This window comes from Chryseobacterium subflavum, from assembly GCF_055762745.1.
On sequence record NZ_JBVTMR010000004.1, the window covers coordinates 286,673 to 378,438 of the forward strand.

Consider the following 91,766-nt stretch of genomic DNA (forward strand, 5'->3'; position numbering starts at 1 on the left):
CGTAAACATTCCGTTAGTGAGTTCTACATCGATCCATTGCTCCTCTTCATCCATAAAACGGATATAACTATGGTTTGGAGCATAGGACAAATAGGCTTCGGCTCCCAATTCTTCGGCAAGGATCAAATAATACAAAGGCATCGAATGACATTGCCCGCTTCCTTTTTCTATGAGTTTATCTACAAAAGTTTTAGACCAGTCTTTTTTCCCCATGTAATCATCGAAATCATATTTTAGTGCTTTATGAGTTTTTCCTTTAATATTCATATCTTCGGAAAGAAATTTAAAAAGCATCAGGTTTTTAGAGCTATTACTCAGAGTATCGAATTTCAGCTCTTTCATTTTCCGTTTCAACAGTTTTACAGTTTCTTTGGTCTGGGAAAGGAACTTCGCAAAGCTTTTTTTATTATCAAAATAGGCATTCTCTACAATAAAGTTTGCCTCTCCGACAGAATAATTATCACTATCTAAAGAAGAAAGCTTATCGAATGCTTCATAATAAGATTTTGCACCAGCTTTCCCTGAAAGCGAAGGAAAGTTATAGATAGCGTTTTCTTTTTCTTCCGCTTTTTCGTAGTTCTCCTTTTGTATTCTTATCTCTTCATCTTTCGTCATTTGTCTTATATCCTCCGCAATCATTTTTTCCGTTTGGGAATGAATATTTTCACGACGGGAAGATTTTACATCAAAAGAGAGTTTTTCCGTAGGTAGAACAGCGGAATTAACAATTACAGAACTTGAAGATTTGGGAGCAGGATTTTTATTTACAGAAGGAGTAGGATTTGGGATACCAAGAAAGTCTGGTATTTGTGCAACTCCTCTTATCCCAAAGAGAATAAAAATCAAAACAGTAAACTTAATTTTCATTATTTAAAATCATCATTTGTTTTTGTACTAACAACAAATTACACTTAAATTTAAGATACGCAATTTCGGAAAAATCAGTGATTCGCTCATTGGTATTTTCCCTATATTTTGAATTAATTTATTTCTTTTACAAATCTATTTCGTCGAAGCGACAAAAGATGTCGTAACATAAATTTGTTTTTCGAAAATAGAATGATATATTCTATACAAAATTATTTAAAATTGGATTTTCAGCAACATTTCACTTGTATTGCTTAATTTCTAACAGGCTTAAAAGTTGCGATTTTCCCTTATATCAGGGCTTTTCTTCTTTCAGACTTCATAGAGCCTTTTCATATACCCCTTACTTGCTTCTTCTTGTATTCTGACTCATGTTTTTACTTGATTATTATAGTGCCAAAGTGTTATGCTTTTTCTTGCTTTCGACTTGTTTTATTTTTCCTTCCAGAATTTCACCTATAGTATTTGATTTTCTCAGCTTTCATAAAACCCTCCAAATTTCTGAAGGTGATTTTATCAGTTCTTTCTGCATTTTCTAATGCCTCCTTTTTACTTTTTTTACAATTGGGAGAATCTAAATCGATCTCTTTATCGTTTTCGTTATAAAATTTATCAATTCTATGTAATTTAGGATTTCCATAATTTTTATAAATACCACGGTATCTGATCTGCCATGCGCATTTGTTTTCTAAAAACCAGTCCTCCTTTTTTACAGCCCCGAGCAGAACTCCTTTTTCATCAAAATAAAAATCCTGCGAACTATTCCAGTCTCCCATACCCCAAAAGCTATCAGATTTGCTGATGTAAATTATCTTATCATTTTTTTTAATGATTCTGTATGACATCATGATCTCACTATCATCGTCCTCATTCTCATTATTAGGGTTTGTTTTTTTGAGAGTACCGTTATTCAGTTTATAATAACTTAAAATTTTATCGGGATTATTTTCTATTATTTTATTGGCAAACTTTTCAGCTTCCGCAAGTTTCTCATTGATATTTTTCTGACTAAAAATCAGAATATAATTAATGAATAAAATGAATGTTATTAATTTTTTCATGATTAATTTATTTGTATTGAATCTCCCTGCTGATTGGGAGCGTTAGTTTCAGCTTCGGAATGCTGGGATACTTTATTTTTTTTTCTAATTTTAGCTTGTTCTTCATAATAATTATATCCCGTGCTGGGTTTATAACTTTCGACCCTTGTTACATCAGTTCTTTGAGAATCGTGATCTTTGATATTTTCATTTTGTTTGTTGCTGAAGTTATCTTCTGCCAGATTTTCATCACTAAAAAAGATTTTTGTAAAACCTAAAAAACCGTAAGCTGTGATTAGGTTTTCTTTGGAATCCTCGTTGCGGTAATCCAGTTTTCTTACCAAAACAAAATCTTCCTCATATATCCCAAGATTGGAATACCCTTTTTTAGAAAGTGTATTGGAAATAAAGTTTTGGGAATATTTCTCCGTCATTTCTTCTCCTAAAAAGAAGTTTTTCATCGTTTTAAAAATCTGAGGTTTTTGTAGTAAGATTTTATCAACAATAGCATTCTGCATTTTAGCTCGATCAGGCTTTAAGAAAAAAGCAGAAACGCTAAACAATATGATTATACCAACGATTATATAAAATGAATAACTTTCTCCTGATTGCATTTTTTGAGTGATGTAAAGGTCATTTACAGCCTTTTTATTAACATCTTTATCACCTGAATCCCGAACCTCATCAGGGAACATGATCGAAATATCCCGTAGTATTTCTAAAGCAAGATCATTATTATATTGTTCAACCATATTAGGAATTCTGAAGATATCAATGATTGCCCAAATAAAAAATCCTCCCACGGTAAGAATATACAGTATAAGCCAACCCCATTTTTTAATATAGGCGTAATGCCACCCTATGAAAAACCAAAGCAGGTAAGATATTCCTACAGATTTCTTTCGTCTTTCAAATTCAGTAATAAAGATTCGTTGTTGTTCTGAGTTCAGCTCTCGAAATTTTTTCTGAATCAGATAAGAGAAGTTTCCCATGATTATTTTATGACTGCAAAGTTCCATACAGTCGCTTTAATTCATAGAAAAAGCGTGGAACTATACCTTCATTTATTAGGGGGAGGCTCTGGTAAGCCTATACACTATAAACAAGGATAGCCCACGCCGTAGCGTGAGCATCAACTCATTTATTCTGCAGTGTATTGAATTTACCAGATTCCCCCTAACAGAATAAAAGCGACGCTTTTATCTTAAAAATATTTATTTAATGTTTTTACACTCTATTTTGTTTTTAACGTTCTACAAATTTATAAAATTATCCGTAACGACTTACATCCATTACGCTTCTTAAATTTTTAACGTTTGAGTTTGTATAAATCATCGTATTAGCGATTCTTCTATGCCCCAGAAGCTTACTTACCAAAGGTAGAGATATATTTTTATTGTTTACCAGATAGGAAGCAAAGGTATGCCTTCCTACATGGAAGCTAATCTCTTTATCTATCTTACATTCTTCTGCTATTTTTTTTAAAATCCTATTTCCAACCTGATTAGATATTTCAGGAAATACTTTATCACTCGGTTTTTTATTAGTCAGAAACCTTGCAAGTAATGCTCTTATCTGCCTGTTTAGAGGAATATCTACAATATGTTTTGTTTTTAACATTTTTTTAGAGATAATTTTATTGTTCCAATCAATATCGGAGACTTTTAGCGAATATAAATCACCATACCTTAATCCTGTACAGCAGGATAGCAGGAACATATATTTAGTCGTTTTCATAGTAGCAGAAGTCGGTTTAAACTTTAAGATTTTGAGAACTTCTTCTTCATCTAAAAATATAGTCTTGTGATCTGGGGATTTTACTTTTAACGATTTCTTACTCTTATAAGGATTGTCACCCTTAAACTTTTTATATTCAATGGCTTCGTTAATAATACATTTCAAACATTTATGATGATTATATAGTCCTCCTTCTCCTATTTCTAATTTCTTTAGATAATTGTTAAATTTCGTTATAAAAACAGAGTCTATATCTGAAGTGAATAACTTAGCTTTGAAGCTCTTTAACCGTTTCCTTAGAGTTTCATACTTATATACGGTATCTTCGGCTAGTCCGTTTCCTTTCTTCATTTCCAAAACCTCATCAAATACAGCATAAAAATCATTGTTATTAGTGCCTTTTAGAAAATTATCTACTAAAGTGAAGGATAAAGGTACACCTGCTAATTCGTTCTGACGGAGGAATAACTCCAAATCGGTTTTTTCTTTGGTTATTTTGTCGTTCAAAGGCTTATAGCCCTTTCCTTTCACTTCTCCGCTTTTCTTATCCCAATCTTTAGGAGCAACGTTTTCGTTCAAAGTAAAAGTTTTCTTTACGGAATTAATGATTACCTGAAGATAAATCGGAGAATTCCCGTTTTTCAAAATTTTATCGGTTCGCAAAATAGGCTTAACCGAAACTTTATTTCCCATGTCGTTATTTTTTAATGAGTACAATTTTTATATCCTGTAACATTAAATAATTAGCTAAGATAGATAAAAAATTACAAATTTCAAATATAAAAAATTGATAACCAATATTTTACATAAAATATTTTGCTTTAATTTAAAGATAAGCAAATTCTACGACTGGATTTTACATTTTCTTCCCTTTTCTATGCAAAAATAATTTGGGGAGAAAAATAGGGAACTTTTTTACGACGAAACTTGGGTAACCATGACGAATACATTTTCCATACAAACATGAAAAAAGCCCCTAAAATAGAGGCTTTTTGATTTTTATGGAAAAGTTCGATTTTCCAAAAAGTGGTCCCACCTGGGCTCGAACCAGGGACCACCTGATTATGAGTCAGGTGCTCTAACCAACTGAGCTATAGGACCTCAAAACTTGGTTAAATTTTGTGCTTGCAAAAATAGTAAAATTTCTTTCACTACAAAACTTTTTATGACTTTTCTTGACAAAGTTCTACGAGCACTCCGTTGGTGGATTTAGGATGAAGGAATACAACTAATTTGTTATCAGCACCTTCTTTTGGCTCTTCGGAGATAAATTGAAAACCTTCTTTTTTTAATCTTTTTACTTCTTCGACGATATTTTCAACGCCAAAAGCCAGGTGATGGATGCCTTCTCCCTTTTTATCGATGAATTTTGAGATCGGACTTTCCGGGTTGCTGGCTTCAAGAAGCTCGATTTTGCTTTCACCGGTTCCATAAAACGAGGTCACTACTCCTTCCCTTTCTACAGTTTCTTTTTTGTAGGAAGGTTTTCCTAAAAGCTTTTCAAAAAGTTCATCGGAAACCCCTAAAGATTTTACGGCAATGCCGATATGTTCTAACTTCATAAGTAAAATACTATAATTAAATCGTAAATTTGAAATACCCATTACATTTCAAATGAGCAATTCAAACAAAAGTACTAAATTTGCATAAATTATGGAAAGTAACAGACAAAGAAAAGTAGCACAGATTATACAGGAAGATTTTGCAGAATTATTCCGCAAACAGGCAGCTGACAGCAAACAGAACATTTTGGTTTCTGTTTCGGATGTTAAAGTAACTGCAGACCTGGGAATAGCAAAGATCTACTTAAGTATTTTCCCTCAGGAATTCCGTTCACATATTATGAAGGAGATTGAGGAGAACAAACCTCAGTACAGAAATTTCATTGGCCAGAAAATGGCTAAACAAGTTCGTATCATTCCACAGCTTAGTTTCTATCTTGACACTTCTCTTGATGATGTTGAAAAACTGGAAAAAGAATTAAGAGGCGAGGGAGACAATCCTGTATTATAAATTTTGAAAAACATTGCATTCTATATTGCTTCCCGATACCTTTTAGCAAAAAAAGGAAGCACTGCCGTTACCTTCATCACATGGTTATCCGTGGGAGCAATGATGGTTGCCGTTACTGCAATGTTTGTCATTATTTCAGTTTTCTCGGGCCTTGAGGATCTTAACAAGGATCTGATCTCTAATCTTCATGCGGATCTTACGATCAAGAGCTCTGCAGGCAAGACCTTAAAGAACCTGCCAAAAATTGAAGATCTTCTTAAAAAAAACAAAGATATTACCAGCTTTTCCCGTGTCATTGAGGAAAAAGTATACATTAATTATAACGGAAAAGGAGACATTGCCTATCTGAGAGGAGTGGATTCAGCTTATACCGTAGTCAATCCCATCAATAAAGACGTATTTTACGGCAGCTATCCAAGTTTCGATTATTCGAATGAGGTATTGATGGAAAATTCACTGGATAACAGGCTTTCGATTCCGGTAGCTTCTTCAAAGGATTATGCCACCATTTTTATGCCGAAACCAGGACTTGGGATTATCAATAAAGAGGATGATATTTATAATAAAAAAGACATTCTGGTGACCGGTATTTTTCCGGGAAAAGATCAGCTGGACAGTTACATCATTTCCCCGATTGAATTGACGGAGCAACTATTGAACCTGCCCAAAAATTCAGCCTACCAGATCGTCATCAAGTTAAAAAATCCTGAAAATGCAGATATCGTTAAAGGTAAATTACTTTCTACTTTGGGCAAAGGGATTGATATCAAGACCAAAGAAGAAGAAAATGCTGCTTTCTGGAAAATGATCAATACGGAAAAGCTTTTCATCTATTTAATCTTCGCGCTGGTTATTTTTATTACGACCTTTAACCTGGCTGGAGCCATTATCATTCTGCAACTGGATAAAAAAGAACAGGCCAGATCACTGATCTCGCTTGGATTCCCGTTAAGCCACCTGAGAAGAATTTACTTCTACACCGGGGTCCTTATTGTAATATCAGGGATTATTTCCGGGTTGATTCTGGGGACAGCATTGTGCTATTTCCAATTGTTTACAGAATTTTTTAAAGCCAACGAAACTTTGCCGTTCCCGGTAAAGATCGTAGGTAAAAATTATATCATTGTAGCCGTTACGGCATCTCTATTCGGCTTCATTATTTCATGGGTATTTTCAAAAATAAGCAAGGAATATATTACTAAAAATTAATATACGTAAGATCGTATTTTCTTTACCTTTGCGACCCAATTTTTAAATAATGAAACGAATTTTATCTTCTTTTTTATTGGTATTAGCTTGTTTTTATACATTAGCACAGATACCTGCAGGCTATTATGATTCGGCTGTTGGATTAACCGGCCCTTCATTAAAAACCCAACTTAAGGAAATTATTTCTACCGGATATGTTCAACATACCTATAACGACCTTTGGGATGCCTATCAATCCACCGACAAAGACAATTTTTACGAGATGGATGGCACCGTTCTGGACATCTATTCCGAAAACCCAGCGGGACCGGATAATTATAACTATACTTTTATAGTCAATCAATGCGGCAGCAACAATGGACCTGAAGGAACCTGCTACAACAGAGAGCATATTGTCCCTCAGAGTCTTTTCAGTGAAAACCTTCCCATGAAATCTGACATTCATTTTATACGCCCTACGGATTATAAGGTGAATGGTATGAGATCTAATTACCCTTTTGGAGTTGTAGACGTACCAACATTCGTTTCCCAAAACGGATCCAAGCTTGGAAGTTCTGCTTCTGCAGGATATACAGGTATTGTATTTGAACCTAATAATGCTTTTAAGGGCGATATAGCAAGAATGGTCCTTTATTTCGTAACAAGATATGAAGCCCAGCTTTCTACTTTCAGCACAGGGAATATTTTGGGAGGTTCTGCTTTCCCGGGGCTTCAATCGTGGGAACTGAATCAGTTGCTGGCATGGCATGCGGCAGATCCGGTGTCACCGGAGGAAATTGCAAGAAACAATGCATCTTATGCTTATCAAAACAACAGAAACCCTTATATCGATCACCCTGAATATGTGGCACTGATCTGGGGAACTCCGGTTATCGATACCCAGGCGCCAACAGCAGCGACCAACCTGATAGCCAACAACCCTACTTCTAACTCCATGTCATTGAGCTGGACGGCAGCAACCGATAATATAGGCGTAATTGGTTATGATATTTATGCAAACAATACATTCAAAACTTACGTAACAGGAACTATGGCAGTGGTTTCCGGATTATCTCCTTCTACTACGTATGATTTCTATGTAATTGCTAAGGATGCAGGCGGAAATTCATCTCCTCAGAGCAATATCGCACAAGGGACTACCTTGGCATCACCGGCAGGAGGAAGTTGTGGAACCGAAACTTTTGATGCCATACCAACCACTCCTAATCCTAGTTCTTACATCGATAGAACATGGACAAGCAATGGAATTACATGGAATGCTACCTCTGCAAGAACGGATGAAACGATCAATGGAAAATCCATCACGATAAAAAATGGAGTCTTAACAAGCTCTACCATTTCAGGAGGTATACAAAGCTTAACACTAACGACCCAATTGAAGTATAGTGGAGCTGCCGGAACATTGAATGTTGAAATCAATGGAAATCTTGTAGGTACCATACCGTACAGCGCTTCCGTACAAACAACAACGATCAGTAATATTAATGTTACCGGAAATGCCGTGATCAAAATCATCACAACATCATCTGCAACAAACAGAATCGCAATGGATGATCTTAGCTGGACATGTAATTCAACATTAGCTACTGTTGATGCCACTAAAAATCCATCATCATTTGTGGTTTATCCTAATCCGGTTACAAATAATGAGCTTTATGTAAAAGGTGAACTGCTGAATAAAATTTCCAAAGCAGAGATTTATGATCTGTCGGGAAAACTGATCCGGGTGATTAACAATCCATTCAAAAATTCTAACAAAATTCATTTAAATGGATTGATCAAAGGAAATTACATCCTAAAAACAGACAACATTTCTGCAAAATTCATTGTGGAATAATCTTAAAAATATTTTAATCTATAAAGACCGATTTGTTCGGTCTTTTTTTTATTTTTGATAGATGGATTCCAATAAAAAATTAGGCTTAATAGGAAGAAATATTTCTTATTCTTTTTCCAAAAAATTCTTTGAAGATAAATTCCAAAAACTAATGCTGAAAGGCATCTCCTATAGTATTTTTGATCTTCAGGAAATCGAAGAGGTTGAAAACCTGTTTTCAACACCTGGGCTACTGGGCTTTAATGTGACCATCCCGTATAAAGAAAAGATCATCAATTATCTGGACAATTTGAGTGAAGAAGCTGAAAAAATAGGCGCTGTAAATTGTGTTTTAATTGAAAATGGAAAGAAAACGGGTTATAACACGGATGCTTTCGGATTTGAAAAAACCCTTCTTCTCCATAAAAAACCACACCATACTTCGGCATTGATTTTAGGTGATGGCGGAGCCGCCAAAGCGGTACAATATGTATTGGATAAAAATGGCATTTCTTCACAGACCGTTTCCAGAAAATCTATATTAAATTTTGATAATCTGGATACAGAAACAGTAAACGACCACAAGCTGATCATCCAGACTACTCCCGTGGGTACATTTCCGAATGTTGAGGATTGCTTAAAATTCCCATTTGAGGGACTTTCCCGCGAACATTTGATCATCGATCTTATATACAATCCCAATTACACGAAGTTCATTATTAATGCTTCGGAAAAAGGAGCAAAGACTGTAAATGGCTATTATATGCTTGAACAGCAAGCAGAAAAAGCTTGGGAAATTTGGAATTTTCAAAAAAAATAACATAAATTAGTGCATTAATTGGCTTTTTAGCTACGTGCGACAGATAATAAACGCCATTCACATAAAAGATTTGCTATGACAACAGAAAATAACCTTTCTGAAAACGAAGAAAGTAAAAATTCTATCGAAGGATCAAATGAAGAAACTTCAGAAAACACTGTACCTCAGGAAGAAAACCAGCATGATGATGCTGAACATCTGGAAGAGGAAGCAGATACTGATATTTCTTTGGCTGATGCATTGAAGGAAATGGAAAAAATCATCAACGCTCCTAATGCGGGCGAGGATGTAAAAAAATTCAACCAGTTAAAAGAAAAAGCAAGTCATTACATCCATGATGAAGTGGAGGACAAAAAGCACGAATATGTAGAAGCCGGGAATGCTCCTGAAAATTTCAGCTATGAGCACCCTTCTCAATCTAAGCTTTCAGCTTTGGTTAATATCTTCAGAGAAAAGCATGACAATTTCCAGAAAGGACTGGAGGAAGAACAAAAAAAGAATCTGGAACATCGTCAGGGAATTATTGAAAGGCTTAAAAACCTTTACACCAATTCCGAACCCAATACCAATTTATTCAAATCGATCCGTGAGATTAAAGAAGACTGGTCTAACGCGGGACAGGTAGCAAAATCTGAATTTAAAATCCTTAACAATAATTATTTCCACCATCTGAATCAATTCTATCAAATGCTGGATTTAAATAAAGAGTTTCTGGAGCAGGAATATGGTCATAATCTTGAAAAAAGACAGCATATTATTGCCCGTGCTAAAGAACTGGAAAATGAGCCCGTTATTCAAAAAGCGCTGAATGAGCTGCAATATCTTCATAAGCTTTGGAAAGAAGAGGCAGAACCTGTAGCAGAAGAATTCCGTGAAAAAACATGGGAAGAGTTCAAAGAAATTTCGAATAAGATACACGAAAGAAAATCTGAGCTTTCCGCAGCCATAGAAACTGAACAGAATGACAATCTTGAAAAGAAGAACAAGATTATCGAAGAGATAAAGAAATTATCCGAACCTGCGGAAACTCCTAACCACAATTACTGGCAAAATGCCATCAGAAGAGTTGAGGATCTCCGTTCAGAGTTTTTGAAAACGGGAAGTGTTCCAAGAAAGTTATCCAACCAAAACTGGAATGATTTTAAAACCACTCTAAGGAATTTCAATACGACAAAGAACAATTATTATAAATCTTTGAAGGGTTCTCAGCAAACCAATCTGGAGGAAAAATTAAAACTGATCCAGACTGCCAAGGACAATATGAATAATGAAGAATGGGATATTGCCGTTCCATTATTTAAAAAGCTTCAGGAAGACTGGAAAAAAATCGGCCATGTTCCAAAAAGCATGACCAACAAGATCTGGGATGAGTTCCGTGATGCCTGCAATACTTTCTTTAATAACTACAGAGAAAAAAGCAATGCATCTACAGATAACTGGAAGGAGAACTACAAACAGAAAAAAGAGCTTCTTGAAGAGCTGAAAACGATCTCTAACGATGAAGGAAGTATTGAAAAAATAGAGACGATAAAAACAGCATGGAATAATGTAGGAAAAGTTCCTAGAGATAAGATCTCTATCAACTCCGAATTCAACAAGACTTTAAGAGAAAAATTAAAGCTGAATAAGATCAATGAACTGGAGTTGAAAGAAGACGGTCTTTCTGAAAATCAATTAACCGATAAGGCAAGAAAAATGAAGAGCCAGATCTCTGACCTGGAATCAGAAATCGTTAAATTAGAGAACAACCTTTCATTCTTCAATAAACCTTCAAGGGACAATCCTCTTTTAGCAGATACGTTCAACACGATTGATGAGAAGAAAGCTCATCTGGAAACTTTAAAACAGAATCTTCACAACATTATTGTCGGAGAATAACAGATAAAAAAATAACACCCAAGGCGAAGCAAAGAAATTTGTCTTCGCCTTTTTTATATTATGCAGGACGAATTATACATAAGAAGATGTATCGAGCTCGCTCAAAAAGCTTTGGGCAGAACATATCCTAATCCTCTTGTAGGAAGTGTGATTGTACATAGCGGCGAAATTATTGGAGAAGGCTATCATCACAAAGCCGGAGAACCTCATGCAGAGATCAATGCAATCAATTCCGTAATCAATAAGGATCTTATTCCTGAATCTACCATTTACGTATCTCTTGAGCCCTGTGCTCATTACGGGAAAACTCCACCATGCGCATTAAAGATCAAAGAACTGGGATTCAAAAAAGTGGTAATCGGAGCGATGGACTCTCATGACAAAGTGAACGGGAAAGGCAAAAAGATCATTCAGGATGCCGGAATAGAAGTCGTTTCAGGGATACTTGAAAAAGAGTCTGTTGAGTTGAACAAAAGATTCTTTACGTACCATGAAAAGAAAAGACCTTATATCATTTTAAAATGGGCTGAATCAAAGGATGGATTTTTAGATAAAGATTTTAAACCGACTTCAATTTCAAATTCACTGGTCAATCAGTTTGTCCATCAACTACGAGCTGATGAACATGCCATTTTAGTAGGTACACAAACCGCTCTTAACGATAATCCCGGCCTTACCGTAAGAAATGTTGAAGGAGTAAATCCTGTCAGAATTTTAATAGATCTCAACCTGAAAGTCCCTGATAATTTTAAGATTTTCAACAAAGAAGCCAAAACGTTGGTTCTTAATTCTATCAAAGAAGGAAACGAAGAAAATATCCACTGGATCAAAATCAGAAAGGATGATTTCATTTCCGACCTGATGGACATCCTGTATCAGGAGCAGATCCAATCCGTTATTATAGAAGGAGGGCGTTTTACCCTTCAGCAATTCATTGATGCCAACCTTTGGGACGAAGCTATCGTTATCAAAAATGAAAATCTCATCCTTGAAAAGGGAACACAAGCCCCTGAATTCCATTCAGAACCTTTTAAAACCGAAACCGTAAGAGATAATACGATAGCTTTTCATACGTCCCGTATGGTGTAACCGTTTTAAACTGAACCCGTAGTTAAATTATAAAAGTCTATTGGGGTTTCAAACTAAAGCATTTTATACTTTTGTACTTTTAAAGCCGGCCATAATGATGCACGAATACAAAACCATTGATAAACCCATCGAAAACACCTTAATCAAGGAAAAGGGAAGCAAATTTATCGGATTTGCTTATCCCGTTGCGAACGAAAATGAACTTAAGGACGCGCTTGAAAAAGTAAGAACCGAGCATCCTAAAGCGACACACCATTGCTACGCTTTCAGGATGGGTCTTCATGGTGAAAATTACCGCGCAAATGATGACGGGGAACCTTCGGGAAGTGCTGGGTTACCAATCTACAATCAACTATTAGCCCATGAGATCACCAATGTTCTCGTTATTGTAGTCCGCTATTATGGAGGAACTAAACTGGGCGTATCAGGTCTTGTAAAAGCATATAAAGAGTCTGCAAAGTTAACCCTTGAAGAAGCTAATATCATTACACGGGAACTGGAAACAGAAGTTGAAATCCGATTTAATTTTAATCAGCAAAACACCATTTTCACCCTGTTGTCAAAATTCGATGCAAAAGTCCTGAACTTTGATGCGAATGAAAACTGCATCCTTACCGCTTCTTTAAAAACGGCACAAAAAGAAAACATCTCAGATAAATTATCCGAGATGCAATATGTATCCTTTACATTTAAAGATTAATTTCTTCGGCCACCCATCAGGATCGACAACCAGTAAAGAAGTTGTACCAGTGATCCGATAGCTGCAACTACATAGGTTCTGGCAGCCCATTTTAAGCTGTCCTGTACTCCTACATATTCTTCAGGAGTTACAGTCCCTGTATCTTTAAGCCATTTCATCGCCCTGTTACTGGCATCATACTCTACAGGAAGGGTGATAAAAGCAAATAAAGTAGTCACGGCAAACAAGGCTACGCCAATTGCCAGGACGGTTGTATTCCCATTGGGATTCTCAATTGTTCTGCTGGCAGCCATAATGGCAATACCTGCAAAAATGACAAACTGCATTAAATTAGAACTGATATTCACAATAGGAACTAATTTTGAACGCATCTGAAGCATGGAATACCCTACTGCATGCTGTACTGCATGGCCGCATTCATGAGCAGCCACTGCGGCTGCCGCTGCATTCCTCTGCATGTACACCCCTTCCGAAAGGTTGACCGTTTTATCTGCTGGATTATAGTGATCTGTTAATTGTCCGGGAACCGAAATTACCTGAACATCATTAATTCCGTTATCTCTTAACATTTTTTCAGCCACTTCTTTTCCTGAAAGGCCATTTCGAAGGTGTACATTGGAATAATACTCAAATTTGGATTTCAACTTTGATGAAACATACCAACTCACCAGCATTGTAATCCCAATAATTACATAATAACCAATCATTTTAATAAAATTTTATAGATATTTTTTAACCTGTAAGATGTAAAAACTGTGCCAAAGTATTACATTTTATTTATTTATATTTGCCTTTTAATTACCCCAGAAAAACCATGTCTAAAGTTTCAATTCTAGAAGTAAAAAACCAGAACGAATTAAAACAGTTTGTGATGTTCCCCATGGATTTGTATAAAAACAATCCTTACTATGTACCCTCATTTATCAAAGATGAAATGAAGATCTGGGACGCCAAAGAAAATCCAGCACTGAATTACTCGGAATCAAAACAATACCTTGCCTATAAAGACAAAAAAGTAGTGGGACGTATTGCTGTGATGATCAATCACAAGGAGGAAAAGGAACTGGGCATAAAAAAAGTTCGTTTTGGGTGGATCGATTTCATCGATGACAAAGAGGTTTCTGAAGCATTGATCCAAAAAGCAATTGACTACGCAAAAGAGCATCATATAGACATGATCGAAGGTCCTATGGGATTCACTAACCTGGATAAAGCAGGAATGCTGACCATGGGGTTTGACAAACTGGCGACCATGATCGGAATTTACAATCATGATTACTATCCTAAACATCTTGAAAGTCTTGGCCTTACCAAGGAAAAGGAATGGGTGGAATTTGAAATGGAATTCCCTAAAGTCCTTCCTGAAAAAGTAGAAAAATTCAGTGGATTGATCGCTCAAAAATATAAACTGAAAGTCCTGAACTTCAAATCTAAAGAGGAAATTCTTCCGTATGTGGAGCCTATGTTTAAGCTTTTGGATGAAACTTATAAGCACCTCTCCACATATACTCCTATTTCCGACGAACAGATCAAAACATACAGAGAAAAATATTTCCCGTTTATCGATAAAAACTACGTGATCTGCGTTGTTGATGAAAATGATCAGCTGATTTCTTTTGCAATCACGATGCCTTCTTATTCGAAAGCGTTACAGAAATCAAAGGGTAAACTATTCCCCTTCGGGTGGTGGCATTTTTTACAGGCCGGTAAAAAGAATGACCGCGCTAATTTCTATCTTATCGGTATTCATCCGGAATACCAGAGAAGAGGGGTTACGGCTATTATTTTTAAGGAAATTTTCGTTCGTTTTACCAGTATGGGAATCAAATTTGCAGAAACCAATCCGGAACTGGAAGAAAACAAAAGTGTGCAACTGCTTTGGCAGGATTACAATCCGGTTAATCATAAAAGAAGGAGAACCTATTCACTGAAGATCAATAGCTGATAAGGTACGAGGTTCGTGTTACCGGATTTTCAATTTGATAATTTAAACCAATGATTTTAAATCCTGAACATCGACACATACATCCATAAATCGAATTTCACATCCCGAATCTCGTCACTCACAATTAATTACTCAAACGCATAACTCCTCTCCTATGAAACCACATCTCATCGTCTTCGCTATTTTAATTGCCGGGTTTATTATTTACAACTTTTTTTTCCAAAACGGAGACGATAAAACAAACACGGTAATCAATATTATTTACGCCAGTATCCTTTTCGGTTATATTTCATTTATGGCTTACTCTTTACTCAAAAAAATGCAGAAATAACCGTTATTTTTATTAATTCTAAATTACCGGTTTTTCCCATTTTAACTCCACATTTAAGGTTATTAATTTCATGCTTTCTTGTTTATTCGCTAAATTTGCAAATTGAGATAATAATGCAAAAATGAATTTACCTGAAAGTTATATTCCGATCCTTATCCAAGCTGCCGTTGCCATTGGTTTTGTAGCTGTTTCATTGCTTGGAGCGCATTTCTTAGGACCTCGTCAGAAGAAAGGAAATTCTGTGAAAAATCAAAGTTGGGAGTGCGGTGTTCCTGTTGAAGGAAATGCCAGAACCCCTTTTTCGATCAAATATTTCCTTACGGCTGTCTTGTTCGTTCTATTCGATATCGAAATCGTATTTTTTTATCCATATGCCGTTAACTTCAGAGAATTCGGATTCGAAGGATTCCTTGCAGTCCTTACCTTCGTGGCTATTTTCTTCGTAGGTTTTATCTATGTATGGAAACGTGGCGCGCTAGATTGGGATAAATAAATTTTAACATTAAAAAGATTTAATTATTTGATGGATTTAAAGCTTTATCATGCTTTTAAACTTCTAAATTTTTAATCTTTAAATATTTAATAAAATGTCAGATAAAAAACCAGTAATAAGAACAGATGCACCTGCTCCCGAAGGATTTGAAGGAGAAGGATTTTTCGCAACGAAACTGAGCAGTGTAATCGGAATGGCAAGAAAGTTTTCTCTTTGGCCGTTACCATTTGCTACCTCTTGTTGTGGTATCGAGTTTATGGCGACTCTTAACCCAACATATGATGCTTCAAGATTTGGAATGGAAAGAAACTCTTTCTCTCCAAGACAGGCAGATATGTTGATGGTTTGTGGAACTATATCCAAGAAATTAGGCCCGGTCCTAAAAGAAGTGTACACTCAGATGGCTGAGCCAAAATGGGTGGTTGCTGTAGGAGCATGTGCTTCCAGCGGTGGTATTTTTGACACCTACTCTGTTTTACAGGGAATCGATAAGATTATTCCGGTTGACGTATACGTTCCGGGATGCCCGCCAAGACCGGAGCAGATCATTGAAGGAGTAATGCAGGTTCAGGCTCTTGCAGAAAGCGAAAGCATCAGAAGAAGAGATATGCCTGAATATCAGAATTTATTAGACTCTTACAACATAAGCAACTAAACGGAAATGACGAACGAATTTGTATTAGAAGCAATCACCAGGGAGTTTCCTGAAACTGTAATTTCCAGTTCAGAGCCTTATGGAATGCTTACCGTTGAAGTGAAGAAAGATGACATCAAAAAAGTGATTCATTACCTTAAGGATTCGTCTTTAGAAATTAATTTCCTTACAGATATTTGTGGAATTCATTATCCTGAATTTCCGGAGAAAGAAATCGGCGTAGTCTACCATTTACATAATATGATGACGAATTTCAGAATCCGTCTTAAAGTATTTATGTCCAGAGAGAACATTGAGGTAGACTCTCTTACAGATCTATATGCCGGAGCGAACTGGATGGAAAGGGAAACCTATGATTTCTTTGGAATCAAATTCAAGGGACATCCGGATCTGAGACCTATTTTAAATATGGAAGATCTTGGTTACCACCCGATGCTGAAGGAATATCGTCTTGAGGATGGTACAAGAACCGACAAGAACGATAGCATGTTCGGAAGATAAAATAAAAATAATGATTGCTGATGATTGGTTAATGATCAATTATCGCTTATCAATTATCAATTATATATTATGAAAGATAACTCATTATCTAATATACTTAACCAATACGAAAGTAAGGAGCAGATTGACGGTCAGTTGTACACCCTCAATTTAGGTCCGACTCACCCTGCTACTCACGGGATCTTCCAGAACGTTTTAACGATGGATGGGGAAAGAATTCTTCATGCTGAGCAAACCGTAGGTTACATCCACCGGGCATTTGAAAAAATTTCTGAAAGAAGAAATTATACCCAGATTACGACCCTTACCGACCGTATGAATTATTGTTCTGCTCCGATTAACAATCTGGGCTGGCATATGACGGTTGAGAAACTGATAGGAATTGAAGTTCCAAAGCGTGTGGATTATATCCGGGTAATTCTTATGGAATTAGCAAGGATCGGGGATCACCTGATCTGTAACGGAGTAACTGGTATGGACTCTGGAGCAATTACCGGACTTACTTATATGTTCATCGAAAGAGAACGTATTTATGATATTTACGAACAGATCTGCGGTGCGAGAATGACAACCAATATGGGAAGAATCGGAGGTTTCGAAAGAGATCTTACACCGAAATGTCATGAACTGATCAAAGATTTCTTAAAAACTTTCCCTAAGAAGTTTGCTGAATTCTGCCAGCTTTTGGAAAGAAACAGAATATTCATGGACAGAACCATTGGTGCGGGAGCAATTTCAGCTGAAAGAGCTTTAAGCTATGGTTTTACAGGTCCTAATTTACGTGCTGCAGGTGTAGATTATGATGTTCGGGTAGCACAACCTTATTCTTCTTACCAGGACTTTGATTTTATCATTCCTATAGGAACAGCTGGTGATACCTACGACCGTTTCATGGTTCGTCAACAGGAGATCTGGGAATCTATTAAAATTATCGAGCAGGCATATAACAATCTTCCGGAAGGGGATTTCCATGCTGATGTTCCTGATTTCTATCTTCCTGAAAAAGCTGACGTTTATAACAAAATGGAAGCCTTGATCTATCACTTCAAAATTGTAATGGGAGAAACCGAAATTCCGAAAGGAGAAGTATACCATGCTGTAGAAGGAGGAAACGGAGAATTAGGATTCTACTTAGTGAGTGACGGAGGAAGAAGTCCTTACAGACTACACTTCAGAAGACCATGTTTCATCTACTACCAGGCGTATCCGGAAATGATTACAGGCTCTGTAATTTCTGATGCCATTGTAACCATGTGTAGTATGAATATTATTGCGGGAGAATTAGACGCATAAAATGTAAAAAGTATCATTGTAAAATGTATTTATGACTTTTTACAATGACCAAAATAAAATAAGTCATTAGTACATTGTACATTGTACAATAATACATTAAAGAAAATGAGCGAAACAATAGCTTTTAAACCGGAAAGTTTAGAACAAGTACATAAAATTATCGCAAGATATCCTGAAGGAAGACAAAAGTCTGCCCTTCTTCCTGTTCTGCATTTAGCACAAAAAGAATTTGGAGGATGGTTGGATGTCCCGGTAATGGATTACGTTGCTGAATTATTGAGTATTACGCCAATTGAAGTATATGAAGTAGCTACTTTTTATACCATGTTCAATATGAAACCGGTTGGTAAATATGTTTTGGAAGTTTGCAGAACCGGACCTTGTATGGTTCGCGGAAGTGAAAAGATCCTGAATCATATCAGGACTAAACTGAACATTAAGGACGGTGAAACGACTGAAGATGGTATGTTCACTTTAAAACCTGCTGAATGTCTTGGTGCATGCGGATATGCACCGATGATGCAGTTGGGGAAATTCTTTCATGAAAATTTAACGATAGAAAAAGTAGATGAAATCCTTGATCTTTGCAGAGAGGGACAAATCGCTTTGGATTAATTAAAATATACGATGAGTAAAAAACTTTTACTTAAAGATGCACATATAGAAGGTATTCGCTATTTCGAAACATACCGCAAACAGGGAGGTTACGAAGCTGCTGAAAAAGCCTTGAAGATGACACCCGATGAAATTTTGGAAGAAGTAAAAACTTCAGGACTTCGTGGTCGTGGTGGTGCAGGATTCCCTACGGGGATGAAATGGAGCTTTCTGGCAAAGCCTGAAGGAGTTCCAAGACACCTTGTAGTGAATGCAGATGAGTCTGAACCGGGAACTTTTAAAGACAGATATCTGATGGAATTTATTCCTCATTTATTGATTGAGGGAATGCTTATCTCCTCGTTCTGTTTAGGCTCAAATGTTTCTTATATCTACATCCGTGGAGAGTATTCATGGATCCCGGATATTTTGGAAGAAGCTATTGAAGAGGCTAAAGCAGCAGGATTTTTAGGTAAAAACATTTTGGGAACAGGTTTCGATCTTGAAATCTATGTTCAGAGAGGTGGTGGAGCTTATATCTGTGGTGAAGAAACAGCATTGCTTGAATCGCTGGAAGGAAAAAGAGGTAACCCGAGATTGAAACCACCATTCCCGGCTGTAAAAGGACTTTGGGAAAGACCTACGGTTGTTAACAACGTGGAATCAATTGCAGCTGTGGTACCGATCATTAATATTACCGGTGCTGAATTTGCAAAAATCGGAGTGGGAAGATCTACAGGTACGAAATTAATTTCTGCATGTGGAAATATCAATAAACCGGGAGTTTATGAAATTGATATGACGATCACTGTGGAAGAATTCATTTATTCTGATGAATATTGTGGAGGTATTCCAAACGGAAAAAGGTTAAAAGCATGTATTCCTGGTGGTAGTTCGGTTCCTATTGTTCCAGCCAACCTATTGTTGAGAACAGTAAACGGAGAACCAAGATATATGAACTATGAATCCTTAGCAGATGGAGGATTTGCTACCGGAACCATGATGGGTTCAGGAGGTTTCATTGTTTTAGATGAAGATCAGTGCATCGTGGAACATACCATGACTTTAGCGAGATTCTACAATCACGAAAGTTGTGGACAGTGTACACCTTGTCGTGAAGGGACAGGATGGATGTATAAGATATTGAAAAAGATTGAAAACGGACAAGGAAAGATGGAAGACATCGATTTGCTTTGGGATATCCAGAGAAAAATCGAAGGAAATACCATTTGTCCTTTAGGTGATGCCGCAGCCTGGCCGGTTGCAGCAGCGATACGCCATTTCAGAGATGAATTTGAATGGCATATCAAAAATCCAGAGTTATGTTTAACTCAAAATTATGGTCTGGCTAATTATGCTGATCCTATTCCGGCTGTTGAAAAAAATGTATAAATGAAGAAGTTGTTTGTGATCGGCGTAATGATGTCGAGTTTTGTTTTCGGACAAAAAGAAAAAGATACTTTAAGTGTGGAAAGAAATCTGGAAACATTTACAGGTGCAACTCCAAAAAAACAAAAACCAGACCCTCTATCCAAAAAAGGTCAGATGTTTGTTTTCTTTGGCTGGAACAGAGCTGCTTTCAGTAATTCTGATATCAATTTTTCAGGAAATGGTTATAATTTTCAGCTGAATAATGTATCCGCTCATGACAGACCTACAAAATTTGGAATTGTATATTTTGATCCTACGTGGTTTACAGTGGTTCAGTACAACTTCAGAGCTGGTTATTTCATAAAAGATAATTTAGCGCTTGTTCTTGGGATTGATCATATGAAGTATGTTATGGATCAGAACCAAACCGTTAATTTTAAGGGACATATTTCAGATCCTACATATGCAGGTATGGTTCAAAACGGGCAGGTAAACCTGGCAGATGAAAAGTTCCTTACTTTCGAACATACGGACGGACTTAACTATGAAAACTTAGGTCTTGAAAGATACCAGAGCCTTATCAATAAGAAAAATATTGACCTGGTATGGTCTTATGGAGCAGGAATTGGGGTAATGTTTCCCAAAAGTAACGTAAGACTTTTTGGGAATGAAAGGAGTGACCGTTTTCACGTTGCCGGTATGGGAACTGATGTAAGAACCAGCTTAAACCTTGTGTTCTGGAATCACTGGATGGCAAGACTGGAAGGAAAATTTGGATATATCAATATGTGGGATATTAAAACCACGTTGAATAATAAACCAGATAAAGCACGACAAGATTTCGTTTTTGGACAAGTCCTTGCCGGAATTGGATATACATTTAATACGAAAAAATATAATTAATAAAGCCTATTGCTTATTGCAGAAAGCTTAAAGCGTATAATATGAGCGAAGAAGTTAAAAAATTCAAAATAACGATAGACGGACAGACTACTGAAGTGTTGCCTGGGACTTCCATCCTGGAAGCAGCAAGACAAATCGGTGGAAAATCTGTACCTCCGGCAATGTGCTACTACAGCAAGTTGGAAACCAGTGGAGGAAGATGCAGAACTTGTTTAGTAGAAGTTTCTAAGGGATCTGAAGCGGACCCTCGTCCCATGCCAAAACTGGTGGCAAGCTGCAGAACCAATGTAATGGACGGAATGGAAGTGAAAAATCTTACTTCTGATAAAGCTCAAGAAGGTAGAAAAGCCGTTACTGAATTTTTATTGGTTAACCACCCGCTGGACTGCCCTATTTGTGATCAGGCTGGAGAATGTCATCTTCAGGATCTTGGATATGAACATGGTGTGGAAAATACCAGAACGGAGTTTGAAAGAAACACCTACGAAGCGGATGACCTGGGACCACATATCAAGCTGAATATGAACCGTTGTATTCTTTGTGCAAGATGTGTTCTTACAGCGAATCAACTTACTGAAACCAGAGAGCATGGTATTCTTTTCAGAGGAGATCACGCAGAAATCTCGACTTATTTAAATAAAGCTTTGGATAATGATTTCATTGGGAACGTTATCGACGTTTGTCCGGTAGGAGCTCTTACAGACAGAACCGCACGTTTTGCAAGCAGAGTTTGGTTTACCAACCCGATGAATGCTTCATGTAAATGTGACAAGTGTTCTGGAAAAGCAGTTGTATGGTTGAAAGGAGATGAAGTGGTAAGGGTTACAGCCAGAAAAGACCAGTGGGGAGAAGTTGAAGAATTTATCTGTGATACATGTCGTTTTGAAAGAAAAGAATTGAAAGACTGGAATATTGAAGGTCCAAGACATATCGACAGACATTCTGTGATTTCACTCAACCATTATGAAAAACCTAAGGATGAGCTAAGAGTTTTAGACAATCCTATGGCTAAAGAAATCAGTGAAAAAGACGAAAAATAACTTTAATAAGATTTCAGATATCAGACTACAGACATCAGATTAAAGATCTGAAATCTAGCATCTGACATCTCATATCTAACATCTATAATAAAAATGGATTTAATTACATTTAAATTGATACTTGTACTAGCGCTTTTCTTGCTTTCGCTAACGATAGCGGCCTACTCTACCTGGGCAGAAAGAAAGGTTGCTTCTATCATGCAGGACAGAATCGGGCCTAACAGAGCCGGACCTTTCGGATTGCTGCAGCCTCTTGCTGATGGTGGAAAGTTTTTCTTTAAAGAAGACTTTACTCCTGCCAATGCAGAAAAATTCCTTTTCGTATTGGGACCTGCTTTGGTGATGTTTATTTCATTAATTACAGGAGCTGTTATTCCTTGGGGGAAAAGTTTAAATATCGGAGGAATGTCTTACGACCTTCAGGTGGCTAACATTGATGTCGGTGTACTTTTCATTATCGGAATGGCTTCCATTGGGGTTTATGGGATCATGATCGGAGGTTGGGCTTCTAATAATAAATATTCATTATTGGGTGCTATCCGTGCTTCTTCTCAGATGATCTCTTATGAATTGGCAATGGGATTGGCGCTGCTTTCTATCATCATGATGACAGGAAGTTTAGATTTAAAAGTAATTACTGAAGCTCAAACAACAGGAAAACTGTGGGGACTTATCCACATTGACGGGATGAACTGGAATATTTTCTATCAACCGTTGGCTTTCCTTATTTTTATTGTTGCTGCATTAGCAGAAACGAACAGACACCCTTTCGATTTACCGGAGTGTGAATCCGAACTTGTGACAGGATATTCTACGGAATATTCCTCCATGAAATTAGGTTTATACATGTTCGGAGAATATGTAAATATGTTTATCTCCAACGCATTTATGGTTGTTCTTTTCTTTGGTGGTTATAACTATCCGGGAATTGAGTGGGTAACACAAAACTGGGGAGAAAATATTGCAGGAATATTAAGTATCGGAGCGTTTTTAGTTAAAACCATTATCGGAATTCTGATCTTTATGTGGATCAGATGGACGCTACCGAGATTCAGATATGACCAGCTGATGCACTTAGGATGGAAAACTTTGATTCCATTGGCTGTTTTGAACCTGATTGTTACCGGAGCTTTGATTTTAGCATTCGGACATTAAAAAATTGAACATTTGAAATGAGCTGATTTGAAAGTGAAATCAAATTTTATCTTTACTTAAGCAGCTCTATTCAGACATAAAATATTAAAAATTAAGATAAAAGACAGAATTAGTCTACCATCTATAATCTATAATTAAATGAAACTTACTAACAGATCAAAAGTTGTTTCTAATAAAGAAATGACCCTTGCTGAGAAAATCTACTTACCGGCGATTTTCAAAGGTATGGGGATTACATTCAAGCATGCTGTAAGAACCGTTGTAAAAGGAGCTCCTGCAGTATACTCGTATCCAGAAGTACAGAAACCAAGAGCAGATATCTGGAGAGGTCAGCACGTTCTGAAAAGAGACGAGGAAGGCAGAGAAAGATGTACCGCTTGCGGACTTTGTGCGGTGGCATGTCCTGCAGAAGCAATTACCATGACTGCTGCTGAAAGAACTAAGGAAGAAAAACATCTTTACAGAGAAGAAAAATATGCATCAGTATATGAAATCAATATGCTGAGATGTATTTTCTGCGGAATGTGTGAAGAAGCATGTCCAAAATCAGCAATTTATTTAACCGATAGATTGGTAGATGTGGAAACCAACAGAGGTTCTTTTATCTATGGAAAAGATAAATTAGTTGAAAAGATAAACGAAAGGATTGACATCACGACAAGACAATCCGAGAAACAAAAAAATGCGGTAAAATAATGGATCAGTTTTTATTTTTCTTGGTGGCTTTTTTAGCAGTGGCAGGTGCAGTATACTTTGTATTTGCAAAAAATCCTTTGTATGCTATCTTATCATTAATTGTTACAATGTTTTCCATTGCAGGGATGTACATTCTTTTGAATGCCCAGTTCCTTGCCATTATTCAGATCATCGTGTATGCAGGAGCGATTATGGTATTGTTCCTTTACATCCTGATGATGCTTAATCTTAATAAAGAAGACGAAAGTAAGAAGAACAATACTTTAAAATTTATTGGAGTCTTTACAGCCGGTCTGTTATTGATTGGTATTTTAGGAGTATTCAGAGGAGTTCAGGACAACCATATTGTAGTGGAAAATGTAGACAGGGGTGTGGGTCTTACTAAAAATCTGGGTAAACTTTTGTTTAATGAATATGTTTTACCGTTTGAGCTTGCTTCCATCCTTATTTTGGCAGGTATTGTAGGTGCGGTATTAATCGGTAAAAAAGATTTATAAAATTATGGGAGAAGTAAATACATTTATACAAAGCGTCCCTTTAAATTATTTCATTATTCTTTCATCAGTATTGTTCTGTTTGGGAGTATTGGGAGTGTTATTGAGAAAAAACGCTATTGTAATTTTGGGTTGTGTAGAGCTTATGCTCAATTCTGCAAATCTTTTATTGGCTGCTTTTTCAGCGTATAAAGGAAACAGCGATGGACAACTTTTAGTTTTCTTCATTATGGTGGTTGCTGCTGCTGAAGTAGCAGTAGGTTTGGCAATTATTGCTATGCTATATAGAAATACCCGTTCTGTAGATGTTAGTATATTTAATAAATTAAGAGGATAAAGAATGGAAAATTTAGTGTATGCAATAGTACTTTTACCACTTTTAGGCTTTCTTATTAACGGTTTATTCGGGAAAAATCTTCCAAAAATAGTAGTAGGGGGATTGGCAACTGCAGCGGTTTTCGGATCTTTCTGTATCGCAGTAAGTATTTTCATGAATTTCAATTCTGAAAGCCAGCCGGTTATCGTAAAAGCTTTTGAATGGTTCAGAGTAAATGGAGTTCAGATTAACTTTGGTTTCCAGATCGATCAGTTATCTTTAATGATGATCATGATCATTACAGGTATCGGATCATTGATCCACTTATACTCTATCGGATATATGAGCCATGATAAAGGTTTCTATAAGTTCTTTACTTATCTGAATCTTTTCATCTTCTCTATGTTACTTTTAGTAATGGGAAGCAATTACCTGATCCTGTTTATCGGATGGGAAGGTGTAGGTTTGTGTTCCTATCTATTGATCGGATTCTGGTTCACAAATGAAGAATATGGTAAAGCAGCAAGAAAAGCGTTTATCATGAACAGAATTGGGGACCTTGGTTTATTGATCGGTATTTTCATGATCGCTTCTCAGACCAATGCTATTGATTATCTTTCAGTAGCTCAAAACGCTTCAAAATTTGAATTGGACGGAACTGTAATTATCTTTATTACGGCGAGTTTATTTATCGGTGCTACCGGTAAATCGGCGCAGGTTCCTTTATATACATGGTTACCGGACGCAATGGCCGGACCAACTCCTGTTTCTGCATTAATTCACGCAGCAACAATGGTTACTGCGGGGATTTACCTGGTAGTAAGATCTAATTTCTTATTTACTTTGGCTCCAACTGTTCAGGGCGGAATTCTGTTGATCGGATTCTTAACTGCAGCTTTAGCAGGTTTCTATGCACTTCGTCAGAACGACATCAAAAAAGTATTGGCCTATTCTACTGTATCGCAGCTTGGATTTATGTTCATTGCTTTGGGATTAGGAGCTTATACTACAGCGATGTTCCATGTAATGACACACGCATTCTTCAAAGCATTGTTATTCTTAGGAGCAGGATCTGTGATCCACGCTATGAGTAATGAGCAGGACATGCGTTTTATGGGCGGACTTAAGAAAGTAATTCCGATTACCCATGCTACTTTCCTTATCGGAACACTGGCAATCTCTGGTTTCCCTTTACTTTCAGGGATGATTTCCAAGGATGAAATTCTGGTAGCTGCATTTGCAAAAAATCCAATCTACTGGGTAATGTTATTCATTCTGGCAGCTATTACGGCAACGTATATGTTCAGACTGTATTACCTTACATTTCACGGAGAGTTCAGAGGAACTGAGGAACAGAAACACCACTTGCATGAAAGCCCGATGAACATGACGTTACCGTTGATCGTATTGGCTATTCTTTCTGTTATCGGAGGTTTTATTAATCTTCCTCACTTTATCGGCCACGGTCATTATGCAAAATTAATGGAATGGCTGAAGCCGGTTCTTACTGAAGAAAGTTTCAAACAAATGGAAGCTACGCTTTCAGGAGTTGATTTTAATACTGAAATGATATTATTAGCAGCCACTGTTGTAATGTTCTTCGCGGTATGGTTCATCGTTAAAAACACTTATGTGAATAAGCAAAAGAGAGCCCTTCCGGAAGAAAGCTATACAGGCTGGGAAAAGCTGTCTGCTAAAAAATTATATATTGACGAACTTTACAATGCATTAATTGTAAAAACTGTTGAAGGATTAGGACGTGGAGGTAAAATGTTTGATAAGGGTGTTCTAGATCGTTTTGTAGACTTCGTAGGTGAAGGAGCTGAGGACAGCGGTAGATCTATGAAACGTATTCAAAACGGAAATGTTGAGACATACATTCTTATCATGTCTTTAGCTGTGGGAATTATACTGATTGTTAACTTTATATTACAATAATAATGTCTTGTTTATTATTAACATTATTGCTTTTACCTCTAGTAGGGTCGGGACTTGTTTTTGCCTGGAAAAATAAATCCAGCAAATATTTGGCACTAGGAATTGCATTGGTACAAATGCTTCTTACATTTTATATACTTTCGGATTTCGATTTTACTCCGACCGTAGATAGTGTATTGCAGCATGAGATCAATTATCCATGGTCACAATTTATTAAAAGCTCGCTTCATTTCGGTATTGACGGGATGAGTATGCTGCTTTTATTGCTGACCAATATCCTTTCGCCAATCATTATTTTATCTTCATTTAATGAGAACATCAATTACAGAAACTCATTCTATGGTCTTATCCTGTTGATGCAGTTTGGACTTGTAGGAGTTTTCACATCTCTGGATGGATTATTGTTCTACATTTTCTGGGAGGTAACACTGATTCCAATCTGGTTTATTGCCGGACTTTGGGGCCAGGAAAATAAAAGATTTGAATTCACCACGAAGTTCTTTGTATATACATTCGTAGGATCTTTATTCATGCTTGCCGGATTGATTTATGTGTATAATCACTCTGCATCATTTGCCTTAACAGATCTATACAATACATCACTTAATGAAACTCAGCAGACGGTTGTATTTTGGTTTATATTCTTTGCATTTGCTGTGAAATTACCGATCTTCCCGTTCCACACATGGCAGCCTGATACCTATACCTACTCACCTACTCAGGGATCGATGTTATTATCAGGGATCATGCTTAAAATGGCTGTGTATGGTGTTATCCGTTATTTATTACCGATCACTCCTATTCCTATTATGGGAATTTCAGGGCAGATCGTTATTATCCTTGCGATAGTAGGAATCCTTCATGGAGCATTGATCGCAATTATCCAGAATGATATGAAGAGGATCATTGCCTATTCATCTTTCTCTCACGTTGGATTGATGGTAGCAGGTATTTTTGCATCTGCTGTTGTTACACTAAGAGGAACATTTACTACTGAAGGTGCTGAAGGTGCTTTGGTACAAACTTTTGCTCACGGTATTAATGTCGTAGGTTTATTCTATTGTGCAGACATTTTATATAAAAGATTTAAATCAAGAGACATCAGACAAATGGGTGGTTTAGCGAAAGTAGCTCCTAAATTTGCCGTATTGTTTTTACTGATCCTTTTAGGTTCAATGGGCGTTCCGTTGACTAATGGTTTTATCGGGGAATTCATTTTGATTAAATCAATCTTTGATTTTAATGTATTAGCTGCTATTATTGCAGGTTTAACTGTGATTCTTTCTGCCGTTTATCTATTGAGATTCTACGGAAAGGCAATGTTCGGAAAAGGAGATGAAGCCGTATTGAGTACGGCGAAAGATCTTTCAGGAGTGGAGTTTTCTGTTTTGGCCAGTTTAGCGGTTTTTGTGATCTTACTTGGTATTTTCCCTCAACCGGTAATCGAAATGGTGAGTAGTTCGCTGAAGTTTATCTATGCATCTTTGATTAATTAAAAGATTGAAAGATTCAAAAATTTAAAGATTAATTTAATAATTTAAAAAATTAAGAGAGTATGAAATTGAGAAGTCAGTGTTTTTATCTTGAATCTCGAATCTCGAATCTCAAATCTATATTATGAGTGTTTTAATTATTGTTTTCCTAACTGCAGTTGCTGCGTTATTTTCAGGCGTTTTTGAACAAGGAAAATTCGCAAGGTACATTGGGATTTTGGGGTTAATCATTGCATTATATGTTAGCTTCCTGCCTGAATGTTCATTTTTCGAACATTACAGACATATGTATGAATATGGCTCTAATACTGCCTTATTTACAAAAATCTCAATTGTAACTACTTTACTATTGTTCTTTCTGGGTGGTTTCGCATTCAGTAACCACAGAAGCCATCAGTCCGAATTGTATGCATTGATGCTATTCGCTTTGTGCGGAGGTATTACTCTTTTCGGATATCAGAATCTGGTAACCCTGTTCTTAGGTATTGAAATCCTTTCCATCCCATTGTATGTGATGGCCGGAGCTAATAAAACTGATTTAAGATCAAACGAAGCCTCTATAAAATACTTCCTGATGGGAGCGTTTGCCACCGGATTCCTTTTATTCGGTATTACGTTCATCTATGGAAGTACAGGAACTTTTGATATCTATAAAATCCATGATTTCGGAGCTGCTCACCCAAAAGATGTAATGTTCATCTTAGGGGTGATCCTGATGCTTTGTGCATTGGCATTTAAAGTAGCATTAGCACCGTTCCATATGTGGAGTCCTGATGTATATTATGGTTCTCCATCATTGATCACAGCTTTCATGGCAAGTGTTGTAAAAATTTCAGGATTTTTCGCATTCTTCAGATTAATGAATATAAGTTTTGCAGGAGTAACCCACGAATGGATTAATATACTTGGAGTATTCATTATCATAACCTTGCTTCTGGCCAATGTTATGGGGCTTGCACAGACCAATGCGAAAAGAATGCTGGCTTATTCTTCTGTTTCTCATGCAGGATATATCGGATTGGTATTCTTTGGAATGACGAATCTTTCTACTTATAATCTGGCTTTCTATCTTTTTGCTTACTCATTATCTACTGTAGGAGTATTTATGTGTCTGATATGGGTAGAAAAATTGAAAAGAGAAACTTCTTTTGGAGCATTTAAAGGATTGGCAAAATCAGAGCCTCTTTTGGCTACCGTAGCTGCAATCTCCATGCTTTCAATGGCTGGGGTTCCTTTAACAGCCGGTTTTATGGGTAAATTTGCATTATTTTCCCAGGCAATGAACGGAGCTGCCTTTTTAGTGCTGGTTGCCGTTTTAGGTTCTGCAGTTTCAATTGCTTATTACCTGAGATTAATCATAGCCATGTTTTTCTTTAAAGAAACAACATTCAAAACTTCAGAAAAAGTAACAATTACGTACAATATTGTAGCGGTGGTAATTATAGCTTCTATCATCATTTTAGGAGTATTCCCTGACCTGTTCGCAAAACAATTTGGACTGTAATCAAAATCATAAAAATATAAAAGCACAACATAAAGTTGTGCTTTTTTTATAACTTTACTTTATAATTTTCAGCATTGTTACATCTTTACAAAAAAGACGCCCCTTTTCAAGTATCCATTTCATTCAAAAAATATTTGGATGTTCTTGAGCATATCCGGTACAATGACCGATTAGAATACCGGGTGAATTATGCGGAATCCCTTATCGAGAAAACAAAAAAAATCAAGGAGCTCAAAGACGGTTTCCAGGATGTTTCGTTATTGGAAAAACACGAGGACCTCATCAGGCTTCTATTGGCTGACTTGTTTCCAACGGGTTTAACCAATAATGAGATAAAAGCCGCCAGTATTCCTCTTTCAAAAACGACATTCAATTATACCGAACGATTCAAGAATATTTTAAAAGATGCCGGTAAGGATTTTGAAATTGAGCTTAGGAATATCAGTGATGATGAGTTCTATGTATTCTGCTGCTGTCTTATCCTCCAAAGTTATTTCAAGAGAGATGTGAAAAGTACAATGCCATTGTATTATGATATTCCCAATAAGCAGGGAATCATGAAGCATTATAAAATCACAGTAAATTCAGATTTCACAGATATTTATCCTACGGAAAAGGCTAAAATACCGGCGGATGATGTTATCGACATGCTTCTTGAAAACCTGGATGATTACAAGCTGTGGAAAAAACACTTCCCATCGAAATCATGGGTCTTAAAAGGTTTTACCATTGTTTCTCTGGTCGACTGTACATCTGAAGTTGCACTTTCCGATCTTAAATCAAGTATGATCCAGATTGATCCTGAAAACCTTACTCCGGATAACAACCTGATCGAGATATTTAAGTCTTATTTTGATGTCGCGGAATTGAACTTCGGGCTGATGCTTTTCAACAAAAAAGACCAGAGGCTGGAAAAGGTTCCGATTTACGAAAATCTTTTTACGAATCATATCCTTGATTTCTGGATCAATACCTTTGATGAAGAGACCCGGAAAAGCACCTTTGAAAATTTAAATAACAACTCCAGGGCTATTGTCATATCCAATGTCAATAATATGGAGCAGGAAATAAAAGATCAACCTTCCTTTAGCATTTTAAAGGAAAACAACATCAACAGTTTCATGGTAATTCCAATCATGAAAGATGGGGAATTACTCGCCATTATGGAGTTTACCTCTCCTATTCCCAATAGTCTGAATGGCTTAAAATTGAAAAAGCTGGAGTTTTTCAGTGATATGATTCTTTTTTCGCTGAACAGATTCAGTTTTGAAAAGAATTATCAGATTGAGGCAATCATTCAACGGGAATACACGTCCATCCACAACAGTGTGGTCTGGAAGTTCAGAAATGAGGCAGAAAAGTATTTTAATGCTTCGTTAGCCAAGAAGATCTATACCTTAAAGCAGATTTCTTTCAAAAATCTTACGCCGTTATTTGGGTTCTCTGATATCCGTTCTTCCTCCGAAAAACGATTCAATCTTATGTTGGAAGATCTTAACAGGCAGATTGATTGTCTTCATGATATTTTCACTCTGGTCAATTCAGATTCCGAGAAATATTTACTGGCTTTGGAAATTTTTGAAAATGAACTGAATAATGAGATCAAGGCCGATACGGAACAGCGCTTCCAAAGGTTATTAAGGGATGAAATCCATCCGTATCTTCAGGCAAAATTAGAGGTAAGGTCCACTAAGGAGGTAAAAACAATGATTTCAGAGTATTTTTCCCAGGTCTTCACTCAAACCGATCTATTTTACAACAGCAGAAAAAGCCTTGATGATTCAATTACTCTGATCAACAGGAAACTTGCCGATATACTTGATGAGAATCAGATCAAAGCACAAGCCATATTTCCTCATTACTACGAAAGGTTTAAATCAGATGGTGTAGAGCATAATTTATTCATCGGACCAAGTATCACTCCGGATCTTCATTACACATCCAAGGTGGTTCATCAGTTAAGATACTGGCAGCTGAAAACGATCTGTAAAATGGAACAGGAAATTAAAACCTTTAAGGAAGAGCTTCCCATTCCGTTGGATATCGCTTCACTTATTTTCGTTTATAATGAAAAAATAGATATCCGCTTCCGTATGGATGAAAAGCGTTTCGATGTAGATGGTGCTTACAATTCGTATTATGAAATTATCAAAAAAAGAATAGATAAGGCCCACATAAAAAATTCAACCGAAAGAATTACCTGTCCGGGAAAAATAACTATTGTTTACTTTGGAATGGAAAACCAGAAAGAATACCTGCAATACATCAGTAAGCTTCAGAAAAAAGAAATCCTTCAGTCTGATGTTGAGTTTTTAAAGGTTGAAGACCTCCAGGGGATAACAGGATTATTAGCTCTAAGGGTTTCGATTGCTTAAAGATTTTCTTCACAAAAAAACATCAGGCTTCCCTTTAGTTCATTTGTAAAATATAGTGGGAATAATCCTATTTCCCTATAGAATTATCCTATCATCCCGAACACGATTAAAGTGTAAGGAATGCATAGGCAAAAGAAAGTACGGAAATTATAATTCCTGCCATGAAAATCTGATACGTAATCGATAAAAGTTTATATTTTCTATCCAGGACCTTTCCCAGGTAATACAGGTCTTTTACCATCGAATCATAGATATAATCCCTGTCCTTGATCAGATCCTTCATTGCATTGTGGTAATCATCAAAGATCATCTGATGAAAGTTTCCAAAAAACAGGAGGTTTACTTTTCTATTGCTAACATCTGTGTTCGTAAATTTCGTTTTTGTCACATTCGGCTTTGTGGATAAGATGGCAAAAATAATGGTCATCACACTTGAAATAAGCAACAGAAAACTAGGTACAATCAGGTGGGCGTTTTTAGGTGCATCCAGCTTTGGTACCAGAACTGACAGACAAACCGAGATAATAATCGCATTTACAGAAAGTAATATGTTGGCCTTGCTGTCTGCAATATCACTAAGGCGGGTATGGTTATTTAAAGTAACCCTGAACAGAGTATCCACACTTCTGTCGGATTTCGGTTCTTTAGGTTCTTTTTTATTGTCTTTAGCATCGGAATTTTCCTTCTTCTCCTCTTCCTTTTCCAACTTCTTCTCAATCTTCTTAATATTCTTTTTCTTTAAAGGCTCCCAATTTTCTTTGGCATAATCGGTATAATATTTATGCTTGTTTTTCAGAAGCTCAAGGTTTCCGGCATTCCATTCATCATTAGAAAAGCATCTTACATTGGTAAGCTCCCACTCTTTCCTTAAAGAATCTGAAATATCATTATAATCATGGCTTGCAAAATGGCTGCAATCGGCATCTTTTGCTATTTTCTCCAGTAAATTCTGTGGTTCATAGTTGATCTTTGTCGCCAAAATCAATTTAGAAACGTCTTCGATATAATCTTCAGGATAATTTTCATTGATGAGAAAATTTTTCATAATCTCTACTCCCTTCTCTTCATGATCCTGAGCACATTCAATATATCCTGCATCATGAAACCACAGAGCTAATATCACTTTCTCCTGGTCTTCTTTGGAGACAGGAGTATTTTTCATTATTTCTTCGGCCTTGTTAACCGTATATGTGGTATGAATAAAATTATGATAGAAATATACAGAAGATAACTTATCTTTGAATAAGTTTTCAACATAATTTTTAGCTTTTTGTAAAATATCCATTACTGAATTTTTGTTAATGTAAATTTATGAATTTATCCTTTAAAACTCATCTAAAAATAATTTCAGTCCCATTTAGGTTCTTATTGGTATCAGGACTCTTATATTCTTGTGCTACCTATAACGTAAAAAAGGGAAAAAACTTACAGGAAATTAAAAATTCTGCTATAAATTCTGAAAACGACTTTAAAATTTTCCTGGTTGGGGATGCGGGCAACGCAGATGAGCCACAGGCGAAGCAAACGCTGGATATTCTTAAGGGTAAACTGGACTCAGCCGACAAAAATTCGATGCTGATCTTTTTGGGTGATAACATCTATCCTTCAGGAATGCCTAAAAAGAAAGATAAAGAGTATCCTCTGGCCAAAGAAAAAATGGAAAATCAGCTTTCCATTACAAAAAATTTCAAGGGAAGAACCCTCGTCATTCCCGGAAATCACGATTGGTATCATGGTTTAGACGGATTAAAAGCACAGGAAGATTTTGTGAAGGATTATCTGAATGATAAAAAGGCTTTTTTACCTAAAAATGCTTGTCCTATTGATGATATAAGCCTGACCAGTGATATCAAGTTAATCGTTATCGATAGTGAGTGGGTTATAGCCAACTGGGACAAATATCCGGGAATGAATAAAAACTGCAATATCAAAACCCGGGACGATCTTTTTTATGAATTCCAGGATCTGATTACTAAAAATCAGGGGAAAAGGATTATTGTCGCTTTACACCACCCTGTTATCAGCAGTGGAACTCATGCGGGATATAATTCTGCTAGGTCTCACCTTTTTCCATTTAAAGGAAATATTCCGGCTCCCGGAATTGCAACAATTATTAATATTCTCAGAAATACCTCCGGTGCCAGCATGGAGGATATCAACAACCAGCATTATGCCGACCTTGCCAACAGGTTAAAGAGTATCGTCCAGGATAAAGAAAATGTAATCTTTGTTTCGGGACATGACCATAACCTTCAATACCACACCGACAGGAATATCAAACAGATCATCAGCGGCGGAGGCTCCAAAGTAGATCCTGCAACCATCGCTGAACAGACCGATTTTTCCTATGGAGGAAGTGGTTTTGCTGTTTTAAACATCCGCAAAGATCAAAGCTGCGATGTTGAGTACTTTTCCACTAAAAATAGCAAGGTTAAAACATTGGCCCATATCGACGTAATATCCGAACCTGAAACCTTTGTCAACAACTACCCTAATTCCTTTCCGGCTACCATCACCTCAACGGTGTATCCGGCAAACTTAACAGAAAAAAGGAAGTTCTACAGATGGTTGTGGGGTGACCATTACAGAAAATATTACGGAATTCCTATTGAAGCTAAAACTGCCAATATTTCAGAATTAGACGGTGGATATATCCCTTTCAGAGAAGGAGGTGGAAACCAGTCCAACAGCCTGAGACTAAAAGCTAAAGATGGTCAGGAATTCGTCATGAGAGGCATTAAAAAAAGTGCCGTACGTTTTCTGAATAACATGGCCTTTAAAAAAAGTACCTTCGGAGAGGAACTGTATGACACTTTTCCGGACAAATTCCTGCTTGACTTCTATACAACCAGTCATCCGTTCACTCCATTTATTGTTGGAAATCTGGCGGAAAAAGTAAATATTACGCACAGTAATCCAAGATTATTCTATATTCCAAAACAACAGGCCCTTGGAGATTACAATGAACATTACGGTGACGAAATGTACATGATCGAAGAACGCTTTTCTTCAGATCCTAAAACGCTTGAATCCCTGGACAATGCAAGAGATATTCTTTCAACCGACGATGTCTTGAAAAACCTATCCAAAAGTTATAAATACTCTGTCGACAAAGAATCGTACATCAGAGCCAGAATTTTTGATATGCTTTTAGGAGATTGGGACAGACACTCCGATCAATGGAAATGGGCAGAATATAAAGACGGTGATAAAATCATCTATAAGCCGATTCCAAGAGACCGTGACCAGGCTTTCAGCAAGTATGACGGTGCTGCATTTAAACTGATCATGAACGTTCCGGCTATCCGCCATATGAAAACGTTCAAGGAAGACATTCAAAGTGTAAAACTCCTGGCTACAGAACCTTATCCTATTGATCTTGTTTTCTTAAAAGGTTCAACACAGGAAGAATGGGTTGCACAGGCAAAATATATTCAGGAGCACCTTACTGATGCTGATATCAATGAAGCATTCGATCATTTGCCGAAAGAGGTTAGAGATGAAACCAGTGAGGATATTCAGAGAAAATTAAAATTAAGAAAAGAAAAACTACAGGACTATGCTGTCCAGTATTATGATGTTTTACAGGAAAAAGTTCCGTTAGCAGGAACTGTAAACCAGGATAAATTTGTAATCGTTAAAAATGCAAATTCCGTTGATGTTAAACAGTATAAACTTGACGATAAAGGTGAAAACCCTGAATTGGTATTTGAAAAAACATATTACGACAATAAAACCAAAGAGCTTTGGATCTACGGTCTTGAAGATGATGATGTTTACGACGTGTCAGGAAACGGCAAACCTAAAATGAATATCAGATTGGTGGGAGGAGATAATCATGATGTATATAATGTTGCCAACGGAAAAAAGATCAGCATCTATGATTTTAAATCCCAAAAGAATACCTATAACGCAGGTTCAGCGGCCAAACATATTTCTGATGATTATGATGTCAACACCTATAATTACAAGCATCCGAAGTATAACTTCTTTGCCGGCTATCCCAATGCAGATTACAACCCGGATGACGGATTGATTATCGGTGTTTTAGCCAATTATACAGTAAACAACTTCGTTCGTGATCCATTTACACAGAAACATAGTTTAAAAGCCAATTTTTACACCAATACGGCAGGTTTCAGCCTTGCTTACAAAGGTATCTTTAAGAAAGCAATTTCAGGATGGGATTTCAATCTTGATGCAGCCTATACTACTCCGCGTTTTTCCGAAAACTTCTTTGGATTATCCAATGAAAGTGAATATGACCGTGAGGATACTAAAGCAAAGTACAACAGGGCCAGGATCTCAAAATTTAATTTTGCCCCTTCCATTTCAAAGAAGAGCTGGCTTAATTTAAGCCATCAGTTTCAGCTTACCTTTGAAGACAATAAGGTACAGAGAAAGGGTGACCGCTTTGTGGATCAATCTCCTGATGTAAATCCTGGTGTTTTCAAAAGTCAGCAATTCGGAGGAGCCAATTATACCTTTAGTTTCAAAAACCTTGATAATAATGCTTTTCCTACCTTAGGTCTGGAATTTGTCGCGAGCGTGAACTGGAAAACCAATCTCTCGGACTTCGACAGAAACTTTTTATTTGTAAACGGATCATTAAATATTCACCACAGAATTGATAAAAAAGCAAATTTTGTTTTTTCGAATTCCAATAATGTAATGTGGATCAACAACAATAATTTTGAGTTTTATCAGGCGGCAAGTATCGGAGGTAATAATGGCTTAAGGGCATTCAGAAATGACCGGTTTTCCGGAAAATCGTACTTCACTAACAACTCCGAGATCCGTTGGGACTTTGGAAGGATCAAAAATAATATTATTCCGGCTAATCTGGGTATATTGGTTGGATATGATCTGGGACGGGTTTGGAATGATAACGAGAATTCCAGAAAATGGCATCAGGCTGCAGGAGTTGGTTTATGGTTAAGCCTTGTCGAAATGTTTTCCGCAAGATTAAACTATTTCTATGGATCTGACGGGGGAAGAATTTCTGCAGGCGTAGGAATGAATTTCTAAAACGGCACTATCCATTTTTATTGTTAAAAATTTTACATTTTTCAAAACAAAAGAGAGCTTTAGAATACCTTATTAAAATAATAAAAGTCGCACAGAAATTTCTGCGCGACTTTTTTATATTATATATTTGAAAGATCAATTTAAAAGGAAGTGCTGATTCACACGTCCGCTTAACTGAAAATTATCTCTAAGGTTTTAATGTAAAAAGATAAACATTACCTCCATCCTTCTTATCCTTTTCATCAGCAATTAAAAGATTTTTATCATCCACAAAAGTAACCGCTTCTTTCTGCGAATTATGGTGTAATGAAATTTTTTGAACTTTAATTTTCGAAAAGTCATCAGGAGTAAAGCCTGTAACGATACGCACATTTTTATGATTCAGCAATACAATCTGATCCCCTTTACTATTGATTGACGCTGCTGTGATAGCTGCATCGGCATACTTTCCATCCAGCTTGAATTTACCCATTAGCTTTGCTTCAAAATCACCTGCTTTATTCGGTACACGGAAAATCAGAAAACTCCCGTCAAAACCTTTGCTTCTGTTTTTAGTAAAAAGATAAAAATTCCCGTTCATTTCAACAAAAGCTTCACAATCATATAAAAGATTTGACTTTTTAGGCGGAAACTCTGTTTGTCCTTCATAATGAAAGCTGGTCTTCTGGGTAACTTTTGTCGTTGTCTGAGAGGCATCTTTTAAATCAATTTTCAAAATAGAAAGATTGCGTCTGTCATTATCATTATTCCCGAAATCACCAATATAGATATTTCCGTCACGGTCGCTGGTAATTTCTTCCCAATCATTATTTTCAGCATTCTCCACCAGCACATCCGAAACAAATGCTCCCTTTCTGTCCAGTCCGTACACCCGGTTTTTATTTCCCTGGTCTTCTATAGCCCATATTGTCTTTTTATCCGGAGACAAGGTAATACCGGAAACTTCTTTTAATTTTTTAGGTAATGAAAACTCTACTTTTAAAGTATCTTCTTTAGTTTGTTCTGAATTTTTAGGATTACATCCCATTAATAAAAGAGAGGTTACCATACAAAAGATATACATTTTCATTAATTTTTATTTAATATTTTAACTTCATCCCAAAGCAAATCCATCTCTTCCAGGGACATTTCTCCTAAATTCAGATTTCTTTCCGACGCCATCTCTTCCATCTTCTGAAATCTTGAGATAAATTTTAAATTAGTTTTCTCCAGGGCAGAATCAGGATTAATTCCGGTGATCCGTGCATAATTAATCAGGGAGAAAAATACATCTCCCAGTTCCTGCTCTTTTTTCTCAAGATCCGTTTCAGCATGAAATTCTTCAAGTTCCTCATCTACTTTCTTCCATGCATCCTCCGCATCATGAAATTCAAATCCAATTCCTTTCACTTTATCCTGAACCCGGTAAGCTTTTACCATACTTGGAAGACTTTTGGGTACCCCTCCTAAAATGGATTTATTCCCTTCTTTCAGTTTTAGTTTTTCCCAATTCTGCTTTACTTCTTCTTCATCTTTCACCTCTGTATCTCCATAAATATGGGGATGACGGAAAATAAGCTTTTCATTAAGGGAATTGATGACATCTGCAATATCAAAACTTTCTTTTTCAGAACCTATTTTAGCATAGAAAACCAAGTGAAGCAATACATCTCCCAATTCTTTTTTGATCTCATGCAGATCTTCCTGTAAGATAGCATCAGAGAGTTCATAGGTTTCTTCAAGTGTAAGATGACGCAGAGATTGTAAGGTCTGCTTCTGATCCCACGGGCACTTTTCACGAAGGTCGTCCATAATATCCAATAATCTTCCGAAAGCGTCTAATTTTTCTTGTCTGGTATTCATAGGTCAATTGGGAATTCAATCTTATACAAATGTAAGGGTTATTTTAACTTGGGTACAAAACTTCGTGGGGAAAGTTAGATGTTAGATGCTAGATGCTAGATGCTAGATGCAAAATTAAGGAGAAGCCTTTGAATAGATTTTTTTTGGCTTTAAAAATTTTATCCGGTACTTTTTTTATTAAAAAAGCCTTGTTAAGAAAATTCTCAACAAGGCTTTATTTTAAATCAGGGCAAAGGGATTATCCCATTTTTCTGTGTGTACTTTTAGTAGCAGCTTTTGCTCCTGTTGAAGCTTTTGCTTTTGGAGTAGCAGGTTTTTCTGCTTTTGGAGCTGCTTTTTTAGGAGCTGCTTTCTCAGTAACAGCAACTTCATCCTGTGCCGGGTCTAAAGTTTCAGGCTCAGCTTTAACAAAGCTTTCAGGTGTAATATATCCTGCCTTGTGAAGGATATTATACCACTGTGCTAGTTTTTTGATGTCAGAAGCATATACTCTCTCCGTATCATAATTAGGAAGAGAAGCTGCCATAAATTCTTTCAACTCAGCGTCAGAAGATTTATGAGAAATTGTTTCTTTGTAATCCTGGTTTTTAGCAATATTTTCAAAAACCTCAAACAAAGGAACCTCCTTATCAAATGTAAACATAGCAATGTTATCCAACAAGCTCACCTGGCTTGAGTTTCCTATACTTACTTTCTTCTTTGTAGATACATCTTCAATAATAAATCCGTTTCTTAATTGAGAAACTAATTTAAAAAGTCCTGGCTTTCCAGAGATTGAAATTATTTTTTCTAACAACATAATTTTATTTTTTTAATTTTTAGTAATCAGTAGAAACCTTTTACTGTCTATTATTTTTTGTTTATAATTAAATACACCTGTTACTTCGGAAATCTCATTTTGTAGTTGATGCTTACATCCCCCTGAGATATTTTTGTTAATTTACCTTTTACCAGCTTTTTCTTTAAGGCACTAAGGTGATCGGTAAATAATGTCCCTTCAATATGATCATATTCATGTTGAATTACGCGGGCTCTAATATCGGAAAAAGTTTCTGTATGCTTCACAAAATTTTCGTCATAATATTCGATCAGGATTGTGCTCTTTCTTTTTACATCTTCTCTCACATCCGGAATCGAAAGGCAGCCTTCGTTAAACTTCCACTCTTCCCCGGATTCTTCCAGAATTTTAGCATTGATGAAAACTTTTTTGAAGCTTTTCAATTCTTCTTTGATATCTTCATAATCCTCATCATCAGCCAAAGGAGTTACATCTATTACGAATAAACGAATATCAAGGCCAATCTGCGGAGCTGCAAGGCCAATTCCGTTCGCACTATTCATAGTTTCGAACATATTATCAATCAGTTCTTGTAAATCGGGATAATTTTTGTCTATATCTTTGCCTACTTTTCTTAAAATAGGATCCCCAAAGGCTCTTATTGGTAGAATCATCTTGTTCTTTGTTCTAAAAAATTCTGCAATATGATGGTTGCACTTATTTTATCTATTAAACCCTTTTCCTCTCTCTTTTTTTTACTTTTCCCACTCTGGGAAATAAAAAATGATGCCATTTTGGAAGTAAACCTTTCATCAAAACGGTAAACGGAAATAGTTGGAAATTCTTTTTTAAATTCATCAATGAATTGTAAAATATCTGTTTCCACCTCGGATACGTTTCCTTTTAAATCTATCGGAAGTCCTATTACCACATCATCTACCTTATTTTCGCTGAAATATTTTTTCAGAAAAGGCAGTATATGTTTTGTTTCTACAGTATCAAGGCTGCTCGCTATAATCTGCATGTCATCCGTTGTTGCAATGCCACAACGGGCCTTTCCATAGTCTATTGCAAGGATTTGTCCCATAGGTTTGCAAATTTAGTAAATTTTAATGATTTTATTCACAACGTAGTTTTTTTTATAAATCATGTTTCATTCCATATTTTTTTTTATAATTTTAATCTTCCAAAAAACGAAATTATGAAGAAACTCATTCTTGTGAGACATGCAAAGAGCGACTGGCCGGAAGAAACTGAAGATTTTGACAGACCTTTGGCAGACAAGGGTTTGGAGGACGCAATGAACATGTCCAGATTCTTAAAAAACAATAGCATTTCTATAGATTATTTAGTGTCGAGCCCAGCGGTTCGTGCATTGAATACCTGTAAGATTTTCAATCAGACATACCAGTTGAATTATATGACTGATGAAAAGCTATACAACCCTTCAGAAAGGAATTTTGAATCTGTAATTTACAACCTGGATGACCATCATAATTCGGTAGCATTTTTTTCACACAACAACGGAATTTCCAATTTTGCCAACTCTATATCAGAGGATATTTTTCATTTTCCTACCTGCGGAGTTGCCGGTTTTGAAATAAACTGTGATTCATGGTCGGAATTTGATGGAGCAACGAAAAAGCTTTTATTTTTTTACGAACCTGGAAAAATCTAAAATTATTTTAAAAATTTATTGTTTTATTTTTTTTACAATCTCCTTTTTTATGCATAATGCATGAGAAAATTTTTATAAAGATCATATCTCCAGTTCCGCTTTTATACATAACAGTTTCTAATATATGGGCAAATATCATGTTGCCCTTTTTGTCATTGTATTCAGAATAAAATATTTTTGTTTTATTAATATTTATTCTAAATAAAAATAATAATGCAAAAACAATTTTATTTCTTACTGTTGATCCTGTTGCTTACAGGGAACACAATTTACGCACAGGTTTCGGCCAGTCCATTTATTACCAATCTGAATACACCCAACCCCATGATCATTGAAGACAATGAAATGTATATCGGCATTTATGCTTTGGATAAAGTGGTAAAGATAAACCTCGATAATCCTGGCGCCGCGCCAGTGGATGTGGTTACAGGAGTAAACAGACCTTATGGTCTGGCATTAAAAGATAAATATCTATATATCTCTGAATTTGGGGGAAATAAAATTTCAAGGATCAATCTCAGTATTTCCAATCCGGCGCCTGAAGTTATCCTGACGAATGTAAACAGTCCTCTAGGGCTTGAATTCATTGGAAATGACCTGTATATGGCTCTTGAGGGAGATAATAAGATTGCCAAAATAGATGTAAGCCAACCGATCCCACAATTAGTGGATATTACATCCGCAGCATCTCCATTTGAATTGGAAATAATCGGAGATGAAATTTTCTACACTGAACGGTTTGAAGGAAGAGTTTCAAAATTTAAACTCAATAGTTCTACTTCCCCAATAACAATAGCTCAGGGATTAAGTTATCCCTCCGGTTTAACCTCTCATGGAAATCAATTATATATTTCTGAAGCAGGAGCCTCTAAAATTTCCCAATTAAATTTCACCCTGGCTAATCCAATAGTTTCCGATGGTATTGTCTCCAGTGAATTCAGCTACCCATCAGGATTAGCCGTAAAAAATAACACAATTTTTATTACGGATTTCTTCGGAGGCTCATTATTAAAAGCTGATCTGGGTGCTTTGTCTGTTTCTGAACAACAGTACAAAAATAAAACACAGATTTATCCCAATCCTGCTAAGGATTTCATAACAGTTATGAACCCTCCATCAAAAGAATATAAAATATATGACATGGTAGGGAAACTTATATTGTCCGGAAAATTCGAAAGAAACAATATCGATATAAGTCAACTCATAGAGGGAGCCTATATCATTCAGACCGGAGATCTGATTAAAAAATTCATTAAAGAATAGTTTATTAATAATCCGGGCTCTAACAAATATTAGAGCCCGGATTATTATTGTATTTATATTACAGAATTCTTTTTAAATCCAGATCATCAAAATCAAAACTGAAGTCCGTCACATCAGAAATAGCTTTTAGCCTTGCTGATTCAGCCTTCCCGCTTTCATCATAATTAAAGATAATATAAGCATCTGCATCATAACTTCTATCATCCCATTTGATAATGAAAGAATTGTTGGAATAAGGAAGCAATTCTCCCTTTAATCTCGGAGAATTTTCACATGTGATTCTGTAAGCATTTCCCTGATGGGTAATTTCTACATCCCCAAACCAGATATCATTATATTTCCCAACAAACTGTTCTGCTTTTGGGTGTAGGTTTTTATTCTTTTTAAATGTTTCAGATTTTTCAAAAGCTTCCTTCTTTTGTTTATCGTATTCAGCATTCATTTTAGCCATTCTGTCTCCGTATGTTTTGAGCCAATTCCGGTCTGCAATTCCCAGATAAGAATCCTTTAAAGTATTGGTCACGGTATTAAAAGCTGCTCCGGACTGCTGATTGGTTAAAACGACAATCCCTAATTTCATATCCGGAATCAATGTAAACTGGGTTACGGTGCCGATCAGCCCCCCTGTATGCTGAATTTGTTTATGTCCTTTAACATCACTCAGGAACCATCCCATTCCATATCCGTAAAAACTTGTATCATAAGGATTTTTAGGAGCTACTCCGCTAGGTATCTGCAGACTCCATAACTGTTGTACCTGTTTGTCAGAAACCAGTTTTTTTCCTTCTTTCGTTGTGAAATTATTTAATAAGAACTGGGCCCAGGTCGTCATATCTTTGATATTACTCATAATCCCTCCGGCTGCATTTCCTGTTTCATTCCAGTCGTGGGGAACAGCAATTGCTTTTCCATCTACCGGAGCATGGGCATCAATTTTATTGGTTACCCCTTTTGCCCTGTTATAGCTTCCAAAACTGGAGTTCATACCGACAGGTTTCATAATTCTTTGCTCAATAAAATCTGCCCAGCTTAAGCAGGAAATCCTGTGAATAACCTCCCCTGCAACAATGAACATGATATTATTATAATCTAACGTTGTTCTGAAAGGATTTTCAGGTTTCAGATATCTTACATTATGGACGATATCATTTACCGTAAGACTTCCTCCTTCCGGAAAAAACATCAGATCTCCCTGCCCTAATCCCAATCCTGCCCTGTGAGTTACCAGATCCTTGATGGTTACATTTTGAGAAACGTACGGATCATACATCTGGAATTCAGGAAGGTATTTTGAAACCTTATCATCCCATTTCAGTTTTCCTTCGTCTGCCAGAATTGCCAGTGCCGTACAGGTAAATCCCTTAGAATTTGAAGCAATACCTACAAGGGTATTTTCGTCCATGGGTTGTTTTGAAGCCAAAGAACGAACTCCGAATCCTTTCGAATAGATCAATTGTCCATCTTTAATCACTCCAACGGACATTCCCGGAACATCAAAGGTTTTTAAGGTATTTTGAATGAGCTCATCCAGTTTTTTTTCTTCAACCTGTGCATTCATCAAGCCGACTGTCAAAAGAAAAATGAAAAAGGAAATTTTCTGTTTCATTATTTTTTAAATTTTCTCAAAGTTAATCAATTCGACATTTATTAAGTAAATTTGAACTTTATTTTAAACACGAAGAATATCCCTGAAAGAAAATGTAAGATAATGACTAAAATCCTTCTTCTTTCCGACTCTCATTCCTATATTGATGACAGGATCCTGGAATATGCCAAAGACGCTGATGAAATCTGGCACTGTGGTGATTTCGGTAGTCTTGAAGTGATTGAACAACTTGAGAAAATCGGTCCACTAAAAGGCGTTTACGGAAACATTGATAATGCAAAAATCCGGTCCGAATTTCCGGAGGTAAACAGGTTTTTCTGTGAGAATCTGGAAGTTCTTATGATCCATATCGGAGGTTATCCCGGAAAATATTCCGCAATAGCTAAAAAAGAAATTGGAGAAAAAGCTCCTAAGCTATTTATTTCAGGACATTCTCATATTCTGAAAGCGATGTTTGATGCAAAAAATAATTTACTTCACCTTAATCCCGGGGCATGCGGAAAACAGGGGTGGCACAAAGTGAGAACAATGATGCGTTTTGTGGTCGATGGTGAAGAAGTAAAAGATCTGGAAATTATTGAATTAGGTCCAAAATAGAAATACATATGAAGATTGGAGATCAGGTTTCTGTGGTAGATGAAGATTTAAGCGGGGTTGTAACTTCCGTAAAAGGAAATATTGTTGTTCTTAAAGATGAATATGGTTTTACACATCAGTATCCCAAGGAAAAGCTGGTTCCGAAAAATGCTTCCATATATGATAATATAAAAGTGGTAAAAAAGGCTGAACCCCAAAAAATCACTTCAAAGAAACATCAGAAAAATCATATGGTTCTCGACCTGCATTTTCATAATCTCGTTAAAAACCCAAATGATTATGACGGATTCGAGAGACTTTTCCTCCAAAAGGAAAAATTAATCGATACATTGAGCTTCTGCCGGAAAAATCATCTTAAACGATTGGAGATTGTTCATGGCATTGGAGACGGTGTTCTGCAAAGGATGGTTTTAGATGTTTTAGAAAGCCAGACCGATCTGGATTTTCACAATAAGGAAATACTTCATCATCAATCAGGTGCGGTAATGGTAGAATTTCACTAAATTTGCAGCAATAGAAATATGAACGTACTTAATTTACTTTTTACAAAAGACGGATTAATCTACCAAATTGCGAGGAATAAAAGCATTTTGGAAGAGAAATCTTATTTCGTTAATGAAGAGTCTCCTAAAAATTTTATCGCTGAGAAACTGGATGAAGTTTTAATAAAGCAAAGGTTCGATGAGATTTCTGTCATTTCAGCCTTGAACCATTTTACCCTTATGCCTGAAGGATTTTCAGAACATGAGGCGGGATATGATCTTATTGCATTCAATGCTCCTGTGGATAAGGACAATGAAGAGCTGATGCTGTCCCTTAATAAAAAGTTCAGGATTCAGTTCTATTATACTTTTCCTAAAAACTTTTATAAAAAGATAAAGGAGCTGGCCGTTCCCGTTCACTTTAATTTTTCAGGAGAAAAATTCCTGAATTCAATCAGCCATAAAAACAATAAAGAAATCCACATTAACCTTTATCATAACCAATGTGAATTTTTTGCCCTGGATAATAAAAAACTGATCTTATACAATAATCTGGATGTCAATTCTGAGGTTGATTTTCTTTATTTTGTAATGTTCACATTAAGTAAAATAGGATTTGGGATCAATGAAACCAACTTCTATGCTTATGGAGAAACCACTGAAAATGAAACATTCATTTCTGAATTACAAAAATTCGTAAAGAACCTGAAAATTGTATATGATAACGTTCCTAATAAGAATTTTATACTTAATTAGGTCGCAGGTTGCAGACGCCAGGTCTTACCTGACATTGCATCCATTACTAACAATCTAACATCTAAACAACATGTACAGAATAATTTCCGGCCGATGGAAAGCCAAAAAAATTGCCGCCCCAAAAAACTTTGATGTAAGGCCAACTACTGACTTTGCAAAGGAAGCTCTGTTCAGTATTCTGGAAAATAAATATGATATGCAATCGATCTCTGTTCTTGATCTTTTTGCAGGAATAGGCTCTATTTCATTAGAATTTGCCTCCAGAGGCTGTCAGGATGTAACTTCTGTAGAGATGAACCCCAAACATACAAGCTTCATTAATTCTACAGCATCCGAACTGGACATGTCATTACAGGTTAATGTGCAAAGAGGGGACGTGGTGGATTGGCTCAAAAAATTCAGAAATAAAAAATCTTTTGAAATTGTTTTTGCCGATGCTCCTTTTGAAACTGAAGAGAAGAAATACTATGAAATCATCTCTTTGGTATTAAACAATAAATACCTAAAAGAAAACGGAGTTCTTATTATAGAGCATCAGAGTCGCTTAAAATTTGAACACCCGAATCTTATAGATACCAGAAAATATGGAAACGTAAGTTTCAGCTTTTTTGAACCAACTCAATCAGATACAGAAAACCAGGAACTCTAATTCCTGGTTATTTTTTTGGAATTGGCAATGGCTTCGTCTCCCCATCTTGTAATTTCATTCAAAACAGGAAGAAGCGTCTTTCCAAAATCAGTTAAGGCATACTCCACTACTAACGGCGGTTTTTCCGTATAAACCTTTCTGCTGATAATACCGTCTTCCTCCAATTGTTTTAATTGAAGGCTTAATGTTCTTTCCGTAATGGTAGGAATATCTTTCCTGATCTCATTATATCTTTTTGCCCCCTCAATAAGATGGTATAAAATCACTGCTTTCCATTTCCCACCAATAAACTTCATGGTGATACTTGTACAACACGGGTACGTTTTATTATCTATTGTATACATTTTACTACTATCCTTTTTGACCGTTCTTGCAAATTTATTAAACTTAAATTAGTTTTGCAACTATAAAAAATATAGTACAAAATTATGAATTTTTTAAACAAAATGAAAACCAGGTATACTGTGAAAAAGTATAATCCACAAGGTAAAGTAAGCGAAGAACAAATTCTTGAATTAAAGGAAATCCTCAACCTGAGCCCTTCTTCTATCAACAGCCAGCCATGGAATTTTATTTTTGTAAATAATCAGAAAATAAAAGAACAATTGGCTGAAGCTTCTTATTTTAATAAGGAGAAAGTATTGGACAGCAGTCAACTCATTGTCTTCCAGGTGCTGAAAAACGTTGAAGATTTTGAAAAGCAAATTCAGGAAAATTTACCTGAAGGATCAATTAATTACTATAAAACGATGGTAAAACCTAAAGGTGACATTGCAATACGGGCTTGGTTAGCCCATCAGGTATATCTCTCTCTTGGTGTATTGCTTGCTGCATGCGCCGAAATGGGAATAGATTCCACTCCTATGGAAGGAATTGAAACGGATAAATACGATAATATCCTGAAGAATGATCTTTATGAAACTCTATTTGCTGTCACTATCGGAGAAAGATCCGGAACGGACACTAATCAACCGACAATCACCTCTAAGAAAAGACTGAAATCAGAAAAAATAATAGTAGAACTATAACTTTTTAAATGTTGATTAAAATAAAAGCTGCTACATTCCTTGTAACAGCTTTTTATATTATAATACTTTCAATTCCAGGTCTATACTTTTACCAAAGAACTTTTTGGATATCTTTTCGAAATTCTTCGTCAGATCCGAAAGATAAAAGTGATAACTTGGCTTGGCATTCAGATCGTTTAAAAGATTGTATTTATCAAGAATAATTTTCAAATGGCTCGCCACGATATTCGGAGAGTCAATAACACGAACACGGTTTCCGTAATATTGCTTGATCTCATCGATTAATAAAGGATAATGAGTGCATCCTAATATCAATGTTTCAATATTTTTCAGCTTGTTGTTACTTAAATAATTGTAAATGATAGCATGTGTAATCGGATGATTTTTAAATCCTTCTTCAATGGCAGGAACCAGCAACGGAGTTGCCAGCTCATCCACTTTGATCCATTTATTATGCTTTCTTATACTTTTTTTATACAGCCCTGAATTCACAGTTGCTTTTGTAGCAATCACGCCAACATTGGTGTGGATCTCATAAGATACCTTCTCTGCAACCGGATTAATAACATCAATAACAGGAACTCTTCCGGCAACTGTCTGCATCACTTCATTAAGAGCATTTGCTGTTGCTGTATTACAGGCGATAACAATTGCTTTACAATTCTGCTCCAATAAAAAATTTGTGATTTTGGTAGAGTATTCTATTATAGCTTCACGAGACTTTTCTCCGTAAGGAAGGTGTTTGGTATCACCAAAGTAAATAAGATCTTCATGAGGAAGAAGCCTTTTAATTTCTTTAGCAACGGTTAAACCTCCTACACCACTATCAAAAATTCCGATAGGTTGTTTAGCCGAAAGATGCGAATAATCTTGTTTCTTAGTTTTCAAAAGAGTTGAAATTTTATACAAAAATAATGAATTTCACCAGTATTACATCAAACTTTTACAATCAAATCAGGAACAGATCTGAAGCAATTCCATCCGCCATAAACCAGTGCTTTTCCGGTATTTTCAAATGATTATTTTCAATAACAAGTATGCCGTCAGCTATCTTTTGTTTAATCTCCTGATGAAATTTCTCAACTATTTCAGGAGAAAACTTATTCTTCAGTTTATCCAGGTCCACTCCCCATATCGTCCGTAATCCGATCATGATCATCTCATTAAACTGGTCTTCCTGCGATAGAATTTCAGTTTCTTTAGCCAAAGAATTTGAATTCAGCTTCTTTACATAAAGCTGATTATTAGCGACATTCCAACTTCTCACGTCAGCTCCGTTATATGAATGGGCTGAGGGTCCTAGTCCCAAATATTCTTTGTACTTCCAATAAGACGAGTTGTGCCTTGAATAAAATCCTGGTTTAGCAAAATTAGATACCTCATAATGATCAAACCCATTATCTTTTAAAAAGTGAGACAAATAATAAAACTCTCTATTTTGCTCTTCTTCTTTTGGTGTAGCCACTTTCCCTTTCAAAATCCAGTCATTCAATGCCGTCTTAGGCTCTACGGTCAGTGCATAAGAAGAGATATGAGGAACATCCAGGGCAATTGTTTTATTCAGATTTTCTTTCCAGATTTCCAAATTAGAAGTGGGAGATCCATAGATCAGATCAATACTCAGGTTTTCAAAACCGAAATCCTGTGCTCTCTTAATAGAATCCTCTGCCTGTGAAGCATTATGAGCACGGTTCATCAACCTAAGGTCATCATCAAAAAAGCTTTGCGTTCCGATTGACAATCGGTTAACCGGTGATTTTGAGAGATCTCTCAGGAAGGTCTTATCCAGATCATCCGGATTGGCTTCCAAAGTAATTTCTATATCCTTTTCAAAACTATAATACTTCAATACCTCATCAACAATTGAATTGATCTCATCTCCTGATAGGATTGAAGGTGTTCCGCCACCAAAGTACAACGACTGTAGTGTTTTATTATGTAATTCATCTTTCCTTAAAAAAAGTTCTTTCTTAATAGCAGAAAGCACCTCATCTTTAGACAGTAAAGATGTTGAAAAATGAAAATTACAATAACTACACTTTTGTTTACAAAAAGGAATGTGAATATAAATCATAAAAAAAGCTCTGAAAAATTCAGAGCTCAAATTTATTTAAATTAAATTGATTAATATCTATATCCTCTATGATTAATAAAGTTATCGAAGTTATAACCCAATCCGATCATAAAGCTGTTTCCTCCATAAGTCTGAATATCAGACAAACCTAAATTATAAGTTGCTCCGATCATAAACTTATTGAATCTTACTTTTACTAGTGGTGAAATACTTAATTGCTGGTTATCAAATCTGTTCTGAACTGATCTGTAACTTACCCCAAAAGAGAATGAATTGATATCATTAAAGAATGTGGCCATCAAGTTATAATCAATTGTTCTTGTAGAATTCGTATTCAAATTGATTAATGCAGATGGTGTAACGTACATATTATCTGCGAAATGCCAGTCATATCCTAAGTTTAAGAAGAACTTGATAGGAGAAGGCTCACGACCATTCACAATAGATTCGTCATTCGTCAAAGCAATATCATTAACCGATACTCCGGCAAAGATATTTCTAAAAGTCGCGGCTAAACCAAAGTTGGCATATGCCATGAAAATATTACTCTCCGTACCCTGCAATAAAGGATCATACCCATCTTCAGTATTGATTTTAGTATAATCAAAATTCATATTGTAAAAACTAACACTGGTACCGAATGAGAACTGATCTTTTCTCTCTCCTTCACTACTAAGCGGAATAAAATATGAAGCACCCGCTGTAATACCTCCTGCTGAAATAGGACCATTACTATCTCTAAAAACAGATATCCCTGCACCAACTCTATCAAAAATGTTAGCATTGATCCCTACTGACTGCACATTAGGAGACTCATTAAATTTTGAAAATTGCTGTTGATAATTGAGGTTGAGCTGAACATAATCTGTTTTACCGTATTGTGCCGGATTGAACAGGAACTCACCATCCAAAAGATATTGTTGATAATATGGTAGTGTTTCTTGTGCTTTGTATGCATTTGACAAAAGAGCCAAACACACTATAGCATATAGTTTTCTCATAACAAATCTTGATTTCAATTCAACAAATATAAAAAAAATCTCAATATATTTTTAGTTTTCCAAATAATTTCTCCATTTTTTTACAGCATCCGCCATATCTTGAGGCATTGGGCTTTCAAAATACAATTCCTGTTTAGTGGTAGGATGTATAAAACCTAAGGTATGTGCATGAAGTGCATGTCTTGGCAGGATTTCGAAAACATTTTTAATAAAATGTTTATATTTAGGTAAATTCACTCCTCTTAAAGGCGTATGACCTTCATATCTTTCATCATTGAAAAGGGTATGGCCAATATGTTTAAAATGAGCCCTGATCTGATGGGTTCTTCCCGTTTCCAGTTTACATTCTACCCAGGTCATATATCTGAACCTTTCCAAAACTTTATAATGCGTAACCGCATGCTTCCCGTGGCTTCCGTCCTCGTAAACCGACATCTGCATCCTGTTCTTAGGGTGACGCCCTATATGCCCCCGAATGGTACCTTCATCATCCTGTACATTCCCCCACACAAAAGCCCAATATAATCTTTTCGTCCTTCTGTCAAAAAATTGTTTGGCAAGGAAGCTTAATGCATATTCATTCTTGGCGATAACCAATAGACCCGAGGTATCCTTATCAATCCTGTGAACAAGGCCTACTCTATCCAGATCAGATTTCTCACCATTTTTGGCAAAATGAAATGCAAGAGCATTCACCAAAGTACCATCCCAGTTTCCAAATCCGGGATGCACAACCATTCCGGGTTCTTTATCTACAACAACAAGATCATCATCCTCATAAACAATATTGATCGGAATATCCTGAGGGATAATTACATTTTCTCTCGGAGGATGGGCCAGTAGAACAGAAATCTGATCTCCCGGCTTTACACGGTAATTCTGTTTTACAGGAGTTCCGTTTACGACAACGTTACCTGCTCTGCATGTTTGTGAAATTTTATTTCTTGAAGAATTCTGCCTGAAAATCAGTAAAAACTTATCTATTCTTAAAGGCTCCTGGTTTTTATCGACAGTAATATTGAAATGCTCATACAGTCCTTTATTTTCCTCATCAATATCAATATTGTTGGAATCCAATAATTCTTCATCAAAAAAATCCTCGTTATCTTCTGTCATGATTTTTTATTTTTTACACAAAAGGCCTCAACATGATAAGTTGAAGCCTGTATTTTTAATAATAAATGGTAACTACTCTACTACAACTTTCTTAGCTTTTGGCTTTTGAGCTGGTTGTTGTGTACCATTTGTTGCTGTTTTATTATTTCCAGCATTATTATTTCCCGCAGGAGTATTGATTGTTGTACTCTTCGGTTTACTTTCGGTTGTTGTTTTCGGCTTCGTATCAGCAGTCGCAGGTTTCGAAACCGGAGTTTTAGAAACTTCCGTTTTAGCAGGTTCAATTTTTTTATGAACCACTGGTGGTACAGGAACTGGTTCGTAAACAGGCTGCTGATGAACAGGAACTTCTTCATATTGTATAGGTGGCAACGAAGTATCTACCTTCATACGGTATACGGAGTTCAGCTCTTCTATTTTAGAGCGCAATTCTGCCGGAGTCTTTTTACTTGCCCAGAGGTCCATCTGCATTCCCTGATCTCTTACATCTCCTGCAGCAGGATCCTGATAATAGATAATATCAGATTCATCTTTACCTCCATCTTCATGTTCTACTAGTCCTACTTCAAACATACTTCTTGTAATTAATGCTCTGGCCTCTTTTACCGTTAAGCCAACTACATTAGGAATAGAAATATTTCTCATGGGTCCAGAACCAACTACTACATCTATCGTTGAGAACCTAGGAATCAGCGATCCTGGTTTCATAGGATTTCCTTTAAATAAAATTCTAAGTACTGCATCTTTCTGGATGCTAGGTTCGAAGATAGTATCTCCCACTTTCAGACCTACCTGATCTATCCTTTGGAAAGCCAGACCTGAATATTTGTTAATAACATCAGGAATTGCAACCGGAGCCCAGCTTCTCGGGTTTACGATCAGATAAATAGCTCTTCCATCCTTTACATGGGAACCAGGAGTAGGAGACATCTTTAAAACCTGGAAAGGTTTGTATTTTGGATCATAAGCAGCACTGTCTACTTCATAGCCCAGACCGGCATCATCTAATATTTTTACCGCCTCATGAACGGATTTGTTTACAACATTGGGAACCGGAATTTCCTGACCATGATTCGTATGGTATTCTAACCAACGAAATGTAAGCCATACCAACCCTATAAAAACACCGATGGCTATTAACAAATTCAGTAAAACTTTCCAGTTGAAAAGTGATTTAAGCATACTTAAAAATACTTTAATTATAATGGCAAATATAGCTAATAATTTTAGAATGTACTTTTTATTTATCACATTTCATATTTGGTTTCAAAATTTCGGATTTTCACCTGTTGCATTACATAAAATGATTAAATTTGCCTTAATTGATACTATTTGGTTATGAGCAAAAAAAGTGTTGCCGTAGTTATGGGCGGATATTCTGATGAATACGTAGTTTCCCTGAAAAGCGGTCAATTAATTTATGATTCGTTGGACAGGAATCTGTATGATGTATATAAAGTAGTTGTTTTAAAGGATAAGTGGTATTTTCTGGATCAGAACGAAAAGGAATATCCGATCAATAAAGGAGACTTCTCTGTAACATTGGAAAATAATGAGCAATTGAAGTTTGATGTATGCTTTAATATCATTCACGGAACACCTGGTGAGAACGGCATACTTCAGGCCTACTGGGATGCTATAGGGCAAACTTATACGGGTTGTGATTTTTATCAGAGTGCCTTAACTTTTAATAAAAAGGACACTTTAGCAGTTCTGTCCAAATATGGTATCCCATCAGCAAAAAGTATTTATCTGAGAAAGGGTGAAAATATTAATGTTGATGAAATAGTAGACTATCTTGGTCTTCCCCTATTTGTAAAGCCTAACCAATCCGGTTCATCATTAGGAATTACTAAAGTAAAAGAAAAGTCCGAATTACTTCCGGCGACAGAAGTTGCATTTAAGGAAGATCATGAAATTTTAATAGAAAGCTTCCTGGATGGAATGGAAGTATCTGTAGGGGTAATTGATTTTAAAGGAGAGACAATTGTTTTGGGGATTACGGAAATTGTTCCTACCAATGAATTCTTCGATTATGAAGCCAAGTACGAAGGTGCTTCAGAAGAAATAACCCCTGCAAGAATTGACGAAGAAACAACAAAAAGAGTTGAAGAAATTTCAAAAAAGGCTTATGACTCTTTAGGAATGAGTGGTTTTTCACGCAGTGAATATATATTGATGGACGGCATTCCTTATATGCTCGAAATGAATACAAACCCGGGATTTTCTCCGGCAAGTATTCTCCCACAGCAGGCAAAACATTACGGTATATCCATAATGGATCTTTGTGGAAATGAAGTTGAAAAAGCATTAGCGAAAAAACCAAACTAATTATGAAAATTGCTGTTTTTCCGGGATCATTCGATCCTATTACTCTAGGTCACTATGACATTATAGAAAGAGCTGCTCCCCTTTTTGATAAATTAATTATTGCCATCGGACAGAATTCCCAAAAGAAATACATGTTCCCGCTTGAAAAAAGAATGGAATTCATCCAGAATTCTGTTGCAGAATTTCCCAACGTAGAGGTTGACTATTTTGAAGGCCTTACTGTTGATTATTGTTTTGAAAAAAATGCACAATACATAATCCGCGGATTAAGAAATCCTGCAGACTTTGAATTTGAAAAAGCAATTGCCCATACCAACCGAACTTTGGCCCATAAGAAGCTTGAAACCGTATTTTTATTAACTTCATCAGGAAAATCTTTTATCAGCAGCAGCATTGTAAGGGAAATCATCAACCACAACGGAGAGTATGAACTTCTGGTTCCTGAAGCGGTAAGAGTAGAGAATACAAAAAAATAAATAACGGTTGATCAGTGATAAATGGTAAAGGATTTGCTTATGGAAGAATCATCAATCTATTATCAGCTATCATTCAAAATATATGCACGAACAGTTCAATTTTGCCATAGAAGTATTGGGGACAATTTCCTTCTCGATGTCGGGAAGCTTTGCTGCTATGCAAAAACGACTTGATCCTTTTGGAGTTCTCATTATAGCTTTCGTAACTTCAGTGGGAGGAGGAACTGTTAGGGATCTGCTTCTGGATATTCCGGTATTCTGGATGCATGATTTGCTGACCTGCGCCGTTATTATTATGACCAGCATATTTACGATGGTCTTTAAATCTTTTGAAAAAAACTTTCAGGTTACCTTATTTATTTTTGATAGCCTGGGACTCGGCTTATTTACCATTATAGGTATCCAGAAAGGTTTAAATGCAGATATCCATCCTTTGATATGCATCGGGCTCGGAACTATTACAGGTTGTTTCGGAGGGATTATCCGGGATATTTTACTCAACAGGATACCTCTGATCTTCAGAAAAGAAATTTATGCTACAGCCTGTATTTTTGGCGGAGCTGCTTTTTTACTGATGACAAAATATTCTAACTTTTCCTACACTTTTATCCAGATTTTTACGATCCTTCTGATAGTGGTGATCCGTACACTGGCGGTAAAATACCACTGGCAGATGCCTAAGTTCTACGGATATGACCACAATTCGGAAATGTAGATCAGACAAAACAATATAAAAAGGCAGAAAGTAAACTTTCTGCCTTTATTTTTTATGATAAGGAATCAATTATCTTATTTTCCCTCCTCTTTGTCTCATATTAGGGTTATGCATATGTTTCTGCATTGTGGGCATCTTCAACTGATCTTTCATCATTTTGATCTGATCTGTCATCATTCCTGCACTATCCAATCTTTTAGCTTCTTCCAATAATTTCTGCCCTTCCTGTTTTCTTCCTTTAGAAATGGCAGAAGCAGCAAGATTTAAAGTAGCCATTGCTCTGTCATGTTTCATATTTAAACCGTACTCAAGTGCTTTCCTCATTAAAGGCTCAACTTTGGTAGGATGTTCCTGAGCCAGAGTTAATCCCTGCAGATAATGGAAATAACCATATTGAGATTTATGAAGCTGTGTCTGATAGTTCCTGATATGGTCTAAATAAGTTACAGCTTTTTCCATATTCTGTTTTCTCAATTGCCAGAAAGCCAAAAGGATATATTCATTTTTAAAGAAAAGAAAGATCGGTAAAGCTGAAAGAAGAAAGATTACAATTCCCCAACCTAAATTTCTTGTGAAAATCATCATGGCAAGTCCACCCAATATAAGAAGAGCTGCGATTACAATTTTTATGTATTTATTCATTATTCAATTTTAGAAGTGCAAAGATAAAAAATTTAGAGGTTAGAAGCTAGAACTTAGCCGTCAGAATTCTAATCCCGTTTACTTTTAATCCTCTCAAACGTCTGAAAACAGAAATCATACGGGTTCTTTTCATCCTTTTCATGGCAAATTTCATTTGTTTTTGCCCAGATTTTCCCATCTATTTTTGGAAAAAAGGTATCCGCTTCAAGATCTGCTTTTACTAAAGTTACTTCAAGCTTGTCCACAACATCCATCGTCTGTTCATATATGTTTCCTCCGCCTATTATAAAGATCTCCTCATCAATTTTCTTGGCAAATTTTACAGCCTCCTTAATACTGCCCACGATCAGGATTCCTTCTTCAAACCAATCTTTTTTTCTTGAAATAACAATATTGGTACGGTTAGGAAGTGGCTTCCCGATGCTTTCATAGGTTTTTCTTCCCATGATTACCGGATGTCCGGAAGTTATATCTTTAAAATGTTTTAAATCTTTCGGAAGATGCCAGAGTAACTGATTATTAAAACCAATTTCATTTTTCTCCCCCATTGCTACCACAATTGTTGTCATTCAAATAATTTTCCACAAAATTAGCACATAATTTGTATATTTGATTAGCACAAAAAATTTAAAAAAATAAACTATGAAAAATAAAGGCTGTTTGAGCGCCGGAACTATTGGCATTGCTCTCCTTATCATTGTTGCCGTAATCTTCTTCTGGGGAAAAAGCGGATATAATAATTTCGTAACAAAAGAACAGAATGTTGACAGCAAATGGTCTAATGTAGAGACTGTTTATCAGAAAAGAGCCAACCTGATTCCTAACCTCGAAAGAACGGTAAAATCATATTCTAAATTTGAACAGGAAACTTTAACCAAAGTAATAGAGGCCCGTTCGAAAGCAACCTCTATAAATATTGATCCTACCAATATGACAGAAGCTGACCTTGCGAAGTTTCAGGCTGCACAGGGAGAATTATCAGGAGCTTTAAGCAGATTAATGGCTGTGGTAGAATCATATCCTAATTTAAAGGCTGATCAGCAGTACATCAATTTCCAAAGAGAATACACCGCAATTGAAAACAGTATCAGATCTGAAACGGTTTATTTCAATGATGCTGCGAAAGATTATAACACTACGATAAAAACTTTCCCAAATAATATTTTGGCGAATTTTACAAACTTTAAAGAAAAACCTTATTTCAAAGCAGAAGCCGGAGCTAATAAAGCACCAGAAGTTTTCTCTGAATAATGAGCAATTTCCTGACAAATCAACAAATAGCTTCCCTGGTGGAAGCTATTCAGTCTGCGGAAGAGAATTCTACAGGTGAGATCAGAGTGCATATAGATTCCCATACGGAAACCCAGCATGCCCAAACAGCGCTGGAAGTTTTTAAAAAGCTTGGTATGCACAAAACCACGCATAGAAATGCAGTACTTTTCCATGTTAATTTTGAACAAAAATATCTTACCATTATTGGTGATACGGGAATTCATGAAAAAGTACATCAGTATTTCTGGGACCACCTGCATGACTATATAACTTCTGAATTTGCCAAAGGAAATTATTACAAGGCTTTGAAGAGTGCCATTCTGGAGACTGGTATTGAATTAAAAAAATATTTTCCTGTAGAAGGAGAAAATCCCAATGAACTCCCCAATGAAATTACGTTCTCTTAAATCAGTATTTTCATTTCTATTGATCTGCTTTTACACTTTTGTATCAGCACAATATACCATTCCTAAAAAACCAGCTGTTTTATATCCTGTATATGATGAAGCTAACCTGCTTTCACAACAGGAAAAAGATGATCTTAATAATAAGCTGATCAAATTCGCAGATTCGACATCTACAGAAATTGAGGTGATTATTATTCCAAGCACAAAAGGAGAAGATGTCAATTTTCTGGCAACTATGTTTGGTGAAAAATGGGGAATCGGAAAGAAAGGGGTAGATAATGGAATTGTTTTTCTTATAGCAACTCAGGACAGGACGATGTCTATACAGCAGGGAAGAGCAGTAGAACAATACCTTACAGCCTCAGTTTCCGGACAAATACTGGATTATATTGTAACTCCTAATTTCAGGCAAGGATTGTGGTATGAAGGTATAAACCGCGGTACTTCAGCCATTATGGAAGCCGTTCAGGGGAAATTTAAGCCTGTAAATGAACCGGCAACAGGGGAAGGAAATGGAAAGGCATTGAGAGTTCTTATCATTGCTTTCGTCATATTTATTATTCTGGCTATTCTGTTCGGGAACCGAGGTGGTGGTGGCGGAAATAATGATGATGACGATGTAATCCTGAACAGAAGAGGACGCAGAAATTATCCTGGCGGATTCTTCCCTTTCCCGGGCAGCTTCGGCGGTGGAGGCTTTGGTGGCGGAAGTTCCGGAGGAGGTGGATTTGGCGGCTTCGGAGGAGGTGGAAGTTTTGGCGGAGGAGGTGCATCCGGAGGGTGGTAACATATACATTAACAAAATATAAAATCAGCCATATAATGACTGATTTTTTTTATTTAAAACACTAAAATAAGAACATTTTATTGCTTTATTTTAATAAAAAATTTAAGTTTTTGTATTAATAAATTAACAAAACCTCTTAAAAACTATCGTTTTTCTATTAATTTTTTAATATATTTACTGAAAACAGGATTATGAAAAAGACATTGGTGGTTTTTGCACATCCTTATCTGGAACATTCAAACTCGAATGTAGAGCTTATCAATTTCTATGTTCGTCATCAGCATTTCACGCTTCGTGATCTTTATGAAGATTATCCGGATTTTCACATTGCTGCCTTTAGAGAAAGAAAACGGCTGAAAAATTATGACCGTTTTATTTTTCAGTTTCCGATTATCTGGTTTGGAATGCCTCCTTTGTTGAGATTATGGATTGATGAGGTTTTTGATCGCGACTGGCTTAAAGAAGGGGAATATAATCCCCTTGAAGGCAAAGAGGTATACATTCTGGTCACAACAGGAGGGAAAGAACGGTCTTTTACCAAAACAGGAACATATCAATACACGATTGACGAGCTGATCAGTGGATTAATTGTTTCTTTAAATGTTTTTAAAGCCAATATCAAAAATATTAAAATCGTTTATGAAGCCAATAAGCTTACGAAAAAGGAAATTATTCTTCATAAAAAAGAGTTTATGGAACTATTGAATCAATGAAATAATATATGGAATCTTCTTTAGCAATTAACACGTTACTTTTTCTGGGTGTAGCCATTATTATGGTTCCACTTGCCAGGAAATTTGGGTTAAGCTCCGTCATTGGATATATTGCAGGAGGAATTATTATTGGCCCTTACGTACTTAAGCTCACAGGCAAGAATGTCAATGACATCATGCATGCGAGTGAGTTTGGCGTAATCATGCTTTTATTTTTAGTAGGATTAGAACTGGAACCCAGGAAGTTCTGGGAAATGCGGAAAAAGATTATAGGATTGGGATTAACCCAAATGGTTCTCACCATCTCCCTGCTCGTTCTGGTTTTCATCAGTGTTGGATGGAGAGCAGACCAGGCTACTGCTGTAGCAATGTGTTTCGCTTTGTCATCTACTGCTATTGTATTGCAGACCTTACAGGAAAAGAACAACCTCAAAACAACAGCAGGAGAAGCATCTTTCTCCACTTTATTATTTCAGGATATTGCTGTAATTCCCATTCTTGCCATACTGCCTGTAATAGCACATTATAAACCAAGAAACCATAACAATGAAATACAGGTGATTATTCAGAAACTTCCTGAGTGGCTACAGGCTGCAACGGTACTTTTTGGAGTAGCAATCCTTATTCTGTTGGGAAGGTATGTATTTGTTCCTTTCTTAAGATATGTTTCGAAATCCGGAATGACCGAATTGTTAACAGCCTCTTCCCTATTTCTTGTTATCGGAGTTGCCGAACTTATGGTTGCCATTGGTCTGTCTCCGGCATTGGGTGCTTTCCTTGCAGGTGTCATGCTTGCAAACAGTGAATTCAGACATGAACTGGAAGCACAGATCGACCCTTTTAAAGGTTTATTGCTCGCGGTTTTCTTTGTCAGTGTAGGATCAACTATGAATTTCAATATCATCCAGGATGATCCTTTATTTATATTCAGTACTGTTTTTGCAGTTTTGATCGTAAAGTTTATAGTTCTCTATGCTATCGGAAAATTCTTTAAAATAGACACCCCTCAAAGTCTGTTTTATGCGTTTGCCCTTTCTCAAGTCGGAGAGTTTGCTTTTGTCCTTATAAATTATGCATCTGATCTTTACCTACTAGGTCCTGAATTAAATGACCAACTTATGGCAGTAACAGCCATTACAATGTGTATTACTCCTTTTCTTCTGATTGTAAATGACAAATTTTTCACACCTAAATTTATCAAAGAAGAACCGGATACTGATCACGATTTTGATATTCTGGGGAGCGATGTTGCACAAAAGAAAATTATTATTGTTGGGTTCGGCCACTTTGGAAGTACGGTAGGACGGCTTTTAAAAGCCAATAAGATTTCAGCAACTGTTTTGGACAGAGATTCTGATCGGGTAAAATTGTTGCGTAGCTATGGTTTTAAGGTCTATTATGGTGATGCCACCCGTATTCCGATTTTACGTGCGGCAGGAATTGAAGATGCCGAGATACTGGTCCTTTGCCTTGATGATCCTAATGATAATATGTTTATTGCTGATCTTGTCCGTGAGCATTATCCCGATGTGAAAATTTTTGTAAGAGCTAAAAACAGAATTGACGCATACAGCTATCTCAATAAAGGTGTTGATAAAATTTACAGAGAAACATTGGGCACAGCTGTAGACATGGCTATAGACGTTCTTCATGAAACAGGCATGAGAAAATATGCTGCCAGACGTCTCGGACAGAGATTTATGGCCATAGATAAAGCATCTATCAGAAGGCTGGCAAAAATAAAAGAAGAAGATGAACTGCTTCTGTTTACGACAAAAGAACTCCTCCAAAGAGAGGAGGAGTTATTGGCATTTGATAATCTTAGTTTCGATAATAAAGATTGGGAAGGTGCCTCATCCGTTGAAGAAGAAGAGGATTCTGAAGATTAATATCTAGTGTATATTAACGCTTCCTCCACTACTTTCTTCTTTATTTACAGAAGTTACATTTCCTTTTTTGTGAACATCGATACTTCCGCCTGAAGATGCATTAGCATCTATTTTGGATGTAGCGCTTATCTCTACGCTTGCTCCGCTGGAAGCTTCTGCTTTTACATTTTCTGCAAGAACCTGCTCTGCAGATACGCTGCTTCCTGAAGAGGATGTAATATTTGCATTTTTAGATTTCCCCGTTAATGAGATGCTTGCAGCTGAAGAAGCATCAATTTCTAAGTCAACAGCCCAGATTTTTCCTTCAAAACTACTGCTGCTACCCGCTGAAATTTCAAAATTATTCGCTTCCAGATCTCCGGTAACACTTCCCGCGCTGGAAATTTCTATATCCGTTTTCTCCTGGGTAAATTTATCTTTAACTGTGATTTTTCCGGCAGAATTTGCGTCAAGCTTGGTAAAGTCCTTGGCATAAATTTTAGCGGTAACATTATTTTGATTCATCACTCTGATTCCCGGTTTATAATGGATATGAAGTTTCCCACCCGTATTATCTACAAGGATTTCATCAATAAGATTCTCTGGTGCAGAGATCACTACTCTTTCAGTTTCAGATTTTATAATCTCAGCATCAATAGCCTGAGAAACCTCAATTTCATCGAACTCGCCTTTAAATTCTTTCTCTCTGATAGGGCCGCTTCCTTTGTCCACTACCTTTGAAACCCAATCACTTTTTTCCTTGTTTTTCCTGTCATATTTTTCATTACATGCAGACACTGCTATTAAAGTTGAAAAAATAAAAAGAGTCGTCGTTTTCATATGTATTAATTTTTTAATTTAAGTTTTAGTATTCTTTTATATTAATAACAACTAAAGTATAAAAAATATTACAACTGTTTAGTTAATTACATTCCTAAAACTGACCAAAGGTAAAATCTTATATTTTTGATTTAAATTCTGCGACCATGTTATTTTCAGGAAAGACTTTACCGGAAAGCAGCTATTATAGTTTAGTTTTTAATATCTTTATGCTTCAATAATAAGTAATTTTATGAAAAATATTTCATCGGTATTATTAATTTCTGCCTTGGCATTTAACTACTCTTGTACTACAATGAAAAAAACCGATACTCAACAGGAAGTTCCTGTACCAGATTCTTCTCTTTCTTCAAATCCATTTATGAAAAAAAGTAAGCTTCAGTACGAGGCTCCGGAATTTGATAAAATTAAGAATGAAGATTTTAAACCTGCTTTTGATTTTGGATTAAAACAGCATGATGCTGAAATTGTTAAAATTGCAAACAATCCGGCAACACCTACTTTTGAAAATACAATTGTCGCTTTGGAGAAAAGCGGGGAGGTATTAAAAAGAGCGCTGATTGTATTTTCGAATTTAACAAGCGCAAATACGAATCCCACATTACAATCACTGGATGAAGAATACGCCCCGGTTTTTGCAGCACACTCTGATAAAATGTATCTTAATGACAATCTTTACAAAAGAATACAATCTATTAAAGAGGATGGTTTAGATTCTGAAAGTAAGAGATTATTACAATATTATAAGCAGAATTTTGAGATCGCTGGTGCTAATCTTTCTGCGGCGGATAAAGAAAAATTAAAACAGGTAAACCAGGAACTGGCCTCGCTTTCCACTCAATACTCCAATAAATTACTGGAAGCAAGAAAGCAGGGAGGTGTTTTCTTCTCGGACGCAAAGGAACTTGATGGCCTTTCTGCTGATGAAATTGAAGCAGCAGCAGCGGATGCAAAAACAGCAGGACAACCCGGCAAGTATTTATTAGCATTACAAAATACAACACAACAACCGCTATTACAGAATCTTAAAAACAGAGCTACCCGTGAAAAACTATTCAAGGCTTCATGGTTGAGAGCTGAAAAAGGAGATGCCAATGACACAAGGGAAACTATTGAAAAACTAGCTAAACTAAGACTTAAAAAAGCCCAGATCCTTGGTAAAAAAAGCTTTGCAGAATGGAAACTCCAGGATCAGATGGCTAAAACGCCGGAAGCAGCTACTAAACTGATGAATCAGATTGCAACTCCAGCAGTAGAAACTGCAAGACGTGAAGCAAAAGATATCCAGGACCTTATCGATCAGCAAAAAGGAGGCTTTAAAGTAGAGCCTTGGGATTGGAATTTCTATGCAGAACAGGTAAGAAAAGCAAAATTTGATCTGGATGAAAATCAAATCAAACCTTATTTTGAAGTAACCACAGTTTTAGAAAAAGGAGTTTTTTATGCTGCCGAAAAGTTCTATGGGCTTACGTTCAAAAAAAGAACTGACCTTCCAACCTATCATCCTGATGTGGTAACATATGAGGTTTTTGACCACGACGGAAAATCAATTGCTATTTATTATCTTGATTTTTACACAAGAGATTCTAAAAACGGAGGTGCATGGATGAGTAACTTTGTTGAACAATCTTACCTTTTAGGAACAAAACCTGTGATTGTAAATTGCTACAATTACCAGAAACCGGCACCCGGTAAACCTTCATTGATCAGTTATGATGATGTTTCTACCATGTTCCATGAATTCGGACATTCAATACACGGAATGTTTGCAAGCCAGAAGTATCCTTCTCTTTCCGGGACTAATGTCCCTAGAGATTTTGTAGAATTCCCTTCACAGATTAATGAACATTGGGCTCTGGATCCTGTTATTCTGAAAAACTATGCCCTTCATTATGAAACTAAGCAACCTATCCCACAAGCATTGGTTGATAAGATCAAAAAAGCGGGAACTTTTAATCAGGGGTACATGACTACCGAATTGGTTTCGGCAGCAGAACTGGATATGGATTGGCACACAGTAACAAATGAAAGTCAGCTTATTCCTGTTCTGGAGTTTGAAAAACAATCCCTTGCCAAGCATGGATTTAATCTGGCTACTGTTCCACCGAGATATCATACACCTTATTTTGCGCACATCTGGGGCGGTGGATATTCAGCGGGATATTATGCTTATTTATGGTCTGAAACATTAGATAATGATGCCTGGGAATGGATCAAAAATAATGGCGGCTTAACAAGAGAAAATGGAGACCGTTTCAGGAAATACATTCTTTCTGTAGGAAACTCTGTAGACCTGAACCAGGCATTCAGAGATTTTACAGGACATGATCCGGATATAAAACCTTTATTGAGAAACAGAGGGTTTATTAAATAATAATTGAAAAGCATTCATTAATTTGAATGCTTTTTATTTGTAAAATACATAATGTGAAATTTGTGGTATTATGATAAAAAATCATGATTTTTGTATTTTAAAAAATTGAAAAATGAATTGTCCATGTTGTTCGGGTAAATTATACGCTGAATGTTGCAAACCCTATCACACCGGAGAGAAGCATGCTCCAACTGCCGAAGCATTAATGCGCTCCAGATTTTCGGCTTTTGCAATCCCAAATGGTGAATATCTTATGGAAACTACTCTACCCGGAAAACGTAAATACCACAATAAAAAAGATCTGCAGGAATGGGGAGAGATTAATGAATGGGTACAACTTGAAATTATCCGGACACCTGCTTTGAACCATGTGGAATTTAAAGCCCACTACATTGATCAGGATGGAAATCCACAAGTTCATCATGAATTTTCTGTTTTCCAGAAAATGCACGATCGATGGTACTATGTTTCCGGAGAATTTTTAGATTAAAATACTTAGCTGAACTGATTATAAAAAAAATGTCCGAAAAATCGGACATTTTTATTTTTTAGTGAACATCTGTTCCGTCGATCCCATGAGAATGGCCATGTGATAACTCTTCTTCCGTAGCTGGACGTGTATTTAAAATTTCCACTTGAAAATCTAATACTTTTCCAGCCATAGGGTGGTTAAGATCTGCAATTACAACATCTGGAGTAACTTCTACTACCAATGCCTGAAAATTATTCCCTTGATTATCGGACAAAGGTAAAATAGCTCCTACAGGAGGTACACCGGATTCTTTAAACATGTCAATCGGTAATTGTGCAATGGCATCCGGTTGTCTTTCACCATAAGCTTCTTCAGGAAGAATAGTAAAGGATACTTTATCACCAGCTTTCAAACCAAGGATATTTTGTTCAAATTTTGGAATCATCATTCCTACACCATGTAAAAATGTAAGTGGGTTTTCTGCTGTTGTTTCTTCTACAAGAATTTTACTTCCGTCTTCTTCGATAGTGTGAAGTATATAACTTACAGCTACAACATGATTGTTTTCGATTGTCATATTTTTATCTTTTTTTCGTGAGTCCTTTCACGATTAACAGCACAAATATACTACTTTTGATTTACAGAAAAAGTACTGAGAAAATCTTCAATCCATATTGAGTTTTTCTAGTTTTTATTCCTTGTCTGATCCTTTTTTTTCTGCCTCAATACAAAGAGATACAGACTTTCAACTTTAGCCCTTGCCCAGTCCGTTTTTCTTAAAAACTTCAGAGAAGAGCTGATACTCGGATTATCCGTAAAACATTTGATGTTAATTTGTTCTCCAAGCTTCTCAAATCCGTTATAATATTCCACAAGTTCTTCAAGAATTGTATCCAGTCTTTTTCCGTGTAGCGGGTCTTTGGATTGTTCCATCTTTTTTTTACAAAAGTACTAATAATACTGTGAGATTTTGAAAGAGGATTCCTGACCTACCTTTTATATGGATCATTAATTCGGAGAAATAATTTACAATAGAAATAATTTTGTAATCAGCCCCCTCTACTAAAAAAAGTAAGATCAACCTGTTCAAATTATAGAATTCCTCTCTAAATTTCTCTTTCCCTTTTTTGTTTCTTACATTTGAGATATGAAAATTCTGCATACTGCCGACTGGCATTTAGGAAAACGTCTGGATCGGTTTTCACGTCTGGAAGAACAAGTTCAGGTAATGGATGAGATTGTTCAGATAGCCGATGCCCAAAAAGTAGATCTCATAATTGTTGCCGGAGATCTTTTTGACAATTTTAACCCAAGTGTTGAAGCAGTCGAGTTGTTTTACAAAACTTTAAAACGTTTATCATTAAATGGAAAGCGCCCGGTCGTTGCGATCTCTGGAAATCATGATTCTCCGAATTTAATTGATGCACCGGATCCACTTGCAAGAGAATGTGGAATTATTTTAATAGGTCATCCAAAGGCTAAAGTAACTCCCTTTGAATTAGAAAATTTTAAAATTTCAAATTCAGCCGAAGGATTGATTGAATTACACCTAAAGGACATAAGCTTTCCTGTTCGGATCATGCATACTCCCTATGCCAATGAGATCCGGTTAAAAGAATATTTTGGTGAAAATAAAGAGGAAGAACTTAATAAGATTTTAGCGGAAAGCTGGAAAAAGCTCGCAGAAGAATTTTGCGATGAGAATGGTGTTAATATTTTATCCGCTCATTTATACATAAATAAAAGAGGTGCAGAACTTCTGGAAGAGCCCGAAGGTGAGAAACCCATTAAAATTGGTGCCGCGGACCTCATCTATTCAGATATTATTCCTGACCAGATTCAATATACGGCCTTAGGACATCTACACAATTTTCAAAATATCGGAACAAAAGAAAAACCTGTTGTTTATTCTTCTTCACCTTTATGCTATAGTTTTAATGAAGCAGGGCAAACAAAATATGTAAATATCATCGAAGCAGAACCGGGTAAAGAGGTTTCTTATGAAAGAATCGCTTTAAAAACCGGCAAGCCATTGGTAAGAAAGGTTTTTGATTCTGTCGAAAAGACGGTTTCATGGTTGCTTGAAAATCCCGATATGCTGATCGAATTAACCCTGGAAAGCGATACTTTTTTAAAGGCGGAGGACAGAAAACGTATTTACCAATCTCATCAAGGGATCATCCACTTAATCCCTAAAGTAAAAAATCAGGATTTTAGTGAAAGCCAACCGCACGAAATTAATCTCAATCAGGATATACAAACTTTATTCAAAGATTATTTCAGGTCTAAAAATGCTGGCCAGGAAGCTAATGAAGAACTAATGAACCTGTTTAACGAAATCTTAAATTCCCAGTCATGATTCCAATTCAACTAACAATAGAAGGACTCTATTCCTATCAGGAGCGTCAGACCATTAATTTTGCCAACCTTACGGAAGCCGGGTTGTTTGGAATTTTTGGTTCGGTGGGTTCCGGAAAATCATCGATACTGGAAGCTATTTCTTTTGCTCTGTATGGAGAAACAGAACGATTGAATATGCGGGATAAGCGAGCTTACAATATGATGAATCTCAAATCCAACAGTTCTTATATAGCATTCGATTTCGTCAACCATGAAAATAAGTTATTTCGTGTAACCAGGGATTTTAAAAGAAATTCAAAAAAATTTGAAGATGTAAAACCCTCTTCAGTTACTTTTTATGAAAACAAAGATGAAAAATGGATCCCGCTCGATCATTCTGATGCAGAAAAAGTTATCGGATTAAGCTATTCCAATTTTAAAAGAACCATCATTATCCCTCAGGGCCAGTTTAAAGAGTTCCTTGAATTAGGTGCTGCAGACAGAACCAATATGATGAAAGAGATTTTCAATCTTCAAAGGTTTGACCTGCAAAACAATGTTTCGAATTTAAATGCCAAAAACAGGTCCGAACTAGATCAGCTTCAGGGTGAATTGAAAGGATTTGAGGAAATTGATGAGGAACACATACGTTTACAAAAAGAAAATCTTAAAACAGAACAACAAAAATTCAGTGACGTAAAAAAAGAGCACCTGCAAGTTTCTGAAAAATATCAACAGCTAAAAATTTTAAAAACAGACTTCGAAAACTTACGTCAAAAAAAAGAAGAGTTTGAAAAGATTTCAACTGAGAAAGCAAAAATTGATGAGCTGGAAAAGAAAACAGATCTTTATGATACAACCTTTCGTATTTTCGACCCTTTATTGAATGAAAAGAAGAAGCTTTCCGGTGAAATTTCTGAGAGACAAAAGGAGTTGGAAATCCGGACAAAGTCTGTTGAAGAAACGGAAAAAAGCTTTAACCTTATCAAAGAAAAGCTTGTTGCTCTTCAACCTCAATTTGATGCTTTAGATCAATCAAAAATCCAGGAAAATGATCTTGGCCTGATCTTACAGATGCTACAATTTTCCGAAGAAATTAAGACACTTCGGGAAAGAACACAAAAGGGTGCTGAAAAAGTTCTCGAAGTTGAGGAGAAACAAAAGCTTGGACAGTCAGCAATTAATACCCTTACTAAAGAAGCTGATAGACTGAAGCCTCAAAAGATCGAGGCTAATGTATTAGTCAGCGTCGGAAATTGGTTTGTCCAGAACAGAAACCTGAGAGAGCTGCAACAGAAACAAAGCCAAAAACTGATGGATCAACAGGATTTGATCTCTAAGATCCTTAATGATCTGATAGTTTACAAAATTGATACTGAAAATTTCAGAGAAGATTTCAAACTCAAAACAGAAAATTTAGAAAATAAAAAGAAAAATCTGCAGCAAAAACTGGATCACCTGAAGATTCAGAAAGAATTATCCCGTTTTGCAACAAAGCTCCATGATGGGGAGAACTGCCCTCTTTGCGGCTCTCTGGAACATCCTCATATTATCGAATTTCATTATGTAGATACTGAGCTTAATGAAGTTCAGGAAGAAATTCAATTAAATGATCATGCTATTTCCAAAATCCAAAAAGAAATAGCAGAAATTGAAAAGATTCTGGATAGAAAAAAGATCTTTGAAGATCAGCTGAAGGCGGAACAGGAATCTTTCGATCTGCTTCAAAAGGAAAGTCAACTCCATGTTCAAAGATTCATATGGAACGAATTTAGTGCTGATGGTGAAACTGATTTCGAATTTAAACGGCAACAATCCTTTGCCATAGAAAAGCAAATTGAAGAAATTAACCAGAAGATCTTACACGAAAGGACAACCTTTGAAAAAGAGCAGGAAATCCTTGAAAAATATAAAAAAGCTTTAGATGAATTCAAACTAGAAGAGGCGAAGAAGGAGGAGCAGATCAGAACGAACCAATCCAATCTGAAGAGCCTGGACTGGGATGACTATCGGGATAAATCTCATTCAGAAGTTATGAAGCTTCATCAAAAATTAATTGAATCCAATCTGACAGTTGAAAAAGAATATCAAGCCTTAATCAACCGGGAAAAAGAAATCGTCCCCAAACTCGCGGAAGAAAAAGCGATTGCGAGCCAATTAAACATCCGAATTTCTGAATTAACAAAAGAAACATCCTTAAATGAAGAGGCATTACAAGTTGCTTTACAGCAACAAGGCTTTGGTTTGCTTACCGACGTCCAAAATATTTTGATGATCGAAATTGATGTTCATAAAACAAGGACTCAAATCCAACAATTCCGTATTCAGTTTGAAACATTAAAAAACGGTATACAGGAGCTGGAGATCAAGCTGAAGGATTTTTCTTATGATCAGGAGATGTTTGAAGCTGCCGAGAAACAATTGAAAGACATTGAACTGCAATTAAAGGAAGCTAATGATTCTGTTGTAAAAGTAACTTCCGAAATTGAAAGACTGGAAAAAGAATATAAGAAAAAGGAGGCATTACTTAAAAACCTGAGTGAACTCCAAAAGCGGTCCGATAATCTAAAAATAATGACCAATCTGTTTAAAGGAGCCGGATTTGTTCAATATGTTTCCTCCATCTATCTTAGACAGCTTTGTGATCATGCCAATGTAAGGTTCCACAGAATGACCAGAAATCAACTAAGCTTGCAGCTTAATGACAACAATGATTTTGAAATTATTGATTATTTAAACGAGGGTAAATCGAGAAGTGTAAAAACTTTATCCGGTGGACAGGCGTTTCAGGTATCTCTGAGCCTGGCACTGGCATTGGCGGAAAGTGTACAGGCTACTACAAAAGCTGATAAAAATTTCTTTTTTATAGATGAAGGTTTTGGAACCCAGGATCTGGAATCCGTAAATATTGTTTTTGAAACACTGATGGGACTGCAAAAGGAAAACAGGATTGTTGGAATTATCTCGCATGTTGAAGAGCTTAAAGAAAAAATTCCGGTATCACTTAGTATTGTTAAAGACGAGGAACGTGGAAGTTTGATAGAAATGCTTTAAAATATAGGTTTATTGAGTCCTTTTGCAGTACATTTGACTTTTGAAATATTATGGAGAAACTTCCCGTGACTTTTTATCCCAGCAAGCTTAAGCAAAGTATACTTTTGATCATTAGTTTACTGTTTGTAATTATGGGCTTTTATATTGTTACCACCAATCTTTGGATTGGGCTTGCTAATATTATCTTTTTCGGGCTTTGTGTAATTGTGAATGTCATCATGCTTATTCCTAATTCTTCTTATTTAAGGGTTGACCGAAAGGGATTTGAGATGAGATCATTATTCAGGTCGACTTTCATCCCCTGGCATGTTATTAATGGCTTTTCCACTAAAAGAATTTTCATTAACAATATGGTAATGATTGATTTTGATTCTGAGTACATAGATATTTCCAAACTAAAATCGAGGACAGGAGCTTTTCCGGATACTTACGGAATGTCTGCCGGAAAGCTGGCAGAAATTATGAATGACTATAAAACAAATTCCGTGAATTCCTAGACTAAAAAATAAAAACTCCATTGAAAATTCAATGGAGTTTCTTTTTATAATAGCTTGACCTTCGGAAGTACTTCCTTACCAAACAATTCTATTGATTTCATCATCACGTTATGCTCCGGATCCCCAACATCCATATGTCCCACAAATCTGGTGATACCAAAAATCTCCTTCATATAAGCAATCTTATCATATACCTCATCCGAGCTTCCAATAAATAAAGCTCCTTCTTTGCTTCTCCCACCATCATATTGTGCTTTGGTATAGGGAGCCCATCCTCTCGATGCCCCTATTCTGTCCATCTGCGATTTGTAAGTATGAAAATAGCCATCAATAACCTTTTGGTCATCGCTCACAAAAGTATGAGAGTGAATAGCAATCTGCATCTGGGAAACATCATGTCCTGCTTTTTGATATTCCTGCTTGTAAAATTCCACGAGATTTTTAAATTGTATCGGCATTCCTCCAATAATAGCCACAATCAATGGCATTCCTAATTTTGCTGCGCTTAGAACCGATTGCGGAGTTCCTCCCACGGCTCTCCATATAGGAAGCTTTCCTCCATTCTTTGCCCTTGGATATACAGTCTGATTGTGCATAGGTGCACGAAGCTCTCCGGACCAGGTAACATTCTCTTCAGAATTGATTTTTAATAACAATTCCAATTTCTCATCGAAAAGTTGATCATAGTCATTAAGAGAATATCCATAAAGAGGAAAAGATTCTATAAAACTTCCTCTTCCGACAAATATTTCAGCCCTACCGTCAGAGATCAGATCCAATGTTGAAAAATCTTCATACACTTTTACAGGTTCTGATGAACTTAAAACAGTAACACCACTAGCCAATTTAATATTTTTTGTAATACTTGCCGCTGCTGCCAGAACCATTTCCGGAGACGATACTGCATAGTCCGGGCGGTGATGCTCTCCCATGGCAAAAACATCAATTCCTACCTCATCCATTAGTTTTACCTGCTCAAGAATTTCTCTGATCTTTACTCCTGCATCTTTATATTTTCCTGTTGTCTGGTCAAAAGCTAAGTCGCCAAACATTCCAATTCCTAATTCCATATTGTATTTTTTAATTAACATCAAAATTACAGGAATCAAAAATCAAAAACATTGATCAATGGTAAGATCGAAAAGCAGAGAAAATAAATTAAACTGATTTTTTAAGTTTCAGAAACTGCTTTTCAAAAAGATGATAAGAGAGATAGGCCAGAAATATGGTAAAAAGAAGTGCCGATATTATTACTGTATAATTACTTAGATCATATCTTTTCCCGATTCTATCGAATAAGACCAGGCAAATTGTATGTATAAGATAAAGACCATAAGTATACTTTCCAAGCCTTCCAAAAATAGAACGGTCGGAGATTTTAAATACATTCCTGTCTCCCAATGTAAATAAAATGAGTACAGAGAATAATATCCCAAAAATGATAATTCCTATCTGAATATGTTTAAAGAAAATAATATCGGGAAGCAGTGCTATGGCAAGAATAACTATAAAAAAATAAAGATATTTATATATTGAAGGAATTATGCTCAATTTCCCGATGATATGCTTCTTAAAAACAAACAGATAGGCAGGGATAGCACCGAAAGCAAAATAACTGATGTTGGTAAATATATCCAGTGAACTGATACCTAACATGTGATAAATAATCCTTGATACAAAAGAAATGAAGATGCAAACTACAATAAGCTTCGGAATATTTTTTAAAGAAATAAAATACATAATGCATCCCCAAATGATATAAAAATGCTCTTCTACACAAAGAGACCAGATCACCGGTAACGGAGAAACATTGGCAAGAATCCCCGTAGACATCATTTTGTAATTTTCAAGAAATGTAATCGTAAGGAGCCAATTGGGTTCATATCCCTTATTTGAAAAAGGCAGGTGAAAAAAATTAATGATATATGGTGTACAAAAAGCAAATATGACCATTGCATAATATAATGGCCATATCCTTAAGATTCTTCTTTTAAAAAATTTTTTAAGTGGAATTGTCTGATTATTTAATTTTTCAAGTATCAAAATGTACGTAATCAGAAAACCACTTAATACAAAGAAAAAAGAAACTCCTACTTCTCCTCTCGAAAAATAACGTAAAATACTACCCTCCGGAACAGGAGCATGCTGTATAAAGACCAGCAAAAAAGATAGAAACCTTAATGAATCGAAAGTATGAAAATGAATCCTCTTATCTTTTTCAAAGTTCATTCTACTGTAATAAGTGGTTTTTAGTATGTTGATTTGATTATTTTTTCAGGTTCTGATCAAAATAATCGGTAATCTTTTGCATCAAATGTACTCTGTCTTTTCCTATTACATTATGAGGATGACCAGGATATACAAAGTAATCAAGCTGAACCCCGTTATCTACCGCAGATTTAATAAATTTAATAGAATGCTGCCAAACTACCACATCATCTTGTGCTCCATGGATCATAAGAAGTTTACCTTTCAGATTCTGGACTTTGTCCAAGAGGTTTGCTTTTGCATATCCATCCGGATTTTCCTGCGGAGTATCCATATATCTTTCACCATACATAATTTCATACATCTTCCAATCGATAACAGGTCCACCTGCAACTCCTACTTTGAATACGTCAGGCTGACGAAGCATAAAGCTTGTAGTCATAAATCCACCAAAGCTCCATCCATGTATCCCCATTCTTTCCGCATCTACATAAGGCAGGGACTTCAGATAATTAACTCCTTTCATCTGATCATTCATTTCAGTAGTCCCCAGATTTCTGAACACGGCCTGCTCAAATTTTAATCCCCGGTTTGAAGATCCTCTTCCATCCATAGTAAAAATAATATATCCGTTTTGTGCCATATATTCATACCAAAGATTTCCTGAAGCCGGGAAAGAATTGGTAATCAGCTGTAGGTGCGGTCCATTATATAAATAAACAATCACCGGATATTTTTTATTAGGATCAAAGTTCGTCGGAAGAATAATCTTTCCGTATAAAGGAGTTCCGTCATCCGCTTTCAAATTCACATTTTTGATTTCAGGGCGCTGATAGTTCTTTAATGTATTTTCAGAGGTGAAAACATTATTGTATTTTAAAGTGGCTGTATTAATAATATTACCGACTCTGGGTGTATTGGCATTGGTATAGACATCAAATAAATAGTTTCCATCACTGCTCAGGACTCCTGTATGCATTCCTTCCGCATCATCCAGTCTCTGCATTTTAAAGTCTGTCCAGTTGATCTTATACAAATGTCTTTCAAGAGGGGTTTCTTTTGTTGAAACAAAAAATATTTCCTTTTTCTTTTCATTAAAGCCCAATATATCCGTAACCAACCAATCTCCTTTTGTAATCTGGGCGATCAACCCTTTTTCCAAGTTGAAATGAAATAAATGATTGTATCCTGTTCGTTGACTTTGCCAGATAAAATCAGTGTTGGATTTAGGAAAAAACACAAGCGGATGCTGAGGTTCCACATATTTATCATTTGTTTCTTCAAATAATGTTTTTACAAGATTTCCGCTTTCGGCATCATACTGATTCATTTTCATATGATTCTGTCCCCGGTTCAGCACAGCCACAAAAATATATTTAGAATCCGGGCTCCAGGTAACCGCTGTTAAGTACTGATCTTTTTCTCCGTCAATTTTTAAAAAAGTTGTAGACTGATTTTTGATATTATAAACACCAAGACTTACCTGATGAGAGGTATTCCCAGCCATAGGATATTTTATATTATGATTCACCGCAGGAGTTACAGACCAATCGATAACGGGATAATCCGCAACCATGGTCTGATCCATTCTGTAAAAAGCTACAGATTCTGAATTAGGGGCTGGAAAAATTCCTGTATCAATACCAAATTCATTTCTGTGAACGGCCTGACCGTTAATGATATTTTCATCAGTATCATTGGTTACGGCAACAGATTTTCCGTTTCTGTTAATATAAAGATTATTCTTTACGGTGTAAGCCACGGTCTGATTATCTCCAAAAACCTTTACATTGGCAGCATTTTCATTCAGTGCCGAATTCTTTTTTACCTTCCAGTCGTTTCCGGATTTTTCCACCCAGAACATTTGGTCATTGGCATTAAAATATGCATTGGTATTATTGATAAACTTAATCTGTGGAACCGCGTTCAGCTTATTTGAAGAGAATTGTTTGTTTAGCTGATTCAATGAAATAAGGGTATCCTGCTTATTGTTTTTTAAATCCGTAATTAAATACCCACCTTTTACGGCCTGAATATATGATTTGCCATCTTCAGACCATGAAAATTGAGAAATATTTTTAACTGCCAGATTTGTTCTTAGCCCATTTACAGCCTCCGCCATTGTAAATTTTTGGGTCTGAGCATATAAAGAACCGCCCAAAACCACCATCAGTAAAGTAAACTTATGTAATTTCATTATATAAAATTGAATCCATCAAAAATAAGAAATAAAAGTCAGCCGTTAAGAAAATGTTAAATTAAAAACATTCATAAAATGATATAATCATGTTAAGTGAATAATTTCTTACCTTAATATGGAAATTAATGAAGGAGTAATACGATTATGAATAAGAATAGAAAAAAAGTTCTGTAAGTTCAATTCACAAGCACGATATCGGATTTGTTTTTTGTGAAAAATATCTTGATCGCATTTTTAATACTAAATGGTAATCAAAAGGGATAACCATAGCCCCGATAGTAATGATTACCCCGCAGCAAGGGTATGGAAGAGATTTGGAGCGAGGAGTAAAAATGGATAGCGGGAAACAGCTCCAAAAGAAACTTCATTTCTTATCCTATATCAATGGTTTCTACTTAAGCCTTCATGTACATTTGCAATATAAATAACAAATAAAAAATACAACACAATGGCAACAAAATGGAATTTAGACCCGGCACACAGTGAAATTACTTTCAAAGTAAAACACATGATGATTTCCAGTATTAAAGGAAGCTTCACTAATTTCAATGCAGAAATCGAAGCTGATGATGATACGTTTTCTAATGCTAAAACCAGTGCAACGATTCAAACCAATTCTGTTTCAACACACAATGTAGACAGAGATAACCATTTAAAGTCTGAAGAATTTTTCAATGCTGAGCAAAACCCTACCATTACGTTTGAGTCTCAGGCATTGAATGGAGATATAACCGGAAATCTTACGATCAATGGAATCACAAAGCCTGTAACTTTGGATGTAGATTTCGGGGGTATCAATAAAGACCCATGGGGTAATACAAAAGCTGGTTTTTCTTTTGAAGGAAAAATCAACAGAAAAGACTTCGGTTTAAACTGGAATGCAGCTCTTGAAGCAGGAGGTGTAATGGTGAGCGATGAGGTAAAAGTAGCTGGTGAACTACAGTTTGTAAAGCAAGCATAATTGTATCATAATACTTATAATCAGGTTCAGGGATTTCTAAAAACCTTGAACCTTTTTCTTTTTTAAAAACCCCATTATGAACCTCAACGATTTACAAAACATCAGTGACCATTTCAATAACACAGAGAGAATGCCCGTATTATTTCTGGGGCATGGTTCACCCATGAATGCAATTGAAGAAAATCAGTTTGTTCAGGGGTTCAGAAAATCAGCTAGTGAAATTCCAACTCCCAATGCTATTCTATGTATTTCTGCTCACTGGTATACTCAGGGTACATATGTAACGGCTATGGATATGCCAAGAACCATTCATGATTTTGGAGGTTTTCCGAAAGCACTGTTTGATGTGGAATATCCAGCTCCCGGAAGCCCTGAATTGGCAAAAGAAACTATTGAACTTTTAGCTCCTTCGGTGGTCGTAGAAGATCACAATTGGGGATTAGATCACGGTGCATGGTCTGTAATTAAGCATATGTACCCTGATGCAAACATCCCGGTTATTCAATTGAGTATCGACTACACTCAACCTCCGCAATATCATTTTGATCTCGCAAAACGGTTGAATAAACTACGGGAAAAAGGCATCCTGGTTATCGGAAGCGGAAATATAGTTCACAATCTGAGATTGATCGACTGGCAGAACATCAATACGGTGGGCGCGGGCTGGGACTGGGCGATTGAAGCCAGGGAAAAAACCAACAACTGGCTCCTAAATGGTAATTTTCAAAATATAATTGACTATCAGAAACAAGGTACTTTTTTACAATATGCCGTCCCAACACCAGATCATTATTTACCTCTGATCTATACTTTAGGATTAAAAGATTCTTTTGAAGAACTTCGTCTTTTCAATGATGAGCTGATAGGTGGGTCACTGAGTATGACAAGTGTAAGAGTGGGATAAAAATTATAGTATTTTTACCTTTAAAACAGTCTGGTTTTAAGTGTATACTTTCAAAAATAAAAAAAGGAAATATCCGGTTAAGATATTTCCTTTTTTATTATCCTGTATGAGTTATTGAACCGCGTTGAGAACATTGATATTCCCATAACCATAACTGGAATCCGGATTTGGATAGTAAGTAGCAGACTGCCTCATTTTTGTAAGTACCTGCTCTCTCGTCCATGATGGATTTTTTGACCAGACTAAAGCTGCAATACCGGCAGTTGCCGCAGTTGCAACAGAAGATCCTCCTACATAGTCAGACTGTCCGTTATAATAGCTCAATACCGGAACATTACTTCCTGAAGATCTTTCCATCTGAAATGTAAAATCAATTTGACTTCCGGAGTGGCAAACATCACATTTTTTATTGGAAGTATTTTCCTTTACTCCTGTTATTGCTTGGGTCTCCGGCATCCAGGCAGGGAATATCACCCCCACAAAATTGGTAAAGCTTGTTGACGTTCCCCCTGCACAGAAAATAAGTTTTCCCTTAGAGTAGGCATATTTTACACCATCCTCAATTTTTCCTACAGAAAATATATGTCCCATCGACATTGAGATAATCTTTACGTTATTGTTATTACCCAGCTCAGTAAAAGCAATTTTAACAGCAGTTTGTTCACTTGAGGTTTCCAACACAACATTTTCTGCTGCCCTGTATGCGATAAGATTGGCATTATAAGCTACTCCTACAGGTAATCCGGCATTATTTCTTGGCGCAGTCATTACAGAAGCCATTTTTGTTCCGTGACCACACTGATCTGCTGAACCATCTGAGTTATAAACTCCGAATTTACTGATGGTTCTTCCTGAAGATGCTCCGTTATTAAAACTATTTCCCAACAAGGTTTGCTCAGGGGAAACTCCGGTATCAATCAAACCAATAGTTATACCCGCGCCGGTACTGTAATTCCAGGCATTCGGAATACTGTGTTTTGTAAAAGCCCATGGAATTTTTGCACTTGGGGTTGTGCTTGTATAATCAGCTGTATTGAGTGTTGTTGAAGAAAAGCCACATCCTGAAGAACCGCTCCCTGAAGATTTTGCATTTGTATTATATGCTGCTTCATATTCAAAATAATGATAATCTGCAGGCTCCAGATATCTGATAGTTTTCATCTTTCTGAGTTCAGTAAGTGTTTCCTGCTTCTCAATTACAACATCCATCTGATTAAGATACTGATCAGAAAGAAGAAGAAATCCTCTTTCATCTTTTCCTTCATACTTTTTGATGACAGATAAGAGCTCTTTCTCTATTTCATTGCTGTTAGGAGATTTACTTCTATCGAAGTCATCTTTGGAAGAACCAAATCCAATGGATACCATCCTGTTTCCACGAAAGACGGCGCTCCAGAGGAAGTGATCTGAAGTCTGGCTCCAATTGAAGGAACCTTTACTTTTAATGGATTGATTGATTTCCGCGTTAATTTGTTTTGCTGTCAGAGGATCTTTCTGATAAGCTTCAAGACCGGAAGTTTCATTTTGGATACTTTCTCTGTTACATGATACGATAAAGAAAAATAAGACTAAAAGGTAAAATACATTTTTTCTCATATGTTATACTTTTGATTGGTATCACCAATATAACACTTTATCGTGAATTGTAATTCCCTGAATATTAATTTACTATTTCCCGAATATTAATTTTCTCAAATCATCCTGTAATAAAGTAAAACCAGGATTTACATACCCTTGTTTTCTATATCTCTTTTTCATAACAGACACTATTTTCAATTCCAATGTATTGTCCGTAATTTGGTATTCTTTTATAACCCATTTTTTCATATAAAGCAATCGCTTCGGGCTGCATAATTCCGGTTTCTAAAACACATCTATCAAAACCGGACTCTTTAGCCCAGGTTTCTAATTCAGTTAATGCTTTTCCGGCTAGTCCCTTTCCTCTTTGCATCGGGCTCGTATACATTCTTTTGATTTCAACCGTATCTTCAGAAAAGATCTTAAAGGCACCACAGGAAACTGCAATACTGTCTACATACACTACAATACAGTTTTTAAGGAGATCAATTCCATTGAATTGATGGTAGAAAGCATGATCCTTACCGTCTCGAATAGCAAGATCTTCATCCAGGAACTTCACCAGATTCTGGAAATCGATATCAGAGGAATCTACTCTTTTTATAATCATTATTTTTTCAGCAAATATAAGAGATAACGAATTGAAAAAATAAAAAAGGCTTCCATTCAGAAAGCCTTTTTTAATATCCTGAAGATGCCATAATAGATTTTCGATATCCTTATTCAGCATCTATTTTCTTCATGAGTTCAGCGGATGTTTCTTCTCCCATTTTTCTTCCGGCTTCCATACTTTCCTTTAGAATCAATGGCATAACCTCCAGTACTTTTTTTCCTAGTGGCGTATTATAGAATTTTATCAGCTCATCAATTTCCGTTTCGGTGTAATACTTATTGTAAATCGGCACATAAATTTCTGCAAACTTTTCGGGACTCATTTCCTTTGAAAACTCTTCCCAAAATTTTCGGGGTACCCCCGGATATGCCTGTTGATATTTTCCTATATTTTCACTTACTGCTTGGGAAGCCAGTTTATCACCTCCCGTAAGAGCAACGAGTTCTTTAATTTTCGCTTCTTTTATTTGAGCAAAGGTATTTACTCCTAAAAACAAAATACTTACGGCAATTATTCTCTTCATCCTCACACTACTAATTCACAATGAACTTTCTATCATTGATTAATTCTGCAATAGCCAACATATCTTTACCGATTAATCTGTCATCTTCCAGTTTTGCTACTTTGGAACGAAGAATACTAAAATTCTCTTCAATAATTTTTGAGCATTTAGCCGGTCTTCTGAATTCTAGCCCCTGAGCTGCAAACATCAATTCAACAGATAGGATATTGACCAGATTACCAAGAACCTGATTGAATTTTCTCCCGGAAATACTTCCCATAGAAACATGATCTTCCTGTCCTAAGCTTGTTGGAATAGAATCTGCTGATGCAGGAAAGCAAAGTGTTTTATTTTCTGTAACCAAAGCAGCAGAAGTGTATTGAGGAATCATAAATCCTGAATTCAGTCCTGAGCTTTCTGTCAATAATCTTGGAAGGCCATATTTCCCTTCCAGAAGTAAATAACTTCTTCTGTCAGAAATATTTCCTAATTCAGCTGCAGCTAAAGTTGCATAATCCAATGGTAAAGCCATAAGTTGACCATGGAAGTTTCCTCCTGAAATGGATTCCTCAGCGCTCAATACAATCGGATTATCCGTTACAGAATTCAATTCGGTTTCTGCCATCATTTTCAGGTGTTCAAAAGCGTTTCTGCTTGCCCCGTGTACCTGAGGAACACATCGCATAGAATAAGGATCCTGTACTCTTTCACAATCCTCATGTGCTTTCATATTTTCAGAGTTCTTAAGGAATTTCAGCATTCTTGCTGCTACTTTTTTACTTCCTTCAAAAGGTCTGATCTCGTGAAGTTCTTTTTTAAAGGGGCTTTCAGAGCCTCTGTAAGCTTCAAGACTCATGGCAGCAGTCATATCAGCAAGGTCCAATAAGTATTCAAACTTCTCCAATCCTTTGATCGCGTGAGCCAGGATAAATTGGGTACCGTTAATAAGCCCCAACCCTTCTTTAGGTCCTAAAGCTAAAGGATCCAGATTATGTTTTTCTAAAATTTCAGAAGTTTCATAGATGGCATCACCTTCCCAAACTTGTCCAAGACCCAACAATGGTAAAACAAGATGAGCTAAAGGAGCAAGATCTCCGGATGCTCCCACCGAACCTTGTTCAGGGACAACAGGAATGATATCTTTTTCCAACATCAGAATCAATCTTTCAATAACCTCTAAAGAAACACCGGAAAATCCTTTTGATAATGCATGAACTTTTGCAATCATCATAATCTTTGAAAATTCTTTATCAATAGGTTTTCCAACTCCAACTGCGTGGGAAATGATTAAATTATATTGTAACTGAGCTGTTTCATCAGCTGAAATTTTCGTATCACAAAGAGGACCGAACCCCGTATTAATCCCATAAACACATCGATCAGATTCAACAATTTTTTGAACATTTTTCTGGGATTTTAAAATTTGTTCTTTTGCTGCTTTATTAAGTTTTGCTTTATTGGGTTTTTTACAGATTTCCAATACATCATGGAAAGTGAAAATATCTACACCGTATATCATTTCTAAAAAATTTCTTTAAAATTACACATTTAGCGACTATTGTAAAAGCTAAATTTCACAGCGTTAATTTTTTCGGCAGAAAGTAATTTAATTTGCTATTTTTACGTCCGTTAAAAATAACCAATGAAATCTAAAACTCTACTATTTGCATTATGCCTTATGGGCACAGCTTCCTTTGCACAGGACAAAGTGAAATACTCCAAAGAACAAATTAAAAAGATGGAAACTTACCTTTTCAACGAAGGTTTTAATACACCATCTCCCAGAAAAACCTCTACTATTATTTTAAAGGATGGAAGCTCTCATAAAGGTTTTTGCAGTAAAATAGAAACCAAAAAAGGACAGATCTACGAAGTTTCTATTAAAGACAGTATTTCAAAAAAGAACGAAATCTTCAATGCTGAGCAGATCAGCGAAATGTATGTCTATCCTAGCAACGTCGAAAAAATAGCAAAAGTTGCTAAATACATGGGAAATATCCGGAATTTCGGAACTAAAAAATTAACTAAAAACACAACCGGCGAACGAATTCACTTTGTCAATCAAACAGTATCACTGAAAAATAAAAAAGAGGATAAAGAATTTCTGATGCAATTGATCAATCCTGATTTTAGTGAAATCATCTCCGTGTACTATGATCCCAGAGCCAAAGAAACGGGAGGTTTTTCAATTGGAGGTTCTCCTCAGCTCGGAGGTGGTGTAATCAAATCCTATTATATTAAAAAGGGAGATAAAGTACTTTGGCTGCATAAGGATGACTTTGAAGACAATTATGATTTTCTTTTTGGTGACAATGCAGAATTCATGAAAAAATATCCTAAGAAATCTGCTGAATGGGATTATTTTAGCTTTTTGGTCAATGAGTATACTGAAATGAGCAACGGATAAAATATCTTACATAATACTTCAAAAGCTGTAGAAAATTCTACAGCTTTTTTGTTCTTTTAAATCCCGGATGGATTCCGTAATTTTGTTATATGAATCCTTCTTTAGAATTACAACTCAAAACTTTACCTTCTGAGCCTGGCGTTTATCGTTATTACGATAAAAATGAACAGTTATTGTATGTAGGCAAGGCTAAAAACCTAAAGAAAAGGGTTCTTTCCTATTTCAATAAAAATTTATCGGGGTACAGGATAAAAATAATGGTCGGAAAAATCCAGCGATTGGAGACCACTATTGTGAATAGCGAGTATGATGCCCTTCTATTAGAAAACAACCTGATCAAGGAGCATAAACCTTTTTACAATGTAATGCTCAAGGATGATAAAACATATCCTTGGATTTGCATTAAAAATGAAGCCTTTCCCAGGATTTTCCTCACGAGGAACATCATTAAGGATGGTTCGGAATATTACGGTCCTTATGCTAAAGTTCGCCCTGCAAAAATACTACTGGACACTATAAAACATATTTATAAGCTCAGGACTTGTAATCTGAATCTTGCTCCCAGTAAAATTGAAGATGGCAAATATAAGGTCTGCCTCGAATATCACATCAAGAACTGTGAAGGCCCTTGTGAAGGGTTGGAAAGCAAAGAAGAATATGATGAAAAGATTGACTCCATCCGCGGTATTATAAAAGGAGATTTCCGAAAAGCTAAAGATTACCTTATTAACCAGATGATGAAGCATGCTGCTAATCTGCAGTTTGAAGATGCACAGATCATCAAGGAAAGGCTGGATATTTTGGAAGATTATCAGGCAAAAAACACCGTTGTCAATCCCAATATTGACGATGTGGATGTTTTCGGAATGACCAGCGACGAAACAGCTGCCTATGTGAATTTCTTTAAGATCAGAAATGGAAATATAATCCAGAGTTTTACAACAGAAATCAAAAAGATCCTTGAAGAAACAGATGAGGATATTCTGGAAGAAGCTCTTATTGAAATTCGTCAGAAGTTTGGTTCCGACTCTAAAGAAGTTTTGCTTCCCTTTCATTTATCCGTTGAAATCCCTAATGTAAAACTTATTGTTCCTAAAGTTGGTGATAAAAAAAGGATCGTTGAACTTTCCGAGAAAAATGCTAAAGAATACCGTTTGGAAAAACTAAAACAGGTTCAGATTGTAGATCCTGAAAGACATTCCAACCGTATAATGGCTGAGATGCAAAAGCTACTGCGAATGCCTGTAGAGCCAAGACATATAGAGGGTTTTGATAATTCGAATATCCAAGGTACCAATCCTGTTTCAGCGTGTGTTGTTTTTAAAGATGGTAAACCCAGTAAGGCAGATTACCGCATCTTTCATCCGAAGACCGTAGAGGGTCCAAATGATTTTGCCACTATGGAAGAAGTGATCTATCGTCGTTACAAAAGAATGGTAGACGAAGGAGAGAGCCTTCCCCAACTTATTCTGATTGACGGTGGAAAAGGCCAGCTATCATCAGCCGTAAAAAGTTTAAAGCTATTAGGTCTTTACGGAAAGATTACTATTATTGGAATCGCTAAAAGACTAGAAGAAATCTTCTTTCCCGAAGATCCTATCCCATTATATCTGGATAAAAAATCCGAAACTCTTAAAATCCTCCAAAGGGTTCGTGATGAAGCTCACCGTTTTGGTGTAAAGCATCATAGGACCAGAAGGAAAAACTCTACCATCAAATCTGAACTGGAAGAAATTCCCGGTGTAGGAGAAAAAACAATTGAACTATTACTATCCAGATTAAAATCAGTAAAAAGGATCAAAGAATCCAACCTGGAAACATTAGAGGAAATATTGGGTAAAAGTAAAGCCAAGGTTATTTGGGAGTATTTTAACGACTAACAAAATTTAAAAATAAAAGCGCTCTTTTGTTACATTACAAAAGCGCTTTTATTTTTGATCAGAAGGTATTTATACACCTCCCATTACGTACATATTTTCCATAGTTGGCACATCACTTCCACCCGCTTTTTCAAGGGTGATAGCAAATGCCTGCGCTTTCGGTATGTTAGAAAGAGCAATTTTACTATCTTTTTCTTCTGTATACATTCCTGCACTTATGGGTTTACCGTCTGCAATGGCCCATAATTGATATTGCATTCCTTCCGGAGCTTTAGGCAAAGCCTCTGCGTTCAGATAGACCTCTTTGGTCTTTTTGTCCCAAAATACCATTGCCTTGGAATCTGCATGTTTTTCCACTCCTTTTAGCATAACCATTTGCATATCAGGGCTGGATATCATCGTCCATTTTTCATTCATCTTTTGCAGAGCCGCATCTTTAGATTGTTTTTCAGTTTCCAATTTTGCGATCTCTTTTTTGCTTTCAGACTGATTATTCATCCAAAACAAATTTCCGGTAAGGCTTACTAAAAATAAGACCGAAGCTGCGATTGCATAAGTTTTCCAGATGTTATTTTTTGTATTTGCAATTTCTTTCGATCTATTTGTTACATCTCCGAAAGGCTGCGTTGGCTGCGCTGCAGGTGTAATTTTTTCAAAAGTTTGTTCTTTTTGAATCTTTTCCCAAATCTTAGATTTTAACTCATTAGGTGGGGCAACAGCCTGAGCAGTTGCCAGATCCTCTAGTACTTTTTGTGCTTCATCAAAAGCAGCTTTTACTTCAGCATTATTTTTCATCACACACTCCAAAATGCCTGCCTCCTCGGGAGAAGCAAGTCCTAGAATATAAGATTCTATAATTCCGGATGATATGTATTCCTTAGTGTTCAATTTATTGATAATCTTTTAACAAATCCTTTAATTTTATTAATGCATTCCGCATCTTCGTTTTTACCGTACCCAGAGGTATTTTCAATTTATCAGATATTTCATTCTGTGTGTATCCCTGATAATAAGCCAGATCAATAAGTTCCTGTTTATCAGTTTCCAAACTTTCAAGCACATTATTAAAGCCAATAAAATCAGAGGTATTGTTTGTGGTAGAAAGTTCAGCACTGTTATATACGAAATCCGGAATTGGTTGGTTTTTTAATTCGTTTTGAAAACTTTTAGATTTTAGATAATCGATCGCTGTATTTCTTGCAATATTGATCATCCACGTATAGAATCTTCCTTTACTGTTGTCATACTGTTGGATAGAATTCCAGATTTTAACAAAAACATCCTGAATAATTTCTTCAGTATATTCTTTTGATTGTACGATTCGAAGTACTACACCATATAGTGCACCGGAATAATGGTCATACAAATAATGAAAACCAGCTTCGTTTTTATCCTTCAATAAAACGATAAGTTCTTCCTCCGAATAGTTTGTTTTAATAGCGAATATTTTTCGATTCAAATGTAATAAAATAAAACATATAATAACAAAAATCTAAAAGTTCTTTTACATCGTATATGAAATTAACAAATTACAAGAATATGAAAGGTATATTAAAATCAATTCCTACAGATCCATATTTTTTCACTAGTTCTGTTTGTTTGGATTTTTATTTCCGACTAAAAAAATAAAAATCTTTAAATCTAAAACAAGATGAATGTCGTAAATGATCATAACAAGAAATCAAATACTATTTAATTAAAAAAATCAAAGAAATGAACACAAGATCAAAAATCGCAGTATTCGGAATGGTTGTATTATCATTCGCATTTAGCGGAACGGTAACTGCACAAACGATGAAAGAAAAAACAGTAATGGTAGGTGGAGCCGCTATGTATCCATCCAAAAATATCATTGAAAACGCTGTTAATTCCAAGGATCACAAAACACTGGTAGCAGCAGTAAAAGCTGCCGGATTAGTGGAAACCCTACAAGGAGCTGGTCCATTTACTGTACTGGCGCCTACAGATGCGGCATTTGCTAAACTTCCAAAAGGAACAGTTGAAAACCTGGTTAAGCCGGAGAATAAAGAAATGCTTACTAAAATTCTGACATATCATGTACTTGCCGGAAAGTTTAATGCTAAGGAAATCTGGGCCGCTGTAAAAGCAGGAAATGGAAAAAGTATGATGAAAACGGTGGAAGGAGAAGATGTTACTTTCTGGACAAAAGGCAAAGACCTTTATGTAAAAGATGCGAAAGGGAACAGTGCAAAAATTACCATAGCAGATGTTAATCAGTCTAATGGCGTTATCCATGTAATAGATACGGTTCTGATGCCTTAATTCTTAGTTTTTTTTATGGTTTAATAAATAACCCCTTACCTATTTTTATTTTGGTAAGGGGTTACTTATTTTATGTAGTTTCCTAAAAACCTCTGAAGTTTTTACATTTTCTTATTTACCTGCATAAACATCTTTAGAATAACTACCATTTCCGGTAGGAATTTCTATTACAATGTTTCCATTTTCATAATAACCGATAGTATTATCTCCATTTGCAAGCTTCACTCTGAACACCTCTTTTTTTGTTGTTTCCTTAAAAGTCGCATAAGGAACAGAGCTATCCGATTTCACAAGTATAAACTGACTGTTATCAATCTGAATTTTCTGTAGGGTTACTGCTCCGTTACTATATTTGTTTACAGAACTTCCTGTTGATGAAGCTGTATTAGTGTTATCCTGAACTGAAGCAACCTGCACCTGCTCATTGGTCTTCGTTTCAGCCGGAGCAGCTATTATCGTTGGATAAGAAACAGGAATAGAAACAAAAGTTTGTTTTAATGCATCCTGAAATCCCTCTTTATAATCTTTAATATTTGATGCTCCTTTACCGGTCAGTAATACCTTATCATGACAGTCTTTAAACTGAACGACCACTTTATTTCTTAAGAACCCGCTATCATCAATGACATCGGCATTTACAATATTACAAGGATTTTCTTTAGCTTCAGCAGGCCATTGCTCCCGGCTTCCCTGAAGAACAACATATTTTTTACCTTTTAAAGCTTTCGCCAAAGCAATATCCAAATCGAAACTTTCTTTAAAAGTGCTGAATTTTTCAGGTATAGAAATATACTTATAATCAGATACTTTTTGTCCGAAAGCAAGTATCGAACAAACTGTCAATATAGCAAATAATCCCTTTTTCATATTTTATTTTTTAATCATTTCTAAATGTTCCCATATCTAATTTAAGAGAAAAAAAATTGGAATAAAAATTCGATCCTCCGATTCCTGAATTAGTAATAGCATAGTCGAGAGTAAGTCCCCGGTATCTGATTCCCAAACCTGCACTCGGCTGAAAAGAAACCTTTCTTTTCAGATCTTCAATATCCGTGATAGACTGAAAACGATTCACTCCCAAGCGTACAAAAATCATTTTCTGATATCCCAATTCCGCTCCTGCATATGGTGTTATACTGGCAAAATCTGTGGAAATTAAAGCTGCAGTTTTAGCGAAATCCACATTGATTCCGGCTTCCGGTAAAACATAAACGCTGCTGTTGATTTCAAACATTTTACTTGCTCCTACATTAAGTTTAGGCATAGTAAGCTCCATTTTATCTTTTGGAGCAGGGTTAAACTCTTCTCCGTTCACAACTGTTGATAACTCCTTCTGATTGATGCTCCAAAAGTTAACGGTGGTGGTAGCGTCACGAAGCATTCCCCCAAATTTCCATCCATTATCAGCTTTATAAATTGCCCCTACATCAAAACCAAATCCATATCCGCTGGCAAATTTCCCTACATTCCTGTAAACAATCTTGGCATTAACACCCACATCCAATTTTGTGTTACCGCCAGGATGAAATGCATAGGACAGAATAGCAGCATAATCTGACTGCGAAAACTTGGTGATTTTGTCATAGTCAATATTTCCCTCAGAATCGATCATTTGAGTCGTATTCAGGATATTATCTACCCCTAATCTCACTACTGAGACTCCGAAAACTCCCTCTTCCATCACTTTAGCATAGGCAAGATAATCATATTTTGCTATAGATTCAAAGTATTCGGCGTGCATCGCAGCTCCTTGCCAGTCTCTTTCGATAGACATAAGACCTGCAGGATTCCACATGGGAGAATAAACGTCATCCTGATTGGAAATAACTGCTCCACCCATCGCCAGGCCTCTTGCTCCTGCCCCTATATTTAAAAATTCATTGGAATATTTTCTAATGATCTGAGATTGAAAAAATCCAAATGCTAAAGAAAATAGGAATAGTAGATATTTTTTCATCATATAAATTTGATGCTTAATTAGTTTTTTTTTGTTTTCTGGCTTTTATCAGCCCATTAGCTATAATTGCTAATATCATCACCAATGATGCTATATAAAATATAGGGCTCATATGCTCCGATTCGCCAAAGATAAAAAAAGCTAGTATAATTCCGTAAACTGGCTCTAAATTAACTGTTAAAATAAGTGTAAAAGGAGAAATATACTTCATCAGATTCACTGATTCCAACATTGGAAAAGCGGTAAAAACACTTGCTAACAAGCATATTAACGCCAAATCCCTGTAGTTTATTTCGTTCATTTGAAAAATTTGCCCTGAAAATAAATAAAATATCAATAAAACTGACCATCCACAGAATATTTCATAAAAAATAATATTCCCTGAACTTGTTTTCCCAAACATCTTACCATTGAAAACGGAAAATATCGTCCCAAAAATAGCACACAAGACACCAAAAAGTATCCCTTCTTTATATTGAAACTCTGTTTTAAAAATCAGCAGGATGCAAGCCACGATAACAATTCCCATGATAACTTCCGAAATATCTATTTTTCTTTTAAAAATAATAGGCTCTAATATTGACGCAAAAAGAGTAGATAATGATAAACAGCTTAATGCAATAGAAACATTCGAAACTTTAATGGAATAAAAAAAACAAAACCAATGAGCCGCCATTGCAGTACCAATCGCCGCCAATTGGAAAAATATTTTCTTTGAGACTTTTATACTCTCTTTTTTATAAATTCTTATGTAAGCATACAGGAATATCGCGGCAAATAGCATTCTGTAGAAAACCAGAATCTGAGCATTGGCATGAATCAGTTTCCCCAAGATTGCAGTGAATCCCCATAAAAAAATTATTAAATGCAATCTGAAAAGTGCTAATTTATGCATAACCTACCTTTAAATTTTTAAAATGCAAATTTACAAATAGCATTTCCAATTCCTTTCATAAAAAATAGATTTGAATAAGAAAAACAGATATTATTATAATAAACTCCCATTTTCATTTACTAAACTTTCATGAAGAGCCATATTTAATGATGAGGAGATCAAAAAAATCTTAATATATCTAATCGCAAAATACATATACAAAAAACCCCGAAAATTTGGACAACTTTCGGGGCTTTCAAATAATAAACTATTAAAAAAATAAACTAGGAACAGAGTAATTAAAGAGCAATAATACTCCTCAATACTCTTACGTAAAGTTAGAAAAAATATCAATTAATTAAAAATAATTTCTTGTTAAATATTTCACAATTTTCTGTAAACCAAACTATTAAACACGTGTTTTAATAAAATTTATATTCTCTTTAAAAATAGTATCTTTAGGCGTAAAAAATTATAATTTTATGGATATCGAATTCAACAAACGAGAAGATCAAAACAGATTAAAATTATCCGAAATAAATCGTTTACTTGCCGAAATAAAAAAAGGAGGTGGAGAGAAAAAACTTCAAAAGTCACGTGAAGAAGGAAAAATGACTGCAAGAGAAAGAATTGATTATCTTCTCGATAAAGATTCAGATTCCATAGAAGTGGGAGCATTTGCAGGTTATGAGATGTATGAGGAACATGGAGGCTGCCCCGGAGGAGGTGTAGTAGTTGTCATTGGTTATGTTTCGGGTAGACAATGCCTTGTTGTAGCGAATGACGCTTCTGTAAAAGCAGGTGCATGGTTTCCAATTACCGGAAAGAAAAATCTCAGAGCGCAGGAAATTGCTATGGAGAATAAACTTCCCATTATTTACCTTGTAGATTCAGCAGGTGTTTATTTGCCTATGCAAGATGAGATATTTCCTGATAAAGAACATTTTGGAAGAATTTTCAGAAACAATGCCAAAATGAGTTCTATGGGAATTATACAGATTTCTGCTGTTATGGGTAGCTGTGTGGCCGGAGGTGCTTATCTACCCATTATGAGTGATGAGGCAATGATCGTTGATAAAACAGGCTCTATCTTCCTCGCAGGAAGCTACCTTGTAAAGGCTGCCATTGGTGAAAGTATCGATAATGAAACTCTGGGCGGAGCAACTACGCACTGTTCTATTTCAGGAGTTACAGATTACAAAGCAAAAGATGATAAAGATGCTTTAGACAGGATTAAGAATATCATGAAATCTATTGGAAGTACTGAAAAAGCAGGTTTTGATAGAATTGAAAGTTTTCCACCGAAAGAGAATCCTGAAAACATTTTTGGGATAATGCCGGCTTCAAGAGCTGAACAATATGATACATTAGATATTATTAAATGTATGGTAGATAATTCCGAATTTGAAGAATATAAGCCGGATTACGGAAAAACTATTATTTGTGCTACGGCAAGAATAGATGGCTGGTCCGTGGGAATTGTGGCCAATCAGAGAAAGTTAGTAAAGAGTGGTAAAGGAGAAATGCAGTTTGGAGGAGTTATTTATTCCGACTCTGCAGATAAGGCAACGAGATTTATCGCTAATTGTAATCAGAGAAAAATTCCTTTGATCTTTTTACAGGATGTTACAGGATTTATGGTAGGATCCAAATCAGAACATGGAGGGATTATTAAAGACGGGGCAAAAATGGTAAACGCAGTAGCCAACTCTGTAGTTCCTAAATTTACTGTGATTACCGGAAACTCATATGGAGCAGGAAATTATGCAATGTGTGGAAAAGCATATGATCCGCGACTCATTGTTGCATGGCCATGGGCTGATCTTGCCGTAATGGGAGGAGCTCAGGCTGCAAAAGTTTTAGCTCAAATCCAGGAATCAACATTAAAAAAACAAGGAAAAGAAATTAGTGAAGAAGAGCATAATGAAATCTTAGATAGCATATCCAAAAGATATCAAAAACAAACCGAATCTACCTATGCTGCGGCCAGATTATGGACTGATGCCATCATTAATCCTACAGATACCAGAAAATGGATCTCTATGGGTATTGAAGCTGCTAATCATTCCCCTATAACGGAGAAATTTAATTTGGGAGTAATACAGGTTTGATAATGATACAATTTTCAATATATATTTATTGCCCTATTTGAAAAAGTAGGGCTTTTTTGTATTTATTAACTAGCTATTGTTCATAACTGATAATTGATAAATAATGATTGATAGTTGATGAATGATCTTTTATCATTTATAATTCATCAATGATCAGTGATCATTGATCTTTTATTCCTATGGTATGGTGTAGTAGGTATAGATATGTATAGGTATAAAACAAAAAAGTCTCATACAAATTCATGTATGAGACTTTTAATAAAAACTGGCGGCGACCTACTCTCCCGCTTGTCGCAGTACCATCGGCGCTGGTGGGCTTAACTTCTGTGTTCGGAA

The 91,766-nt window shown here is 36.1% G+C and carries 87 protein-coding genes, 1 tRNA gene and 1 rRNA gene (1 of these 89 cut by a window edge); 51 read left to right on the top strand and 38 right to left on the bottom strand.

The genetic code is table 11. The annotated features are described in order from the left end of the window. The 6 genes from AC0INN_RS18735 to mce form a co-directional block, all read right to left on the bottom strand. Positions 1 to 867 carry the 5' portion of a hypothetical protein gene (locus AC0INN_RS18735; RefSeq protein WP_306614541.1) on the bottom strand. 585 nt of this gene lie to the left of the window's left edge, so the window shows 867 of its 1,452 coding nt (coding positions 1-867); its start codon is at positions 865 to 867; its stop codon lies off the left edge, out of view. 452 nt (positions 868 to 1,319) lie between these two features. Further along, a complete protein-coding gene (locus AC0INN_RS18740) occupies positions 1,320 to 1,928 on the bottom strand; it encodes a hypothetical protein (RefSeq protein ID WP_306614543.1) in 609 nt (202 codons plus the stop codon). 2 nt (positions 1,929 to 1,930) lie between these two features. Then, positions 1,931 to 2,926: a TM2 domain-containing protein gene (locus tag AC0INN_RS18745; protein WP_306614545.1), complete on the bottom strand. Its 996-nt coding sequence runs from the start codon at positions 2,924 to 2,926 to the stop codon at positions 1,931 to 1,933. A gap of 250 nt (positions 2,927 to 3,176) precedes the next feature. Next, a complete protein-coding gene (locus tag AC0INN_RS18750; protein WP_306614547.1) occupies positions 3,177 to 4,337 on the bottom strand; it encodes a site-specific integrase in 1,161 nt (386 codons plus the stop codon). A gap of 334 nt (positions 4,338 to 4,671) precedes the next feature. Then, positions 4,672 to 4,745, bottom strand: a tRNA-Ile gene (locus AC0INN_RS18755). 62 nt (positions 4,746 to 4,807) lie between these two features. Beyond that, on the bottom strand, positions 4,808 to 5,206 hold the full coding sequence (gene mce, locus AC0INN_RS18760) for a methylmalonyl-CoA epimerase (protein WP_172283698.1): 399 nt from the start codon (positions 5,204 to 5,206) through the stop codon (positions 4,808 to 4,810). Between the two features lie 91 nt (positions 5,207 to 5,297). On the opposite strand from mce, the gene rbfA reads away from it, so the two are divergent. From rbfA to AC0INN_RS18795, 7 genes are all read left to right on the top strand, one after another. Further along, a complete protein-coding gene (gene rbfA, locus AC0INN_RS18765; RefSeq protein ID WP_273650702.1) occupies positions 5,298 to 5,657 on the top strand; it encodes a 30S ribosome-binding factor RbfA in 360 nt (119 codons plus the stop codon). A gap of 3 nt (positions 5,658 to 5,660) precedes the next feature. Beyond that, positions 5,661 to 6,866 carry an ABC transporter permease gene (locus tag AC0INN_RS18770; RefSeq protein ID WP_273650701.1) on the top strand — a complete coding sequence of 402 codons (1,206 nt, stop codon included), beginning with the start codon at positions 5,661 to 5,663 and terminating at the stop codon, positions 6,864 to 6,866. Between the two features lie 49 nt (positions 6,867 to 6,915). After that, a complete protein-coding gene (locus AC0INN_RS18775) occupies positions 6,916 to 8,703 on the top strand; it encodes an endonuclease (RefSeq protein ID WP_306614549.1) in 1,788 nt (595 codons plus the stop codon). Between the two features lie 61 nt (positions 8,704 to 8,764). Continuing rightward, entirely contained in the window at positions 8,765 to 9,502 is a 738-nt protein-coding gene (locus AC0INN_RS18780; RefSeq protein ID WP_273650699.1) for a shikimate dehydrogenase family protein, read from the top strand. A 75-nt stretch (positions 9,503 to 9,577) separates the two neighbouring features. Further along, entirely contained in the window at positions 9,578 to 11,380 is a 1,803-nt protein-coding gene (locus AC0INN_RS18785) for a DUF349 domain-containing protein (RefSeq protein WP_273650698.1), read from the top strand. 60 nt (positions 11,381 to 11,440) lie between these two features. Continuing rightward, the gene (gene ribD, locus AC0INN_RS18790) at positions 11,441 to 12,469 is read left to right on the top strand and encodes a bifunctional diaminohydroxyphosphoribosylaminopyrimidine deaminase/5-amino-6-(5-phosphoribosylamino)uracil reductase RibD (protein WP_273650697.1); all 1,029 of its coding nucleotides are present in this window, start codon (positions 11,441 to 11,443) and stop codon (positions 12,467 to 12,469) included. A 97-nt stretch (positions 12,470 to 12,566) separates the two neighbouring features. Continuing rightward, a complete protein-coding gene (locus tag AC0INN_RS18795) occupies positions 12,567 to 13,169 on the top strand; it encodes an IMPACT family protein (RefSeq protein WP_273651080.1) in 603 nt (200 codons plus the stop codon). Here AC0INN_RS18795 and AC0INN_RS18800 read toward each other — a convergent pair. Beyond that, positions 13,166 to 13,876 carry a zinc metallopeptidase gene (locus tag AC0INN_RS18800; protein WP_172283684.1) on the bottom strand — a complete coding sequence of 237 codons (711 nt, stop codon included), beginning with the start codon at positions 13,874 to 13,876 and terminating at the stop codon, positions 13,166 to 13,168. The two genes, AC0INN_RS18795 and AC0INN_RS18800, sit on opposite strands and share 4 nt — an antisense overlap. A gap of 107 nt (positions 13,877 to 13,983) precedes the next feature. On the opposite strand from AC0INN_RS18800, the gene AC0INN_RS18805 reads away from it, so the two are divergent. The 17 genes from AC0INN_RS18805 (at position 13,984) to AC0INN_RS18885 (ending at position 32,266) form a co-directional block, all read left to right on the top strand. Continuing rightward, complete coding sequence (locus AC0INN_RS18805) at positions 13,984 to 15,114, top strand: GNAT family N-acetyltransferase (RefSeq protein WP_172283682.1); 1,131 nt, start codon at positions 13,984 to 13,986, stop codon at positions 15,112 to 15,114. A gap of 452 nt (positions 15,115 to 15,566) precedes the next feature. Beyond that, positions 15,567 to 15,938 (top strand): NADH-quinone oxidoreductase subunit A, encoded by a 372-nt coding sequence (locus tag AC0INN_RS18810; RefSeq protein ID WP_172283680.1) that lies wholly within the window; start codon positions 15,567 to 15,569, stop codon positions 15,936 to 15,938. A 94-nt stretch (positions 15,939 to 16,032) separates the two neighbouring features. Beyond that, positions 16,033 to 16,593: an NADH-quinone oxidoreductase subunit B gene (locus AC0INN_RS18815; RefSeq protein WP_172283678.1), complete on the top strand. Its 561-nt coding sequence runs from the start codon at positions 16,033 to 16,035 to the stop codon at positions 16,591 to 16,593. A gap of 6 nt (positions 16,594 to 16,599) precedes the next feature. Beyond that, positions 16,600 to 17,094 carry an NADH-quinone oxidoreductase subunit C gene (locus AC0INN_RS18820; RefSeq protein WP_172283676.1) on the top strand — a complete coding sequence of 165 codons (495 nt, stop codon included), beginning with the start codon at positions 16,600 to 16,602 and terminating at the stop codon, positions 17,092 to 17,094. Positions 17,095 to 17,163: 69 nt separating this feature from the next. Then, on the top strand, positions 17,164 to 18,387 hold the full coding sequence (nuoD, locus tag AC0INN_RS18825) for an NADH dehydrogenase (quinone) subunit D (protein ID WP_273650696.1): 1,224 nt from the start codon (positions 17,164 to 17,166) through the stop codon (positions 18,385 to 18,387). Between the two features lie 105 nt (positions 18,388 to 18,492). Continuing rightward, on the top strand, positions 18,493 to 19,002 hold the full coding sequence (locus AC0INN_RS18830) for an NADH-quinone oxidoreductase subunit NuoE family protein (RefSeq protein WP_172283672.1): 510 nt from the start codon (positions 18,493 to 18,495) through the stop codon (positions 19,000 to 19,002). Positions 19,003 to 19,014: 12 nt separating this feature from the next. Beyond that, the gene (nuoF, locus tag AC0INN_RS18835) at positions 19,015 to 20,373 is read left to right on the top strand and encodes an NADH-quinone oxidoreductase subunit NuoF (RefSeq protein WP_172283670.1); all 1,359 of its coding nucleotides are present in this window, start codon (positions 19,015 to 19,017) and stop codon (positions 20,371 to 20,373) included. Further along, positions 20,374 to 21,255 (top strand): hypothetical protein, encoded by an 882-nt coding sequence (locus tag AC0INN_RS18840; RefSeq protein WP_172283668.1) that lies wholly within the window; start codon positions 20,374 to 20,376, stop codon positions 21,253 to 21,255. A 41-nt stretch (positions 21,256 to 21,296) separates the two neighbouring features. After that, positions 21,297 to 22,295: an NADH-quinone oxidoreductase subunit G gene (locus AC0INN_RS18845; RefSeq protein WP_172283666.1), complete on the top strand. Its 999-nt coding sequence runs from the start codon at positions 21,297 to 21,299 to the stop codon at positions 22,293 to 22,295. 93 nt (positions 22,296 to 22,388) lie between these two features. Beyond that, entirely contained in the window at positions 22,389 to 23,450 is a 1,062-nt protein-coding gene (gene nuoH / locus AC0INN_RS18850) for an NADH-quinone oxidoreductase subunit NuoH (protein WP_172283664.1), read from the top strand. A 138-nt stretch (positions 23,451 to 23,588) separates the two neighbouring features. Next, complete coding sequence (locus AC0INN_RS18855; protein WP_172283662.1) at positions 23,589 to 24,146, top strand: NuoI/complex I 23 kDa subunit family protein; 558 nt, start codon at positions 23,589 to 23,591, stop codon at positions 24,144 to 24,146. Next, positions 24,146 to 24,643, top strand: a complete 498-nt coding sequence (locus AC0INN_RS18860; RefSeq protein ID WP_172283660.1) for an NADH-quinone oxidoreductase subunit J family protein — start codon at positions 24,146 to 24,148, stop codon at positions 24,641 to 24,643. The genes AC0INN_RS18855 and AC0INN_RS18860 overlap by 1 nt, the downstream gene beginning before the upstream one ends. 4 nt (positions 24,644 to 24,647) lie before the next feature. Then, complete coding sequence (gene nuoK / locus AC0INN_RS18865) at positions 24,648 to 24,977, top strand: NADH-quinone oxidoreductase subunit NuoK (protein ID WP_172283658.1); 330 nt, start codon at positions 24,648 to 24,650, stop codon at positions 24,975 to 24,977. A 3-nt stretch (positions 24,978 to 24,980) separates the two neighbouring features. Beyond that, entirely contained in the window at positions 24,981 to 26,894 is a 1,914-nt protein-coding gene (nuoL, locus tag AC0INN_RS18870) for an NADH-quinone oxidoreductase subunit L (RefSeq protein WP_273650695.1), read from the top strand. Between the two features lie 2 nt (positions 26,895 to 26,896). After that, positions 26,897 to 28,390 (top strand): complex I subunit 4 family protein, encoded by a 1,494-nt coding sequence (locus AC0INN_RS18875; RefSeq protein WP_306614553.1) that lies wholly within the window; start codon positions 26,897 to 26,899, stop codon positions 28,388 to 28,390. 121 nt (positions 28,391 to 28,511) lie between these two features. Then, positions 28,512 to 29,891 (top strand): NADH-quinone oxidoreductase subunit N, encoded by a 1,380-nt coding sequence (locus AC0INN_RS18880; protein WP_172283652.1) that lies wholly within the window; start codon positions 28,512 to 28,514, stop codon positions 29,889 to 29,891. A gap of 74 nt (positions 29,892 to 29,965) precedes the next feature. After that, the gene (locus tag AC0INN_RS18885; protein WP_172283650.1) at positions 29,966 to 32,266 is read left to right on the top strand and encodes a GAF domain-containing protein; all 2,301 of its coding nucleotides are present in this window, start codon (positions 29,966 to 29,968) and stop codon (positions 32,264 to 32,266) included. Positions 32,267 to 32,372: 106 nt separating this feature from the next. On the opposite strand, the gene AC0INN_RS18890 is transcribed toward AC0INN_RS18885, so the two are convergent. Next, positions 32,373 to 33,551: a Pycsar system effector family protein gene (locus tag AC0INN_RS18890; protein ID WP_172283648.1), complete on the bottom strand. Its 1,179-nt coding sequence runs from the start codon at positions 33,549 to 33,551 to the stop codon at positions 32,373 to 32,375. A gap of 26 nt (positions 33,552 to 33,577) precedes the next feature. Between AC0INN_RS18890 and AC0INN_RS18895 the strand changes: the two genes are divergently transcribed. Further along, the gene (locus tag AC0INN_RS18895; RefSeq protein ID WP_273650694.1) at positions 33,578 to 37,294 is read left to right on the top strand and encodes a metallophosphoesterase; all 3,717 of its coding nucleotides are present in this window, start codon (positions 33,578 to 33,580) and stop codon (positions 37,292 to 37,294) included. Between the two features lie 187 nt (positions 37,295 to 37,481). On the opposite strand, the gene AC0INN_RS18900 is transcribed toward AC0INN_RS18895, so the two are convergent. The 5 genes from AC0INN_RS18900 to ruvX all read right to left on the bottom strand — a co-directional run bounded on the left by AC0INN_RS18900 (position 37,482) and on the right by ruvX (position 41,001). Beyond that, positions 37,482 to 38,363, bottom strand: coding sequence for an SdiA-regulated domain-containing protein (locus AC0INN_RS18900; RefSeq protein ID WP_273650693.1), 882 nt, complete (start codon positions 38,361 to 38,363; stop codon positions 37,482 to 37,484). Further along, positions 38,363 to 39,136, bottom strand: a complete 774-nt coding sequence (gene mazG / locus AC0INN_RS18905) for a nucleoside triphosphate pyrophosphohydrolase (RefSeq protein WP_273650692.1) — start codon at positions 39,134 to 39,136, stop codon at positions 38,363 to 38,365. The genes AC0INN_RS18900 and mazG overlap by 1 nt, the downstream gene beginning before the upstream one ends. 238 nt (positions 39,137 to 39,374) lie before the next feature. Further along, a complete protein-coding gene (locus AC0INN_RS18910) occupies positions 39,375 to 39,935 on the bottom strand; it encodes a DUF5606 family protein (protein WP_172283642.1) in 561 nt (186 codons plus the stop codon). A gap of 80 nt (positions 39,936 to 40,015) precedes the next feature. Further along, positions 40,016 to 40,588 (bottom strand): peptide deformylase, encoded by a 573-nt coding sequence (def, locus tag AC0INN_RS18915; RefSeq protein WP_172283640.1) that lies wholly within the window; start codon positions 40,586 to 40,588, stop codon positions 40,016 to 40,018. Then, positions 40,585 to 41,001 carry a Holliday junction resolvase RuvX gene (gene ruvX / locus AC0INN_RS18920; RefSeq protein WP_172283638.1) on the bottom strand — a complete coding sequence of 139 codons (417 nt, stop codon included), beginning with the start codon at positions 40,999 to 41,001 and terminating at the stop codon, positions 40,585 to 40,587. Before ruvX ends, def begins: the two co-directional genes overlap by 4 nt. A gap of 114 nt (positions 41,002 to 41,115) precedes the next feature. Between ruvX and AC0INN_RS18925 the strand changes: the two genes are divergently transcribed. Beyond that, on the top strand, positions 41,116 to 41,592 hold the full coding sequence (locus tag AC0INN_RS18925; protein WP_273650691.1) for a SixA phosphatase family protein: 477 nt from the start codon (positions 41,116 to 41,118) through the stop codon (positions 41,590 to 41,592). Positions 41,593 to 41,805: 213 nt separating this feature from the next. Beyond that, the gene (locus AC0INN_RS18930) at positions 41,806 to 42,855 is read left to right on the top strand and encodes a T9SS type A sorting domain-containing protein (protein WP_273650690.1); all 1,050 of its coding nucleotides are present in this window, start codon (positions 41,806 to 41,808) and stop codon (positions 42,853 to 42,855) included. A gap of 58 nt (positions 42,856 to 42,913) precedes the next feature. Here the strand turns inward: AC0INN_RS18930 and AC0INN_RS18935 are convergent, their stop codons facing one another. Next, positions 42,914 to 44,461: a serine hydrolase gene (locus tag AC0INN_RS18935; protein ID WP_273650689.1), complete on the bottom strand. Its 1,548-nt coding sequence runs from the start codon at positions 44,459 to 44,461 to the stop codon at positions 42,914 to 42,916. A gap of 102 nt (positions 44,462 to 44,563) precedes the next feature. On the opposite strand from AC0INN_RS18935, the gene AC0INN_RS18940 reads away from it, so the two are divergent. The 4 genes from AC0INN_RS18940 to rsmD all read left to right on the top strand — a co-directional run bounded on the left by AC0INN_RS18940 (position 44,564) and on the right by rsmD (position 46,945). Continuing rightward, positions 44,564 to 45,058, top strand: a complete 495-nt coding sequence (locus AC0INN_RS18940; protein ID WP_273650688.1) for a metallophosphoesterase family protein — start codon at positions 44,564 to 44,566, stop codon at positions 45,056 to 45,058. A gap of 8 nt (positions 45,059 to 45,066) precedes the next feature. Further along, on the top strand, positions 45,067 to 45,561 hold the full coding sequence (locus tag AC0INN_RS18945; protein ID WP_306614560.1) for a Smr/MutS family protein: 495 nt from the start codon (positions 45,067 to 45,069) through the stop codon (positions 45,559 to 45,561). A gap of 18 nt (positions 45,562 to 45,579) precedes the next feature. Further along, positions 45,580 to 46,296 carry a DUF3822 family protein gene (locus tag AC0INN_RS18950; protein WP_273650686.1) on the top strand — a complete coding sequence of 239 codons (717 nt, stop codon included), beginning with the start codon at positions 45,580 to 45,582 and terminating at the stop codon, positions 46,294 to 46,296. A 70-nt stretch (positions 46,297 to 46,366) separates the two neighbouring features. Next, positions 46,367 to 46,945, top strand: a complete 579-nt coding sequence (gene rsmD, locus AC0INN_RS18955) for a 16S rRNA (guanine(966)-N(2))-methyltransferase RsmD (RefSeq protein WP_273650685.1) — start codon at positions 46,367 to 46,369, stop codon at positions 46,943 to 46,945. Here rsmD and AC0INN_RS18960 read toward each other — a convergent pair. Beyond that, on the bottom strand, positions 46,942 to 47,289 hold the full coding sequence (locus tag AC0INN_RS18960) for a winged helix-turn-helix transcriptional regulator (protein ID WP_172283622.1): 348 nt from the start codon (positions 47,287 to 47,289) through the stop codon (positions 46,942 to 46,944). The genes rsmD and AC0INN_RS18960 overlap by 4 nt on opposite strands. An 84-nt stretch (positions 47,290 to 47,373) precedes the next feature. Here AC0INN_RS18960 and AC0INN_RS18965 point away from each other — a divergent pair, with 84 nt between their 5' ends. Further along, the gene (locus AC0INN_RS18965) at positions 47,374 to 47,973 is read left to right on the top strand and encodes a nitroreductase family protein (RefSeq protein ID WP_306614562.1); all 600 of its coding nucleotides are present in this window, start codon (positions 47,374 to 47,376) and stop codon (positions 47,971 to 47,973) included. 57 nt (positions 47,974 to 48,030) lie between these two features. On the opposite strand, the gene murI is transcribed toward AC0INN_RS18965, so the two are convergent. From murI to AC0INN_RS18990, 5 genes are all read right to left on the bottom strand, one after another. Beyond that, complete coding sequence (murI, locus tag AC0INN_RS18970; protein WP_172283619.1) at positions 48,031 to 48,861, bottom strand: glutamate racemase; 831 nt, start codon at positions 48,859 to 48,861, stop codon at positions 48,031 to 48,033. A 61-nt stretch (positions 48,862 to 48,922) separates the two neighbouring features. Beyond that, positions 48,923 to 50,047: a radical SAM family heme chaperone HemW gene (gene hemW / locus AC0INN_RS18975; RefSeq protein ID WP_273650683.1), complete on the bottom strand. Its 1,125-nt coding sequence runs from the start codon at positions 50,045 to 50,047 to the stop codon at positions 48,923 to 48,925. Positions 50,048 to 50,097: 50 nt separating this feature from the next. Beyond that, a complete protein-coding gene (locus AC0INN_RS18980) occupies positions 50,098 to 51,048 on the bottom strand; it encodes a PorP/SprF family type IX secretion system membrane protein (RefSeq protein ID WP_172283607.1) in 951 nt (316 codons plus the stop codon). Positions 51,049 to 51,099: 51 nt separating this feature from the next. Beyond that, positions 51,100 to 52,164 carry an RluA family pseudouridine synthase gene (locus AC0INN_RS18985; protein ID WP_273650682.1) on the bottom strand — a complete coding sequence of 355 codons (1,065 nt, stop codon included), beginning with the start codon at positions 52,162 to 52,164 and terminating at the stop codon, positions 51,100 to 51,102. Between the two features lie 72 nt (positions 52,165 to 52,236). After that, positions 52,237 to 53,346 carry a PASTA domain-containing protein gene (locus AC0INN_RS18990; protein ID WP_273650681.1) on the bottom strand — a complete coding sequence of 370 codons (1,110 nt, stop codon included), beginning with the start codon at positions 53,344 to 53,346 and terminating at the stop codon, positions 52,237 to 52,239. Positions 53,347 to 53,502: 156 nt separating this feature from the next. Here AC0INN_RS18990 and AC0INN_RS18995 point away from each other — a divergent pair, with 156 nt between their 5' ends. From AC0INN_RS18995 to AC0INN_RS19005, 3 genes are all read left to right on the top strand, one after another. Beyond that, a complete protein-coding gene (locus AC0INN_RS18995) occupies positions 53,503 to 54,495 on the top strand; it encodes a D-alanine--D-alanine ligase (protein ID WP_172283601.1) in 993 nt (330 codons plus the stop codon). Positions 54,496 to 54,497: 2 nt separating this feature from the next. After that, a complete protein-coding gene (gene coaD / locus AC0INN_RS19000) occupies positions 54,498 to 54,971 on the top strand; it encodes a pantetheine-phosphate adenylyltransferase (RefSeq protein WP_273650680.1) in 474 nt (157 codons plus the stop codon). An 82-nt stretch (positions 54,972 to 55,053) separates the two neighbouring features. Continuing rightward, positions 55,054 to 55,686 carry a trimeric intracellular cation channel family protein gene (locus tag AC0INN_RS19005; RefSeq protein WP_273650679.1) on the top strand — a complete coding sequence of 211 codons (633 nt, stop codon included), beginning with the start codon at positions 55,054 to 55,056 and terminating at the stop codon, positions 55,684 to 55,686. A gap of 69 nt (positions 55,687 to 55,755) precedes the next feature. On the opposite strand, the gene AC0INN_RS19010 is transcribed toward AC0INN_RS19005, so the two are convergent. Both AC0INN_RS19010 and AC0INN_RS19015 read right to left on the bottom strand, forming a co-directional pair. Further along, positions 55,756 to 56,328, bottom strand: a complete 573-nt coding sequence (locus AC0INN_RS19010; RefSeq protein ID WP_172283595.1) for a tetratricopeptide repeat protein — start codon at positions 56,326 to 56,328, stop codon at positions 55,756 to 55,758. Between the two features lie 68 nt (positions 56,329 to 56,396). Then, positions 56,397 to 56,897 (bottom strand): dihydrofolate reductase, encoded by a 501-nt coding sequence (locus AC0INN_RS19015; RefSeq protein WP_306614568.1) that lies wholly within the window; start codon positions 56,895 to 56,897, stop codon positions 56,397 to 56,399. Between the two features lie 73 nt (positions 56,898 to 56,970). Here AC0INN_RS19015 and AC0INN_RS19020 point away from each other — a divergent pair, with 73 nt between their 5' ends. The 5 genes from AC0INN_RS19020 (at position 56,971) to AC0INN_RS19040 (ending at position 61,396) form a co-directional block, all read left to right on the top strand. Further along, positions 56,971 to 57,579 (top strand): LemA family protein, encoded by a 609-nt coding sequence (locus AC0INN_RS19020; RefSeq protein WP_172283591.1) that lies wholly within the window; start codon positions 56,971 to 56,973, stop codon positions 57,577 to 57,579. Further along, positions 57,579 to 58,007, top strand: a complete 429-nt coding sequence (locus AC0INN_RS19025) for a TPM domain-containing protein (RefSeq protein WP_194304275.1) — start codon at positions 57,579 to 57,581, stop codon at positions 58,005 to 58,007. Before AC0INN_RS19020 ends, AC0INN_RS19025 begins: the two co-directional genes overlap by 1 nt. Then, positions 57,988 to 58,794 (top strand): TPM domain-containing protein, encoded by an 807-nt coding sequence (locus AC0INN_RS19030; RefSeq protein WP_306614570.1) that lies wholly within the window; start codon positions 57,988 to 57,990, stop codon positions 58,792 to 58,794. Before AC0INN_RS19025 ends, AC0INN_RS19030 begins: the two co-directional genes overlap by 20 nt. A 191-nt stretch (positions 58,795 to 58,985) precedes the next feature. Beyond that, positions 58,986 to 59,507 carry an NAD(P)H-dependent oxidoreductase gene (locus AC0INN_RS19035; RefSeq protein ID WP_172283587.1) on the top strand — a complete coding sequence of 174 codons (522 nt, stop codon included), beginning with the start codon at positions 58,986 to 58,988 and terminating at the stop codon, positions 59,505 to 59,507. Positions 59,508 to 59,515: 8 nt separating this feature from the next. Beyond that, positions 59,516 to 61,396, top strand: a complete 1,881-nt coding sequence (locus tag AC0INN_RS19040) for a monovalent cation:proton antiporter-2 (CPA2) family protein (protein WP_273650676.1) — start codon at positions 59,516 to 59,518, stop codon at positions 61,394 to 61,396. A gap of 3 nt (positions 61,397 to 61,399) precedes the next feature. Here the strand turns inward: AC0INN_RS19040 and AC0INN_RS19045 are convergent, their stop codons facing one another. Beyond that, a complete protein-coding gene (locus AC0INN_RS19045) occupies positions 61,400 to 62,215 on the bottom strand; it encodes a head GIN domain-containing protein (protein WP_306614573.1) in 816 nt (271 codons plus the stop codon). Between the two features lie 232 nt (positions 62,216 to 62,447). On the opposite strand from AC0INN_RS19045, the gene AC0INN_RS19050 reads away from it, so the two are divergent. Continuing rightward, entirely contained in the window at positions 62,448 to 64,589 is a 2,142-nt protein-coding gene (locus tag AC0INN_RS19050; RefSeq protein WP_306614575.1) for a M3 family metallopeptidase, read from the top strand. A 112-nt stretch (positions 64,590 to 64,701) separates the two neighbouring features. After that, complete coding sequence (locus AC0INN_RS19055) at positions 64,702 to 65,079, top strand: YchJ family protein (protein WP_273650674.1); 378 nt, start codon at positions 64,702 to 64,704, stop codon at positions 65,077 to 65,079. 58 nt (positions 65,080 to 65,137) lie between these two features. On the opposite strand, the gene AC0INN_RS19060 is transcribed toward AC0INN_RS19055, so the two are convergent. Beyond that, positions 65,138 to 65,638 (bottom strand): FKBP-type peptidyl-prolyl cis-trans isomerase, encoded by a 501-nt coding sequence (locus AC0INN_RS19060; RefSeq protein WP_172283566.1) that lies wholly within the window; start codon positions 65,636 to 65,638, stop codon positions 65,138 to 65,140. Positions 65,639 to 65,745: 107 nt separating this feature from the next. Next, on the bottom strand, positions 65,746 to 65,994 hold the full coding sequence (locus AC0INN_RS19065) for a VF530 family protein (protein WP_306614578.1): 249 nt from the start codon (positions 65,992 to 65,994) through the stop codon (positions 65,746 to 65,748). A 214-nt stretch (positions 65,995 to 66,208) separates the two neighbouring features. Between AC0INN_RS19065 and AC0INN_RS19070 the strand changes: the two genes are divergently transcribed. The 3 genes from AC0INN_RS19070 to AC0INN_RS19080 are packed head-to-tail and all read left to right on the top strand — an operon-like array spanning position 66,209 to position 70,952. Next, a complete protein-coding gene (locus AC0INN_RS19070; RefSeq protein ID WP_273650672.1) occupies positions 66,209 to 67,420 on the top strand; it encodes a metallophosphoesterase family protein in 1,212 nt (403 codons plus the stop codon). Continuing rightward, entirely contained in the window at positions 67,417 to 70,455 is a 3,039-nt protein-coding gene (locus tag AC0INN_RS19075) for an AAA family ATPase (protein WP_273650671.1), read from the top strand. The genes AC0INN_RS19070 and AC0INN_RS19075 overlap by 4 nt, the downstream gene beginning before the upstream one ends. A 50-nt stretch (positions 70,456 to 70,505) precedes the next feature. Beyond that, positions 70,506 to 70,952 (top strand): STM3941 family protein, encoded by a 447-nt coding sequence (locus tag AC0INN_RS19080; protein ID WP_172283556.1) that lies wholly within the window; start codon positions 70,506 to 70,508, stop codon positions 70,950 to 70,952. 44 nt (positions 70,953 to 70,996) lie between these two features. Here the strand turns inward: AC0INN_RS19080 and AC0INN_RS19085 are convergent, their stop codons facing one another. The 3 genes from AC0INN_RS19085 to AC0INN_RS19095 all read right to left on the bottom strand — a co-directional run bounded on the left by AC0INN_RS19085 (position 70,997) and on the right by AC0INN_RS19095 (position 75,357). Beyond that, the gene (locus AC0INN_RS19085) at positions 70,997 to 72,022 is read right to left on the bottom strand and encodes an LLM class flavin-dependent oxidoreductase (protein ID WP_306614581.1); all 1,026 of its coding nucleotides are present in this window, start codon (positions 72,020 to 72,022) and stop codon (positions 70,997 to 70,999) included. Between the two features lie 88 nt (positions 72,023 to 72,110). Beyond that, entirely contained in the window at positions 72,111 to 73,181 is a 1,071-nt protein-coding gene (locus AC0INN_RS19090) for an acyltransferase family protein (RefSeq protein WP_306614582.1), read from the bottom strand. A gap of 37 nt (positions 73,182 to 73,218) precedes the next feature. Further along, entirely contained in the window at positions 73,219 to 75,357 is a 2,139-nt protein-coding gene (locus AC0INN_RS19095; RefSeq protein WP_306614583.1) for a S9 family peptidase, read from the bottom strand. A gap of 451 nt (positions 75,358 to 75,808) precedes the next feature. Here AC0INN_RS19095 and AC0INN_RS19100 point away from each other — a divergent pair, with 451 nt between their 5' ends. After that, positions 75,809 to 76,321, top strand: a complete 513-nt coding sequence (locus AC0INN_RS19100; RefSeq protein WP_172283548.1) for a YceI family protein — start codon at positions 75,809 to 75,811, stop codon at positions 76,319 to 76,321. 76 nt (positions 76,322 to 76,397) lie between these two features. Then, positions 76,398 to 77,225: a 4,5-DOPA-extradiol-dioxygenase gene (ygiD, locus tag AC0INN_RS19105; protein WP_306614585.1), complete on the top strand. Its 828-nt coding sequence runs from the start codon at positions 76,398 to 76,400 to the stop codon at positions 77,223 to 77,225. A gap of 111 nt (positions 77,226 to 77,336) precedes the next feature. On the opposite strand, the gene AC0INN_RS19110 is transcribed toward ygiD, so the two are convergent. The 4 genes from AC0INN_RS19110 to hutH all read right to left on the bottom strand — a co-directional run bounded on the left by AC0INN_RS19110 (position 77,337) and on the right by hutH (position 81,437). Continuing rightward, the gene (locus AC0INN_RS19110; RefSeq protein ID WP_306614586.1) at positions 77,337 to 78,821 is read right to left on the bottom strand and encodes a S8 family peptidase; all 1,485 of its coding nucleotides are present in this window, start codon (positions 78,819 to 78,821) and stop codon (positions 77,337 to 77,339) included. Positions 78,822 to 78,966: 145 nt separating this feature from the next. Next, positions 78,967 to 79,533, bottom strand: a complete 567-nt coding sequence (locus tag AC0INN_RS19115; protein WP_306614587.1) for a GNAT family N-acetyltransferase — start codon at positions 79,531 to 79,533, stop codon at positions 78,967 to 78,969. Next, complete coding sequence (locus tag AC0INN_RS19120) at positions 79,523 to 79,939, bottom strand: DUF2059 domain-containing protein (protein WP_172283542.1); 417 nt, start codon at positions 79,937 to 79,939, stop codon at positions 79,523 to 79,525. Before AC0INN_RS19120 ends, AC0INN_RS19115 begins: the two co-directional genes overlap by 11 nt. Positions 79,940 to 79,949: 10 nt before the next feature. Continuing rightward, complete coding sequence (gene hutH, locus AC0INN_RS19125) at positions 79,950 to 81,437, bottom strand: histidine ammonia-lyase (RefSeq protein WP_273650665.1); 1,488 nt, start codon at positions 81,435 to 81,437, stop codon at positions 79,950 to 79,952. Between the two features lie 123 nt (positions 81,438 to 81,560). Between hutH and AC0INN_RS19130 the strand changes: the two genes are divergently transcribed. Next, positions 81,561 to 82,325, top strand: coding sequence for a hypothetical protein (locus tag AC0INN_RS19130; protein ID WP_273650664.1), 765 nt, complete (start codon positions 81,561 to 81,563; stop codon positions 82,323 to 82,325). A gap of 89 nt (positions 82,326 to 82,414) precedes the next feature. Further along, a complete protein-coding gene (gene uvrC, locus AC0INN_RS19135) occupies positions 82,415 to 84,205 on the top strand; it encodes an excinuclease ABC subunit UvrC (RefSeq protein ID WP_273650663.1) in 1,791 nt (596 codons plus the stop codon). Positions 84,206 to 84,274: 69 nt separating this feature from the next. Here uvrC and AC0INN_RS19140 read toward each other — a convergent pair whose 3' ends face one another. Beyond that, positions 84,275 to 85,093, bottom strand: coding sequence for an anti-sigma factor (locus tag AC0INN_RS19140; protein WP_273650662.1), 819 nt, complete (start codon positions 85,091 to 85,093; stop codon positions 84,275 to 84,277). A gap of 1 nt (position 85,094) precedes the next feature. Beyond that, the gene (locus tag AC0INN_RS19145; protein WP_273650661.1) at positions 85,095 to 85,664 is read right to left on the bottom strand and encodes an RNA polymerase sigma factor; all 570 of its coding nucleotides are present in this window, start codon (positions 85,662 to 85,664) and stop codon (positions 85,095 to 85,097) included. Positions 85,665 to 85,918: 254 nt separating this feature from the next. Here AC0INN_RS19145 and AC0INN_RS19150 point away from each other — a divergent pair, with 254 nt between their 5' ends. Beyond that, entirely contained in the window at positions 85,919 to 86,488 is a 570-nt protein-coding gene (locus tag AC0INN_RS19150; protein ID WP_172283532.1) for a fasciclin domain-containing protein, read from the top strand. 111 nt (positions 86,489 to 86,599) lie between these two features. Here AC0INN_RS19150 and AC0INN_RS19155 read toward each other — a convergent pair whose 3' ends face one another. From AC0INN_RS19155 to AC0INN_RS19165, 3 genes are read right to left on the bottom strand one after another with little or no spacing between them, the layout of a single operon-like run. Continuing rightward, positions 86,600 to 87,355 (bottom strand): hypothetical protein, encoded by a 756-nt coding sequence (locus AC0INN_RS19155; RefSeq protein ID WP_273650660.1) that lies wholly within the window; start codon positions 87,353 to 87,355, stop codon positions 86,600 to 86,602. Between the two features lie 10 nt (positions 87,356 to 87,365). Beyond that, complete coding sequence (locus AC0INN_RS19160; RefSeq protein WP_172283528.1) at positions 87,366 to 88,448, bottom strand: putative type IX sorting system protein PorV2; 1,083 nt, start codon at positions 88,446 to 88,448, stop codon at positions 87,366 to 87,368. A 13-nt stretch (positions 88,449 to 88,461) separates the two neighbouring features. Beyond that, entirely contained in the window at positions 88,462 to 89,340 is an 879-nt protein-coding gene (locus AC0INN_RS19165) for a DMT family transporter (protein ID WP_172283526.1), read from the bottom strand. Positions 89,341 to 89,801: 461 nt separating this feature from the next. Here AC0INN_RS19165 and AC0INN_RS19170 point away from each other — a divergent pair, with 461 nt between their 5' ends. Continuing rightward, entirely contained in the window at positions 89,802 to 91,430 is a 1,629-nt protein-coding gene (locus AC0INN_RS19170; RefSeq protein ID WP_273650658.1) for an acyl-CoA carboxylase subunit beta, read from the top strand. Between the two features lie 263 nt (positions 91,431 to 91,693). Here the strand turns inward: AC0INN_RS19170 and rrf are convergent. Then, positions 91,694 to 91,766, bottom strand: a 5S ribosomal RNA gene (gene rrf / locus AC0INN_RS19175); the annotation flags it as partial.

Coding starts and splice junctions, on each gene's coding strand:
- AC0INN_RS18740 (WP_306614543.1), bottom strand. CDS start 1,928: ATGAAAAAATTAATAACATTCATTTTATTCATTAATTATATTCTGATT.
- AC0INN_RS18745 (WP_306614545.1), bottom strand. CDS start 2,926: ATGGAACTTTGCAGTCATAAAATAATCATGGGAAACTTCTCTTATCTG.
- AC0INN_RS18750 (WP_306614547.1), bottom strand. CDS start 4,337: ATGGGAAATAAAGTTTCGGTTAAGCCTATTTTGCGAACCGATAAAATT.
- mce (WP_172283698.1), bottom strand. CDS start 5,206: ATGAAGTTAGAACATATCGGCATTGCCGTAAAATCTTTAGGGGTTTCC.
- rbfA (WP_273650702.1), top strand. CDS start 5,298: ATGGAAAGTAACAGACAAAGAAAAGTAGCACAGATTATACAGGAAGAT.
- AC0INN_RS18775 (WP_306614549.1), top strand. CDS start 6,916: ATGAAACGAATTTTATCTTCTTTTTTATTGGTATTAGCTTGTTTTTAT.
- AC0INN_RS18780 (WP_273650699.1), top strand. CDS start 8,765: ATGGATTCCAATAAAAAATTAGGCTTAATAGGAAGAAATATTTCTTAT.
- AC0INN_RS18785 (WP_273650698.1), top strand. CDS start 9,578: ATGACAACAGAAAATAACCTTTCTGAAAACGAAGAAAGTAAAAATTCT.
- ribD (WP_273650697.1), top strand. CDS start 11,441: ATGCAGGACGAATTATACATAAGAAGATGTATCGAGCTCGCTCAAAAA.
- AC0INN_RS18795 (WP_273651080.1), top strand. CDS start 12,567: ATGCACGAATACAAAACCATTGATAAACCCATCGAAAACACCTTAATC.
- AC0INN_RS18800 (WP_172283684.1), bottom strand. CDS start 13,876: ATGATTGGTTATTATGTAATTATTGGGATTACAATGCTGGTGAGTTGG.
- AC0INN_RS18805 (WP_172283682.1), top strand. CDS start 13,984: ATGTCTAAAGTTTCAATTCTAGAAGTAAAAAACCAGAACGAATTAAAA.
- AC0INN_RS18810 (WP_172283680.1), top strand. CDS start 15,567: ATGAATTTACCTGAAAGTTATATTCCGATCCTTATCCAAGCTGCCGTT.
- AC0INN_RS18815 (WP_172283678.1), top strand. CDS start 16,033: ATGTCAGATAAAAAACCAGTAATAAGAACAGATGCACCTGCTCCCGAA.
- AC0INN_RS18820 (WP_172283676.1), top strand. CDS start 16,600: ATGACGAACGAATTTGTATTAGAAGCAATCACCAGGGAGTTTCCTGAA.
- nuoD (WP_273650696.1), top strand. CDS start 17,164: ATGAAAGATAACTCATTATCTAATATACTTAACCAATACGAAAGTAAG.
- AC0INN_RS18830 (WP_172283672.1), top strand. CDS start 18,493: ATGAGCGAAACAATAGCTTTTAAACCGGAAAGTTTAGAACAAGTACAT.
- nuoF (WP_172283670.1), top strand. CDS start 19,015: ATGAGTAAAAAACTTTTACTTAAAGATGCACATATAGAAGGTATTCGC.
- AC0INN_RS18840 (WP_172283668.1), top strand. CDS start 20,374: ATGAAGAAGTTGTTTGTGATCGGCGTAATGATGTCGAGTTTTGTTTTC.
- AC0INN_RS18845 (WP_172283666.1), top strand. CDS start 21,297: ATGAGCGAAGAAGTTAAAAAATTCAAAATAACGATAGACGGACAGACT.
- nuoH (WP_172283664.1), top strand. CDS start 22,389: ATGGATTTAATTACATTTAAATTGATACTTGTACTAGCGCTTTTCTTG.
- AC0INN_RS18855 (WP_172283662.1), top strand. CDS start 23,589: ATGAAACTTACTAACAGATCAAAAGTTGTTTCTAATAAAGAAATGACC.
- AC0INN_RS18860 (WP_172283660.1), top strand. CDS start 24,146: ATGGATCAGTTTTTATTTTTCTTGGTGGCTTTTTTAGCAGTGGCAGGT.
- nuoK (WP_172283658.1), top strand. CDS start 24,648: ATGGGAGAAGTAAATACATTTATACAAAGCGTCCCTTTAAATTATTTC.
- nuoL (WP_273650695.1), top strand. CDS start 24,981: ATGGAAAATTTAGTGTATGCAATAGTACTTTTACCACTTTTAGGCTTT.
- AC0INN_RS18875 (WP_306614553.1), top strand. CDS start 26,897: ATGTCTTGTTTATTATTAACATTATTGCTTTTACCTCTAGTAGGGTCG.
- AC0INN_RS18880 (WP_172283652.1), top strand. CDS start 28,512: ATGAGTGTTTTAATTATTGTTTTCCTAACTGCAGTTGCTGCGTTATTT.
- AC0INN_RS18890 (WP_172283648.1), bottom strand. CDS start 33,551: ATGGATATTTTACAAAAAGCTAAAAATTATGTTGAAAACTTATTCAAA.
- AC0INN_RS18895 (WP_273650694.1), top strand. CDS start 33,578: ATGAATTTATCCTTTAAAACTCATCTAAAAATAATTTCAGTCCCATTT.
- AC0INN_RS18900 (WP_273650693.1), bottom strand. CDS start 38,363: ATGAAAATGTATATCTTTTGTATGGTAACCTCTCTTTTATTAATGGGA.
- mazG (WP_273650692.1), bottom strand. CDS start 39,136: ATGAATACCAGACAAGAAAAATTAGACGCTTTCGGAAGATTATTGGAT.
- AC0INN_RS18910 (WP_172283642.1), bottom strand. CDS start 39,935: ATGTTGTTAGAAAAAATAATTTCAATCTCTGGAAAGCCAGGACTTTTT.
- def (WP_172283640.1), bottom strand. CDS start 40,588: ATGATTCTACCAATAAGAGCCTTTGGGGATCCTATTTTAAGAAAAGTA.
- ruvX (WP_172283638.1), bottom strand. CDS start 41,001: ATGGGACAAATCCTTGCAATAGACTATGGAAAGGCCCGTTGTGGCATT.
- AC0INN_RS18925 (WP_273650691.1), top strand. CDS start 41,116: ATGAAGAAACTCATTCTTGTGAGACATGCAAAGAGCGACTGGCCGGAA.
- AC0INN_RS18930 (WP_273650690.1), top strand. CDS start 41,806: ATGCAAAAACAATTTTATTTCTTACTGTTGATCCTGTTGCTTACAGGG.
- AC0INN_RS18935 (WP_273650689.1), bottom strand. CDS start 44,461: ATGAAACAGAAAATTTCCTTTTTCATTTTTCTTTTGACAGTCGGCTTG.
- AC0INN_RS18940 (WP_273650688.1), top strand. CDS start 44,564: ATGACTAAAATCCTTCTTCTTTCCGACTCTCATTCCTATATTGATGAC.
- AC0INN_RS18945 (WP_306614560.1), top strand. CDS start 45,067: ATGAAGATTGGAGATCAGGTTTCTGTGGTAGATGAAGATTTAAGCGGG.
- AC0INN_RS18950 (WP_273650686.1), top strand. CDS start 45,580: ATGAACGTACTTAATTTACTTTTTACAAAAGACGGATTAATCTACCAA.
- rsmD (WP_273650685.1), top strand. CDS start 46,367: ATGTACAGAATAATTTCCGGCCGATGGAAAGCCAAAAAAATTGCCGCC.
- AC0INN_RS18960 (WP_172283622.1), bottom strand. CDS start 47,289: ATGTATACAATAGATAATAAAACGTACCCGTGTTGTACAAGTATCACC.
- AC0INN_RS18965 (WP_306614562.1), top strand. CDS start 47,374: ATGAATTTTTTAAACAAAATGAAAACCAGGTATACTGTGAAAAAGTAT.
- hemW (WP_273650683.1), bottom strand. CDS start 50,047: ATGATTTATATTCACATTCCTTTTTGTAAACAAAAGTGTAGTTATTGT.
- AC0INN_RS18980 (WP_172283607.1), bottom strand. CDS start 51,048: ATGAGAAAACTATATGCTATAGTGTGTTTGGCTCTTTTGTCAAATGCA.
- AC0INN_RS18985 (WP_273650682.1), bottom strand. CDS start 52,164: ATGACAGAAGATAACGAGGATTTTTTTGATGAAGAATTATTGGATTCC.
- AC0INN_RS18990 (WP_273650681.1), bottom strand. CDS start 53,346: ATGCTTAAATCACTTTTCAACTGGAAAGTTTTACTGAATTTGTTAATA.
- AC0INN_RS18995 (WP_172283601.1), top strand. CDS start 53,503: ATGAGCAAAAAAAGTGTTGCCGTAGTTATGGGCGGATATTCTGATGAA.
- coaD (WP_273650680.1), top strand. CDS start 54,498: ATGAAAATTGCTGTTTTTCCGGGATCATTCGATCCTATTACTCTAGGT.
- AC0INN_RS19005 (WP_273650679.1), top strand. CDS start 55,054: ATGCACGAACAGTTCAATTTTGCCATAGAAGTATTGGGGACAATTTCC.
- AC0INN_RS19010 (WP_172283595.1), bottom strand. CDS start 56,328: ATGAATAAATACATAAAAATTGTAATCGCAGCTCTTCTTATATTGGGT.
- AC0INN_RS19015 (WP_306614568.1), bottom strand. CDS start 56,897: ATGACAACAATTGTGGTAGCAATGGGGGAGAAAAATGAAATTGGTTTT.
- AC0INN_RS19020 (WP_172283591.1), top strand. CDS start 56,971: ATGAAAAATAAAGGCTGTTTGAGCGCCGGAACTATTGGCATTGCTCTC.
- AC0INN_RS19025 (WP_194304275.1), top strand. CDS start 57,579: ATGAGCAATTTCCTGACAAATCAACAAATAGCTTCCCTGGTGGAAGCT.
- AC0INN_RS19030 (WP_306614570.1), top strand. CDS start 57,988: ATGAAATTACGTTCTCTTAAATCAGTATTTTCATTTCTATTGATCTGC.
- AC0INN_RS19035 (WP_172283587.1), top strand. CDS start 58,986: ATGAAAAAGACATTGGTGGTTTTTGCACATCCTTATCTGGAACATTCA.
- AC0INN_RS19040 (WP_273650676.1), top strand. CDS start 59,516: ATGGAATCTTCTTTAGCAATTAACACGTTACTTTTTCTGGGTGTAGCC.
- AC0INN_RS19045 (WP_306614573.1), bottom strand. CDS start 62,215: ATGAAAACGACGACTCTTTTTATTTTTTCAACTTTAATAGCAGTGTCT.
- AC0INN_RS19050 (WP_306614575.1), top strand. CDS start 62,448: ATGAAAAATATTTCATCGGTATTATTAATTTCTGCCTTGGCATTTAAC.
- AC0INN_RS19055 (WP_273650674.1), top strand. CDS start 64,702: ATGAATTGTCCATGTTGTTCGGGTAAATTATACGCTGAATGTTGCAAA.
- AC0INN_RS19060 (WP_172283566.1), bottom strand. CDS start 65,638: ATGACAATCGAAAACAATCATGTTGTAGCTGTAAGTTATATACTTCAC.
- AC0INN_RS19065 (WP_306614578.1), bottom strand. CDS start 65,994: ATGGAACAATCCAAAGACCCGCTACACGGAAAAAGACTGGATACAATT.
- AC0INN_RS19070 (WP_273650672.1), top strand. CDS start 66,209: ATGAAAATTCTGCATACTGCCGACTGGCATTTAGGAAAACGTCTGGAT.
- AC0INN_RS19075 (WP_273650671.1), top strand. CDS start 67,417: ATGATTCCAATTCAACTAACAATAGAAGGACTCTATTCCTATCAGGAG.
- AC0INN_RS19080 (WP_172283556.1), top strand. CDS start 70,506: ATGGAGAAACTTCCCGTGACTTTTTATCCCAGCAAGCTTAAGCAAAGT.
- AC0INN_RS19085 (WP_306614581.1), bottom strand. CDS start 72,022: ATGGAATTAGGAATTGGAATGTTTGGCGACTTAGCTTTTGACCAGACA.
- AC0INN_RS19090 (WP_306614582.1), bottom strand. CDS start 73,181: ATGAACTTTGAAAAAGATAAGAGGATTCATTTTCATACTTTCGATTCA.
- AC0INN_RS19095 (WP_306614583.1), bottom strand. CDS start 75,357: ATGAAATTACATAAGTTTACTTTACTGATGGTGGTTTTGGGCGGTTCT.
- AC0INN_RS19100 (WP_172283548.1), top strand. CDS start 75,809: ATGGCAACAAAATGGAATTTAGACCCGGCACACAGTGAAATTACTTTC.
- ygiD (WP_306614585.1), top strand. CDS start 76,398: ATGAACCTCAACGATTTACAAAACATCAGTGACCATTTCAATAACACA.
- AC0INN_RS19110 (WP_306614586.1), bottom strand. CDS start 78,821: ATGAGAAAAAATGTATTTTACCTTTTAGTCTTATTTTTCTTTATCGTA.
- AC0INN_RS19115 (WP_306614587.1), bottom strand. CDS start 79,533: ATGCTGAATAAGGATATCGAAAATCTATTATGGCATCTTCAGGATATT.
- AC0INN_RS19120 (WP_172283542.1), bottom strand. CDS start 79,939: ATGAAGAGAATAATTGCCGTAAGTATTTTGTTTTTAGGAGTAAATACC.
- hutH (WP_273650665.1), bottom strand. CDS start 81,437: ATGATATACGGTGTAGATATTTTCACTTTCCATGATGTATTGGAAATC.
- AC0INN_RS19130 (WP_273650664.1), top strand. CDS start 81,561: ATGAAATCTAAAACTCTACTATTTGCATTATGCCTTATGGGCACAGCT.
- uvrC (WP_273650663.1), top strand. CDS start 82,415: ATGAATCCTTCTTTAGAATTACAACTCAAAACTTTACCTTCTGAGCCT.
- AC0INN_RS19150 (WP_172283532.1), top strand. CDS start 85,919: ATGAACACAAGATCAAAAATCGCAGTATTCGGAATGGTTGTATTATCA.
- AC0INN_RS19155 (WP_273650660.1), bottom strand. CDS start 87,355: ATGAAAAAGGGATTATTTGCTATATTGACAGTTTGTTCGATACTTGCT.
- AC0INN_RS19160 (WP_172283528.1), bottom strand. CDS start 88,448: ATGATGAAAAAATATCTACTATTCCTATTTTCTTTAGCATTTGGATTT.
- AC0INN_RS19165 (WP_172283526.1), bottom strand. CDS start 89,340: ATGCATAAATTAGCACTTTTCAGATTGCATTTAATAATTTTTTTATGG.
- AC0INN_RS19170 (WP_273650658.1), top strand. CDS start 89,802: ATGGATATCGAATTCAACAAACGAGAAGATCAAAACAGATTAAAATTA.